The sequence below is a fragment of the Nitrospira japonica genome, from assembly GCF_900169565.1.
Lineage (GTDB): Bacteria > Nitrospirota > Nitrospiria > Nitrospirales > Nitrospiraceae > Nitrospira_C > Nitrospira_C japonica_A.
In genome coordinates, this window is sequence record NZ_LT828648.1 from 3,773,738 (window position 1) to 3,889,080 (window position 115,343).

The 115,343-nt window shown below is 59.0% G+C and carries 81 protein-coding genes and 1 pseudogene (2 of these 82 running past the window's edge); 7 read left to right on the forward strand and 75 right to left on the reverse strand.

The features are described 5' to 3' along the window. The 9 genes from NSJP_RS17825 to NSJP_RS17865 all read right to left on the reverse strand — a co-directional run. Positions 1 to 5,602, reverse strand: partial view of a non-ribosomal peptide synthetase gene (locus NSJP_RS17825; RefSeq protein ID WP_080888221.1) — the 5' portion only. The gene continues 2,312 nt to the left of window position 1, outside the view; only the first 5,602 of its 7,914 coding nucleotides appear in the window; the start codon lies at positions 5,600 to 5,602; the stop codon falls past the left edge of the window. Between the two features lie 11 nt (positions 5,603 to 5,613). Beyond that, on the reverse strand, positions 5,614 to 6,603 hold the full coding sequence (locus NSJP_RS17830) for a TauD/TfdA family dioxygenase (RefSeq protein WP_080888656.1): 990 nt from the start codon (positions 6,601 to 6,603) through the stop codon (positions 5,614 to 5,616). A gap of 78 nt (positions 6,604 to 6,681) precedes the next feature. Continuing rightward, on the reverse strand, positions 6,682 to 7,446 hold the full coding sequence (locus NSJP_RS17835) for a thioesterase II family protein (protein ID WP_080888222.1): 765 nt from the start codon (positions 7,444 to 7,446) through the stop codon (positions 6,682 to 6,684). After that, positions 7,440 to 7,682 (reverse strand): MbtH family protein, encoded by a 243-nt coding sequence (locus NSJP_RS17840; protein ID WP_080888223.1) that lies wholly within the window; start codon positions 7,680 to 7,682, stop codon positions 7,440 to 7,442. The genes NSJP_RS17835 and NSJP_RS17840 overlap by 7 nt, the downstream gene beginning before the upstream one ends. A gap of 13 nt (positions 7,683 to 7,695) precedes the next feature. Next, complete coding sequence (locus NSJP_RS17845) at positions 7,696 to 10,119, reverse strand: penicillin acylase family protein (RefSeq protein ID WP_080888224.1); 2,424 nt, start codon at positions 10,117 to 10,119, stop codon at positions 7,696 to 7,698. Next, positions 10,116 to 11,501 (reverse strand): aspartate aminotransferase family protein, encoded by a 1,386-nt coding sequence (locus NSJP_RS17850; RefSeq protein ID WP_407938661.1) that lies wholly within the window; start codon positions 11,499 to 11,501, stop codon positions 10,116 to 10,118. Before NSJP_RS17850 ends, NSJP_RS17845 begins: the two co-directional genes overlap by 4 nt. A 74-nt stretch (positions 11,502 to 11,575) precedes the next feature. Continuing rightward, a complete protein-coding gene (locus NSJP_RS17855) occupies positions 11,576 to 13,273 on the reverse strand; it encodes a cyclic peptide export ABC transporter (RefSeq protein WP_080888226.1) in 1,698 nt (565 codons plus the stop codon). A gap of 13 nt (positions 13,274 to 13,286) precedes the next feature. Further along, positions 13,287 to 17,885 carry a type I polyketide synthase gene (locus NSJP_RS17860; protein WP_080888227.1) on the reverse strand — a complete coding sequence of 1,533 codons (4,599 nt, stop codon included), beginning with the start codon at positions 17,883 to 17,885 and terminating at the stop codon, positions 13,287 to 13,289. Next, positions 17,875 to 23,241 carry a non-ribosomal peptide synthetase gene (locus tag NSJP_RS17865; protein WP_197685445.1) on the reverse strand — a complete coding sequence of 1,789 codons (5,367 nt, stop codon included), beginning with the start codon at positions 23,239 to 23,241 and terminating at the stop codon, positions 17,875 to 17,877. The genes NSJP_RS17860 and NSJP_RS17865 overlap by 11 nt, the downstream gene beginning before the upstream one ends. Positions 23,242 to 23,886: 645 nt before the next feature. Here NSJP_RS17865 and NSJP_RS17870 point away from each other — a divergent pair. Then, complete coding sequence (locus NSJP_RS17870) at positions 23,887 to 24,537, forward strand: DUF4136 domain-containing protein (protein WP_080888229.1); 651 nt, start codon at positions 23,887 to 23,889, stop codon at positions 24,535 to 24,537. A gap of 49 nt (positions 24,538 to 24,586) precedes the next feature. Here the strand turns inward: NSJP_RS17870 and NSJP_RS17875 are convergent, their stop codons facing one another. The 26 genes from NSJP_RS17875 to NSJP_RS18000 form a co-directional block, all read right to left on the reverse strand. Beyond that, positions 24,587 to 24,802 carry a hypothetical protein gene (locus tag NSJP_RS17875; protein ID WP_080888230.1) on the reverse strand — a complete coding sequence of 72 codons (216 nt, stop codon included), beginning with the start codon at positions 24,800 to 24,802 and terminating at the stop codon, positions 24,587 to 24,589. Positions 24,803 to 24,836: 34 nt separating this feature from the next. After that, positions 24,837 to 25,976, reverse strand: a complete 1,140-nt coding sequence (locus NSJP_RS17880; protein ID WP_080888231.1) for a PepSY-associated TM helix domain-containing protein — start codon at positions 25,974 to 25,976, stop codon at positions 24,837 to 24,839. 15 nt (positions 25,977 to 25,991) lie between these two features. Next, entirely contained in the window at positions 25,992 to 28,484 is a 2,493-nt protein-coding gene (locus tag NSJP_RS17885) for a TonB-dependent siderophore receptor (RefSeq protein WP_080888232.1), read from the reverse strand. A 197-nt stretch (positions 28,485 to 28,681) separates the two neighbouring features. Then, positions 28,682 to 29,680 carry a FecR family protein gene (locus NSJP_RS17890; protein WP_080888233.1) on the reverse strand — a complete coding sequence of 333 codons (999 nt, stop codon included), beginning with the start codon at positions 29,678 to 29,680 and terminating at the stop codon, positions 28,682 to 28,684. A gap of 36 nt (positions 29,681 to 29,716) precedes the next feature. Continuing rightward, a complete protein-coding gene (locus tag NSJP_RS17895; RefSeq protein ID WP_080888234.1) occupies positions 29,717 to 30,271 on the reverse strand; it encodes an RNA polymerase sigma factor in 555 nt (184 codons plus the stop codon). 205 nt (positions 30,272 to 30,476) lie between these two features. Continuing rightward, positions 30,477 to 32,909: a TonB-dependent siderophore receptor gene (locus tag NSJP_RS17900; protein ID WP_172834443.1), complete on the reverse strand. Its 2,433-nt coding sequence runs from the start codon at positions 32,907 to 32,909 to the stop codon at positions 30,477 to 30,479. A 305-nt stretch (positions 32,910 to 33,214) separates the two neighbouring features. Further along, positions 33,215 to 34,177 (reverse strand): FecR family protein, encoded by a 963-nt coding sequence (locus NSJP_RS17905; RefSeq protein WP_080888236.1) that lies wholly within the window; start codon positions 34,175 to 34,177, stop codon positions 33,215 to 33,217. Next, the gene (locus NSJP_RS17910; protein ID WP_172834444.1) at positions 34,167 to 34,673 is read right to left on the reverse strand and encodes an RNA polymerase sigma factor; all 507 of its coding nucleotides are present in this window, start codon (positions 34,671 to 34,673) and stop codon (positions 34,167 to 34,169) included. Before NSJP_RS17910 ends, NSJP_RS17905 begins: the two co-directional genes overlap by 11 nt. Before the next feature lie 209 nt (positions 34,674 to 34,882). Next, positions 34,883 to 37,396: a TonB-dependent siderophore receptor gene (locus tag NSJP_RS17915; RefSeq protein WP_080888238.1), complete on the reverse strand. Its 2,514-nt coding sequence runs from the start codon at positions 37,394 to 37,396 to the stop codon at positions 34,883 to 34,885. A 154-nt stretch (positions 37,397 to 37,550) separates the two neighbouring features. After that, positions 37,551 to 38,579, reverse strand: coding sequence for a FecR family protein (locus NSJP_RS17920; RefSeq protein WP_080888239.1), 1,029 nt, complete (start codon positions 38,577 to 38,579; stop codon positions 37,551 to 37,553). A gap of 117 nt (positions 38,580 to 38,696) precedes the next feature. Further along, entirely contained in the window at positions 38,697 to 39,206 is a 510-nt protein-coding gene (locus tag NSJP_RS17925; RefSeq protein WP_172834445.1) for an RNA polymerase sigma factor, read from the reverse strand. A 289-nt stretch (positions 39,207 to 39,495) separates the two neighbouring features. Continuing rightward, entirely contained in the window at positions 39,496 to 40,716 is a 1,221-nt protein-coding gene (locus NSJP_RS17930) for a PepSY-associated TM helix domain-containing protein (RefSeq protein WP_080888657.1), read from the reverse strand. A 144-nt stretch (positions 40,717 to 40,860) separates the two neighbouring features. Beyond that, entirely contained in the window at positions 40,861 to 43,455 is a 2,595-nt protein-coding gene (locus NSJP_RS17935) for a TonB-dependent receptor (protein ID WP_080888241.1), read from the reverse strand. 85 nt (positions 43,456 to 43,540) lie between these two features. Next, a complete protein-coding gene (locus NSJP_RS17940) occupies positions 43,541 to 44,521 on the reverse strand; it encodes a FecR family protein (RefSeq protein ID WP_080888242.1) in 981 nt (326 codons plus the stop codon). Between the two features lie 78 nt (positions 44,522 to 44,599). Continuing rightward, positions 44,600 to 45,118, reverse strand: coding sequence for an RNA polymerase sigma factor (locus tag NSJP_RS17945; RefSeq protein ID WP_172834446.1), 519 nt, complete (start codon positions 45,116 to 45,118; stop codon positions 44,600 to 44,602). Between the two features lie 419 nt (positions 45,119 to 45,537). After that, on the reverse strand, positions 45,538 to 48,162 hold the full coding sequence (locus tag NSJP_RS17950; protein ID WP_080888244.1) for a TonB-dependent receptor: 2,625 nt from the start codon (positions 48,160 to 48,162) through the stop codon (positions 45,538 to 45,540). A 170-nt stretch (positions 48,163 to 48,332) separates the two neighbouring features. Next, the gene (locus NSJP_RS17955; RefSeq protein ID WP_080888245.1) at positions 48,333 to 49,325 is read right to left on the reverse strand and encodes a FecR family protein; all 993 of its coding nucleotides are present in this window, start codon (positions 49,323 to 49,325) and stop codon (positions 48,333 to 48,335) included. After that, the gene (locus tag NSJP_RS17960) at positions 49,322 to 49,840 is read right to left on the reverse strand and encodes an RNA polymerase sigma factor (RefSeq protein WP_080888246.1); all 519 of its coding nucleotides are present in this window, start codon (positions 49,838 to 49,840) and stop codon (positions 49,322 to 49,324) included. The genes NSJP_RS17955 and NSJP_RS17960 overlap by 4 nt, the downstream gene beginning before the upstream one ends. 258 nt (positions 49,841 to 50,098) lie before the next feature. Further along, complete coding sequence (locus tag NSJP_RS17965) at positions 50,099 to 52,588, reverse strand: TonB-dependent receptor (protein WP_231989545.1); 2,490 nt, start codon at positions 52,586 to 52,588, stop codon at positions 50,099 to 50,101. 194 nt (positions 52,589 to 52,782) lie between these two features. Further along, entirely contained in the window at positions 52,783 to 53,754 is a 972-nt protein-coding gene (locus tag NSJP_RS17970; protein WP_080888248.1) for a FecR family protein, read from the reverse strand. Positions 53,755 to 53,852: 98 nt separating this feature from the next. Then, entirely contained in the window at positions 53,853 to 54,377 is a 525-nt protein-coding gene (locus NSJP_RS17975) for an RNA polymerase sigma factor (RefSeq protein WP_080888249.1), read from the reverse strand. A gap of 249 nt (positions 54,378 to 54,626) precedes the next feature. Then, a complete protein-coding gene (locus NSJP_RS17980) occupies positions 54,627 to 57,185 on the reverse strand; it encodes a TonB-dependent receptor (protein ID WP_080888250.1) in 2,559 nt (852 codons plus the stop codon). Between the two features lie 97 nt (positions 57,186 to 57,282). After that, a complete protein-coding gene (locus NSJP_RS17985) occupies positions 57,283 to 58,272 on the reverse strand; it encodes a FecR family protein (RefSeq protein ID WP_080888251.1) in 990 nt (329 codons plus the stop codon). 76 nt (positions 58,273 to 58,348) lie between these two features. Further along, positions 58,349 to 58,948 carry an RNA polymerase sigma factor gene (locus NSJP_RS17990; RefSeq protein WP_172834448.1) on the reverse strand — a complete coding sequence of 200 codons (600 nt, stop codon included), beginning with the start codon at positions 58,946 to 58,948 and terminating at the stop codon, positions 58,349 to 58,351. Between the two features lie 36 nt (positions 58,949 to 58,984). Beyond that, entirely contained in the window at positions 58,985 to 60,187 is a 1,203-nt protein-coding gene (locus NSJP_RS17995) for a PepSY-associated TM helix domain-containing protein (RefSeq protein WP_080888253.1), read from the reverse strand. A 193-nt stretch (positions 60,188 to 60,380) separates the two neighbouring features. Then, positions 60,381 to 62,948, reverse strand: a complete 2,568-nt coding sequence (locus NSJP_RS18000; RefSeq protein ID WP_172834449.1) for a TonB-dependent receptor — start codon at positions 62,946 to 62,948, stop codon at positions 60,381 to 60,383. 194 nt (positions 62,949 to 63,142) lie between these two features. On the opposite strand from NSJP_RS18000, the gene NSJP_RS18005 reads away from it, so the two are divergent. Further along, positions 63,143 to 64,222, forward strand: coding sequence for a M48 family metalloprotease (locus NSJP_RS18005; protein WP_080888255.1), 1,080 nt, complete (start codon positions 63,143 to 63,145; stop codon positions 64,220 to 64,222). A gap of 28 nt (positions 64,223 to 64,250) precedes the next feature. Continuing rightward, a complete protein-coding gene (locus NSJP_RS18010; protein ID WP_172834450.1) occupies positions 64,251 to 65,288 on the forward strand; it encodes a M48 family metalloprotease in 1,038 nt (345 codons plus the stop codon). 66 nt (positions 65,289 to 65,354) lie between these two features. Here NSJP_RS18010 and NSJP_RS18015 read toward each other — a convergent pair whose 3' ends face one another. The 9 genes from NSJP_RS18015 to NSJP_RS18055 form a co-directional block, all read right to left on the reverse strand. Next, positions 65,355 to 66,407 (reverse strand): FecR family protein, encoded by a 1,053-nt coding sequence (locus tag NSJP_RS18015; RefSeq protein ID WP_080888257.1) that lies wholly within the window; start codon positions 66,405 to 66,407, stop codon positions 65,355 to 65,357. Beyond that, entirely contained in the window at positions 66,404 to 66,952 is a 549-nt protein-coding gene (locus NSJP_RS18020) for an RNA polymerase sigma factor (RefSeq protein ID WP_172834451.1), read from the reverse strand. Before NSJP_RS18020 ends, NSJP_RS18015 begins: the two co-directional genes overlap by 4 nt. Positions 66,953 to 67,022: 70 nt before the next feature. After that, the gene (locus NSJP_RS18025; protein WP_080888259.1) at positions 67,023 to 69,527 is read right to left on the reverse strand and encodes a TonB-dependent siderophore receptor; all 2,505 of its coding nucleotides are present in this window, start codon (positions 69,525 to 69,527) and stop codon (positions 67,023 to 67,025) included. Positions 69,528 to 69,637: 110 nt separating this feature from the next. Continuing rightward, positions 69,638 to 70,627 (reverse strand): FecR family protein, encoded by a 990-nt coding sequence (locus tag NSJP_RS18030; RefSeq protein WP_172834452.1) that lies wholly within the window; start codon positions 70,625 to 70,627, stop codon positions 69,638 to 69,640. Positions 70,628 to 70,729: 102 nt separating this feature from the next. Further along, entirely contained in the window at positions 70,730 to 71,215 is a 486-nt protein-coding gene (locus NSJP_RS18035; RefSeq protein ID WP_080888261.1) for an RNA polymerase sigma factor, read from the reverse strand. Between the two features lie 140 nt (positions 71,216 to 71,355). Further along, positions 71,356 to 73,959 carry a TonB-dependent siderophore receptor gene (locus NSJP_RS18040; RefSeq protein ID WP_080888262.1) on the reverse strand — a complete coding sequence of 868 codons (2,604 nt, stop codon included), beginning with the start codon at positions 73,957 to 73,959 and terminating at the stop codon, positions 71,356 to 71,358. A 120-nt stretch (positions 73,960 to 74,079) separates the two neighbouring features. Continuing rightward, positions 74,080 to 75,060, reverse strand: a complete 981-nt coding sequence (locus NSJP_RS18045; RefSeq protein ID WP_080888263.1) for a FecR family protein — start codon at positions 75,058 to 75,060, stop codon at positions 74,080 to 74,082. Between the two features lie 94 nt (positions 75,061 to 75,154). Further along, a complete protein-coding gene (locus NSJP_RS18050) occupies positions 75,155 to 75,670 on the reverse strand; it encodes a sigma-70 family RNA polymerase sigma factor (protein ID WP_080888264.1) in 516 nt (171 codons plus the stop codon). A 605-nt stretch (positions 75,671 to 76,275) separates the two neighbouring features. Beyond that, the gene (locus NSJP_RS18055) at positions 76,276 to 76,812 is read right to left on the reverse strand and encodes a helix-turn-helix domain-containing protein (RefSeq protein WP_080888265.1); all 537 of its coding nucleotides are present in this window, start codon (positions 76,810 to 76,812) and stop codon (positions 76,276 to 76,278) included. Positions 76,813 to 77,274: 462 nt separating this feature from the next. Here NSJP_RS18055 and NSJP_RS18060 point away from each other — a divergent pair, with 462 nt between their 5' ends. Next, a complete protein-coding gene (locus NSJP_RS18060; protein WP_155970443.1) occupies positions 77,275 to 77,739 on the forward strand; it encodes a Fur family transcriptional regulator in 465 nt (154 codons plus the stop codon). A 97-nt stretch (positions 77,740 to 77,836) separates the two neighbouring features. Here NSJP_RS18060 and NSJP_RS18065 read toward each other — a convergent pair whose 3' ends face one another. The 5 genes from NSJP_RS18065 to NSJP_RS18085 form a co-directional block, all read right to left on the reverse strand. Continuing rightward, positions 77,837 to 80,395, reverse strand: coding sequence for a TonB-dependent siderophore receptor (locus NSJP_RS18065; RefSeq protein WP_080888266.1), 2,559 nt, complete (start codon positions 80,393 to 80,395; stop codon positions 77,837 to 77,839). Positions 80,396 to 80,529: 134 nt separating this feature from the next. Then, positions 80,530 to 81,528 carry a FecR family protein gene (locus NSJP_RS18070; RefSeq protein ID WP_080888267.1) on the reverse strand — a complete coding sequence of 333 codons (999 nt, stop codon included), beginning with the start codon at positions 81,526 to 81,528 and terminating at the stop codon, positions 80,530 to 80,532. Between the two features lie 88 nt (positions 81,529 to 81,616). Beyond that, positions 81,617 to 82,135: an RNA polymerase sigma factor gene (locus NSJP_RS18075; protein ID WP_172834453.1), complete on the reverse strand. Its 519-nt coding sequence runs from the start codon at positions 82,133 to 82,135 to the stop codon at positions 81,617 to 81,619. Positions 82,136 to 82,354: 219 nt separating this feature from the next. Then, positions 82,355 to 82,678 (reverse strand): DUF3325 domain-containing protein, encoded by a 324-nt coding sequence (locus tag NSJP_RS20225; protein WP_080888269.1) that lies wholly within the window; start codon positions 82,676 to 82,678, stop codon positions 82,355 to 82,357. Next, positions 82,675 to 84,216, reverse strand: coding sequence for a PepSY-associated TM helix domain-containing protein (locus tag NSJP_RS18085; RefSeq protein WP_080888270.1), 1,542 nt, complete (start codon positions 84,214 to 84,216; stop codon positions 82,675 to 82,677). The genes NSJP_RS20225 and NSJP_RS18085 overlap by 4 nt, the downstream gene beginning before the upstream one ends. A 20-nt stretch (positions 84,217 to 84,236) precedes the next feature. Between NSJP_RS18085 and NSJP_RS19405 the strand changes: the two genes are divergently transcribed. Beyond that, positions 84,237 to 84,383 (forward strand): hypothetical protein, encoded by a 147-nt coding sequence (locus tag NSJP_RS19405; RefSeq protein WP_155970446.1) that lies wholly within the window; start codon positions 84,237 to 84,239, stop codon positions 84,381 to 84,383. A gap of 1,422 nt (positions 84,384 to 85,805) precedes the next feature. On the opposite strand, the gene NSJP_RS18095 is transcribed toward NSJP_RS19405, so the two are convergent. The 23 genes from NSJP_RS18095 to lepA form a co-directional block, all read right to left on the reverse strand. Further along, the gene (locus tag NSJP_RS18095; RefSeq protein WP_172834455.1) at positions 85,806 to 86,321 is read right to left on the reverse strand and encodes a redoxin domain-containing protein; all 516 of its coding nucleotides are present in this window, start codon (positions 86,319 to 86,321) and stop codon (positions 85,806 to 85,808) included. A 282-nt stretch (positions 86,322 to 86,603) separates the two neighbouring features. After that, positions 86,604 to 88,397: a sirohydrochlorin chelatase gene (locus NSJP_RS18100; protein ID WP_080888272.1), complete on the reverse strand. Its 1,794-nt coding sequence runs from the start codon at positions 88,395 to 88,397 to the stop codon at positions 86,604 to 86,606. Between the two features lie 122 nt (positions 88,398 to 88,519). Next, the gene (locus NSJP_RS18105; RefSeq protein WP_080888273.1) at positions 88,520 to 89,272 is read right to left on the reverse strand and encodes a ZIP family metal transporter; all 753 of its coding nucleotides are present in this window, start codon (positions 89,270 to 89,272) and stop codon (positions 88,520 to 88,522) included. 475 nt (positions 89,273 to 89,747) lie between these two features. Next, on the reverse strand, positions 89,748 to 90,194 hold the full coding sequence (locus NSJP_RS18110) for a hypothetical protein (RefSeq protein ID WP_080888274.1): 447 nt from the start codon (positions 90,192 to 90,194) through the stop codon (positions 89,748 to 89,750). An 80-nt stretch (positions 90,195 to 90,274) separates the two neighbouring features. After that, a complete protein-coding gene (locus NSJP_RS19410; RefSeq protein WP_155970449.1) occupies positions 90,275 to 91,222 on the reverse strand; it encodes an energy transducer TonB in 948 nt (315 codons plus the stop codon). Positions 91,223 to 91,768: 546 nt separating this feature from the next. Continuing rightward, positions 91,769 to 92,734, reverse strand: coding sequence for an energy transducer TonB (locus NSJP_RS18120; protein ID WP_080888276.1), 966 nt, complete (start codon positions 92,732 to 92,734; stop codon positions 91,769 to 91,771). A 273-nt stretch (positions 92,735 to 93,007) separates the two neighbouring features. Beyond that, positions 93,008 to 94,249 (reverse strand): AmmeMemoRadiSam system protein B, encoded by a 1,242-nt coding sequence (gene amrB / locus NSJP_RS18125; protein WP_155970452.1) that lies wholly within the window; start codon positions 94,247 to 94,249, stop codon positions 93,008 to 93,010. Positions 94,250 to 94,298: 49 nt separating this feature from the next. After that, positions 94,299 to 95,051: a hypothetical protein gene (locus tag NSJP_RS18130; RefSeq protein WP_080888278.1), complete on the reverse strand. Its 753-nt coding sequence runs from the start codon at positions 95,049 to 95,051 to the stop codon at positions 94,299 to 94,301. 16 nt (positions 95,052 to 95,067) lie between these two features. After that, positions 95,068 to 95,913: a hypothetical protein gene (locus NSJP_RS18135; protein ID WP_080888279.1), complete on the reverse strand. Its 846-nt coding sequence runs from the start codon at positions 95,911 to 95,913 to the stop codon at positions 95,068 to 95,070. Between the two features lie 24 nt (positions 95,914 to 95,937). Further along, complete coding sequence (locus NSJP_RS18140) at positions 95,938 to 96,588, reverse strand: hypothetical protein (RefSeq protein ID WP_080888280.1); 651 nt, start codon at positions 96,586 to 96,588, stop codon at positions 95,938 to 95,940. Beyond that, entirely contained in the window at positions 96,585 to 97,874 is a 1,290-nt protein-coding gene (locus NSJP_RS18145) for a DUF6754 domain-containing protein (RefSeq protein WP_197685446.1), read from the reverse strand. Before NSJP_RS18145 ends, NSJP_RS18140 begins: the two co-directional genes overlap by 4 nt. Before the next feature lie 110 nt (positions 97,875 to 97,984). After that, entirely contained in the window at positions 97,985 to 99,112 is a 1,128-nt protein-coding gene (locus tag NSJP_RS18150) for a hypothetical protein (RefSeq protein ID WP_080888281.1), read from the reverse strand. Positions 99,113 to 99,180: 68 nt separating this feature from the next. Continuing rightward, entirely contained in the window at positions 99,181 to 101,025 is a 1,845-nt protein-coding gene (locus NSJP_RS18155) for a glutamate mutase L (RefSeq protein WP_080888282.1), read from the reverse strand. After that, complete coding sequence (locus NSJP_RS18160) at positions 101,022 to 101,393, reverse strand: hypothetical protein (protein ID WP_080888283.1); 372 nt, start codon at positions 101,391 to 101,393, stop codon at positions 101,022 to 101,024. The genes NSJP_RS18155 and NSJP_RS18160 overlap by 4 nt, the downstream gene beginning before the upstream one ends. A gap of 169 nt (positions 101,394 to 101,562) precedes the next feature. Beyond that, complete coding sequence (gene plsY, locus NSJP_RS18165; RefSeq protein WP_080888284.1) at positions 101,563 to 102,174, reverse strand: glycerol-3-phosphate 1-O-acyltransferase PlsY; 612 nt, start codon at positions 102,172 to 102,174, stop codon at positions 101,563 to 101,565. Between the two features lie 43 nt (positions 102,175 to 102,217). Next, positions 102,218 to 102,814 (reverse strand): CDP-diacylglycerol--glycerol-3-phosphate 3-phosphatidyltransferase, encoded by a 597-nt coding sequence (gene pgsA / locus NSJP_RS18170; RefSeq protein ID WP_080888285.1) that lies wholly within the window; start codon positions 102,812 to 102,814, stop codon positions 102,218 to 102,220. 141 nt (positions 102,815 to 102,955) lie between these two features. Then, positions 102,956 to 103,984, reverse strand: coding sequence for a KpsF/GutQ family sugar-phosphate isomerase (locus tag NSJP_RS18175; RefSeq protein WP_080888286.1), 1,029 nt, complete (start codon positions 103,982 to 103,984; stop codon positions 102,956 to 102,958). Next, a complete protein-coding gene (gene kdsA, locus NSJP_RS18180; RefSeq protein WP_080888287.1) occupies positions 103,957 to 104,784 on the reverse strand; it encodes a 3-deoxy-8-phosphooctulonate synthase in 828 nt (275 codons plus the stop codon). Before kdsA ends, NSJP_RS18175 begins: the two co-directional genes overlap by 28 nt. A 1-nt stretch (position 104,785) precedes the next feature. Beyond that, positions 104,786 to 106,387, reverse strand: coding sequence for a CTP synthase (locus NSJP_RS18185; protein ID WP_080888661.1), 1,602 nt, complete (start codon positions 106,385 to 106,387; stop codon positions 104,786 to 104,788). Positions 106,388 to 106,427: 40 nt separating this feature from the next. Beyond that, a complete protein-coding gene (gene kdsB / locus NSJP_RS18190; protein WP_231989430.1) occupies positions 106,428 to 107,219 on the reverse strand; it encodes a 3-deoxy-manno-octulosonate cytidylyltransferase in 792 nt (263 codons plus the stop codon). Positions 107,220 to 107,224: 5 nt separating this feature from the next. Further along, positions 107,225 to 108,262: a D-glycero-beta-D-manno-heptose-7-phosphate kinase gene (rfaE1, locus tag NSJP_RS18195; RefSeq protein ID WP_080888663.1), complete on the reverse strand. Its 1,038-nt coding sequence runs from the start codon at positions 108,260 to 108,262 to the stop codon at positions 107,225 to 107,227. Beyond that, the gene (lepB, locus tag NSJP_RS18200; protein WP_407938662.1) at positions 108,259 to 108,930 is read right to left on the reverse strand and encodes a signal peptidase I; all 672 of its coding nucleotides are present in this window, start codon (positions 108,928 to 108,930) and stop codon (positions 108,259 to 108,261) included. The genes rfaE1 and lepB overlap by 4 nt, the downstream gene beginning before the upstream one ends. A gap of 101 nt (positions 108,931 to 109,031) precedes the next feature. Further along, entirely contained in the window at positions 109,032 to 110,843 is a 1,812-nt protein-coding gene (gene lepA, locus NSJP_RS18205; protein WP_080888664.1) for a translation elongation factor 4, read from the reverse strand. A 151-nt stretch (positions 110,844 to 110,994) separates the two neighbouring features. Here lepA and bioA point away from each other — a divergent pair, with 151 nt between their 5' ends. Together bioA and NSJP_RS18215 are read left to right on the forward strand one after the other, a co-directional pair. After that, positions 110,995 to 112,374 (forward strand): adenosylmethionine--8-amino-7-oxononanoate transaminase, encoded by a 1,380-nt coding sequence (bioA, locus tag NSJP_RS18210; protein ID WP_080888289.1) that lies wholly within the window; start codon positions 110,995 to 110,997, stop codon positions 112,372 to 112,374. Positions 112,375 to 112,533: 159 nt separating this feature from the next. Then, positions 112,534 to 113,754 (forward strand): hypothetical protein, encoded by a 1,221-nt coding sequence (locus NSJP_RS18215; RefSeq protein WP_080888290.1) that lies wholly within the window; start codon positions 112,534 to 112,536, stop codon positions 113,752 to 113,754. A gap of 37 nt (positions 113,755 to 113,791) precedes the next feature. Here the strand turns inward: NSJP_RS18215 and NSJP_RS18220 are convergent, their stop codons facing one another. From NSJP_RS18220 to carB, 3 genes and pseudogenes are all read right to left on the reverse strand, one after another. Continuing rightward, positions 113,792 to 114,622 (reverse strand): SAM hydrolase/SAM-dependent halogenase family protein, encoded by an 831-nt coding sequence (locus tag NSJP_RS18220; RefSeq protein ID WP_231989431.1) that lies wholly within the window; start codon positions 114,620 to 114,622, stop codon positions 113,792 to 113,794. 115 nt (positions 114,623 to 114,737) lie between these two features. Beyond that, positions 114,738 to 115,214: a transcription elongation factor GreA gene (gene greA, locus NSJP_RS18225; protein ID WP_080888291.1), complete on the reverse strand. Its 477-nt coding sequence runs from the start codon at positions 115,212 to 115,214 to the stop codon at positions 114,738 to 114,740. 2 nt (positions 115,215 to 115,216) lie between these two features. Next, a pseudogene (carB, locus tag NSJP_RS18230) lies at positions 115,217 to 115,343 on the reverse strand (carbamoyl-phosphate synthase large subunit) (it continues 3,103 nt past the right edge of the window).

Here is a 115,343-nt window from a genome sequence, read left to right on the forward strand (position 1 = left end):
CCGTCACGTCGATCGCCGCTTCCGTCGGCCCATATAAGTTGTGCAGGGCCACCCCCGGCAGCTTCGCCCAACACTGCCGCTGCACCGCGCCCGCCAGCGCTTCGCCGCTGCAGATCACCCGCCGCAACGTCCCGGCGCAAGCCTCCACCCCCGGCGTCTCCAAAAACGCCTGCAGCATCGGCGGCACGAAGTGCAGCGTCGTCACGCGGTCGCGCACGATCCGCTCCACCAACCGCAGCCCGTCCTTGTGCTCCTCCGGCTGCGCCAGCACCAACTCCGCGCCCGTCAGTAACGGCCAGAAGAACTCCCACACCGACACGTCGAAGCCGATCGGCGTTTTCTGCAGCACCCGGTCCGCCGGCGTCAGGCCGAAATACTCCTGCATCCATTGCAGCCGGTTGAGCAGCCCGCCATGGGTATTGCCCGCCCCTTTGGGCCGACCGGTCGAGCCGGACGTATAGATCGTATAGGCCAGGTGCTCGAGCCGCACCGCCGTCGGCAGCGGCGCACGCGCCGCCGAGGCCGCCGGCTCCGTCGTGGGCAGGTCCAGACAGCGGCCCGCAAACGGCGGCAGGTGCCCCCGCAGCGTCGGCTGCGTCAGCAGCACGCCCGGCGCCGCATCCCCCAGCATGTAGGCGATCCGCTCGGCCGGATAACTCGGGTCGATCGGCACGTAGGCGCCCCCGGCCTGCAGGATCCCCAACAGGCCCACCACCAATTCCAGCGAGCGCTCCGCGCAGATGCCCACCAACACGTCCGGGCCCACCCCGTGCCGCTGCAATTCAACCGCCAGCGCCGCGCTCCGGCGCCACAGCGCCCCATAGCTCAGCGTCTGCTCCTCGCATCGCACCGCCACCGCCGCCGGCGTCCGCTGCACCTGCCCGTAGATCAGCGCCGGCACCGGCGCCGCCGTCCCATACGCCCGCGCCGTCGCGTTCCACTCACGCACCACCTGCTGCCGCTCCTCCGGCCCCACCACCTCGATCCCCGCCAGCCGGCCCTGCGGCTGTGCCATCAGCTCGTCCAACACCACGTCCAGGTGTTCCGCCAGCCGCTTCACGCGATCAGGAGAGAACCGCTTGTGCTGATAGGACAACAGAAAGCAGAGCGATTCGCCCGGTACGACGTTGACGGTCAACGGATAGTTGGTCTGTCCCTCCAGATACACGTCGTGGGCGGTCAGGCCCGCGCCGCCGTCGTCCAGAGTCCGGTCCGTCGGATGATTGTCGAACACCAGCAGACTGTCGAACAGCTGACGCCCGCGCGGCAGCTGACTCCAGGTCTGGATCTGCGCGAGCGACGTATGTTCGTATTGGCGGAGTTCGGCGTTCTGCTGCAGCAATCCCCGCAGCCAGGTGTTCAGAACGGCGTCCGATGATACGGTGACCCGAAGCGGCAGCGTATTGATGAACAGCCCGAGCATCGTCTCGATACCCGGAACGTCCGCCGAACGTCCCGACACCGTCGTGCCGAACACGACGTCCTCCTCGCCGCTGTATCGGCTCAGCAGCAACGCCCAGGCGCCCTGTATCACGGTATTGACGGTGACGCGCGCCTTGGAGGCCGCGGCCTGAAGAGCGGCGGTCCTGGCGGCCGAGATCGTCAACCGATGCGTGCCGTAGCCGGTGGGCGGCTGCGCGCCGTCTGAATCCCGGTCCGCCGGAAGCGGCGTGGGCGACGTGATGTCCGCCAATGTCTTGCGCCAGTACTGCTCGGCCGCGGTGTGGTCCTGGGAAAGAATCCACCCGACGTAATCCCGATAGGACTGCGCGTGCGGTTCATCCGGCGTGGGGCCGCCTTTCAGCGAGGCATAACAGGCGAACAGATCGCCCAGAATGATGGGGAGGCACCAGCCGTCGAGCACGATGTGATGATGCGTCCAAATCAGATAGCGGGCATCGTCGGTGACGCGAATCAAAGCCAGCCGCATCAGCGGAGGCCGCGTGAGATCGAAATCGGTCAGCCGATCCGTCCGGAGAAACTCGTTGAGGCGCTCACGCTGTTGCGGCTCGGACGCTCCCCGCCAATCCAGCTCGACGAAGGGCGGCGTCTCGCCGGGTAGCACGACTTGCATGGGCGCGTTCAGCTCTTGCCACATGAACGCGGAGCGGAGCGGCGTCGAACGTGCGATGACCATCCGCCAGGCTTCGAGGAAGGCGTTCTGATCCAGGCTGCCCCGGAGCAGGCAGCTCAATTGTTCGATATAGACGCCCGATTGCGGTTCATAGAGGCTGTGGAACAGCAACCCCTGCTGCAGCGGCGTCAGCGGGTACGCATCCTCGACCTTGGGGTACGAGCGCCGGACCGCGTCGAGCACCGCCGGATCGATCTGCCATGAAGGGGTACCCGCGCGCGGCGTCGAATCGCCCGGCTGTAACTCTCCGCCGGCGGCTCCGGCCAGTTCGGCGATCGTCTGATGCTGAAAGAGATGCCGGGGTGTCAGCGGAAATCCTTGCGTCTTCGCCCGCGAGATGACTTGCAAACTGAGAATCGAATCCCCGCCCAACTCGAAGAAATTGTCGTGAACGCCGATCCGGTCCAATCCCAACACCTCGGCCCAGACCGCTGCCAATTGTGCTTCCGTGGAGGTTCGAGGGGCGGTCCATCCCTTTGCGGCCGCGTGATCGGGCCGCGGCAGGGCCTGCCGGTCGATCTTCCCGTTGGCGCCCCGCGGAAGCATTGCGAGCTTCATGATCACGGAAGGCACCATCGGTTCCGGCAGTTGCTCACGCAGCAACGTGATCAACCCGTCGGCATCGCACGCCGCGCCGTCTCGAGACGCCACATACGCGACCAATCGTTTCTGCCCCGGATGATCCTGCCGGACGACGGCCGCAGCCTCCCGGACCTCCGGATGGGCCTGCAGGCGCGATTCGATCTCGCCCAACTCGATGCGTACGCCTCGGATTTTGACTTGGTGATCACGGCGCCCGAGAAATTCCATCGTGCCATCCGGACGACAACGCACGCGGTCACCGGTCCGATACAGGCGGCTCCCCGGCTCACTGGAAAAAGGATCGGGCACGAACGAGCCGGCCGTCTTGGCCGGATCGTGGAGATAGCCCCGGCCGACCCCGATTCCGGCGACGCACAGTTCTCCCGAGGCCCCGATCGGAACCGGCTCCAACCATTCATCGACCACGTACAGGCGGACATTGGCGATGGGCTTGCCGATCGGCGCATGGGCGCGGTCTTCACCCGGCGGCACCAAGATCGTGGCCATCGCGACGTCGTCGGCGCATTCCGCCGGTCCGTAGGCGTTGACCAACGGCACGTGCGGGTACCGCTCGAACCACCGGCTGATCAGGGCGGGCGGCAGCGCTTCGCCGGTCGGCAGCAGCCATCGCAATCGGGCCAACGTCGGCGCCGACGCGCCTGCCGCGGCGGCGCTGTCGAGCATGCCTTGCAGCAGCGCCGGCACCGTCTCCAGCACCGTCACGCCCTGTGCGCCGGCATGGCGGAGGAGCTGTTCCGGATCGCGCGCCACGTCGTCGGGCACGATGAGCACGCGGGCGCCGCACAGCAGAGCGGCCGTGAGTTGCCAGACCGAAATATCGAATCCCTGCGACGCGGTTTGCGCAACGACGTCGGCCGGACCCAGCCGGAGCATGGACATCTTGCTGCGCAGATGATTGATCAAGCCGCGCTCCGTCACCATTGCGCCCTTCGGAACGCCGGTCGATCCGCTCGTATAGATCACATAGGCGAGCGTCCCCGACGGCGCCGCGGGTCGAGCGCCGGCCGGAGCCGGCTTCTCCTTCGAACAGGCCTCGGCCGTCATTACCGCGGGACGAACGGCAGCCGGCAGATGGACCATCGCGTCCTGCGCCTTGGAGGCCCAGGCTTCCGTCGTCAGCACCACCGAAGCCCGGCTCGACTCCAGCACGGCCGTCCACCGTGACGGCGGATGCCCGGGATCGAGCGGCAAATAGACGGCGCCGCACTTCCATAAACCGACCATCATGGCCACGTAATCCGTACCCCGCTCGCCGAGCACCGCGACGACCGTCTCGCAGCCGACCCCCATAGTCGAAAGCCCGCGGGCAATCCGGCCGGCTCGGTCGTTCAAGGCTTGGTACGTGAGAGTCTGGGTTCCGCAAGAGACGGCCACGTCCTCCGGCGATCGCCCCGCCTGCGCTTCAAAAAGATCGGCCACCCGGCCTTCGTCGGCTCCCGGGATCGCCGTGTCGTTCCAGTCGATGAGCATGCGCCGGCGCTCCGATTCCGTGAGCATCGGGAGCTCACTGAGACGAGCCTGCGGATCATCGGCGATACCTTCCAGCAGCCGCCGCAGATGGATCGCCATCCGGGCCACGGTCTCCTCATCGAACAGATCCTGGTTGTATTCGAACGCGGCATCCAGTCCGGTATCGTCTTCCGTCACGTCGAGCGAGAGATCGAATTTGGCGCCCCCCGCGTCCAATTCCATCGCGCTGACTTCCAGCGAAGGAATCGACAGCGTCTGGGCCAGCGAGGTCTGCAGCGCGAACATCACCTGGAACAGCGGCGTGTGGCTGAGCGAGCGGACCGGCTGCAGCGCGTCCACCAGTTGTTCGAACGGCAAGTCTTGATGCGCCTGCGCCCCCAAGACCGTCTCCTGCACGCGCGCCAGCAGATCGGCGAAAGACGGATTGCCCGAGAGATCGGCCCGGAGGACGAGCGTATTGGCAAAGAAGCCGATCAACGATTCCGTCTCGCGCTTCGGCCGGTTGGCGACCGGCGTGCCGACGCAGAAATCGTCGAGGCCGCTGTACCGCATCAGAAACACCTCGAATGCCGCGGCCAGCGTCATGAACAGCGTCGCGCCCTGCCGGCGGCTCACTGCGTGGAGGCGTTCGGTCAGCGCGCGGGGTATCGAAAAGGGAAACCGCGCGCCCCGGTCGGTCTGCACGGCCGGGCGAGGCCGGTCCGTCGGCAGATCGAGCACCGGCAGCTTCCCCTTCAACTGCTCTTTCCAATAGGCCAGCCGCTCGTCGAGCACCGCCCCTTGCAGCCACCCTCGCTGCCAGACCGCATAGTCGGCGTATTGAATCGGCAACTGCGGAAGCGGAGACGGTCGGCCCGCGTCGAACGCTTCGTAGAGGGTCGCGAATTCCCGCGCGAGGATCTGGGACGACCACCCGTCGCACACGATATGGTGGAGCGTCATGACCAACACGTGATCTTGCGGCTCCAGCTTGAGCAACCGCACCCGCATCAGCGGGCCGGTACGCAGATCAAACGGACGCTGCGCCTCCGCCCGCGCCGCCGAGGCAACCGCCGTCTCCCGGCCGGCCGGCGAACCCATGCTGAAATCCACCACCGGCATGCTCGCCGGACGATCTTCGGCGATGACCTGAACCAGTCCCCCCTCCGCCTCATCGAACGTCGTGCGGAGGACTTCATGGCGCCGGATGATTTCGTTGAGGCTCTCCGCCACCGCCTCGCGGTTGAGCGGCCCACGCAGGCGTACCGCCAGCGCCGTATTGTAGGAAGCGCCGTCCGGTTCCAACTGCGAAAGGAACCACAGCCGCTGTTGCGCGAAACTGGCGGGAAAGACGTCCGCGTTCGATGGAGCCGAGGCCGGCGACGCCGCGCCGGTGATGAGTATGTCGGATTTCACCTGTCCACCTGTTAGTGCTTGCTCGATTCAGCCATGGCCACGAGGATCTTGCGCGGGCCTTTGAACGGCGTGCGCCCATGCGCCGCCAGCATGTTGTCCAACATCAGCACGTCGCCCCGTTGCCACGGAAATTGGACGGCGTGACACCGGTAGACGTCCCTGATTTCATCCAGCACCGCCGTGTCGATCGGCGTGCCATCCCCGTAACAGGCCTGCCGCGGAAGATCGGCTTCGCTGACGACGGAGAGCAACGCCTCGCGTACCGCCGATTCCAGGTTGGACACGTGAAACAGATGCGCCTGGTTGAACCAGACCGTCTCACCGGTGCGCGGGTGCACGGCGACGGCCTGGCAGACCTGGCGCGTGCGCAGTTCCCCGTCCGGCTTCCACTCATAGGCAATCTCAGCCGCGCGGCAGAACCGCTCGACGACGCCGCGGTCCATGGTGTTGAAGACCTTGGTCCAGGGCACGTCCAGTCCGTTGCCGTAGTTGCGGACGTACATCACGCCCTTTTCGACGAACCGGTCCCTGATCCGGGCCGGAATGTGCCGATACATCTCGCGGCTGTCCGCGATCGGCGTGTAACCGCCCTCCGGAGACGCCTGCGCGCAGTAAAACCAGATCTTCATCGGCCATTCGGTGGTATAGGCCTGCTCGTTGTGCAGCGGGATGTGCTGGTGCGGAGGATATTCCGTCGACGTGTAGATCTGATTGTGGACTTGCGACCGCGGCGTCGACCCGAATTCGTACGACGCGAGGTCCGGGGAAATCCGCTTGACCATGGCCTCGAAATCCGCCGCCGAATCGACGGGAAATCCTCGAAACAGGATGCCGCCGACAGTGGAGAGATGGGCCCCGATTACACGGTCGATGTCATCCTGATAGCCGGCCAGCGGCAACCGTTCGGTCGGCGTCACCACGACCGGAAGCGGAGTGTCGGCATCCAGCCGTCCTACCGCGCAGGCTCGCAATCCCGTGGCCGCACCGGACGCGTCGTCCATCGTCACCGGACCCGCGTCGTTATGATTCACGTGCATAGGACACCTCCGTCTCTCGCCGGTTCATGTGTGGCAGGACCGTCATCGCGCCGTCCCCCGGCATCGCGACACCAAAGAGGACAGGGCTTCCAGCATCGGCTCCTGCGCGGTCCGAAGAAAAAAGTGATCGCCTTGGAACAGCCACAGCTGGAATCGCTCACGCGAGTGCCGCTTCCAGCCTTCCAGTTTGGCGCCGCTCACGTGGCCGTCGGCCATCCCGCCGAACGCCGTGATCGGGCAACCCAGCGGCGGCTCGTCGCGGTGCAGGTAGCGGTCGCGGAGCGAAAAGTCCGCGCGCAGCGTGGGTAGGACCAACTGCATCAGTTCCGGATGATGGAGCACTTCCGGCGGCGTGCCGTTGAACTGCTTCAACCGGTCGACGAACTCGGATTCGGACAGCTCGCTCAGACGATCCGAATCCGGATGGTGCGGCGCGGGGCAGCCGGACACGAACAAGTGAACGGGCTCGAGGCCCCTGGCGCGCCGGAGTTCGCGCGCCAACTCGAAACACACCAATGCGCCGATGCTGTGGCCGAAAAACGCGAACGGTCGATCGAGGTACGGCTCAAGCGCGTCACTCAATCGCGGCACGAGTTCGCGCAGGTCGGCGACCGGCGGCTCCGTGATTCGGGATTCCCGACCCGGGAGCTGTACGGCGCAGATCTCGACGTCGGACGGCAGCCCGTCCGGCCAGCTTCGGAATGCCGACGCCCCGGCCCCCGCGTACGGGAAGCAGATCAGACGCATCCCGTCGGGCGACGGCCGATGAGTCACGACCCAGGGCGACGGCCGCGCCGCGGTCAGCATGACGTCGCCGTCTTCTCGGACTTGGCCTGCTGGTCCATCCATTGCCGCAGGCTCAGCGGCCGCATGTCGGTCCATACCTCCGTGATATACGCCAGGCATTCAGCCTTCAGGCCCGTCTTGCCGGCGTCTTTCCAACCCAGCGGATTGTCCCGATAGGCGGGCCAGATCGAATACTGTTCCTCATGGTTCACCACGACTTTGTATACGGTCGTGTCTTCCCGTTCCTCGTTCTGCATGGCGCCTCCTTGGTTAGTATGGTTGACGATCGAGGACGGCCTGTCCGGACATGGCGGCCGTCGTATGGGAAACCGGGATCAGTGTCATGGTATGGACCGCCGGTCCCGCCAACAACGGAAGCGGCAGCCCGTCGCGCCAGTAGGGATGTTGGTCCCGGTAATGCGGTGAAAGCGGATGTCCCGACTGGCCGCCCGGCATGTGCAGAATCCCCGCGTCCGAATGTCCCGGTGAGACGACGAGACGCTGGCTGGCCGCAAGCCCGGCGTTCATGACCCTGACACATTGGCCGCAGCCCGGCGACGGTCCCTCAGGCATATTGAGCACGGGTCCCAACCCGGGCAGCGCGTCCGCGAGGGGATGCGTGATGCGCACCCGGTTCACCTGCCCCCAGGTCAACTCACTCAAGGCTACGGAGGGAAATTCGGCTTCCAGTTCGCGCGAACTCTCTTCCAGGACGTGCACGAGAAACTCCGTCCAGCCGGGAAAATGTTCGGGGTCGGGATTGAGTTCCGGGGGCTGCGCCGTCAACAGACTGCGCAGCGGCGTGTCGAGATCGCCGCTCAGCACGAACCGTGGCTCGCGCTCGAGACAGGACGACAGGTACGGAGTGAACACGGCACGGGTCAGCACGTCGCGAAACCGCACGACTAGTCCGAACCCGAGACTGTCGGCCTCTGCCTTGCCGTTCCAGGCGTCCAGGACTTCCCGCGCCTGAGCCAGCAGCGGATTGGCCGCCACGATCGAATCGGTCAACAGGCCGCGCGCGGTCTTCCGGTAGAACTCGTAGAATTGGCTTGTCGAATCCAGTTGCAGCTCCAGAAGGTCCCGCTCCCGGATTCCCGTCATGGCTTCGAGCCGCTGGGAGATGCGGAACGCGCGGTAGCCATTGGCGAAGGAATGGCCGATCACATAGGGATAGTCCCGACCCAGCATGCGATGGTTCGCGCTGACGACGAAGCCGGACGGAGGATCCGTCATCCGGGGCACCGCCTCCGGTGTGACATACCCGGTCCAGCCTGCCCGTCCGTCGGCCCAGGAGACGCTGGACGATCCGTCGAATCCGCGCCGCACGGGAATCTTGCCCGTGTAGGTCCAGGCGATGTGCCCCTCGCGATCGGCAAGCAGGACGTTATTCGCCGGACCGCCGGAATGGGTCATCACCGCGATCGCTTCGTCGACCGATCGCACGCGATCCATCTCGATCTGTCCGAGGTCCACGGCCTGCGGATCGAGCGCCGTCCAGCGGACGGCGACCGGCCTGCCGAGCAGCGGCTGCTCCGATAGGGGTCCCCAGATCGTATCCGCAAACTCGACGGCCACGTCCTCACCGCCCTTGACCTTGATCACCTCGCGCCGGATTTCGAACGACCGCCATCCCTCGGGAGTCCTGTACAGACTCGGATCGCCGGGATGCACCTCCACCGGAACCAGATCGAGAAAATCCCCTTCCACGTTCGTGACGCCCCAGGCCACGGCGCCGTTGGTCCCCGCGACGACGACCGGAATGCCGGGCACGGCCACGCCTGCAAGTTCGACCGATCCGTACCGCAACTGCGCGCGGTGCCAGATGTTCGGCACGGTGACGTCCAAATGCATGTCGTTCGCCAGCAATGCTCGCCCGTCCGCCGTCTTCATTCCATGAACCACCCAGCCGTTCGAGCCCAGTCCGATGCGGCTTTGCCGCACGAGCGCCGCCTTGGACAGGGAGGACGGATCGACCGGACGCCGCAGGGCGGCGAGCGATTGCACCGGAATCGCCGGAGCGAGATCCCGCAGGTCCGCTTTCCCGAGCAGGGCCTCCGTGTAAGGATCGGTCTCCGGCACCAGAAATGCCACGACGTCCGGCGGAAGCGCCTGCGTCATCACGGTTTTGGCGCGCTCTTCGTCGTCGGTCCCGTTCAACATCTGAAACACCCCCAACACGACCAGCACGCTGTCCTCGACTTCCCATCGATCCGGTCCGTAGCCGAGCAGCAGAAATTCGAACGGCGCCGTCCGCATCTCCGCCAGATAGGCGTTGACGCCGTCCGCATAGGCGTCGAGGACCGTCCGCTGTTCGCGCGGCAACCGGGCGGCGATGGCCTTCGCCGCGCGACCGAAGCCCAAGCGGCGCTGCCGGACGTCGGTCTCCCGAACCGAGTCGCCCAGCACCTCGGCCAGCCGTCCCGCCCCGCTGCGCCGGAGCGCATCCATTTGAAAAAGACGGTCGCGCGCGTGGACATAGCCCAGGGCACGGACGGCGTCTTCCCGCGAATCCGCAGTGATCGTCGGAATTCCGTAGGCGTCGGACGCCACGACGACCGGATCATGCAAGCCCGCCAACGGCGCGCGCCCGTCCAGCGGCGGCAACGACGCCCGCACGGCGAGCGCGGCGACGACGAGACCCGCCGCCGGTACGAGCGCTGCCACGAGCATGAGCCATCCCAACCGTTTCATGTCCTCGCATCGCGCTCCGCCGCGACGACCGCTTCGCCGAAGATCGACGCGATGAGATCGATCTCCTCTTCCGTCACGACGAGGGGCGAGAGAAAACGGACCACGCAGCCGTTGCGCCCGCCCAGTTCGAGGATCAGTCCCCGGCGGAGCGCTTCCGTCTGAATCTTGCGGGCCATCTCCGGCGCAGCCGGGTAGGTCCCCCGCGCGTCCGGACGCGCATCCGTGTCGACGACCTCCACTCCGATCATCAGACCGCGTCCGCGGACGTCGCCGAGACTGCGGGACGAGGCTTGGAGCGCGCGCAGATGCGTGAGCAGCCGCTCCCCCATGATCTGCGCGTGCTGGTCGAGACGATGGGTCCGTACGAACTCGATGGTTGCGGCCCCGGCGGCCATGGCCATCTGGTTGCCTCGAAACGTGCCGGCGTGCGCCCCCGGCTGCCAGAGATCCAGCTCGGGCCGGTACACGACGACGCTCAGGGGAAGCCCGCCGCCGATGGCCTTGGACATCACCAGGACGTCGGGAGTGATGCCGGCCCGTTCGAATGCCAGCAGCGTTCCGGTGCGGCCCAGTCCCGTCTGGATCTCGTCGACGATCAACGGAATCTTGCGCTCTCTCGTGATTCTCCGGATGTCCTGCAGCCACGCGTCGGGACAGGGAATCACGCCGCCTTCTCCCTGGACCACTTCCAGGATCATCGCGGCGGGCGACACGACGCCGCTGTTGGGATCGTCCAGGAGGCGTTCGATATAGGTGCTCGACAGGCGATGTCCGCTTTCCCCGCCGGTGCCGAACGGGCAGCGATACTCATAGGGGTATGGAAGGAATTGCACGTCGGGCATGAGCCCGCTGACGGCGCTCTTCGGCCCGAGATGGCCGGTCAACGCCAGTCCGCCGTGCGTCATGCCGTGGTAGGCGCCTTGAAACGACAGGATCGTCCGCCGGCCCGTCACCGTCTTGACGAGTTTGATTGCCGCCTCCACCGCGTCGGCTCCGGACGGGCCGCAGAACTGGATACGGGCGTCCTCCGCGAAGGTCTTGGGCAGAGCGGCGAACAGCGAATCCACGAATTGGTCCTTCACCGGCGTGGTCAAGTCGAGCGTCTGGAACGGGACACCGTCCTCCAGGAACCGTTGGATGGCCTCCAGCACGACGGGATGGTTGTGCCCCAGCGCCAGCGCGCCGGCACAGGCGAGACAATCGATATAGGTCCGGCCGTCGGTGTCTTCGACGTAAATTCCCTTGGCCTTGCGCAGCGCCAGCGGCAAACGCCGGGGATAGCTCCTGGCGTTCGATTCGCGCTCCGTCTGCCGCTCGAGGTAGGGATTCACCCGCTGTTCCGCGGGCGGAGCCTTCCGGCTCGTCGAAAACGTGTGTCGCATGTCATCCACGTGAACGGTCATGACTGGCTCCTTCCGCAATGAGACCGGCTGCCGCGGATCCGTCCGCAGCGTCGCTATTCCCCGCCGGCCGAGAGTTGTGTGTCGTAACGCAACGCCCCCATTCCGTCGGACACGTCGGCGAGCTTGCCGAGGTCCATCCGCAGACAGCGATCCGCCACGGCGAAATACTGGTCGTCGTGCGTGATCACCAGCGCCGTCTTGCCGCGCGCCCGCAGGTCGGGCAGCAGCTCCTCATAAAACACGCGCCGGAACACCGGATCCTGATCGGCGGCCCACTCGTCGAACACGTAGAACGGCCGGTCCTCCAGGTACGCGGTCAACAAGGCCAGCCGCTTGCGCTGCCCCTGCGACAACGACTGCGTCGAAAAGATGCCGTCCGTGATCCGAACCTTGTCCTGCAATTGCAGGCGGGTCAGATAGTCCCTGGCCCGGCCATCCAGGCCGGTCCGCTCCAGGCCCAACAGGGACTCGAAGAGATGGAAGTCGGAAAAGACGGCGGCAAAGAGCTGGCGATAGGCATCCCGATTCATCTCGCCGACCGGCACACCATCCACACGGATCTGTCCGGACTCCGGCGCATAGAGGCCCAGCAACAGTAACGCGAGTGTCGTCTTGCCGCTGCCGTTGCCGCCGACCAGGAACACCAGCTCACCGGGTTTGAAACTCAGATCGATCGGGCCGAGTTGAAAATCTCCGTCCTCCTGCTCCCGGTAATAGCGGTGCGTGACACCGGCCAATTCCAGCCGGTTCCATCCGGCAGGAACGCTCCGGACCATGTCCTTGCCGGCTGCACGGTCGCCGGACGGCGCAGCCTCGGCCTCGGTCGCGGCGGAGGTCAGGGACAAGCCCAGCGCTTCGACTTTCTCCAGCGCCACGTCCGCCCGTCCCACGCTGGGAAGCGTTTCCACGATCTGCGAGAACGGACCCATCATGTACAGGAGGACCAAGGCGGACCCGGCGACGGCCGACGGCTCGAGCTCGAACCATTCGGGCAACAGGAACAACGCCAGACCGATCACCGCGTAGAAAAGGAACAATCCCCAGTTCGAGGCCACGGCATACACCGCCATGCCGTTCACGAAATCCCGTTTGTAGTCCGCCACCGTCGGCCGAAGCGCGTCGTGCAGGAATGCTCCGCGGCGATCCCGATGAAGTTTCAGTTCTTTGATTCCCTCCAACAGCGACTGGAAATGGCGGAACAATGTGTCATTGGTCTCACGGGCCTGCTTGAAGGACTGGAGCGCGCGCCGCTCCTGAACCTGAAACGACAAGGCGCCGAACGCCATGCACCCGACGACCACGGCCAGCACCGGCCACGAGAGCCACCCCAGATAGAGCAGGCACCCGACGACCGTCGCGGCGTTGACGCAGATCAGCGGGATCTGCACGTACGCCTGCGCGATGACGTCGGTATCGTCGTTGAGAGCCGCCAGCAGCCGGTGCCTCCCCAATTCTTGTAAACGACGGAGCGGAGCCTGGAGAATCTGCTCGCACAAGTGCACGCGGAGTTGCGCGATGATGTCCTGCCCCAGTCTGGTCAGCAGGATTTCCGAGACCGCTTTGGTCACGACCGCCAGGATGATGCCCGCGAGAAATGCGACGCCGAGCAGACTCGTGCGCGGACCTGGTCCCAGCGCCGAGTTGATCACCGCGATGAGGCCGGCGCTCGCCAAACCGCTGATCAACCCTGCGGCCATCGAGAAAGCGACCAGCCGCCATGAATTTCGTAGAAGAAAGCGGATCAGGCTCATCGCGATCTATTCCTCACGTCTTGCCGTTCCTGCCGCCCGCGCCCTGGCTCGCCGCAAGCTTGGCCCTTCTGGGCAGCGCCACAATGTCGGGGGCGGGCCGGGCCCCGTCGGCCTTGCTTCCACGAATTTCCGCCGCGAGCCCCGCCACCGTCGGAGCCTCGAAAAACTTCCGCAGCGCGACTTCGACGCCGAAGACCTCCTGGACGCGGTTCAGAATTTGGAGCGCCGCCAGCGATTCGCCGCCGAGGGCGAAGAAGTCTTGCCGGAGTTCCACCTGCTCGATGCCGAAGATCTGCTTCCAGATGAACGCCACCTGCTCTTCGATCGTGGCGCCCGGCACCGGCGCGGTATGACCCGTCCCCGGCCTCGCCGGCTCACAGGTTCCGCCGAAGGCGGCATGACCAGTCGCGTGCGCAAGCGCCGTTCGCGCGCTGTACGCGATCACCGAGGAAAGATCGCGTACCGACACCATGACCTGGGGCGTGAACCGATTCTCGAGAATCCGGGCGAACACCTCCAGGCCTTCCGCAGCCGTCATGCCGTCGAATTCCGATCCGTCGATCTGCATCGCGTTCAAACGCGCCTCGGCCTTCGCCGCCATTCCGACTTGATTCCATCGATCGAAATTCACGCTGATTGCGCGCAGGCCGCGTCGAGACATCGCGTGGGCGAGCGCATCCAGCGCGGCGTTGGCGCCGCAATAGCCGGCTTGGCCGACGCCGCCGGTCAATGCGTTCAACGACGAGCAGAAGACCAGAAAATCGAGCGGGACATCGCGCAGGATCTCGTCCAGCACCAGCGCGCCGGCGACTTTCGGCGCGAATTCATCCCATGAGGCTTCGACGGTCTTAAGATCGAGAAGACCGCCGCCGGCGATGCCCGCCGCATGCACCACGCCATGGATGGCGCCGAACCGCTCACGCGTCGTCGCCGCGACCGTGCGCATCTGCCCGGCATCCGCCACGTCCGCGTTGAGGACGAGAATCTCGGCGCCGGCCGCCCGGAGCGCATCGACCGACCGTTGCTGTTCTTCGGAGGGCTTCGACCGGCCCACCAGGACCAGGCGGGCCCGAACCGTTTGAAACAGATAGTCCGCAAGAGCGAGTCCGACGCCGCCGAGGCCTCCCGTGATGAGATACACACCGTGCATCCGCAAGCAGGCTGGCTTGTCCGACCGATCGATCCGGACCGACTCATGGGCCGGCACCCAGCGATATGACCCGCGATAAGCGACCACGGGGTCGTCGGATTGCGTCTCGGCAAGGAGTCCGTCGATCAGCCGGTCGTCCAGCAACGGCGATCCCGTCCGGTCTTCGAGATCGATCGTCCGATAGGCGAGGTTGGCATATTCCTGAGGCGCCACCCGGCAAACTCCCAGCAGCGGCGCGAGCGCGGGCCGCAACTCTTCGTCACCCGTCACGTCCTGCAGGCCGGTCGTGAGCACCAGAATCCGCGTCGATTCGGCTGACGTTCGGCTTCCCAGCGCCTGCGTCAAAAAGACGAGGCTATGGAATCCACGATCTTGCGCGAGGCGAAACCGGTCAACGGTCAGATCGACGCCGGGCGTTCGGACGTTCCAGCAGTGCGCCACCCGTCGCGGCACTCGTTGAGCGTGCCGGAGAGCATCGACCAGCGATTGATAATCGTCACGCACACCGGGACGGATTCGATAACCATGCTGCCCGTCTCGTTCGAAGCGGTCGCCCGCCGACACGCGGATGACGGAACTCCCCGCCCCTTCCAAATGGCGGACGATGGCGGCACCCGCGCCATGATCATCGAGAAACACCAACCATGGAGCCGGTTCCGGTTGTGCCGGTCGACGGCATAGGCCCGCCCGTTTCCAAGATGGCCGATACAGCCAGTCGGCGCTGTCGGACTTCTTCGCCGAGATGTCTCCGAAGGAATCGGCTTCGCTGCGCGCTGCCGGTTCCACCCAAAAGCGCCGCCGCTCGAACGGATACGTCGGCAACGGCACGCGGCCTGCCCGTTCCCCCCGCAATCCGCTCCACTCGATCGGCACACCCGCTCCCCACAGCCGGCCGACGGCATCAAGAAATTCGGTCGCCTCCTGAACCGCCGCAGCGGCCCGACGCCGGCGCGACAACGACGCGAACACCGTCGACGTTTCGCCCTCGATCTGCCGTTGTGCGAGTGTGCAGAGCGTCTGACCCGGCCCCACTTCGAGCAGGACTCGTTCAGGCGCGCGGCGTATCGTGCGAATGCCGTCCGCAAAGCGGACGCCTTGCCTCAAGTGGTCGGTCCAATATCGGGGATCCGTCGCCTGCTCGGTGGAAATCCACTCTCCGGTCACGTTGGAGACCCATGGAATCGTCGGCGGGCGCCTGGCGGTGTCGCCGACGCGCGTCCGAAAGGATTCCAGGATGGGATCCATCATCCTGGAATGGAACGCATGAGATGTTCGGAGCCGCACCGTCTGAATGCCTCGGCCGGCGAGGACTGTTTCCGCCCGATCGATCGACTCGATCGGTCCGGACCACACGCATTGATTCGGTGCATTGACGGCCGCAAGATCGACATCGTGCTCACGGAGCCACGGAGCCGCTTCGGCTTCGGGCATCGAGACCGCCAGCATGGCGCCGGCCGGCAGAGCCTGCATGAGCCGGCCTCGCAGAGCGACCAATGAGAGGGCGTCCTCCAGCGAGAAGACCCCGGACAAACAGGCGGCGACGTACTCCCCGATGCTGTGGCCGATCATGCCCTGCGGCTGCACACCCAGGCTCATCCAGAGCCGGGCGAGCGCATACTCCAGGGCGAAGAGAGCCGGCTGCGTGACGGCCGTTCGGTCGAGCCGTTCGGGATCCGCCGTGCTTTCTTCGAACAACCATGGCCTGATGTCTCCTCCGACGTGCGGCACGAGAAGCTCCGCGCACCGATCGATCTGCTCCCGAAAAACCGGCTGGCACCGATAGAGGCCGACACCCATCGTGGGGTATTGGGATCCCTGGCCCGAGAACAGAAACACCACCGGCCGCGCCCCGTCCGCCGCCGTGCTCGTTCTCGTCTCGTCGGGACGGCCGAGTGCGGCGACGGCCTCGTCGACTGTGTCCGCCGCAATCCATCGGCGATGGGCAAACGCGCGCCTACCCTCTTGCAACGTATACGAGACGTCGGCCGGATGGATGCTCCGGTCTTCGCCGAGACGGGCTGCCAGCTTGCGGCATGCGTCGCTCAACGCCGATGCCGATCTGGCGGAGAGTACGAAAAGATGCGGGCCGGACTCGGCCGGCCTGGAATCGGACAGGGGCGCTTCCTCCAGGACGACGTGCGCGTTGGTTCCACCGAGGCCGAATGAACTGACGCCGGCCCTGCGGGGCGTCCCATTGCGCGCCCAATCCGCCAACTTCTCGTTGACGTAAAACGGGGTCTCGGCAAAGGCGATTTCGGGATTCGGCCGGCTGAAATGCAAACTGGGAGGAATCTGCCGATGCGATAGCGCGAGCACCGCCTTGATCAAGCCCGCGATCCCGGCAGCCGCGTCCAGATGTCCGATGTTGGTCTTGACGGAGCCCAGCGCGCAGAAGCCCCGCCGGTCCGTGCCGGCACGAAAGGCTTGGGTCAGGGCGGCGACTTCGATCGGGTCGCCCATCGGCGTGGCGGTGCCGTGGGCCTCGACATACGTGATCGAGTCCGGTTCCACTCCGGCGGCGGCCTGAGCCGCTTGAATGACCTTGGCCTGTCCTTCGATGCGAGGCGCGGTATAGCCGACCTTCTGCGCCCCGTCGTTGTTTACGGCGGATCCTTTGATCACGGCCAGAACATGGTCGCCGGCGGCTTGCGCGTCCTCCAACCTCTTCAGCAGGACGAGGCCGACGCCGCTGCCGCCGACCGTGCCCCGCGCATCCGCGTCGAACGTCCGGCAATGCCCGTCCGGCGAGGCGATGCCGCCCTTCTGATAGAGGTATCCGACTTTCTGAGGCACGTTGATCGAAATCCCGCCCGCCAGAGCCATCTCGCATTCCCCCGCGAGCAGGCCCTGGCAGGCCAGATGCACGGCGACGAGGGAAGTGGAACAGGCCGTCTGAACTGCGACGCTGGGGCCTTCCAGGTTTAGCTTGTAGGACACGCGCGTCGGCAGCGAATCTTTCTCCACGCCGAGCACCGCAGCCATGTCGGCGGCCGACTGGAGCGTGAGGCCGTGAGGAAAGAGGTTGAAGAGATAGCCGCTGGAACTCGAGCCGGCATAGCAGCCAATGGCACCCTGAAACCGTTGCGGGTCGTAGCCGGCATGTTCGAACGTTTCCCAGGCGCATTCCAAAAACAGGCGCTGCTGGGGATCCATGAGTTCGGCCTCCCGCGGCGTCACGCTGAAGAACGCCGCGTCGAACAGATCGATGCCCTCCAGGACGCCCCGCCGCTTGACGTAGGTTCGGTCTCGCTGCAATCGGGCGGGCACGCCGGAGGCCGTCAGGTCCTCTTCGCTGAGCGTGGCAATGGACTCGACGCCGTCTCGCAGATTGCGCCAAAACGCGTCGCAATCGCCGGCGCCGGGGAAGCGTCCGGCTATTCCGATGACCGCGATGTCTAATCCCTCGCGCTCCCGATCGTGGTCGTGCCGTTGCACCGGATCCCGCTCCTTGTCAGATGCCATCTTTGGCGCCTTGCCGCTGTTCCCGCTGCCGGCGAAGCCGGCGCACGCCGGCCGTGCGCCGCTCTTTCGCGCGATGCGCCAGATCCGCGTTCTCCTCCGCGCCTCCGCGATCCGTGCCGTCCCCGCTTCCCTCGAGATACGCGGCCAGCGACTGCACGGTCGGATACCGGAAGAGATCGAGCATCGCGAGCGGACGACGACTCAACGAACGAAGGCTGGTGAGGATCTTGGCCAGCAGGAGAGAATGACCGCCAAGATCGAAGAAGTTATCCTGCCGACCGACGGCCGCCACGCCCAGCGCGTCCTTCCAGATTTCCGCGATTGCCTGTTCGGTTTCTGTCTCGGGCGGCGACGATGCGGCTGGGGTCTCCGGCGAGCGTTGGACCAGCGCGCGCAAGGCCTCGCGATCGACCTTGCCCCGTTCGGTCAACGGAAACGCATCCAGGAATACCCAGACCGCCGGCACCATATATTCCGGAAGACGTTCCGCGAGAAAGGAACGGAGCTGCTGCATGGAGAGAGACGAGCCCTCCCGAAGCACGGCATACCCGACAAGCCGAACCGGTGCGGAGATTTCCCCCGCCCGATCGGCCGATTCGAGATACACACGCACGTCTTTGACGTCGGCATGTTCTCGGGACCAGAACTCGATTTCGGCCGGCTCGACCCGGAAGCCCCTGATCTTGATCTGATCGTCACCGCGTCCCAGAAAATCCAGGTTGCCGTCCGGACGCCTCCGGACCCGGTCGCCGGTGCGGTACAGCCGCGCCCCCGGCTGGTCGCTGAAGCCGTGAGGAACAAACCGATCGGCAGTCAGCCCCGGTTGACCGTGGTAGCCTCGGGCCAGTCCAACCCCGCCAATGCACAGTTCACCGGCGATGCCGGCCGGAACCGGCTGGAGAGACGAATCGAGGACATACAACTGCACATTCGAGATGGGGCGCCCGATCGGCACCGCAGCCAGGGACATCCAGCTGCGATCCTCACCCGGGACGAAATAACTCGCGGTGACCGTCGCTTCGGTCGGACCGTACGAATTGCACCAGGCAATCCGATCGCCGACGAGCCGCTGCCACCGGGCCAGGTTGTCCGGCAACGCCTTTTCGCTTCCGACGACGACCAATCTGACGGACGGCGGGAGCGTCGTTCCATTCTGCTCCATCACCTCGGTCCAGTCGGCCCAGTACGGGGTCGGCAGGTTGAGCAGCGTCAGTCCGTGATCCAGGATGAAGCGATGGAGATCGGCAAATGCGGTCACCGGCTCATTCGGCCGCAATACGACGGTGGCACCGGCAGCCCAGCTGGGAAAACACTCTTCCGCCGCGACGTCGAAGCTGACGGAGGCAAACTGAAGCACGCGGTCGCCCGGGCCCAATCCATAGTGACGCACCATCGCCGTGCTGTGGTTTACCAGGGACCGGTGCGAAATCGCGGTGCCTTTCGGCCTGCCTGTCGTGCCGGAGGTATAGAGCACATAGGCGAGATTGTCGGGCCCCACGGACACGGGGGCGGCGAGCGACGGAGCAGCGGCGACGCTCTGCCATTCTTCATCCAACGCCAAAACGGGAACGCCGCAATCGGAAACGGCGGGGCGGCTGCGGCCCTGGATCAGGAGCAGCTCCGCTCCGCTGTCCCGAATCATGAAGGCCAACCGGTCTCCGGGATAGGCTGGATCCATCGGCACATATGCGGCCCCTGCCTTGAGCACGCCGAGCAGTCCCACCACCATTTCAAGCGAGCGCTCCACGCACAAAGCGACTCTGGTCTCCGTCGTCAGGCCCCGCGACCTCAAATAGGCGGCAAGCCGGTTCGAGCGGGCATCCACGTCCGCATAGCCGTACGCGCGGCCCTCTGCGACCAGCGCGACGGCGTCGGGTCTCATACGCGCTTGTTCTTCGAACAGGTGGTGGAGACAGTGCGAGCTTGGATAGTCCGCGGCAGTTCGATTGCAATCCACGAGCACCGCAGCACGCTCGTCCCCGGACAACATCGCGAGTTCGCTGAGACGGGCCTGAGGACGCCGAACGATTTGCCGGAGCAGCTCGTCAAAGTGAGTGGCCATGCGGGCCATCGTGTCGCCGGCGAACAGGTCCGTGCTGTATTCAAGGACCGCGCTTACGCTCCCATCCGGCTGCGCCGTCAACTCTAACGCCAGGTCGAAGGCCGACGTGCCGGTACTCGTCGCCATTCGCCGGACGTCACAGCCGCTCAACCGGCAGAGGTCCGGCGGATTGTCCTCGAGGACCATCATCACCTGATAGATCGGCGTATGGCTGAGGGATCGCGGTATCTGGAGGGTCTCGACCAATCGCTCGAACGGAACGTCCTGATGTGCCTGCGCGCCAAGTACCGTCTTGCGCACCCGCTCGAGTAATTCGATGAACGGCGGATCACCGGACAGATCGGCGCGCACCGCAACCGTATTCACGAAGCAGCCGATGAGATCTTCGCTGTCCAGTTTGCCGCGGTTGGCCACCGGCGTTCCGACACAGAAATCGGTCTGGCCGCTGTATCGGCTCAACAGCACGTCGAATGCCGCGAGCAAGGTCATGAACGACGAGCACCGCCGCGTCCTGCTGAGCGCGTCGATCCGCGTGCCGATCTCCCGATCGATCGTCCATGCGTGCCGGGCGCCGCTTTGCCCCTGAACCGCCGGCCGCGGAAAATCGAACGGCAGTGTCAACGTGTGCGGCGCTCCCTCCAGCTGACGGCGCCAATAGTGCTCCTGCTTCTTCCATTCTTCTCCGTCCGCTTGCTCCCGCTGCCGCAGCACCGTGTCCACGTACTGCACCGGCAGCGCGGGGAGCGGCGACGGAAGTCCTGCGAGAAACGCCTCGTACAGGCGCGAGAGTTCGCGGCTGAGCACGCGCATGGACCAGCCGTCGGCCGCGATGTGATGGACGGTCAACAACAGGACATGCTCGGACTCGCCGAGTCGTAGAAGCCTGGTCCGCAGAACCGGTCCCCGGCTCAAATCGAACAGGCGACGCGCCTCGTCGGTCATCGCGCGCCTGAGCCGTTCTTCCCTATCGGCGCCCGCGAACGCGGAGAGATCGTCGATCGAAAGGACGCCGTCGACTGGAGGGACGATGCGTTGCCCTGGCCGTCCGCCGTCCAATACGAACAGGGACCGGAGTATGTCGTGGCGCCGGATGATTTCCGCGTGGGCGCGTTCGAGCGCCGGGACATCGAGCGGTCCGGCGATGTGGAGCGCCACGGGAATGTTGTTGAATGGGCTGTCCGGAGACAGTTGATCCAGAAACCAGAACCGGTCCTGCGAATAGGACAACGGCATCACGTCCATGCGGCGTTCCCGAGCCGCCCCCGACGGCTGTTTGATCGCCGGAAGCTCGGCCAGGCGGCGCGACTCCACCAGTGCGGCGAGTCCGGCCACGGTAGGAGTATCGAACAGCGACTCCAACGACACGTCCACATCGTAGATCTTCCGTAGGCGGACCAACACCTGCGTGCCGCGCAACGAGTCTCCGCCCAGCGCGAAGAAGTCGTCGTCCGGTCCGACGGATGCACGGCCGAGCACCTGCGCCCAGACCCCGGCGATCGCCCTTTCGACGGAATCAGCGGGACCCCAGGCGTGGGCTTCTACGGCTGGTGCTCCACCGGTTTGCAAGACCGCGCGGATCGTGTCCAACCCATCCGTCAAGAATTTCTCCCGGCACAGACGTCGCTGCACTTTTCCGCTGGACGTCTTGGGAAGCGTGCCCTGCTTGATCAATACGACCGCATGAACCTGGATCTCGTGGTGCTCGGCGACGGCCTGGCGGATGTCGGCGATGAGGGCTTCGACGTCCAGGCCGGCTCGTCCAGCCAGTTCCTGCACGACGACCAACTGCTCGTCACTCTCAACCTCGACTGAAAACGCCGCGCTGCCGCCGGCCCGCAGGGCAGGATGCACGCCTTGAACCGTCGCTTCGATATCGTGGGGATAGTGGTTGCGCCCGCGGATAATGATCAGGTCTTTCAACCGGCCGACGACGAATAGTTCGCCGTCTTTCGTCACCCCGAGATCGCCGGTTCGAAGAAACGGGCCTTCGCCGCTTTCCGCGATGACGGCCTCGAAGGTCTGGGCTGTTGCATCCCGCCTGTTCCAGTAGCCTCGCGCCACGCTCGGCCCCTTGACCCACACCTCTCCCACCGCCCCGTCCGGACGGACAGTACGGCTATCCGGATCGACGATGCGGATCTGTTGATCCAGTCCCGATATGCCGCACCCAACCAGACGCTGAGCGTCGCGCTCGTCCGCGGAGTCCACCAGGCGGGCCTGCGCGAGAGCCGCCTTTTCCACGTTTCGCAGCATCGGAGCACGGCCGTGCACTCCTCCCGACACGAACAGGGTGGCCTCGGCCAATCCGTAGCAGGGATAAAAGGCCTCCCGCCTGAATCCGCACGGCCCGAAAGTCTCCGTGAAACGATCCAGCGTTCCGGGATGAATCGGCTCCGCCCCGTTGAACGCCACCGACCAGGAACTGAGGTCCAGCGAGGCTCGCTCCTCTTCATTCACGTGGCGCACGCAGAGGTCGTAGGCGAAATTCGGCGCGCCGCTCGTCGTGGCCCGATACCGGGAAATGGCCGACAGCCAGCGAAACGGCCGCTGCATGAAATGCGCGGGAGACATCAGGACGCAGGGCCGCCCCAAATACAACGGCTGCAGCACGTTTCCGATCAATCCCATGTCGTGATACAGCGGCAGCCATCCCAGCACGGTCGTCTGTGCCGTATGGCCGAAGGCCTGCCGGATCATGTGCTGGTTGTGCAAAAGATTGTCGTGCCCGACCATCACGCCCTTCGGCGAACCCGTCGATCCGGAGGTGTATTGGAGGAAGGCAAGCGTCTCACCCGTTACGGTTGGACGCCGCCATTGATCTTCGATGGCAGCCGGCACCGCATCGGTCTCCAGCCATCGGAGACGCGACAGGCCGGCAAGCGTCTCGGGTTCTTGGTCCGCAAACCGTTCGATGTTCGCGCGAATTTTCCCGGTCGTGAGGGCGAAGATGGCTCCGGAATCGGCGAGCACGGCCTGCAGGCGTCCCATGGTTCGCTTCCGCAGAGGCGGATAGGCCGGCACCGCCACCACCTGGGCATACAGGCAACCGATGAATGCGGCGATGTAGTCAAGGCCGGGAGGGAACAGCAGGATGGCCCGTTCATCCCGCGCGCCGAACGACTGCAGCCAGGCGGCGATCGCGCGAGCACGGCGATCGAGTTCCCCGTACGTCAGTTCACACGCTTCAGTCTCCCCGTCGAGGAGAAACGTGTACGCGGATTGCGCGGGGGACTCGCCTGCTCTTCGGCGGGCGAGATCGACCAGAGTCTTGTCTCCGTGCTGACCTACCCCCACCTGACTCCCTCCGAACGGTAGACACACCCCGAGCATAAAATGACGGAATCCGTCATCACCGAACCGGCAAGAAATCTGCGCGGATTTTTCTCAGTTCACTCTTCCATCCGCCTCGATCGCTCTGCCCGTCACCAGCCGTGCGGGCGGAACCGAAGCCGATGAGTCGCGGAAGCTCTGTCTCTCGGATCGAACCGGATCCGTCGGAACCTTGTGGGTGCCTGCGCACCGCCTCATTCATTTCTTGCGTCGCAACTTGTCGTAGGCGGTTCGGTCAGATGGTGGACAATGCATCCTTCCATTGCCGCCTTTCTCATTGACGGAATACGACCCGGCTCCCTCACATGTGCGGAGTTTTTTTGTCGTGGCCGGAACGAGGCCGTTCTAGCACCAAGCATGCCGACGCCAAGGGTTTTCCCCACATGGATCTACCGTTAGGTAGAAAGACCCAATCCTGAGATAGAGCCGAATGAGGCGGGACCATTCATTTTGAGAAAATGCAAATCGTCAAAAACGGCCGACGGGACAAATCCCCTCGTACGCGGATATGATGGAGAAGAGACATTTTCCGTAAACCAGTTCGGAATCCACTGTGACTCACGCCACGCGTCAAGCATTCCATTTGTCGATTCACGATCGGAGGGCGACATGAAAGATGTGCTCCGTGTGTCCCTGCTCCTGTGCGGTCTGCTGCTGACCGCCGGGTGCGCGCAAACTGTGGTCGTCGATGCATCCGGAACGACGAAGTCTGGAGCCGTTCCTCCACATGTCACGTACGTGGTGCTTCCCACGGCCGAAGTGGAGAAAGATCAGGCCTTCCCCGCGTACGCAGCGTTGGTGGCCGGCAAGATGGATGACCTGGGATACAAGAAAACGAGCGAGAAGACCGCCCAACTCGGCGTGTTCCTCGCGTACGCGACCCATGAAGGCGCTTCCGCCGCTCCCGCCAAGTCCGGTAATGCCGGCGCAAACATGGGCGGGATGGGTCCGGGAAGCCCGGGAGGCAGCGGCTATGGGATGTCGAGCGGGCCATCTCAGGATACGTCCGGGCAGCGCACGTACACCAATCAATTGGTCGTCGTCGTCGTGGATCTCCAAAAATCCAGCAACACCGGACCCGTCGTCGAACTGTGGCGCGGCGAAACCACGAATACCAGCCGTTCGAAAAACTTTGAGCAAGTGGCTCCGCTGATGGTGGATGCCGCTTTTCAGCATTTCGGCGAAAGCACTCCCAGCGCGGTGCGGCACCAATTCACCCTGGAGGACGGCAAGAAACCGCAGGAGATGAAGAACAAGTAAGTGGCTCCCGCCCCTTGGAGAAGCCGGCGGCGACGCATGACCGCCCGCGCTACAGGATATCGGAAGAATCGGCGATCGAGGAGGCGCGTGCCTCGGATCGGCCGACGCACCACAGCACCACGGCGATCGGAGTGCCGAGCGTGATCCACGACACGACGTCCCAGATTCCGTCGCCGAGAAGCGCGGCGATCAATCCGACTCCGGTGAGCCACGCGAGACTCACCGGCATCGCCCAGATTTGACGGGTTGCGCGCGGACGACTCATGGCTCTACCTTCAGCAGGACATTCATTCCGGGGCTTAGACTCGAACCGCATTCTGTGAGGGGTCGACGACGATCATATCCTCCACCCTCTGCTGCCGCTTTCTCCACCACAGGTACAGCCCGCTCCAAAGGACGACGATGGTGATCGCATCCAACAGCGCCCAGAGGATCTTGAGCGGCATGCCCCCATAGTCTCCGAAATGCAGCGGCTGGCTGACCAACAGCAGAGTCAGATACCAGGGAAGGTCCCGCCGGTCGCTGACCTGGCCCGTTTCCGCATCGACCAACAGAGGCGCGAGCAGACGGGCCGTGAGCGGCGTGTCCCCCCGCATGAACACCATATAATGGTGAGAGCCGGCGAAGGGAGTTCCGGGAAAGGCAATGAATCGGATCAGCATGTCAGGCACCGCCCCTTCTGCAGCCCGGACGGCGTCGTCTACCGGACTGATACGGGCCGGCGGGTTCTTGCCTTTCCATGGCGCGATCATCTCGGAGATCTCCGTCATCTGCCAATAGCCCAACAGAGGACGGTCCAGCGTATTCACCACCCCCGTGATCCCCACGACCAGCGCCCACAGCACCGTCACGATCCCGAGCAAATTGTGCAGATCCAGCCAGCGCAGCCGGGGGCCGCGAGCGCCTCGCACCAGTCCAAAGGGCAACTTGCGCATGAAGGGGCCGTACACCACCACGCCTGAAACGACGGACGCGACGAAGAGCAACCCCATCACACCGAGAAACAGCGTTCCCGGCAATCCGGCCAACATATCGACGTGCAATCGAAAGAGGACATTGACGATCCCCTCATTCTGCGGCACCGCGTGAAGGAACTCGCCCGTTCTGGAGTCATACGTGAAGGTGGCGCTATTTTCCTGCGCCGCGGGCGTGTCGCCCATCGTCACGAACCAGGCGGGACCGTCGTCGTCGCGGATGAGAAACTTGACGTGGTCTTGCGGCCGCCTGGCCCGCGCATCCTGAATCAGTGCATCCAGAATGACAGGCTCGGCCCTCACGGCATGCTCGGGCGGTTCGACGGCTTCGCCCAGCCAGAGACGCAGTTCGTCGCTGAACACCAGCGGCAAACCGGTCAGGCAGAGAAGGAGCAGAAACACGGTGCAGACCAGGCTGGTCCACTTGTGAATCCAGTACCAGCGCCTGAACGAGTCGATGGTCATATCAACAAGCCAGCCTCAATAGAATTCCAACTTGATCGATCCGAGAAAGGTCAGGGGCGCACCGGGGAACCCGGCCATCGCGCGGCTCTGGCCGCCGCTGTAGAAATAATCCTGATTGAGCAAGTTCTGCGCGTTCAGCTGTGCGATCAGGTTGGTATGCGGGAAGATCTCCGGCTTGCGATAGTACAGCGCCGCGTCGGTCCGCACATACCCCGGAAGCTCGAACGTATTCGCCAAGTCCCCCGCCCGCTCGCCCGCGGCGAAAATGCCAGCGCCGACGCCGAAACCTTTCAACGGAGCGACCTGGAAGTCGTACGTGGTCCAGAAACTCCCCGTGTTCCGCGCCACCAATGGCAAGCGATTGCCGACGATCGCCCTGGTGTCTTCCGTAACCCGCGCGTCGGTATAAGCGTACGTCGCAATGACCTTCCATCCTTCCGCCAACTGCGCGGTCAGATCGAACTCGACACCCTGGCTCCGTTGAGCCCCCGTCTGAATGAAAAAGAGCGGGTTGACGGGGTCGGGCGCAAGAACGTTGGTTTTGTCGATTCGATAGACGGCCAGAGTGGACGTCAGACGTCCGGGGACGATGACACTCTTGACTCCGGCTTCGTACTGCGTGCCTCTCGTCGGATCGAATTGATTGCTGGCGGCGGTGAACGGGCCGAAGTTCGGCTGAAACGAACGCGTGAAGTTCGCATAGACCGAAAACGATTCCCACGGCTGATAGGTCATGCCGACGCGCGGGCTGAAGGCATAGTTCTCGGCCTTGGTGTCCACGCCGTTGACTCCGCTGTGTTGGTAGAAGTAATCGCCGCGCGCACCCACCAATACATGGAAATTGTACGGCAGGGAGATCTGATCCTGGACGTAGCCGCCCAGGGCATTCGCGAAGCTGTTGCTGAACGGGATTCTCTGCAAATTCGGCTCGGGGGTTTGATTGTAGACGGGATTGAAGATACTAACCGTGTCGAACGGCACGGCGGCTTGATTGTAGGACGCGTATTGCCGGCCGAGTTCGGCGCCGGTCAGGATTTCATGCTTGATCGAACCGGTCGACAGCTTGCCGATGACATCGTTGCGCCAGTAGTAGCTGGAGATGGGAGCCAACTGATTGAAGAAAAACCGGGCCAGCGACTGGTTCCCCAATACCGCCAGGGGAACGGTGCGAGCCGCCGTGGCGGTGGACATATCGGCCCTGAATCGGCTTTCGATGCGCCAGGCGTCGTTGAACTGGTGCAGGACTGAGAGAGCGGCGCGCCCTTCTTCGAACGCCATGGTATCGAACGGTTCGCCATAAAAGCGGGTATCCGGCACCGGCGCGACGCCGGTGCCGATCGCCGGGAGTCCGGAATCCGGAGTCCGGCGATCCCGGATGTACTCGCCTTCCACGCTGATCGTCGTATGATTGCTCGCCTTCCACGTAAAGACCGGGGCGACGAAGTAACGAAAGCCGTGCACGTAGTCCCGGAAACTCTCCGAGTTCTCGTAGGCACCGTTGACCCGGAACAGTAATTTTTTACCTTCGTCGAGCGGCCCCGTGACGTCGATCATGGTGCGGTAATAGTTATAGCTTCCGACGATCTGATCGATGGAAGCGTACCGGTCCGCCTGCGGCTGTTTCGTCAGAATATTGACGATACCGCCCGGTTCGCTTCTGCCGTAGAGGACCGAAGCGGGCCCTTTCAGAACTTCGATCCGCTGCATGTTGGCCACGTCCCGATATGTCAGCGCCTGATTCTGATCGTCGTTCCGGAGATAGTTCTTGAAGTACCCGCAGGGGAATCCCCGGCAATAGGCCACATCGGCCGCAATCCCCGACTGGCCGGCATCGCCGAGCGCGACGCCGCTGACGTTGCGCAGCGCCTGTTCGACACGAACCGCCCGCTGGTCTTGAATGACGTTTTGCGTCACGACCGCGATGGACTGGGGGACCTGAATGATCGGAGTATCGGTGCGCGTGGCCGTGTTGGCGTCCTCCGCCACATAGTTGGCCGTATCGTCGCGTGTCCGGACATCCTTCACCACGACTTCCGGCACTCTGACCGGCTTGGGAGCAGCCGCGCCGTCGCCGGACACGGATGACGCGCCGTCGGCCATCACGACCGCCCCGGCCGCTCCGGCCGCGGCCAACGGCACGACCACCGGAAGAGACGAGGTTTGCTCCAGCGTGAACGTCGTGGCGTCGATGAACCGGTAGGTCACGCCCGTTCCCTCGAGAAGGCGGTCGAGCGCGGCCTCAGGGGTAAACGTTCCCTGCACACCGTGGCTCGGCACATCCTGTCGAATGCCGTCCCCATACAGGACTTGGTACCGCGTCGTCGCGGCAAAAGCCGCGATTGCGGCGCCCAGAGGTTGTGCTTCGATATTGAACGCACGGGCGGTCGGTGCGGGAGGTTGACCCATCTCATGAGACTGCGCGTAAACAGGCATGGGGCCGAGCCCCGTCGCGACAGGGGCCGACAGGCTGCACAATACGAAGAGGGCACGGAAAACGAGACGCCGCATAGTGACTCCTTACGCAGTATCGGTACGAATCGGCTTCATAGCGATACAACGGACGGCGCGTTCGAACCCGCATCCGGCATGACAACTTTTTTTTCGCGTGTGCGCGGCGCCTCGAGACGAGAGGACTGCCGCACCGGGCAGGAATTTACCAAGCCGTGCCCCATGGGAGCCTGAACCCCTTCCAGGAGAACAACGGCTTAGTAGAGGACAAGAATGTTGAGAGGAAGTGACAGGGAGCGGACATGGAATGTCCGCTCGACAGCGCGGACTACGGCGTCTGGATCGTGGATATCGAACACCCCGTTCACCGGGAGTTGTCTGAGCCTCGGGCCCGCCACAAAAACCCGTCTGTCCCACTGCTGGTTCAGTTCATCGATGACTTCTGCCAGCGGTCTTTTGTTGAAGACCATTTGCCCTCGCTGCCAGGCAAGGCTCGTCACCGGGTCGCTCCGCCGCAGCGATCCCATCCCGTCCGACCCGGAATAGCTGACGGCCTCGTTGTGCGAAACCTCGACCGATGAGTCGGCGACGGTTCCCCCGCCGGAGCGAGGAGACGGTGAAACACGGACGACCCCTTCGACGACGGTGACGGTGGCCGTCGATTCACGAAGCCTGACGTTGAATTCGGTTCCCACCGCTCTCGTCGTTCCGAGGCCGGCATGTACCTCGAACGGCCGCTTCGAATCCTTGGCCACGACAAAGAATGCTTCACCCGCTTCCAATTCCATTCCGCGGTGCTGTCCGGTAAATGCCACGCGTACGGTCGTATTGGAATTGAGCAGAACGGACGAACCGTCCTCCAGCTGAAATCGTCGATGCTCGCCTTTAGCCGTCTTGAGGACATCGGGAGACAATGGAGTTGACGCGGGCCTGAAAAAGACCAGGAACAGGAGCGCCATGCAGGCGGCCACGGCAGGCACCCACCACCTGGCCCAGACCCTTGATCGGGAAGGCGTTTTGAAGAGCTGCTCATCCCAGGCTTCCAACGCCAGACGACGAAGCTTCCCCACGAACATTTCCGCTTCCGAATAGGCGTTGCGATGCGAGTCGCTCAAGGCAAGCCACGCGGCGAACCCGGCACGGTCCGCATCGGTGGCTTCCTCGGATTGCAGACGGACCAGCCAGGCGACAGCCTGATCCTGGAGATGGCGTTGGGGAAGCTGTGGGTCGATCATGTCAAATACGGCGCCGTCCATCCCTATCCTTACACAACGATTGTCCCGAGGAAAGCCTCACCCATGGCTTGCGTCGCCCCGTCCCTCGACATACCCGCGACAATGAATGATCGCCTTGCTCATGTGCTTCTCGACCGCACTGATTGAAATACCAAGACGATCGGCAATTTGCCCGTAGGACAATTCCTGCGACATGCGTAAGAGAAATACCATTCGGCATTTCTCGGGCAACGCGGCGATGGCCTGTTTGAACAGCCTATCCTCCTGCTTCGCCGCGATCGCCGCGTCCGGAGCCGGTGCCGTTGAGGCGACCACGAGGTCGTCGATGCTCCCGGCATCGAGTTTCTCCCGCATGCGCTCATGTCTTGCATGGTCCGTGGCCAAGTTTGCTGCGACTCTGAAGACCAGCGCGCGCGGATTCGTGTGTCGGGGTTGCTCGCCTCTCATCGCCAAGCGAATGTACGTATCCTGCACGATGTCCGCCGCAGCTTCAGGGCATCCCACTCGGCGGGTAAGAAACGACTTCAGCTCTTTCACGCAGGCGTGAAACGCGTTGAACAGTTGCGATTCGCCGAACGGCTGCGGACTGGATTCGGAGTTGGGTTCAGTCATGGCCTTGATCGACGTACAGGATCAACGAAGCCTGACTCTAGACTGAACAAAAGTAAGAGGGAATGTTCGTAGGCCGGAAAATCACGTGGCGGATGATGAAATCGCCGGACTGATCAATGCGGCAGGAAAGGGTGCAAACGCTCCACAAGTCCGGCTACTTACGAGGAATAGCCGGCACTCCACCGGCTTCCGGGCCTCGGCAACTCTAGAATTTTATCCCCACCGTGGCCAACACGGTAAAGGGCTCGCCGAACAGAAATTGCGGAGTTCCGTTGTACGACGTCGCCACGTACCGCTGGTTAAGCAGGTTTCGCATGTTCACCGCCACGTCGACCCCCTTGGCTCCCAGCCAATTTCCATGCTCGAGTGCCCGGTTGTAATACACCGCCCCGTCCGCTCTGATATAGCCCGGCATGACCGGCTGATCGACGAAGATCGATCCGTTTCGATCCGAATACGCGAAGAGTCCGCCGCCAACGCCGAATCCCCGCAGCATCCCCTCCTGAAAATGGTATGTCGACCAGATGGTGAACTTGTTATAAGGCACGTTCGCCAGACGCTTATTGAGCAACTGGGGATCATTGTCTTTCGTCACTTCGGCGTCCGTATAGGCATAGCTGGCGATCACATTCCATCCGGGCGTCACCCGGGCGGTGACGTCCAACTCGACGCCTTGACTCCGCTGCTCGCCCGTTGCGACCTGAAACAAAAAGTTCGACGGATCGGTCGTGAGCACGTTCTGGCGAGTGAGATGAAACCACGCGAGAGTGGCGGATACCCGGTTTTCGAGCGCGAAGATCTTGGCCCCCACTTCATATTGGGTGGATCGCTCCGGGTTGAACAACTGGCCGCTCGCATTGAACGAGCCCGGCGAGCTCGGCTGAAACCCCCTGGTCCAAGAGGTATAGAGCGAGACCGGCTCGATCGGTTGATAGACCAGGCCCAACCGGGGACTGACAGCCGTGGTGTCCGACGAATCGCTCGTCGCAGCGGTCTGATTCATCTGATGGACATAGTCGAATCTCAGGCCGGCGACGGCTTTTAGGTTGTGCAGGATGGCGATCTGATCCTGCATGTAGAACCCGGCGGTCCTATTGGTCGCCAGAAAGTTGTTCGGCGGGTCGGTAAACGGCAACGGCGGAATGGAATAGTCCGGCGCATAGAGGTCGAGCGGCGGTGCGGCGCCGACTTGATACATGAACTGATCGGTTTTCTCTTGGCGCAACTCGAAACCGGTCAAGAGCGTGTGATCCATCTCCAGAAACCGCAGATGACCGATGAGATTCGTGATCATCGAATCGGCATGCCGCCGGTTGATGGCCGGCTGCAACACTTGCAATCTTTGGAGTGTCCGCTGATCGGGATCCAATGTATCCGGGAACGCGTAGAGGCTGTTCTTGTCATCCGTCACGATCGAATGCCGATAGGCATTGCGAATGGACCAGGCATCATTGAATTGATGGCTGATATCGTAGCCGACCCGATAAGAGGTGCGGTTGAGATTGCTGAAATTCCCGAGCGTCACGGATCGGTTGCGGGGCAGCGGGCCGTTGATGTTCGGGAGATACGTCCCCTCCGCCGGAAGACCGTAGGGATCGTTGCTCCATCTGCGCAGATAATCGAAATCAACCGTCAACGCCGTCCGGGCGCCCATGAGCCAGGTCACGCTGGGAGCCACCGCCACGAGATCGCGATTGGCAAAGTCGATGAAGCTATTGGCCTTCTGGCCGGCGACGTTCAACCGATAGAGCAGAGTCTTGCTGGCATTGAGCGGACCCGTGGCGTCAATTTCAGACCGATAGAAGTTGAAGTTGCCGAGCGTCACGTTGGCCGAATATGCGGCTTCGGACAGCGCCTTGTTGGTTACCACGTTGATGATACCGCCCGGGTCGCCCTGCCCGTAGAGCACTGCCGCCGGCCCTTTCAATACTTCGATCCGCCTGATGTTGTACGTGTCGGAGGCGATAAACTGCGCGAACGGATCCAGCAACCCGTTGCGAAAGTAGCTCCGCTCGGTGGCCACGAACCCGCGAATGAGGAGATTGTCGTACAGCGAGAGCGCGGCGTCGGTGGCGTTGATGCCTGACACGTTCTCCAGCGTGTTTTGCAGCCGGAACGTGCGTTGCTCCTCGATCACCTTTCTGGTGATGACCTGCACGGACTGTGGGACGTCGCGAATCGGCGTGTCGGTCCTCATCGCCGTGCCGTCCTCCTGCGCGACGTACGACTTCGTATCGTTGTCCCGCTCCCGCACGTCCTTGACGAAAATCTCCGGTACCTTCACGGGCTTTTGACCGGCCGCGATGCTCGACGTTCCTTCTTCGGCTGAGGCCGCAACGACAGCGCCGGCGGCAGCCCCGGCTGCGGCGCCCGCAACCACCGGGGCGACAAGAGAGGACGTCGCCCGCTCCAAGGTGACCGTATCGTCGCTGGACGACCGATAGGTCAATCCGGTCCCGCTCAGCATCCCATCCAGCGCCTCCCGCGCCGAGTGCCGCCCGCTGACTCCCGGAGACACCACCCCGCGCGTGATGTCCGCTCCATAGCCCACCTGCCAGTTGGTGACCTTGATGAACTCGTCGATGGCCGACGACAGCGGCTGCGACGGGATGTCAAACGTATACATCGGCTCAGACATGGCAACCTGCGCCTCTTCGGCATGGGCAATTGCCCCCACAGACACACATGGCGACACACCGAGTTCCACCATTACGCACAACCATCCTAGTCCTCTCATCCAAGCTCGGACGGTTCTCTTCTCCGACGTCATGCAATGCTCCTCGTGTAAGACCGCGTCCCGCCCTTGTCGGCCGGTTCATATGTCATGACGAACGGAGCCGTCGAAAGTCTTAACCGTAGACGAACACGACAGCCGGAATGAGAGGACGAAGCGCGCCGAGCCGAATGTGCGGGAATGAACCAGGGGGGAATGATCGAACCGCGCTAATGGAGAATGATCACGTAACTGGAGATGTTAACGACCCTCGCATGCGTGGCATCGGCAAGGGAGGCCACGACGGCGGCGGGATTGTCGAGTCGGTAATTACCGCTGACGCGGATCGCGTTCAACCTCGGATCGGTGACGAGAATGACGCCCGAATGGTGCCGATCGAGTTCGGCGAGCACGTCCCCGAGCGGCTGATCATGAAATCGGATGCGACCCTCAACCCAGGCGAATGCGTCGCCAGGATCCACACGACGCACCGGCTCCATTCCACGAGACGTGACGCGCACGAGATCCCCTGCGTGAAGATGGATTTCCTCCTGCCCCTCCCCGGAGCGGCGGACAGCCACTTCGCCATGGTGGACGGTCACGATGGAGGCGTCGGACTCGCGCCGCATGGAGAACCCCGTCCCGACGACTCGCGCAACGGCCTCCCCGCCGGCCAACTCAAACGTCCGCCGCGGGTCTTTACTGACGTCGACATACGTTTCCCCTTTCAGCAATTCGACTCTGCGGGCCTCCGGCGTGAACTGAAGCGCGACCGCGGATCCGCTGTTCAGAACCGCCGTCGATCCATCCGAGAACGACAGCCGCTCGCGCTCCCCGACGCCGGTGCGGTGGTCGGACTGCCAGGCCACGCGAATGGCGGTCAGGTTCATCAATCCCACGGCCAGCAGCGCGCAGGCTGCGATCGCCGCATATCGCTTCCATGGCCGAGTTTTTCGCTGCTCGATGACCTCGCAGGCCGCCTGTCCATGGCGGGCCACGGACGCGGTAAATTCCGGAGACTCCCACATGGCGACGACGGCACGGTAAGCCCCGGCATGACTGGGATCGGCCGCCCGCCAGGCGTCGAAGGCGCGGCGGTCGGATTCACCGACGCCCGCCTCCTTCAGGCGCAGGAACCAATCCAAGGCCTGTTCCATCGGCCGGCTGAGCGCCGGGGTTCGATCAGAGCGCATCCTTCTCCACCATAGCGGCCAAACAGTGCGCCACCGCGAAGCGAATATCGTTGTAGACCGTGCTTTCGGACACCCCGAGTTGCGCGGCGATCTCGGGATATCCCAATCCCTGGATCTTGTTCAGGAGCAGCATCCTCCGCGCGCGAACCGGCAACGTCGACAATGCCGCGTCGAACAAGGCCAACCGCTGCCCGTCCATCGTCTGCGTTTCCGGAGACGGCTGCGCCGAGGGCACGGCCGTCAGCGTATCCGCTTCGGCGGCGTCGTTCATGAAGCCCCGACGGAGCCGCTCGCGCCGGATGTAGTCGATCGCCAGATTGCGGGCGGTTTGATACAGAAAGTTCTGAAGATTGAGAATCGGACGCGCGTCTAACGCCTGGGAGACCCTCAGGTAGGCTTCATGCGCGAGGTCCTCGGCCGTGTGGCGGCACCCCACCATGCGTGCGATCGTCGACACGAGGGTGTGGCGGTGCGTCACGAACAATTGTTCGAGCATGGATGTCCGGCTATTCTCGTTCATAGAAGAAGACGAATGAGCCCCTGCCGAGTCTTAATCACGCCGGGAAACTGGCACTATGGGGTACCCGTCACCAGGAGGCCATGTTCAGCCGCCGGAAGACTCAAATAGTTTCCGAGGCCGTGCTGCCAAGGGCTGGTCTGAACGAGGAAAAGAGAGAGTGGCGCTGCCGCAGTCCGTCCGGGTCTTCACCATTTATACGCCACGGTGCCGACGACCGTCCGGAGTTCGTTGTACGTACACGTTTGCCCTTCGTTGAAGCAGGCGAAGGTGTGCCGGTTAAAGATGTTGGTGACGTTCAGGGCGAACCGCCACTGTTTCCAGAGATAGTCGACGACGGCGTCTCCGAGCACGTAGCTCGGCACCTTGATGGTGTTGGCTCTATCCGCGTAAGTGTGGCCCGTATAGCGGGCTCCGCCACCAAATCCGAACCCTTTCAGCAGACCTTCCGGAAACGTATATTTCACCCACATCGATCCGAATTGCGGGGGCGTCTGGATGAACATTTTCCCCTGTTCCACCGGATCCGTCGTTTCCAGGATTTTCGTATCCAGGAACGTATACGCGGCGATGATGTCCAGACCGGAATCGAGGCTGGCGCTCCCTTCGAACTCGACACCCCGGGACCTGGCTTTGCCCCGCTGGACCGGCAAGAAGGTTCCGGGATCGGTCTGGACGTAGTTCTCCCTGGTCAGATCGAAGACGGCCGCCGTCACGAACGCCCTCGTACGGGGAATCTGATACTTGATGCCGGCCTCGTATTGCATCCCGGTTTCCGGCTTGAATTGCTGCCCGCCCGGATTGACTCCGATCGAGGGCAGGAAAAACGTCGAGTAACTGATATACGGCGCGAGACCCGTTTGAAAGAGGTAGGTCAAGGCCGCGCGGCCGGTGAGTTTTTTATCGGTTTGACTCTGGTTCGTATTGGCGAGCAGATCCGCTGTTTCATTCTTGGCCCAGTCGTGGCGGATGCCACCCGTCAGGAGCCACTGGTCGTATTTCACCTGGTCCTGCACGTACACGCCGGTTTGATACTGCGTAAACTCCTGGTTGCTGTTGAAATACGGAATGACCCCCGGCGTGCCGTAATCATATCGGTTAAACACGTCGACGGAAGACGCCTCGGCAAACTGCCGTTGTAACGCAAATGTCGTACGCCAAAAATCGACACCACCCAGGACGGAGTGGTGTAGGGATCCCGTGGAAAACTTACCGTGCAACTGGTTGTCCATCGCCAGGCCGCCCAATCTTCCGACGTCGCTCCATTCGTCGCGGAGACCGGTCCGCTGGTCCGGCTCCAGGGCAAAGATATAGGTTGTCGCCTGATTGACATTGTTCTGGTTGTAGCGGACTTTCTGAAGAAAATTCCAATTGCCGGCAAATTCATGACGAAACTCGTAGCCGACGTGATATTCGGAGCGGTTATAGTGGTCGGTGCTGGGCTGGCCGCCGAACCGGTGCGGCGTCACGACGCCGTTCGGATTGGGAAGCAACGTCCCCGACGAAGGCAACCACTGCAGCGCGTTGACGTTGTCCTTCTGATACGTGGCCAGAAACGTCAGGCTGCTTCTGGAGGACATGCGCCAGGTCAGCGCCGGTGCGACAAAGATGCGATCGTACGGCACATGATCGATTTGGGTGCCGCTCTCACGGAAGAGGCCGGTCAGGCGAAAGGACAACGTGTCGCTCTCGGTGATTTTCCCGCCGAAGTCGAACCGGCCTTCATAGCGGTTGAAATTGCCCACGACCATCTGGACGTCGCGCACGGGGTCCAGCGTCGGCCGCTTCGTGATGAAGTTGAGCAGCCCGCCCGGACTCCCTTGCCCGTACAGAAACGACGCGGGACCTCGCAGCACGTCCACCTGTTCCGCGCCGTACGGCTCCAGATTGTAGGTCGTACCGAACGAGGGGTTGCGAAGCTGCAAGCCGTCCTTGAACAGTCCGTCGGTTGAACTCTCGAAACCACGCAGCCGGAGCCAGGTGAGACGAGGTTCGAACCCGGACGGCTCGCCTTGCACGCCCGCGGTATATCGTAGCGCTTCGGCCATCGTATTGACCTCCTGCGATTGCATCCGTCCGCGGGTGATGACCGAGACGGACTGGGGCGTTTCGAGCAGCGGGATATCGCTTTTCGTCGCGCTATTCGTCTCCTCGGCCACGTAGGACATGCCGGGGTCGCGCATCCGCACGTCCTTCACCACGACTTCTTGCACCTTCAGCGGCTTGGTGTCGGCGCGCCCGGACCCTTCCGGCGGTCCCGATGCGCCCTGAGGTTGCACCTCCGGCGCCGCGATAATGGGCGGAGGAACGACGGCCCCTTCCTCCTGCACCAGCGTGACCGTGCGCGGCTGGGTAACGCGAAAACTCAGTCCCGTGCCGGAGAGCAGTTCTTTCAACGCTTTCTCCGGCTCCAGCGATCCCGTCACACCTTGGCTCCTGACGTTGTCGGCCATGTCCGCGCTGTAGAACACCTGCCAGCTGCTTTGCTCGGCGAACGCCGTGAGCGCGCCGGTAAGCTGTTGCGGTGGAATGTCGAACCGTACCGAGTCCCCTTTCGCGACGCGAATCAATCCGGGTAGCGCGGTTTCTTCGTTCGAGAGGCCATGTCCGTTCGCTCGGACAGGCCAGGCCGTCATCATCAGGAAAAACGGAATCCCCAAGCCGACGATCAGTCGAAACCCCACGTTGCCGATTCTCTTCACATATCCTCCGTGCCATGCTTCACCAGTGGAAGGACCCACGAGCCTCGAGGCGGCTTCGGAAGTTCACTTGTTGACGTGGGCACGGGTAATAGACGATGAACCACGAGAAAACCGGACGGGAATTTTTAGGAGAAAGTCAAAACGAGGTGAGGCTTCAGCGGAGAAATACGTATCGGTTGGTCATATGAACGGTCGTCACCGGCAATGTCCGTTCAATTGCGGCCACTGCGGAATCCAGCCGATCGAGATCGAAGACGCCGCTGACGCGGTGATTGGAAAGGCTTGGGCTCAACAACATGATATGGCCGGGTCGGTACCGGTTGATCTCGTCCACGACGGTCGCCAGGGGAGTGCCCTCGAAAATTAATTTGTTCCGTTGCCAGGCTGTGGCCAGGTGCGTATCGACCCGTTGAACCGGGCCGACTCCTAGCGCCGGGCCGAACTGCAAACGCTGGCCAGCCTCGAGGCGGACCGGTTCGTCCCCGCCCGACCGTCCTGGTAAGGCACGAATTTCCACGATGCCTTCGATAACCGTGACGACCGTCGTATCCGGCATTTTGCGGACCATGAATTCCGTACCGACCGCGCGCACGTTGCCGTCATCCGTCGTCACAACGAAGGGGCGTGAGATATCCTTCGCAACCTGGAAATCCGCCTCCCCTTCCAACACATCCACTCTCCGCGTGGAATCGGTAAACCGAATGGCGACCGCCGCTTGCGTATTGAGTTGGAGAAGGCTGCCGTCGGCCAGCCTGGCTGTTTCCTGATCACCGGTCCCCGTCCGGTAATCCGCAGAAAAGCGCGCGAAGAACCCGGACTGCAGCACGACGGTGATGGCGATCGCCGACAGCGTGGCCGCGATGGCGCACCACGCGACCCGGGGTCGCGCAGTCGCACGTCGCCCTCTTCCGGCACTTGCCACAGTCGACGAGGCCGGTGCGGACTTCGTCGAAAGAAACTCGGCCGATGGCTCGGCGACATGGGAACGCAGGCCTTCCAAGCCGATCCACAGACGTTCCACCTTTAGAAAAGCCTCTTCATGGTCCGGGCTAAGACGTCGCCACGCATTGACCGCGTCATGATCGGCTTCCGTAGCATCGCCGGACGTCAGCCTGACGATCCAGGTCACGGCTTCAGTTTCCAGACGCTCCTGTTCATCGCCCGTTGGATCAGGTCCGGACATAGACCACCACCATCCATGGATACGCCAGTTCAAGTACGACACTTCAGCCCTTCCGATCAAGAGGCGCCTTCTACAAGACGTTTCATCGGCGAATAACCAGATCGCTCGAGCGCGGCATCAGCGGGAGGCCTCCTTCATCCGTCGCCGGCAATGGTTCAATGCCCGCGCGATGTTCTTTTCCACGGTGCTGAGACTGATGTCGAGACGGCCCGCAATGGCTCGATGAGGCAGCCCTTCGAATCGATTGAGTGAGAAAATACGCCGGCAGAGTGGCGAGAGTTCCTCCAAGGCCGCCAACGCGGTCGCCAATTCCTCCTTGGCCAGTAACGCCGCTTCGGGGGTGGAAGCGCCATCGGGATGATCCAGCACGCCTTCCTCCCGATCCTCCATCGACGAGCGCCGCCGCGCGCGTGCGCGCAGATGATCGGTCGCCAGATTGGCGGCGATCCGAAACACGTAGGTGCGAAAGTTTTCGATGGCCTGGAGATCAGGCAGCTGGGCCAGCCGTAGAAAGGTTTCCTGCGTCAGATCCGCCGCCGTCGCCTCACACGACACGCGACTTGCCAGAAAGCGCTGCACGTCCGGGGCGTGATCGCTGAACAGATGGGCAAGATCGTGGCCGCTCATGGCAATATCCTCGGGAAAGGATCCCGGCGCGCATATACGCTCCGGTCCCCTCAAAACCGTCATCGGCAGACCAGGTCCTAGGCTGCGAGGCCGTCACGAGTCGGGTCACGCGGAGGTGGATCCGTAATGTAGGAATACCAAGCATTGAGGTACCCCACTGATCAGACGTTTCAGAAAGACAAAACCGCACTGACCGCAGAAAAAAACAGCGGCCGAATCGAACAATCCAAATAATCGGAATTAGAGAGCGTTTGGACGCTGGCTTGCGGAAGGACCTCCGGTCGTCCGTCTAATGAGACGCCAGGGAATTGCGCGAAGAATTGTTCGGCGCGGTCGTCAAGGCGCTCAGGGTGCCGCGCCGCTTCAACCAAATCACGATTCCTGTGACCGAAAGCCCAGCGACGGCCAGCCCCATGAGTGAAATGAAGATGCGACCGGGTACGCCGGCGATACGGCCGCTGTGGAGCGGGAACTGGAGTTGGAGAAACATGTCGCCTGCAGTTCCAGTTCCGGGAATCAACTCACCGAGGTAGGCGCCGTCCGTCCCGTCGATATAGATCCTCCGCACGCCGAACCCTCCGGACCCGTGATCGTTGCCGGGTTGGAAAAATCTCACCTGGTAGATGCCGTACCGGGCGTTGTAAGAGATGCTCCCCACCGGCTCGGTCCAGCCCTTGAGCCGAGCCTCTTCCTGACCTCTGGCGATCGCGGCGGCGTAGTCGAGCGTCGGCTCCAGGGGATTGTTCAAGGGCCGTTGCACCCGCACATCGAACGGGCTCGGAGTCACGGTCGTCATCGTCGACACGACCGGGCGGACGATCTCCCGGTTCAGATTCAAGTACACCGCGCTCATCGCCAGGACTAACAACATGCCCCAGGTCCACAAGCCACCGGCCCGATGCAGGTCGAAATTCAGTTGATAGCGGCTGCCCAGGCGAATCGCGAAGGATTTTCGCCATCGTTGCCGGTCGGGAAAGGAAATGGCCAGGGCGACACAGCAGTCGAACAGCCAGATCAGCGCAACCCCGCCCATAAACCAGTGGCCCCAACGGTTCTGACCGGCGAAATTGGGGATGTGCAAGGTATAGTGGAGGCGATAGAGAAACGCCATGAGATGTTCCCGGTCCACGGCCACCGCACCCCACTCGCGACGGCCTAGCTCCCTCCCCGTTCCCGGATCGAGAAAGACCTGGTTATAGTCCAAGCGATAGAGTTTCCCCGTCTGGTGATCCACACGCGGCTGCACGCCGAACAGCAGCGACCGGCCCGGCTCGGTTTGCAAAGGCACGTTGCTGACACGCACGCGAGGATCGGCGGTTTCAATGCGGGCCGCCAACTCGAGGTAGGGAATCGCCGGGCCGGTCGTGTCCGCATCGAACAGATGGGTGTTGAGCCATTCATCGATTTCATGGTCCCAGGAAATGACCGTGCCCGTCAGCCCGGACATGAACAGGAACAGGGCAGTCAGCAACCCGGCCCACCGATGGATCACGACACCCAAGATACGCATGTGGATCACGTATTTGAACCCGACGCCCATAGACTCCCCGGCATCACCACAGGACGCCCTCATAGAGTATGACGTTTTTGCCGGCGAATACCCCCTTCGCATCCCTGCGTGGTATTTGAGCCCGGGTGACGTAATGTTGTCAGATTAGAAATCGAACGTGGCCGAGAGCAGAAAGGTTCGAGGATCTCTCACAAAGATCTGGCCGGCAAAAAAACTCCCGTACCATGCGTTGTTATTGAGCACATTCTCAAGAAATGCGCGAATTGTGATCGGCTTGCCGATTAGCCCTTTGAACCAGTACCGAGCTCCAAGGTCCCATTGAGTCCATTCAGGGACCTGCTGGGTATTAGCGAGATTTACATATTGGGAGGATCCGTGTGCCACACGGGTGGTCAAAGTGAGCGCCTTGTGAAAGGGCATGTCCCATTCGCCATAAGCGGTCAATTGAAAGGGAGTAACCGCGGCTTTGTTGCCCTGATTGACGCCGCCTTGCGTCTTGGTCAATTCGGCGTCGATATAGGTCGTGCCACCAACGACGCGGAGCCCCTCCATCACCTCACCGAAAACCATGAACTCCACACCACGATTACGCTGTTCACCATCGACGCCAAAGACGTTCGTGGTGGGATTGACGAACGCATTCGGCTGGGTAATTTGAAAGACGGCCAAAGTAGTGGCAATACGACCGAAGTCCACCTTGGCGCCGATTTCGTACCCTTTGGACACAAACGGAGCGAAAACTTCACCGGCATTGGTCGCAGTCGCCGGAGCCGTAGGGCCTTGCTGAAGTCCCTCAATATAGTTTCCATAGAGCGAGACATGCTGCCATGGCTTCACAACCAGCCCGACCATCGGCGTGGGCGCGCTTTCATCATACTCGCTGGCCACGGCCCCCGTCGCCTGATTGAAGTTGGTAGTCTTGATCTGTTGAAAGCGCACTCCGCCGGTTAGTTGCACGCGCTCATCGAGGATCGAGAGGGTATCACCGAGCATGGCGCTATAGAGATCATTTTCACTAAGTTTTTGCATGCTGCCGTAACTCGGCGGTAACGACGCTGGTGGTCCTGGAACTAAGACGGGATTGTAGATATTTGAAGCAGGAAGAGTAAAAGACGGTTGACGATTTTGATTGTCTCGTGAGAACAGGGTATAGGCCGCGACAGCCTGGTGATGAATAGGTCCGGTGTCGAAGGTTCCGCGTAGTCCGGCGTTGAACGTTATGATCTGGTTTTCAATCGCCGTAGCAAAAGGAGTATTCGTCGCGGCCAATGTGCCAAAGGAATCGGAAATCTGGCGATTGGAGATAATACTTTGTCGGCGATCATTTGTGATGCCAAAGTCGGCAAAGGCGGTGAGGTACTTGGTCACATCAACCTCGCCACGCAGAGTGCCGTACAGCGCACGAGAGTGACTGAGTTCCCATGGCTGGTTGGCATTGGTGCGGGTATTGGGCGGCTCCGGCAGTGCCGTCAGTCCGGGAGCCACCAAGAACTGCCGTCGGGCACCATCTATCTCCTGCTCCTGATAACCGAAATCCGCCGACAGACGGACGATGTCGCCTCGGTAATCCAAGCCCATAGTTGCCAATGCCGATTGCCGCGAGGAGTGGTCGATAGGCAGATCCCCATTCCGGTACACTCCATTGATGCGAACGCCAAACTCCTTATGCTTACCAAAGCGTCGGCCAATATCTCCATGCACACCAAATTGGGTATCGGACATATACTGCGCCGTGAGCTGGGTTAGCGCTTCCTCGCCGGCGCGTTTGGCTACCAGGTTCACCATGCCTCCGATGCTTCCAAATGGTGCGGCCCCATTGAGCACGGCGTTGGGTCCTCTGAGGACCTCGACCCGCTCGATAGACTCCGTCATCATAGTCCCATTGAAAGTCGGGGCGATCGCCAGGCCATTGAACAATGTATCGTTGTCGCCCTGCCGGAATCCACGAATCGCGAAATTTGTAAACCCCGTCGCGGACGGCTGGCCAAGTTGTACGGAAGGATCGTTTTTGAGGACGTCCGCAAGAAACCGCGCCTGCTGGTCCTGAATGATCTTCGAGGTGTAGTTCATCTGGGTGAACGGCGTATCCATGATGTCCTTGTTACCAAGGATGCCCACTCGGCCGCCGCGAGCGACATCGCCGCCTGCATATTCGGGCGGCAGATTGTCCAGTTCCTGCGTCACTCGCTGCCTGACGTCCTTCACCAGAATCTCCGGAACTTTGATCGGTTTCTGTGCGGTTTGAGTCGCTTCCTCTGATCCATCAACGGCGGCCACGGCGCCGGCGGTTGCGGCAGCGCCAGCCGCGACCACCGCTGGCGCGACATCGGAAGAAGAACCTGGCACCAGTGTGACGGCATTCACATCCGTCACGCGATACGTCAGGCCGGTTCCTGCAAGCAACCGGCTCAGTGCGTCCAACGCTTCATGAGATCCGATGACACCCGGAGAAACTTTCCCGGCGGCAAGGTCGGTGGGCACGCTGACCTGCCACCCTGTCGCATCGGCAAAGGCATTGACGGCGTTGCCCAGCGGTTGTGACGGAATGTTGAAGTCCACGACGGAGGGCATCTGAGCGGTGAAGGTTCCTCCTTGTGCATGGGCCGATTCGCTCCATGCCACGAAGGACGTCAGTGCGATGACAAAGAAGACGAGTGCGTGTTGGTTCCCGCGATCCCTAGACCCATCGAACGCCCGCATGTCATCGTGTGTTCTGTCCCTCCGGTAGGTATCCTCCATCCACCCCTCCCTTGTTTGTCCTACGCAAGCGTAGACGCAAGAGAAAACAATTTCCCTCAGCCCACGTCAGGGAAAAGTGAGGAGACTAATACAGAACGATGAATCGGTCCGTGACGGCGACCGAACGGAGGGGGAAGGTCTTTGTCAGAAGTGCGAGGATCTTTGATGGTTCTTCGAGATTATAGGTTCCGGTGACCTGCGTGGATGCCAGGTCTCGATTCCACAACAGAATCATGCCCGGATGGTAACGACGCACGTCGTTGATGACTTGCTCAAGCGGCGCGCCGTTGACCACGAGCCGGCCTCGTCGCCAAGCAGCAACCGTGTACAAGTCGACCGGTCGCGGGTCGCCCAGCCGGCCGGTCTGCATTTCGACCTGAAAGCCGGCCGACAATCGCTTCGTCTGCTCGTCCGTCCGTCGATTCGCCACTTCCACGGTTCCCTCGACGACCGTGACGCGATCGCTCATGCTGCCGGCTCGAACGATGAATTCCGTTCCGACGGCCCGCGTGGTCGTGTCTGTGCTTTCAACCAAAAATGGTCGGTCAGGATCGGATTGCACCTTGAACGATGCCTCCCCTTTCAGCAACCGAATCCGCCGCCCCTGCTCGTCGAATGCCATGGCGATCGCCGTATCCGTATTAAGCATGACCATGGAGTGATCGGGCAATTCAATCATTCGTCGCTCACCGACCACGGTGGAAAAGTCCGCCTGCCATTTCGTGATAAGATCGAACTCGAACGCGGCCATCCACATCAGGATGGCGCAAGCAGCTACGGCTGATCCGTACCCAAACCATCGCGAGATGGCAGGCCGCGGCCTCGCCGTACTCGGCACCTCCGTTCGTGCCGCTTCGATAGCCGCGCCATGCAACTCGGGGTCGTCCCAGACTTCGGATACGTTCTTGTACATTTTGGCGTGGATGGGGCTTTGCGCATGCCAAGCATCGAAGGCCTGACGCTCCTCTGGAGACAGGTGCTGGTTCCGCAAACGGATGACCCAGGCGATGGCTTCGGCGCGAAGTCCACCCTCTCCTGACGACGATGATTGGTTCGTGGTTGGCATGCTTCTATCCCGGCAATGACGCCGCAGGAGCGAAGAGGCCTGTAGTATAGCTTGTGACGGATTCACAGGCCAATCTCCTCAGTCGGACGAGTCCTGCGTCTCAACGCTGCGACAGAATTGATCAAGGGCGCGCATCAATAATTTTTCCACGGCGCTTTCCGATATACCCATTCGACGGGCAATTTCCCTATAGGTGTACCCGTACACGCGATAGAGCAGAAAGGCTTCTCTGGTTCGCGGAGGTAGAACTTCAGTCGACTGAAGAAAGCGATGAAATCTCTGCTTGGCCTGGAGTTGACGTTCCTGTGATGGGACGGGCGATGCGACGTTCAGCGTCGCCTCCGCATCGCCGCTATCATGCAGCCGGTTCTTTTCCCTTCTTGCATGATCGATGGCGAGATTAGTGGCGATACGATGCAGCAATGCACGCGGCTGTTCGACCACTTGTCTATCGGCCAGCCCCAGAAGTCGTAAATAGGTCTCCTGGACGAGATCCGCCGCCGTTTCCCTCGACTGGACCATCGTCAAGAGCCGTCGCGTGAGCTCGTCACGGTACTGATGGAACAGGTGTTCTATTTGCGCGTAAGACAGCGTCATGGCCTGCCCGATCCCTGCCTTAATTACACCGCATGGCGGGAACGCTAACATAACGCGCGGGGAAGCGGGAATGTTTAGTTTCCGGAAAATGAGAAGGAATCGGTCCATGCGGGAGACGGAGAATCGCGAATATCTCTTGGGTAGCAGGTCCGTTTGCAGCTGGAAGAAGTACTGAAGTTGTTATTCCCACGAAGGCAGGCTCCAGGCAAGGCCTGCTACTCAGCAGTGGGGCCTGATCGATGGACGGCTGCCCGCTTTTGCCAGCATGACAACGGAATGAGCGCTCGCTCCGTTTGATTCCGCTAATCTAGTCTCTCACCATGGGGGCTGATGCAAGCAATCCAGCCCGATTCCTGTCCCGTTATCCGTAATGGGAGAGGCGCTGATCGGAAGCGTGCAGGTCCCCGAGGCGCCGGGCCTCAAAAATCGAACGTGGCTGAGAGCAGGAAAGTGCGGGGATCTCTCACAAAAATACTGTTCCCTGAGGAACTTCCGTACCATGCGTTAGTATTAAGTGCATTGTCTAGATTAGCGCGGACGGTGATCGGTTTGCCGTTAGAACGTTCGAAGCGATAGCGTGCCCCAATATCCAATTGAGTCCATTCCCTTATCTGTTGGGTGTTAGCAATATTAATGTATTGCGATGAGGCATGCGTTACGCGGCTCGTAAGCGTGAGGGCCTTCATGAAGGGCAAATCCCATTCGCCATAAAGTGTGAACTGAAATGGGAAGATCGGTGCCTTATTTCCTTCATTGACTCCACCTGCTGTCTTGGTCAACTCGGCGTCGATATAGCTCGTGCCGCCAAGAAGGCGTAACCCCTCCATCACTTCTCCGAAGGCTGTGAATTCTATTCCCCGGTTGCGTTGCTCTCCATCCACACCAAACACATTCGTCGCAGGATTGATGAAACCGCTTGGCTGGGTAATTTGAAAGGCTGCCAACGTTGTGACAATACGACCGAAATCAACTTTAGTGCCCACTTCATACCCCTTTGAGACAAACGGAGCAAAGACTTCACCAAAATTTGCAGCGTTCGCAGGAGCTGTGGGGCCTTGTTGCAGTCCCTCGACATAGTTTCCATAAACTGAGACATTCTTCCACGGTTTAACTACCAGCCCCACCATAGGAGTTGCAGCGGACTTGTCATAATCGCTTGTTACGGCACCAGTCGTAGCGTCAAAATTAGTTGACTTGATTTGTTGAAATCTGACACCGGCAGTCAATTCCACGCGTTTATCAAGAATTGAAAGGGTATCCCCAAGCACGGCTCCGGAGAGCTGAGTTTCTGAAAAGGGCTTGGCATCGCTTAGAGTTGGCATGTTAGATGCGGGTGGCTCCGGCGCGAATACTGGATTGTAGATATTTGAAGCAGGGACCCCGGAACGCAAGTTCGTGAGACGAAATTCTGATGAGTATAGAGTGTAGGCTGCAACTGTTTGATGATGGACAGGACCAGTATGGAAAGAACCGCGCAGCCCGGCGTCGAAGGTCAAGATCTGAGTTTTCGAAACCAATTGTCGAACCGTGTTGCCAGAAGCCGAAAGTGTGCCTGCCGAACTGTCAATTTCTCGATTGGTAAATATACTCTCACGCTGCGTCCAATTTGTGCCAAACCCAGCAAGCGCTGTGAGGTATTTATTGACATCGATCTCGCCGCGGAGAGTGCCATACAGAACACGCGTGTCATTGAATTCCCAAGGTTGGTTTGCATTGATATGGAGGTCAGGGGGCTCGGGCAAAGCCGTTACCCCAGCACCCACACCAAATTGTCGTCTAGCCCCCCTTGCTTCCTGCTGCTGATATCCGAAGTCGGCCGAGAGTCGAATGAAGTCGCCGCGATAATCAAGGCCCGCCGTTACCAACGCTGACTCAAGAGACGAATGGTTAACTGGCAAATCACCATTGCGATAGACGCCATTAATACGAACACCAAACTGATTGTCCTTACCGAATCGGCGGCTGATATCCGCATGTCCGCCGAACTGGGTATCGGAGATGTATTGAGCGGTCAGCTGAGTTAGCGCTTCCTCTCCGGCCCGCTTTGGTACGACATTGATCATTCCTCCCGTGGTGTTCCCGGGAGCGGCCCCATTGAGTAGGGCGCTGGGACCCCTCAAGACTTCAAATCGCTCTGCGCCTTCTGTCATCATTGTGCTATCGGCTGTGGGAGCGATTCCCATGAAGCCATTGAAGAATGTGCTATCGGCACCAACGGGAAACCCACGGATTGAGAAGTTCGTAAATCCCGTCGAAGCCGGTTGAACAATTTGTACGGATGGATCGTTTCTTAGCACATCGGTCAGAAAGCGCACTTGCTGATCCTGCACAAGCTTTGACGTATAATTCATCTGCGTGAACGGTGTATCCATGATGTCCTTGTTACCAAGGATGCCCACTCGGCCGCCGCGAGCGACGTCTCCGCCAGCATACTCCGGCGGAAGATTGTCCAGTTCCTGCGTCTCGCGCTTCTTCACATCTTTCACCAGAATCTCCGGAACTTTGACCGGCTTCCCTCCCGCAGCACCCTCCGAAGATGCGCCACCGGAATCGGCGGCTGCCGCTGCGGCCGCAGCCCCCGCGCCCACTCCTACGGCGGCCCCTGCGGCGATCGCGCCGGGCACGAGGTCGGCCGAGTCGCTTTTCTGAATTGTCACCGTCCGTTCGCCGGTGACACGATATTCCATTCCTGTTCCTAACAACAGCTGGCGCAAGGCATCCTGCCAGGTGAATGGGCCCGCAACACCTTGGGTGTGCAGGCCCGTCATCCGGTCTGCATCGTAAAATACTTGCACGCCGCTGCGGTCAGCAAACGTCAGCAACGCACTATTCAGTTCCTGAGCAGGAATATTGAATTCGACCGTCCCTTGCGCCGCTTGATTCGCCTGCGCCAGGAGGACGGCCGGTGACTGTACGACCGGCTCAGCTGCGTGAGAGATCTCCCCGTCAACGGATAGCAGTCTCAAAGCACCGACGAACGCCATCACGCCAGGCCTCAGCCATGCCCAATGACGACGCCGAACGTGACCTACCCATCGATCCATATGAGGCACTCCTTGGCTTTTTCGAGCGGTATGAAGAACACCCGGAATTCGCCCGTCATTGGAGAAGACGAACCACTCCAAAAAGTCGGTAACCGGCCGTACGCCTACCACCGTGATAGGAAGCCATAGACAAGAAGATGGCGGCCGATGACTGGGTGAGGGAAAGGTGGCTAGTAGAGGAACGTGAGAAGAGGAGATAGGGAGGTTGTGGTCGCGCCCAATTCGGATGTGATCAGAGAGAGGGAATCGTCGATCTTATCGATCATGACCACACCGCTGACGCGCCTGCCCGCCAGTTCCTTGTTCAAGACGACGATGCGGCCGCGCCGGTAGCGATTGATCTCGGCAATGACCTCGTCCAGTGGCATGCGATCGAACATCAAGCGGCCCCGCTGCCATGACGTGGCCTGGTCGATATTGGCGTCGGCCACCGCTCCCAACCCGGAGACGGAATCGTACCGAACCCGGTGTCCTGCATCGACCACGACTGGCATAAATGCCGATTCCCGCTGCAAGGACACGGCCACTCGATGCTCGATAACCGTCACCTCTTCAGTGCGGCCTGTCCGGCGAACCAGAAACTGTGTCCCCATCGCGCGAGCCCTGCTGGAGCCCGCCGACACGACAAACGGACGCGTCTCGGCACCTTGCATGGGAGCCGCGACGAAGAGCGCTTCCCCGTTCAGGAGTTCGACCCGCCGTTCATGATCGTCAAAATGCAGGGCAATGGCGCTGCCTGTGTTCAATGTGACCCGCGAGTTGTCCGGCAAGGCCACCTCACGCCGCTCTCCGGCAACCGTCCGATAATCGGCCGTCATCAAGACACGGACCTCTTCGAATAGGAAGATCGAGGCGAGCGCCAGGCCCGCGCAGCAAGCCGCGATCGGCAGCCACCGCGACCGGTTGACTGACGCCAGAGACGGCGCCGCTTTCGCCGAGATTCCAGATTCGTGAGACATCTGTCCGACCTGTGCGACATGACGCCACATTCCCTCGGCGTGATCGAACGCAGCCTCATGAACCGGACTCTGCGCCTTCCATCGACGGCAGGCCGCGCGCTCCGCCTCGGTCACCGACTCAGCGCCGAGACGAACGACCCATTGGGCGGCTTCTGCGAAAATCTCTTGATGTCTCAAGTCAGATGACATGGTCGTAGCGGTCATGTTTCGCCATGCTCCCGGCTGTGACAATGCGTCATGACTTCGAGCAGGGCCTTCGACAGATGCTTCTGGACGGAGCTTTCCGAAATTCCCAGACGGCTCGCCACCTGAGTGTACGTCAACCCGTCCACCCGATTCAGCATGAAGATGTGTTGCGTGCGCTCCGGCAGGTTCCCGAGCACGGCCTGGAGCCGCACCCACTCCTGATGCGCCGACAAGGCCACGTCCGCTGGCGCCCGCTCTTCGGGAATATCCAGCAATTGCTCGTGAGCGGTTGGAAACGTCTGTTGCCGTTCCGCTTTGCGAAAATGATCGATGACCAGGTTGTGCGCCGAGCGGTAGAGATATGAGCGGACGTTGCCGATGACCTTGGACGCAGGAAGTTCCGCCAGGCGCAGAAAAATGTCCTGCGTGAAGTCCGCCGCCATGTGCGGGCAGCGGAGCTTTCTGGTCAGCCAGGCCTGGAGCTCCGGCCTGTGGGCAAGAAACAACGACCCGAGGTCTTTTTCAGTCGACACGTAGACTCCTTCGATTCAGGGCGAATGATTCGGCGCAGCGAGCCTGGCCTCGTCACGTCCTGAAGGAACGGTAGTCTACTAGAATGCGAGCCCAACGGGCATGTTTACTTTCCGGAATCGTCGAATAATCCGTTCATCATTAGAAATCGAACGTGGCCGAGAGGTCGAACGTTCGCGGCTCCCTTGGAATGATCTGACCGGCCTGTGGACTGCCGTGCCGCGCAATGTCATGGAGGGATCGAAGTGGAAATGGTTCTCTCAAAAATCGATAGTGGCTGACAACCAGAACACACGGGGATCGCTCACCGTAAGCTGACCGAAGGAATTGGCATCCCAATAGCCGCTATCCAGTACATTGGTCACATTGGCCCTAATAGTCACAGGTTTGCCGTTCGGCTGTAAGAACATATAGCGCGCGCCCAGATCCAAGCGTGCCCAACCTGGAACTTCCTGTGTGTTCGCCTGATCGAGGAACATGGAAGTATTGTGGGTGCCTCGCGCAAACAGGGTGAATCCAGAAAGAAAGGGGGTATCCCATTCCCCGCCCAGCACGAATCGCCACCTAGGAACAGCAATGCCGCGGTGCCCATCGTTTAAACCGTCTTCGGTCTTCGTAAGTTCGGAATCAATAAACGCTGCACCTCCCAGTAGCCGTACGCCTTCTGTCAATTCACCGAAGATATTAAAGTCCATGCCGCGGTGACGTTGTTCGCCGTTAATCCCAAACACATTCGTCGTGGGGTTGACGAATCCAGACGGCTGGGCAATCTGGTAGAAGGCCAAGCTTGTCCCAAGATGCCCGAAATCCACCTTGCCGCCGAATTCATATTGCGTGGTGACGAAGGGTGCGAATATTTCTCCGGCATTGGCTGAGGTCAGTGGAGCGACAGGTCCCTGCTGAAGCCCCTGAATATAGTTGGCGTAAAGAGAGACACGCTGCCATGGCTTGACAACCAGTCCTACCATCGGAGTGACGGCGCTTTCATAGTAGGTGCTCCGAATCGATCCGGTGTTCGCCGTAAATCTGGTATTGTCGATCGTCTGCAATCGTCCCGCGACGGTCAATTGTAGTCGTTCGTCGAACATGGACAGCGTGTCGGCCAGCGTCGTTCCTGTCAGAGTCATGTCCTGTATCTTATGGAGGGCTGGATCGACAGAGGTATCCGGTGCTGGTCCAAATGTCGGGTTGTAGATATTGGATTGGGGAACGTCCGTAAATGGCCCCGATCCTTCCTTTCGAAATCTGTTGAAATATGTATAGGCAAGTGTCGCCTGGTGTCGCACAGGACCAGTCACAAACCGTCCTTGCAAGCCTCCTTCGACCGTCCAGGCGGCCATTGTTTCAGCGATCAACTGCGTGCTGGTCGGTTCCAGATCACCGGCCGCATCGGTGATGTTGCGATTGGTCAAGACATAGCGAGAATTGCGATAGCTACCGCCCACCGCAGCAAATACGGTCAACTGATCTAATATGTCGTATTCGCCTCGCAAGTCGCCGTAATACACCTGAGGTTTGTTGAAGTCGTGCGGACCATCGTAGTTTCCTCGATTGTTGGGCACCTTCGGTACTTGTACTCCGGAAGAAACAGTCGTGAAGTCACGGATGGCTTGCATGTTTTGATATTGATAGCCCAGATCCGCGACGACGCGAAATCTCTTGACCTGATAATCAAGTGCCAGTGTACCCAGGGCAGACTCTCGTGACTGATAGTCTATCGGGGTGTCGCCGCTCCTGTATACGCCGTTGAACCGGACACCGAATTGCTTCTCTGATCCAAAGCGTCGGGAGATGTCAGCATGCCCCCCGAATTGTGTGGAGGAAATATAAGAGCCGGTAAACTGAGTCAGCGGGTCGGCGCCGGCACGCTTCGGAACCAGATTGATGGTGCCGCCGATGCTGCCCTGTTGAGCGATGCCGTTCAATAGGGCGCTGGGTCCTTTGAGCACTTCCACCCGTTCGAGAGACTCAGCCATCATCGAGTTAAAAAATGTTGGAGCCACACCGACCATGCCATTGAAATAGATATCCGCATTGCTGACGTTAAAACCCCGAATGCTGAAATCGTCCGCACCTGTCGATGTGGATGCACTCGCGCGCGCTGTCGGATCGTTATTGAGGACATCGGCCATGTACCGAATCTGTTGGTTCTGAATGACTTTGGAACTGTAATTCGTCTGATTGAACGGCGAGTCCATGATGTCCCGGTTGCCGAGCACTCCAAGTCTCCCGCCCGTCGCAACATCACCTCCTGCGTACTCTGGCAGCAATTCCTCCCGGTGCGGACGCTCCTTGACATCCTTCACGACGACTTCCGGAACTTTGACCGGCTTCTGAACGGTTTGGGTGTACCCCTCCGATCCGTTAGCTGCAGCCATGGCGCCGGTGGCCGCGCCTGCCGCTCCTGCAGCCACTACGGCAGGCACGACGCCGGATGAGGTCTCGCGCTCGATGGTGGCCGTTTGAGGTCCGATCAACCGATAGGTCAATCCGGTGCCTGCCAACATTGCTTTGAGGCCATCCTCAGGCACAAATGTTCCTTGCACGCCAGGAGATGTCCTCCCTTCCGACACGTCCGCCGGGCTGCTGACTTCCCAGCCGGTCTGTCCAGCGAAGGCATGCAAGGCTGATGAAACCGGTTGCTGCGGAATGTTGAAGTCGATCTTTCGATCATCGGATGCGCTCTCGGACCGGCCGTCCGCAGCCGCGCTGTGGCTCGCCACACATGTGACGGTGAAGAGAGCCAGCACCAATCGTACGAGCATCGCTCGCCAACGCCATGCCATGAGGCTGACGTTGGATCCGACTCTTGTCCCGCCAGCAACTCCACCTAAGTCCCGCATGTCCGACGCCTCCTTGGTACGACTGTGACCGACTGATAGGAGTAGACGAAGTCATGCCCTGCCTCCGTAAAGACGCGGGGAAATATTTTTTGACGAGAGGATTAGTATAGGACGGTCACACGACCGGCCACGGTGATCGTTCGAAAGGACAGGGTCTTGGACAGCGTTCCAAGGAGTTTGGACGGATCATTCAAGTTGTAGGTGCCTGTGATCCGCATGTTTTCAATGTCGCGGTTCCAGACCATCACGGTCCCGGAGTGATAGCGACGGACCTCGTCGAGGACATCGCCTAATCGCGCGGACGTTACCACCAGTCGACCGTGTAACCATGCAGTGGCGATGGCCAGATCGACATCGTACGGTTCGCCGCCGGTTCCTCGATCCACGCGGGCCTCACGACCCGCTTCCAGTGGAATCACCGGCCACGAGGCCGTTGGATTCGACACAGCCACCTTTCCTTCGGAAACCGTCACCAATGCGCCGCGCGACAATTGCCGAACGATAAATTCTGTTCCCACCGCCCGCGTGTGGATGCCCTGATGCTCGACCACAAACGGCCGAGAGGGATCGGGGGTGACCTTGAAAGACGCCTCCCCCCTGAGCAGATGGATTTTTCGCGCAGCCGGATCGTACTGCACTGCAATGGCGGTACTGGTGTTCAAGGTCATGACGGACTGATCAGGCAGTCGCACAGTGGTCTGCTCGCCGACGCCGGTGTAGTAGTCAGCCTGAGCCCGTGTCACCAGATCCCACTGGAGAATGACAAGAATGAGGATGACAACCGATGCCGCGATCGCGGCTAACGGTCGCCATTGCGCTGTAGCCGTCTTGCGGCTGCCATCGAATGTTGCGGTTCGCGAGGCCGCGACGCTCAGTCCTGGGTTGTCCCACATGGCGGAGACGCGCTCATACACCTCCCTGTGTGCTGGATGCGCGTCACACCAACGCTCGAACGCCTCCAGGTCTTGAGCGGTGGCTGAGCTCATTCGAAGACGAGAGAACCAGGCAATCGCCTCATCGGCGATCCGATCTTGATTCTGGTCTGATGGCAGCGGAGTAGATGGCTGATCCATATGTGGCTTTACTCGACCGCCGTGAATGGCCTCGGATACAGGCGTGGTAACAGTACTATAAGCTGTAGACGAAGAAGCGCGCTACTTCCGTAGCGGCATCAGGAATTATTTTGCGATTGGAGAGCGGCCCAACAGTCCTTGAGCGCCCGATTCATCCGCTTATCGACCGTGCTCTCCGACACACCCTGAATGGCGGCGATTTCGTGGTAGGCATAACCGTGAAAACGATGGAGCAGGAAGGTCTCGCGCACCGAGGCGGGCAACGCATCGATCGCTGCCTGCACGCGTTCGAGTTGCTGCTTTCCCCATAACTCCCGCTCTGGAGTCGGGGCCTGGGAGGCAACCTGCTCGGCGGCTTCCAGGGGAACGGATTCGCTGATATGCCGGCTTTCGACCTTTTGTTTTCTCAAATGGTCAATTGCCAGGTTGGACGCGGTTCGGAACAGCAAGGCCCGAGGGTTGGATACGGTTTGCGTTTCCGACATTCCCATCAGCCGCACGAAGGTTTCCTGTATGAGATCGGCGGCCAATTCCTTCGAGCGGACCAGCCGCATCAACCGGCGGCTCAACGCCTCGCGCTGACTGGCAAAGAGCTGCTCGAGTTGGAGGTAAGTCAGACTCATCGGAGCCGGAGGATACCAGAAAGTCCATTCAGCGGGAATGTTTACTTTCCGGAAATCGAAAAACGTTCGAACTACGAGTGGAGAAGCTGCCAGATGAACTAGCGCGGGGGTTCGTGACAGACCAATATCAGTTCAAAAATCAAACGTGGCCGAGAGGTAAAAGGTACGAGGGTCTCTGACAATGAAATGGCCAGCATAGGACTGCGGTGCACGCAATGTTGAGGAGGGATCGAAGTGGACACGTTTCGCTCAAAAGTCGATAGTGGCTGATAACCAAAAAACGCGAGGATCGCTTAAGGTAAGCTGACCGAAAGCATTGGCATCCCAATACCCACTATCCAGCACGTTCGTCACATTGGCTCTGATCGTAACAGGTTTGCCGTTGGGTTGTAAGAACATGTAGCGTGCGCCAAGATCCAGTCGCGCCCAACTCGGAACTTCTTGGGTATTCGCCGCATTCAGAAACATGGAGCTATTGCGAGTACCTCGAGCGAACAGAGTGAACCCTTGAAGAAATGGCGTATCCCATTCACCGCCAAGTACTAAGCGCGACCGGGGAACTCCTATTCCTGTGTGACCGTCGTTGATACCGCCCTGCGTCTTGGTCAGTTCGGCATCGATAAAGGCCGCGCCACCCAATAACCTGACCCCCTCTATCACTTCGCCGAAGACATTGAAATCGATACCGCGATTTCGTTGCTCACCATCCACGCCAAAGATGTTGGTGGTTGGATTGACGAATCCTGTTGGCTGGGCGATCTGATAGAACGCCAGGGTCGTGCCGAAACGGCCAAAATCAACCTTGGCTCCGACCTCATATTGTTTGGCCACAAAAGGCGCAAAGACTTCTCCGGCATTGGCTGCAGTCACCGGAGCCGTAGGACCTTGCTGTAAGCCTTCGATGTAGTTGGCATAGAACGCTACCTGCTGCCAGGGTTTCACAACCAAGCCGACCATAGGTGTCGCTTTATCTTCGTTATAATTGGTGGTCATGACACCTGTTGTGAAGTTGAATTGCTTTATGTCAATCGTCTGAAACCGTCCACCTACCGTCAATTGCACCCGTTCGTCGAGAATTGAGAGCGTGTCGGCCAGGGTAGCGCCAGAAAGTACTGACTCTTGCAACGGCTTCCCACTACCGGGATCTGGCTGCAACGACAAATCCGGCGCCGGTCCAAATGTCGGGGTATAGATGTTCGACGCGGGTCGCGGAATTGGCACAGTGGCTCGTTGCCAGTCTCTGCGGAGCGTGGTATAGGCCAACACCGTCTGGTGCTGAACCGGCCCCGTGGCAAAACGACCTTGCAGCCCGGTTTCTACTGTCCAAGCAGTGGTCTTGTCGGCACTCATGGTGGCAAAGTTATTGGCTGACAGATCACCTTGCGAATTGACGATCGTCCGATTAACCAGGCTGTAGCGAGTGCTCCGATAGCTGCCACCTGTGGAAACAAATGCCGACAAATTATCGGTCAGGTCATATTCGCCCCGAAGTGTGCCGTAGTAGACGGTGGGCTTGCTGAAATCATAGGGGCCGTCATAGTTGCCACGATTGTTGGGTGGCGTGGGCACCTGCACTCCCGCGACGACGGTTGTGAAATCGCGCATGCCCTGTATGTTCTGATATTGATAACCGAGGTCCGCCGCCAGCCTGAATTTCCTGCCCCGATAGTCCATCCCAAGCGAAGCCAGCGCAGATTCCCTCGATTGATAATCAATGGCCGTGTCGCCATTTCGATAGACGCCGTTCAACCGAATACCAAACTGCTTCTCCGAGCCATAGCGCCTGGAGATGTCGGCATGCCCTCCAAATTGTGTGCTTGAGATATACGAACCGGTGAATTGGGTCAGCGGATCCTGGCCGGCACGTTTCGGCACCAGGTTGATCATACCCCCGATACTGCCTCCAGGAGCAACACCTGCGAGCAGAGCCGACGGACCTTTCAGTACTTCGACGCGTTCGAGTGATTCAGTCATCATGGAGTTGAAGAACGTAGGGGCAACGCCGTAAAGACCGTTGAAGAGAATATCTTGGTTAGACACACTGAATCCGCGAATGCTGAAGTCATCCGCGCCGGTCGATTGGGATGCACTCGCCCGCGCTGTCGGATCGTTATTGAGGACATCGGCCATATAACGAATCTGCTGATTCTCGATGACCTTCGAGGTGTAATTAGTCTGATTGAACGGCGTGTCCATGATTTCACGATTGCCGAGCACTCCGAGCCTCCCACCAGTCGCGACATCACCTCCCGGATACTCTGGCAGCAATTCCTCCCGGTGTGGCCGCTCCTTCACATCCTTCACGACGACTTCCGGTACCTTGACCGGCTTCTGAGCGGTTACAACCGCTTCCTCCGATCCATCAGCCGCAATCATGGCACCGGCGACCGCACCAGCCGCGCCTACAGCCACCACGGCAGGCACCACGCCGGATGATGTTTGGCGCTCAATAGTCGCCATCTTCGAGCCGTCCATCCGGTAGGTCAGCCCGGTTCCAGACAAGAGATTCTTCAATCCCTGTTCAGGGGTATAGTTGCCGACAACGCCTGGAGACTCGGCTCCGGTAGTCAATTCGCTCGAAGCACTGACCTGCCATCCACTGGTTACGGCAAAGGCATTCAGTGCGGTTCCCAACGGTTGAGCGGGAATGTGAAAATCCATCCTTGCTATTGTCTCTGAACTCTCCGCGTTATCTTGAGCCAAACCCGTTCCAAGTCCGCACACACCACCGATCATGCACAAGACAATTACGCTGAGCCCGATCAGATGCAGCTTCAGTCCTATCGTTTCGTTTCGTTCGCGCTTCATCCGCTACCTCCCTGCTCTGTCTCTGTGTCAGTAGACGGAACACGGCGCACGTTTTCGCACCTGGCTCGCGAGGCGGTGAAAGACTGTGGCGGAATGATCAGAAGAGAAGCACGAGGCGATCGGCCAAACTGACCGTCCGAAGTGGAAAGGTCTTCGTGAGGTGATACAGAACCTTGGAAGGATCGTCCAATTTGTAGGTGCCCGTCACATGGCGCTGACCGATTTGCTGATTCCAGAGCACGATTGTCCCCGGATGATACCGTCTGATCTCTTCAAGTACCTGAGCCAGGGGAACGTCATCGACGATCAAGAGGCCCTGCAGCCATGCCGAGGCCATAGAGGCGTCCACCGGCCTGGCCTGCCCCAATCGCCCGCTTTCGCTTTCGATCATGCTTCCCGCGGATACTCGCTCTTTCGTCCCTTCGCGACTGCGCGAAGCGACATCTACGACGCCCTCAATGACGGTTACACGATCGCCATGGTCCTGTTGTCGAATGACAAATTCAGTCCCGACGGCGCGCGTAGTCGTCTCCCCGCCCTCGACGACGAACGGACGATTCGGATCATGTTGCACTTTGAAAAACGCCTCGCCTTTGAGTAGTCGAACTTTACGAACCGTCCCGTCGAACGCCGTCGCAATGGCAGACTGCGTGTTGAGTGTCACGAGCGATTGGTCCGGCAGGCGAACGGTGCGCCGCTCGCCGACAGACGTCTGATGATCCGCTTGAAGCCGCGTCAGCACCTCGAAGTAGACCGCACCCAACAGCAGCGCCGACAGGCACGCCGCAACCGTCAGTGCCGGTTTCCATCGTGATCGGACGGCCAGAGATTCCCGGTCGTGGACACTATCTGCTCGAGCGACAAGCCGCGCCGCTCGATCCAGTCCCGGGTCATGCCACACTTCGGCGATGCTCTGGAAGGCGCGGGCATGAGCAGGACTTTGAGATTGCCACCGTTCGAATGCCAGACGGTCCTCAATCGTGGCCTCCCGATCGCTCAGGCGCGCCAACCATCCGACGGCTTCTTGCCGAAGCCGTTGAGCCTCCGGAGGGGACGGGCGATCGTTCTGATTGTCTGGAGACGGCATGAGGTCCCTCTGTCGTATCAGAGGTCTGAGCAGGGAGGGCCAGTATATAGTGTGACGAGGAATCACGCCAAGATTCTCACTCGTCTTCGTCGAGCGACTCAATGGACGCACAGGTGTGCTCGATGGCGCGGCGGATGTGCTTGTCCACCCCGCTCACCGAAATCCCCATCTTGGTCGCAATTTCACGGTACGAATACTCATATACGCGATACAGCAGGAACGCCTCCCTGGTACGGGGAGGAAGCGTGTCGACGACTTGGATAAACCGTTCCAGCCGCTCCTTTCCGATCAGTTCCCGCTCCTGTGAGGGGATCGGACAGGGACGTTCCAGAGCCGCCTCCAACGGTTCGGTGGCCACAATGCCACTCTTACTGGCGCGCAAATGATCGATGGCCAGGTTGGTGGCGATTCGATGAAGGAGCGCCCGTGGATGATCGACCGTGGTGGTATTCGCCAAGCGAACGAGTTTCAAATAGGTTTCCTGAATCAGGTCCGCCGCAGTGTCGCGCGAATGGACCATGGCTGTCAGCCGCCTGGTCAATTCCTCGCGATACTGATGGAACAAACTCTCAATTTGCGCGTATGACAGCATCTTCCATCCAGCCGATCCCTCCTTGAAGCGGAGGAGATCGTGGCAGAAGGTAGCACGGGGTGGTTCGATAGGAGAATGTTTCATTTCCGGAAAATCAGCCATTGTCCGCTATCTTGGCCTCTACATGGCCGCCCGACGAAATGCCGCGCTCACCGCCGACAGCCTGCCGCGCCGCTTCATCCAGATCACGACACCCGTGACCGAAAGGCCGGCGACGACGAGACCCATGATTGAAATGAAGATACGACCGGGAATGCCGGCAATCCGGCCACTGTGGAGCGGGAATTGAATTTGGAGAAACAGATCCCCGGCAGTCCCACTACCTGGAATTAGTTCGCCTAAGTAGGCGCCGTCTAAGCCGTCGAAGTAGAGCCTCCGTACCCCAAATCCTCCGGATCCATGGTCGTTGCCGGGTTGGAAAAATCTCACCTGGTAGATACCATACCTGGCATTGTAGCTTGCCGCTCCAACAGGCTCCTGCCAGCGCTTTCGTTGCGCTTCCTCTTGCGCATTCGCAATTGCCGCCGCATAGTCGATCCTCGGCTCGATCGGCTGATTGAGCGGACGTTGTGTCCGGACATCAAATGGGTTGGGGGTCACCGTAGCCACCGCCGCCACAGCGGGCCGCACGATCTCTCGGTTGAGATTGAGATAGACTGCGCTCACGGCAAGGACGAGCAGCACACCCCAGGTCCACAAGCCGCCCGCCCGATGAAGGTCGAAATTTAATTGATAGCGGCTACCGTGACGGATCCAAAACGAGCGTCGCCAGCGGAACCGATCGGGAAAGGAAATAGCAAGGGCGACAAAGCAATCGAGCAGCCAGATGATCGCGATGCCTCCCATGAACCATTGTCCCCAGCGGTTCTGCCCGGCGAAATTCGGGATGTGCAGCGTATAGTGCAGCCGATACAGGAACGCCATGAGATGTTCACGGTCCACGGCGACCGCTCCCCATTCACGCCGACCGAGTTCCTTCCCCGTGACCGGGTCGAGAAAGACTTGGTTGTATCCCGCTTTGTAGAGCTTCCCCGTTTGCGGATCCACACGAGGCTGGACACCGAACAACAACGAGCGGCCTGGTTCTGTTTGCAGAGGCACCTGACTGACTCGCACGCGGGGATCAGCCGCCTCAATGCGAGCCGCCAACTCCAAATAGGGAATCGAGGGTCCGATGTTGGAGACATCGAACAGATGGTCGTTCAACCATTCGTCGATCTCATGATCCCAAGAAATGACGGCGCCGGTCAGGCCGGAGACGAATAAGAACAGAGCGGTGAAGAGACCCGCCCAGCGGTGGATGGTGACACCAATCGCGCGCATGTCTTTCCGAGCGGGACGTGGACCGAACTTGCTCTCTTATGTAAAGACGGTCGAGGAGAAGTATTACCCCACCTGTCAGGGAATGGCAGACATACGAATTTAAATATGTTCAAATAATTAACTATTTACAGGCGCAATCTTATTCAAATACTTTAATAAAAGAATGTGGCAGTGCGAGCAGGAATATGCCCTTTCAAAAATCAAACGTAGCCGACAAGTAGAAGGTCCGTGGATCTCTCACGAAAATCTGTCCGGCCTGGGGGCTGCCGTTCCATGCTTTATTGTCGAGCACGTTCTCGAGAAACGCCCGCATGGTGATCGGCTTGCCGCCTGAGCGTTCGAATCGGTAGCGGGCGCCGAGATCCCACTGGGTCCACCCGGGGACTTCTTGAGTGTTCTCAAAATTGACGTACTGAGAGGATGCGTGCGTGACACGGCTGGTCATGGTCAGCGCCTTTAAGAACGGCAGGTCCCATTCGCCATAGAACGTCAATTGGAACGGAGCGACGGTGGCCTTATTGCCCTGGTTGATTCCGCTCTCCGTCTTGGTCAATTCGGCATCAATGTAGCTCGTCCCACCGAGGAGGCGGAGCCCGTCCATGACCTCGCCAAAGACGCTGAACTCCACGCCACGATTGCGTTGCTGACCGTCGACGCTGAAGACGTTCGTCGCGGGATTGATAAACGCGCTCGGCTGTGTGATTTGAAAGGCCGCCAAGGTCGTGATGATGCGGCCGAAATCCGCTTTGACGCCGGCTTCGTACCCATTGGATTTGAAGGGAGCGAAGACTTCGCCGGCGTTGGCCGAACCCACCGGGGCCGTGGGGCCCTGCTGCAAACCTTCGATGTAATTGCCGTACAGCGAAACGTGTTGCCACGGCTTGATCACGAGACCGAGCATCGGCGTCGGCGCACTCTTGTCGTATTGGTCAGTGACGGCCCCCGTGGCCTGATTGAAGTTGGTCACCTTGATCTGTTGGAAGCGGACGCCGCCGGTCAACTGGACGCGCTCATCGAGAATCGAGAGCGTATCGCCGAACATCCCGCTGGAGAGATCCGTTTCATTGATTTTCGTCGTGGTCCCATAGCTCGGCAGTAATGACGACGGCGGTCCCGGCACCAAGACGGGATTGTAGATGTTCGACGCCGGCATCGCCGCGGTGGCAAACGGCGACCGTTGCGTTTCTCCCGAGTATTGGGTGAAGGAGAGGACGGCCCGATGGTGGACGGGGCCGGTATCGAACACGCTGCGCAGCCCGGCGTTGAGGGTCACGACTCGATTGTCGAATGCAAACAAGAAATTGTTGCCCGCGGACAACGTCCCCTGGGAATCGACGAGCTGGCGATTCAAGAGGATGCTCTGCCGCCGATCGTTGGTCATGCCGAAATCGGCGAAGGCCGTGATCTGCTTCGTGACATCGACCTCGCCTCGCAGAGTGCCGTAGAGCGCCCGCGTGTCGTTCAACTCCCAGGGTTGGTTGGCATTGGTACGGGTACTGGGCGGCTCCGGAATGGCCGTCAGATCGGATGCCACATTGAATTGCCGCCTGGCGCCTTGCATGTCCTGTTGCTGATAGCCGAAATCCGCGGAGACCCGGAAGATATCCCCGCGATAATCGAGACCGACCGTGGCTAAAGCCGATTCGCGGGAGGAATGGTCGATCGGCAGATCGCCCGTCCGATAGACACCGTTGATCCGAATGCCGAACTCCTTGTGTTTGCCGAATCGCCTGCTGATATCCGCATGCCCGCCGAATTGTGTATCGGAAATATATTGGGCGGTCAGCTGAGTGAGCGCCTCGTCACCGGCGCGCTTCGGCACCAGGTTCACCATGCCGCCGATACTCCCGCCCGGCGCAGCACCGTTGAGCAGAGCGTTTGGTCCCCTCAGGACTTCGACCCGCTCGATGGATTCCGTCATCATCGTGCCGTTGATGGTGGGCGCGATCGCCAATCCGTTGAACAGCATGTCGCCCTGGTTGAGTTGAAACCCTCGGATCGAGAACGTCAGAAATCCCGTCGAGGTCTGCTGGGCCAGTTGGACGGATGGGTCGTTTCGGAGCACGTCTCCAAGATACCGCGCCTGCTGGTCCTGGATGATTTTCGACGTATAGTTCATCTGCGTGAACGGCGTGTCCATGATGTCGCGGTTGCCGAGCACGCCCACCCGGCCTCCGCGCGCAAGATCCCCGCCGGCGTATTCGGGCGGGAGTTCACCCAAGTCTGCCGCCCCGCGTTGCCTCACGTCTTTGACGGTGATCTCCGGTACCTTAACGGGCTTGGCCTCCGTCACGGCGTCCGACGGCGTGCCGCCGGAGTCGGCGGCTGCCGCTGCGGCCGCAGCCCCCATCCCTGCAGCGCCGGCCACCGCCAGAGGCGCAACGGGAACCGCCGACGAATTACGTTCTACAATCACGGTGTCGGGGCCGGTGAATCGATGCGTCAGGCCGCTCCCGCCCAAAAGACGCTCCAACCCCTGCTCGCTGGTGAATCGCCCCGTCAATTCGGTAGAGGTGAGTCCGGCCGCCAGATCGTCGTTGAAGCTCATCTGAAGTCCGGCCGTCCAGGCAAAGCTCTTCAACGCCAGGTTGAGTGGTTGCGCGGGGATGTCGAATGAATGTTCGGTGTGCCTGGCATCCGACACCGCACTCTCTTGCCCTTGGCCGTAGGCATGATTCGTCCAGAAGAAGCCGGAGATCACGACCAGCGCGCAACACAATGTGTGACTGCCATATCGCTTCTGACTTGGTTGGAGCCCCATATCCATCCTCCTGAGCAGGCCGTCATGCAGCCCTCACTCTGTTAGGACGGCTCGCACAAGAGTCTTGTCCCCCCCTCTCGAAAAAAATGGCACGGTCCGAACGGACTGATCCTCAGATCTTGCAGGGCTTCCGGGAGCTTGATTCCCGCGGCACAGTGATTTAGAACTGTGAGGCATCCTCCCCCGCCACGATCATGATGCTGCTGCCGTTGCTGCCTCTTTTCATGCTCTTGTCCTGTGCGCCGGGACCGCCCAATGCGCCGTCCAAGGAGTCTCTGCAAATCGAAGCCTCGTTGCGCTCCAGACAACACGCGTTGGTGAACGAACAGGTCCATCGACTCGCATTGATCAGCCTGGCGATCCAGGATCCGATCAGGGTGCCTCGTTACGTGCCCGTCTCCTTGGTGATCAGCAACGAGATCAATGCCTACTGCGACGGCGAGCAGATCGGCGTCCTCCAAGGCATGATGCGGTTTCTCGCGGACGATAACGAACTGGCCGCAGTGATCGGACATGAACTCGGCCACTGTACCAGAAGCCACGTAGACAGGCGCCGGGCACGTGAAGCAGAACGCTTTTCTTCCGTGTCACCCCTCTGGGGGACCAAACAGTTTGATCGGGAAGAGGAACGGGAGGCGGACTTGGACGCGCTGCTGTTTCTTTACTACGCCGGGTTCGACATCCAAGCAGCGGTCACCATGTGGGAACGCAAAGCCGCGGCGCTGCCATATACGAATCAGAAGAGCTACTTCTCCACCCATCCCGGTTCATTGGAACGCATCGCGCAGACCGAGAAGACGGTGGAGACGTTGAAAGCCGGTATCGATCCACTGACGAACCGGCCGTTGCATCGAGCCCCCGACCCTTCAGTCTCGCTGCCGGCATGGTTCGACAGAACGCTGGTCTTCAGCCGCTCGAAACTCCTCCGGTGGATTGCGGAAGGTCAGGAGCCGTTTCTGGCTGCTCAACGGGCGGCCATGGACCGGGAGCGGGCTCGACTCAACAGCGCTGAGAAACTAGCCGATCCATTCGCGTCCGCGACCATCGCGTCCGAGGCCAAGGAGGCCCTGAAGGCCGTTCAAGACCGGCTTGCCGACCGCGAACGGCTAATGGAACGGGCCTCGATGAATGCGATCCGTCGTAACATCCTTCGTCTGACCGCTGAACAGATCCCGCACGATCCAAACGGCCGGCTGATTGCCCTGCTCGACGAGATGCTGGCCACGATGGAAACGGTGAGCGGCGATGCCGTACCTTCGACCTTCCGTCCCTGAACCTCGTAGAATCCTTCCGAGCCGGACGGTGCGTCGTCCGGGCCTCATCACGATCGGATTGGTCCTGCTGTGTGCCGGCCTCCTGTCGGGGGGATGCGTCACGGAACTCACGCCGGAAGAACGCCAGGCCCGAGAAGAACTGCTCGAGAAGTTGCGGCCCTGGCGGCAGGAGCAACGAAACCGGCTGAACTTCCTGAGTTTGTCGTTACAAGACGGTCCGGGCAGGCCGGCGATCCTGCCGGTGATTCTGTACGCGGGACAGAGCGGCGACCGCATCGACGCCGGCTGCACCGGAGACGTCATCGCTCTCTTCGAAGGCCTGGTGCGCTTCCTGTCACAGGACGACGAACTCGCGTTCGTGATTGCCCATGAAATGGCCCATTGCCTCCACGGCCGAGGCTCATGGGTCCGCAGCGGCGTGCGGCAGTCATACTCAAGCTACTCCCTCTCGGAAGAGACGCAAGCCGATGCGCATGCCTTGACCTACATGTATCAGGCCGGATTTGACGTGGACATTGGCGTCGAGACGCTGGTCCGCCTCACCACCGAGGTGCCGAAGAGTCTGACCGGTTCGTATTTCAGCTTGCACCCTCATGTACTGGAACGGATCGCCCGCGCCAAGGTGCATGCGGCGGCGCTGCACGGCGGCCTGCATCCGCTCACGAACCAGCCGCTACCGCCACCGGTGCAAAAGGTGACGTTTGCGATGACGTCATGGGTGGATTTGAATCGTGTGACGAAAGAGTCTCGCTGGGTCCAGCGGTTCGACGATGAGATGCGGGCGTTTGTCGGAGTTCGGCTGAACGAAGTCCAGGCATCCAAACTCCACCTACGGTTCGTCGAAGAACAAGGAGACCGCTCCGCCGCCGAACGGGCGAGAAAGGAATCCGACGCTCTGGTGAACAAGCTCCGGCACGAGATCGAAGACAAGCAGATCGAGGTGCTGTCCCAGACTTCCCTCCCCTTTCATCGGACGATCCTGCAAGTGACCCGTGAAGGTATTCAGGGAGATCCGAATGCGCGGCTCGCCCAACTCCTGGATCACAAGTATCTGCCTTCACATTAAGCGCGGCGAGAAGGAACAGGTTTCCTGTTCCTTCCAGCGCATTCGTTCGTGGGGCGCAATTGTGCTTCAGCGCAGGATGATCAGACGATCGGAGAAGCGGGTCATTTTCATTTGAAGAGACTCGGCAAGCGTGGCGAAGACGTGGGCGGGATCGGAGACCTTGTAGATGCCCGTGACCGGCACGCGGCCGGCGTCCGACGAAAGCAGCAGCACGTAGCCGGGATAATACCGTCGCACCTCATCAAGGACGTCGGACAGCTGCGACCGCACGAACACCAAGCGGCCCTGCACCCAGGCGGTGGCGACATCAAGGTCTACGGCTTCAACAGCACCGACTCCCCCGGCGTTCGTCGAGACTTGTTGTCCTCGTTCCACCCACACCGGAGCAGACGAGGCACCACCCTTCGAAACTTCGACGATTCCTTTGGTGACGGTCACGACCGCATCACTTCCACGCGACCGGACGACGAACGCTGTCCCGACCGCGCGCGTCATCGACGAACCGCTCTTCACGATGAACGGCCGGTCCGGATCCGATCGGACCGTGAACAGCACCTCGCCCTTGAGCAACCGCACCACCCTGGTCGCCCCGGTAAAGTCCAACGCGATCGCGCTGTCGCTGTTCAGGAACGCGGTCGAGTGGTCCGGCAATTCAACGGATCGCTGTTCCGCCACCACCGTCGAAACATCGGCTTGCCAGCGAAGCCACAGATCGCTGAACAAGACCGCATATCCGCAGATGAGTACCAACGCCGCGGCGGTGGCCCACTGCCACGACCATGGCCACGCCGACTCGCGAGCCGAATCAGGAATCGATCGACAAGCGTCGGCCGCGGCGGTCTCCAACTCGATTTCGTTCCACAGCGAGGTGACCTCGCGAAACGCTCGAGCGTGGGCGTCGCTTTGGCTCCGCCAATGTTCGAAGGCTTCCCGTTCCGTGGTCGACACCTTCGGTGCCCCCAACCGCACGAACCACTCCGTGGCCTCGCGCGTCAGCACGTGCTCCGCAGTAGACTTCGTGGTCGAGAAAGCCCGTGGTTCTCGGTTCGGCATGGGGGAGCCCACTATACCCTTTCCTTGTATGACGGACCAGCGGTCCCAGCTGTCCCCCACCGTCATGGCTGCTCCTTCAACGCCGCCAACAGCGCTTGCTGACAGTGCGCCAGAGCGCGATTGATCTCTTTCGCGACGATCCGTTCCGAAACACCGAGGCGGTGGGCGATTTCATCGTATGAATGGCCCTGGACCCTCCGCAGCATGAATATCGTCCGGCAGCGGGGCGAGAGTTGCTCCAGCGCGCTTTGCAGCAGGGTCATCCGTTGCTTGTCGAATATCGCCTGCTCGCAGGAGGGCGTGGCGCTTGGAACGTGTTCCGCTTCTTCGAGCGGTTCCTGAAAGGGCCGCCGCACCTGATTTCTTCTCAATTCGTCGATCGCCAGGTTGGAGGCAATGCGGAACAGAAAGGCACGGGGATTATCGGGCTGAGTCGATGCCGGCAGCTGAGCGACCCGCAGAAACGTCTCCTGCAGGAGATCGGCGGCCGCTTCGGGACATCCCAGCCGCCGTTGCAGGAATCGCTGCAGTTCTTGCGCATACTGCTGGAACGCCATGCCGAGCGGAGAGGTCGGCATGGGGGTGAGGCACCACAGGTCCTGGTCGCTCATGGCGGCAGGGTAGCATGGCATCACATTCGACAGGAATGTCTACTTTCCGGAAAATCGAGCGAGCGTGGAGTCAGAACTTGATTCCCACTGTGGCCAGAACCGTTCGCGGCTCACCATAGAACAATCGCGTGGTGGAATTGAAGCCTGATTCGATGTACGCCTGATCAAAGAGGTTTCGAAAGTTTACCGCAACATTCACCTGTTTGGCTCGAAGCCAGTTACCCGTTTCCATATTATGATTGTAGTAGAGCGCGGCATCCACCCGAACATAGCCCGGCACGGTGAGTTGCGGCCCGAAGATCGACGCATTGCGGTTGGAATAACCGAATACGCCGCCACCGACACCAAATCCTTGCAGGATACCTTCCTGGAAATGGTAGGTCGACCAAAGAGTCCCCTTGTTGTACGGCACAAATCCCAGTCGCCTGTTTACCAAAGCCGGATCGTTATCCTGCGTGACCTCGGCATCGGTATAGGCGTAGCTTGCAATGACGTTCCAGCCGCTGGTCAGACTGGCCGTCACGTCCAACTCGACCCCCTGACTCCGTTGTTGACCGGTTTGAACCTGCACGCCCGGAGTGACTGGATCCGGCGTCAATAGATTCTCTCTCGTCAAGTGAAACCAGGCCAATGTGGTGGAAATACGATTGTCGAGGAAAAAGGTCTTGATACCGACTTCATACTGCGTCGATCGTTCCGGTTCAAAAAGTTGGCCGTTCGGGTTAAACGTGTCCGGTGTATTCGGCAGAAATCCCCGCGTCCACGACGTGTAAAGCGACACCGGTTCGATCGGCTGGTAGACCAATCCCAATCGTGGGCTGACGGCCGTATCATCAGAGGTTTGATCGGGCCCACTGAACTGCTGGCTGAAATTGGCGCTTTGATGCACGTAATCAAACCGGACACCGCCGAGAAATTTCAAATTGGGCAACAACGCAATCATGTCCTGAAGGTACATCCCGGCCATTTTGGAATCCGATTTTTGAAAGAATGAGGATGTCACACTTCCTAAACCCTGAGAATAGTCAGGCGCATATAGATCCAGATTCGGAGCCGTTGCGGATACGCCCTGCGTCGGATCGGTCTTGTCCTGTCGCAGTTCGAACCCGACGAGCAGGTTGTGATCCATCCGCAACAATTTGAAATGGCCCGTCAGGTTCGTAAACATATTTTGAAAGTGCCGGTGCCATACCGATCCACTCGAGCCGCCTTCGAGGCCCGCGCGTGTCAGGGTACGCTGATCGGGTAGCAGACTGGTGGCAAACGCCGTTACCAATTGGTCTTCTTGAAATACCGTGTATCGATACGCGTTACGAATCGCCCAGTCGCTATTGAATTGGTGAGTCAAGTCATACCCGACTCTGGTTTGCCAGCGTTCATACCGCTCAAACGGGCCTAAGGTGGTATTTCGATTGCGGGGGAGCGGACCATTGATATTGGGCAAAACCGTGCCGAGCGCCGGCAGGCCGCCGTAGTCGGGATTGTTCCGCTTGATGTAGTCGGCTTCGAACGTCACGGCCGTGCGCGCTCCAATCAGCCAAGTGATGGCGGGTGAGACGGCGATCAGGTCGCGCTTTACGTAATCGACGAAACTTTCGGCCTTTTGACCGGCAAAGTTGATCCGATATAGCAGAGTCTTACTGGCGTTGAGCGGCCCTGTCGCGTCGAGTTCCGTGCGATAAAAGTTGTAGCTGCCGACCATGAAATTCGCAGAGTAATACGGATCGGGCAGCGGCTTCTTGGTGACTAGATTGACGATACCGCCTGGATCTCCCATGCCGTAGAGGACAGCCGCCGGTCCTTTGAGGACTTCCAAGCGCTGAATGTTGTAGTTGTCTGTCGCATTGTTGATATTGCTGGGATCGATGAGCCCGTTGCGATAGACGTTGTTGACCTGAAATCCTCGGATGAGAAAGGAGTCGTTCAGTCCCTGCGTGTTTCGATTCGTCACGACACCGGCCAGATTCTCCAGCGAATTGGCCAGTCGAAACGTGCGTTGCTCCTCCATCACCTTCCTGGTAATCACCTGAATGGATTGCGGCACGTCGCGGATCGGCGTATCGGTTCGCATGGCAGTACCGTCTTCCTGCGCCACATACGACTTCACGTCATTGTCCCGCTCGCGGACTTCCTTCACCAAAATCTCCGGGACTTTGACGGGCTTCGAACTGGCCGTGCCGCTCACTGCCCCCTCATCATCGGCCGCGGCCACTGCGACTCCGGCTCCCACTGCGGCAGTGCCGGCCGCCGGCGCAAGCATGGATGAGTCGGCTCGATCGAGCGTCACAGTATTTACATCGGTAAATCGATAGGTTAGACCACTGTCTTTCAATAACATTTTTAGGGCTTCTTCGGGTTCGTGACGACCGCTGACCCCGGCCGTATTAAGCCCCTTCGTCAACTCCCCGCTATACAGCACCTGAAGATTCGTCGCCGCGGCAAATTCGGCCAGCGCACCGGCCAGCGGTTTCGCGGCGATGTCGAAATCGACCGGTTGGGCATAGGCTGTCCGGAGATCCCAAGTCGTGGTGATGAGAAATAGAATGACCGCAACGGTACACAGCAACTTCTTCATGCATCCCTCGTACGTGATTACGTCTCTGCCGGTAAGACGCACGAGGCGCGCACCACCCCAAGTCGATTCAGGAAAAAGTGTAAGACGACGAGAATGAAGGAGAGAGATTGCTAGTAGAGCAACACGAGGTAGCCCGCGACGGTAACCGATTTGACGTGAAACGTCGTCTCCAAGGCATGGACGACTGCGGCAGGGTCGCCGGTCTTGAAGACACCGCTGATGAGGTGCTGGCGGAGGTCGGAGTTGAGCACGATGATCTTGCCCTTCCAGTATCGATCGACTTCTTCGACCACCTCGCCCAACGGCTTCAAATCGAACACGAGTTGCCCCCGGCGCCAGCCGGTGGCTTGGACCATATCGGCCTGAGATACAGCTCCGATTCCTCCACTTGTGCTGTAACGGACCTGCTCTCCCACCGTCACGACCGATGAGGCAACTCCACGATCAGCGCCGGCAAGGCTATTCGGCTGGGAGACTTCGACCGTCCCTTCCATCACGGTGACCGTCACGCCCTGATCCTGCCGGCGGACGTTGAATTCGGTTCCGACCGCCCGCGTGATGCCGCTGACGGATTCGACCTCGAATGGACGGGTCCGATCGTGAGCGACCATGAACGACGCCTCGCCCTTTTTTAGATGGATATAGCGCCGCTGACCGGTCAATCGGACCGAGATCGCCGTATTGGTATTCAAGTGAACAATCGATCCGTCTTCCAGGGTCACGCTGGTGCGCTCACCCCTGGCGGTCGTGATCGCGCCTGGATCCCAGGCATCCTGATAGCCGGCAAACCAGAGGCCGGCAAGAATCATTAATAGAATCGAGGCGGCCATGGCGGCTCGCCTCCATCCCGTCCCCGTCGGCCTCGGTACAATCGCGTCGACCGGCTCGATTCCTTGACGCACGTCCTCCCATACGAGACGGCTCGGCTCGTCCAAGTCACCCCAGAGTAGATCGATCTTGTCGAACGCGGCACGGTGTCTGGGGCTTTGCCGCTTCCAGGCCTCACAGGCTCGCCGTTCCTCCTCGGTGACGTCATCCGCTTGCAGGCGTACCCGCCAGTGAATGGCCTCATCCGACAATGTGCGGTCGTCTGGCGTCACGTCATCCCCGCGTCGAAGAATACGCCTACTTCCTATGACTATCGAATCGAGTGTTACCACAGTCCGTCCCGTCCCATCCACAACAGGTCCATCATAGGGGGGTTACCTCCCCGCCCGATCCATATAGTCACGGCAATGAGCCAACGCCTTACTCATGTGTTTCTCGACGGCGCTCTTCGAGATGCTGAGCCGCCCTGCAATCTCGCCATAGGAGAGATGCTCCGACTTGTGAAGCAGAAACACTATCCGGCATTTGGCCGGCAGAGTGGCCACGGCTTCTCGCAGCAGGCGGCATTGCTGCCTCGCCTCCAACGCGGTCTCTTGCGACGGGGCATGGCTCGCGATCTCGCCGGTCTCGACGTCGCCGAGCTCATATGCCGAGCGCACCTGCTGCCGGCGCATGGCGTCGGTCGCGAGATTGGAGGCGATGCGGAACAGATAGGCCCTGGGATTATCCGGCTGAGTTGACGACGGCAGCTGAGCGACCCGGAGAAACGTCTCTTGCATGAGATCGGCGGCGGTGTCGGGACACCCGAGCCGGCGATGCAGGAACCGTTGAAGTTCCTGCGCATACTGCTGAAATGCCATCCCTAGCGGGGAAGTCCTAACGGGGTCCAGGCACCACAGATCCTGGTCGTTCATGGCGGCAGGCTAACATGGCATCACGCCAGACAGGAATGTCTACTTTCCGGAAAATCGAAGAGCACTGATTAGGGGCCATCCAACGTTCAGAATTTAACCCCGACCGTGGCGAGGACCGTTCGAGACTCCCCATAGAACAATTGTGTGGTCGAATTGAAGGCCGATTCGATGTAACCTTGGTTGAACAGATTCCGGAAATTCAACGCCACGTTGACCTGTTTGGCGCGCAGCCAGTTTTCGGGGTTCAAGGCGTGGTTATAGTAGAGAGCTCCATCGACTCGGACATAGCCGGGGATATTCAGTTCTGGACCAAAGATTGACGCATTGCGATTCGTATAGCCGAAGACTCCGCCACCTACACCAAAGCCTTCTAAGGGGCCCTCCTGAAAAAAATAGGTAGACCAGAGAGTTGCCTTGTTGTACGGCACCATTCCAAGGCGTTGGTTTACTAAGGCGGGGTTGTTATCCTGCGTGACCTCCGCATCGGTATAGGCATAGGTCGCAATGACATTCCACCCACTGGTCAGACTGGCTGTGACATCTAACTCAATACCTTGGCTTCGCTGCTCTCCCGTCTGCACTTGGAATCCCACTCCACCGAGCGTCGGATCGGGAGTAAGCAAATTGCTTCTGGTCAAGTGGTACCAGGCCAGTGTCGCGGACACTCGATTATCAAGGAACGTGCTCTTGACTCCAATCTCATACTGGGTCGAACGCTCCGGCTTGAACAATTGGCCATTAGGATTAAAGGAGCTGGGTGGATTCGGAAGAAACCCTCTGGTCCAAGAGGTATACAACGAAAGGGGTTCAATCGGCTGATACACCAGACCCAGCCGGGGGCTTACGCCAGTGTCATCGGAGGTTTGATCAGGACCGCTAAAATTTTGGCTGAAATTGGCACTCTGATGCACATAGTCAAAACGGACACCGGCCAACAATTTCAGAGTCGGCAGCAGCGCGATCAAGTCTTGCAGATACATACCGGCCATTTTCGTGTCCGATTTTTGAAAGAACTCGCTGTTGGCTGCGCCTAGCCCTTGAGAATAATCGGGAGCAAAGATGTCCAGATTGGTGGCGTCTTTCCCCACGGTCTGCAAAGGTTCTTGCTTGTCTTGCCGCAGTTCGAAACCGGTGAGAAGGCGATGGTCCATACCAAAGACTTGGAAATGGCCCAGGACATTCGTAAACATGTTGTTAAAATGCTGATGCCACATAGACCCTGCCGAGCCCTGTTCGAGACCAAAGCGCGTCAGTGTCCTCTGGTCGGGCAGCAGTTCAAGAGGTATCACGGTGACAAGTTGATTGGCTTCGAACACCGTGAAGCGATAGGCATTGCGGATCGACCAGTTATTGTTGAACTGGTGCGTCACATCGTAGCCGACCCGATAGGATGTTCGCTCCTGTTTTTCAAAGGATCCCAGCGACGTGTTCCGGTTGCGCGGGATTTCACCGTTGATATTCGGAAGTACCGTTCCAATGGACGGCACTCCTATATAAGCTGGAACCCATCGCTTGAGGTAGTCAGCTTCGACGGTGAGCGCGGTCCTGGAGCCCATCAGCCAGGTGACGGCTGGGGAAATAGCGACCATATCCCGTTTGACATAATCGACGAAGCTCCCGGCATCTTGTCCGGCAAAATTGATCCGGTATAGGACTGTCTTGCTGGCATTGAGCGGACCGGTTGCATCAAGCTCCGTCCGGTAAAAATTGAAATTGCCCAGCGTCACATTTGCGGAATAATATGGATCGGCCAACGGCTTCTTAGTGACCATGTTGATGATTCCACCAGGATCGCCCACGCCGTATAGCACCGATGCGGGCCCCTTCAATACTTCCAGCCGCTGAATATTGTAGCTATCCATCCCGTTCAAGATATTGCTCGGATCAATGAGGCCGTTCCGATACACACTCTGGTTCACCTCAAACCCACGGATGAGAAACGAATCATTGAGACCTTGGGAAGGCCTGTTCGTAATCACCCCGGATACGTTCTTCAACGCCTCATCCAACCGAAACGCCCGCTGTTCTTCAATGACTTTGCGCGTGATGACCTGAATCGATTGCGGCACGTCACGAATCGGCGTGTCTGTTCTCGTGGCCGTGCTCGCATCTTCCGCCACATACGATTTCATGTCATTGTCCCGCTCCCGCACATCCTTCACAAGAATCTCCGGAACCTTGACCGGCTTCTGAGTGGTTTGTGTCGCTTCCCCTGGTCCATCGGCGACCACGGCTGCTCCAGCCGCACCCCCTGCCGCGCCGACTCCCACGGCCACTGGCGCGACAGGCGTCGCGGAGGAGGCTCGCTCTACCATCACGGTGCCGGGGCCGGTAAATCGGTACGTCAGTCCGGTCCCCTCGAGCATCCGCTGCAATCCGTCACCGGGCGTGTAGGTGCCCTGGAGCGGCCGCGAGGTCAGGCCTGCCGCCAACTGGGCATCGAGCGTGATCTGAAGCCCTGATTGCAGCCCGAACGTCGTCACCGCGTCTTCCAAGGGTTGCGCCGGAATGTCGAACGAGCGTGGCACGTCGGCTTGAGCGACGAGCACGCTCCGGCCCGTTCCCTGAGCCATCGCGCTCGTTGCTATCGTTCCCGAAGCGGCCAGACTCAGCACTGCTCCCCAGAATACAACGAACCCTCCTGTCATGTGTGCGGCCCGCAGCCCGTTCACTCTGATCGACATCTTCATGGACGCTCCTTGGTTGAATGCGGCGCAGGCCGTGCCGGCCACGTCGCTCTCAACTCAAGGGACGAATAAGCGCAGGACTTTTTCAGAGTGGGGCTGAGCAGAGAGACGGCTGTTCGAAATTTACAACGAAGACACGATGACGAGATACGGTGTCAACTGACGCACAACCGCCTGATGCGGTTGTACCGCCGCCCGCAACGCCTCGAGGGGCTGAGTGAGATCGTACACGCCACTGACCAGACGGCTCTTCAACTGGGAATCGGTCACGACGATCACGCCACGATGATAACGTTCGAGTTCGGCGATGACCTCACCGATCGGTCGACTTTTCACGATCAGCCGACCCTGCCGCCAGGCTGCGACTTGTGAAGGTTGCCCATGTCCTTGTGCCGTAACACCCATAGCCCGTTCAACCCGAACCCAATCTCCGGCCTCCAACCGCTGCTCGAGAGGGGGGTCGTCACCTGTGCGATCGACGAGCACGCTTCCGCGCTCGACCGCGACTGACGCCGTTTGGGAACCGAGATGGACGTCGAAGGCAGTGCCGAGGACGGTCGTCGTCCATTCCTCTGCTTTGACCTGAAATGGCCGCGATGGATCGGGATGGACGTCGAAGAATGCCTCGCCTGCGAGCAGGTCCACCCGTCGGACGCCGGTCTCGTCGTTCACACGGATGGCACTGCCCGCGCTCAAATGGACGGTGCTCCCGTCGCGGAGCGTGACCTGGACCGTTTCGCCAATCCATGTCCAGTGATCGGCTTCCCAATAGATCCTAATCGAGGGAAAAATGAGAACGAGACACGCGGCCAGTCCAACCATTGCCACGGCCGGTTTCCAATATCGAGTCCACCGGCCGGGACGTCTGACGGCGGGCCTGGATCGAACGGCCGGAGAGGCCTTGGGCCTCCAGAGATCCGCGTGAACCGGCGGCGTCTCTCCAATGAGGCCCCACAGGCGCTGGGCATCGTCCCACGCTTGCCCGTTTTCATCGCTGGTCGTCAGCCACGCGTCGAACTGCTCGTGAAGCACAGGATCGTGCGGGCGATCGTGAAGCAACAGGAGCCACTCCAGCGCCTGCCGTGATGCTTGCTCTTCTGTCATGTCAGTGAGAATGACTTACCACCTTTTGCTATCGTACCCGCCCGGCATCATGGATTGTCCATATATTAATCGACGAATAGGCCACGCCATTTCTTCAATTCTTCAGATGTGAACTCCTCAGCTTCGCCTGGCAATGGATCAGCGCCTTATGGATCAATCCGTGCACCAAGGCAGGAGATACTCTCAGCCGCCGGCCGATCTCTTCCAATGTCAGCCCGCCGAAACGATGCATTTCAAGCGCCTGACGAGAGCGCTCCGGGAGTTCGGTCAGGGCTTCCATGACCAGTGCCAACTCCTGGCGATGACTGACCTCCTCTTCCGGCGTCGCCCGGGATTCAGCAATAGCAGGCGGTTCCTCCACAAGATCAACGTGCCGCCGTTCGAGCGCGACGCGGCGCGACCAGTCTACTGCCAGATTTCGGACGATGCGGAACAGGTATCCAACGGGAGTGGCGATCTCGGAACGATCCCAAGGCCGGTCGAATCGCAAATAAGCTTCCTGCACGACGTCTTCGGCCATTGCGCGGCAACCCAGAATCCCGGCCGCATAGTTGATCAGTTCGCCTCGATGCGTCAGATAGAGTTCAAGCTTCTGCTGTTCGTCGTTCATGAAGCCGCTCACGTGATCGCTAGTCCGTCCTGAGACCTCACGACTGAGGCCGCTCAGTCCCATTGCGGGACAGTATTGGCGAGGATCGACGAGAGTCTATCGGGGCCTCTCACGGGAAGCCATGTTCAGATTCCGGATCTTCGACGGCAAATACGCCCCGTGGATGCAGATCGGTCAGTCCTGACCACCTGCGGCGAAAAGCCTATTTAGGAATAGACGAACGGGTGGGAAGAATCTTCAGCCGGAGAGATGATTGAGCGTGCCTCCTCATCTAAAAATCAACCCTGTAGAGAGGCAGAATCTTCGCGGCCCTCTTGGAATGATCTGACAGGTCAATGCCGGGTCGATACAGCTGGTCTCGCCGGAGAGGCGGAGACCTTCCATCACTTCGCCGAGGACGGCAAACTCCAAATCGCAATTACGCTGTTCATCATCAGCCCAGAAAGACATTCGTCACCGGATAATTCCAGATCGAGAGAAGGCGAGCTACTCATGGCCTGACCGGACCATTAGACAGGACAGGAATATTTCCGACACGTCAAACGTCTGAATTCCAGACAAGCCCGCCGTTCGGAATTCATCTGCAATCCGGATCCCTTCATCGGTTACTTATCATCCAACTGAGCCAGCTGTTGCTTTCGAAATGCAGTCGGCGAACATCCAACGGCTCGCTTAAAGAAATGGCTGAAGGCGAAGGGATCGCTGAACCCAAGCGCCTCAGCGATACGCGTCACCCGAGTCTCCTCACCCGTCAGCATTCGCTTTGCCTTTAGAAGACGGAGCCCTTTCACATAATGGGAGAAACAGGTGCCCATTTGAAGTTGAAAAACTTCTGAACTGTATTTCTCCGAATATCCAAGAAAACTTGCAAGCCCCTTTAAGGTGAGCCCTCTCTCAAGATTCACCCTGACAAAAGCTTCAATACGGGTCGCAAGGGAGGTTTCCACCTGAGGCGAATAGCTCACCGATGGTAAAGCCTCAATAACCCCTTGCCGCCTCCCGCACTCACTAGAACGACGCCGTTGAGTCCGTCGTTCGACCTGGCCCTCCCACCATTGAGACTTGGAATAATCTGATGGCATCGGGTGGGATTGTCCCTCTTCGAAATGGGAGATCCTCACGTATATCGCCTTGCTCTGCATGTTGAGACCCCTTAATAAAAACGCCCACTATCGAATCGACGTGGGCGCTGGGAATCGAATTCCTCGGGCCTCTGTGAATGTGGTAGTCGAATATTGATTTCGCTTCTCAATATCATGCCAAGGCTTACTCTGTCAACCTGTCTACCGGCCGCGACCCTGGGAAACGACGAGCGGCTGACGGCAACAATGCTCGCCCGCATGAGTTCTCCTCCCCACAGGCACAGACCACAATGCGAGGCCACTGACCACTTGGAATGATTCTGGATTCGCGATTGGTAAGAGTCTTGGCGGTGATCGTTTGCGAGCTTGGCCCACGGCGTTAGATCCTACTATCACGATGGTCGATAGGGCCACTTGCCTCTACCGCTTACAGAAGTGTGGTTTCGCTGATCTTATTCGTCTTAGCCTATAGGTAGTTACACTCGATCATCTTATCTCTGAATATCTAACCGAAAGCTGAAGATGGATATCTATATCCCCGATCAGGAGAAGATCACCATGAGGACGATGAATGTGGCGAAGATGTCGCCAAACCGGAGTCGCTTGAAACACAGCAAGAAACGGGACATCATCCTGGCCGCATTTGCCACACAGAATCATGTTACGGCCCAGAAACTACACAATTCATTGGCCGAGGAGGGCCACCGAATTTCTCTGGGGACTATTTACCGGACGATGCGGCTGTTCTGTAAGATGGGGCTCGCTCAGGCAAGACATTGCGAAGCGAAAACGCAGTACGGTCATACGGCGGCGAAAGGCCGTCATGACCATCTGGTCTGCACGGCCTGTGGCAACATCGCGGAGTTCGAAAATCAGGAGATCGAACGTTTACGAAAGGAGATTGCAGCGGAAAATGGGTTCACCTTATCCGTTCATAAGCTGGAACTCTATGGGCTCTGCTCCCTCTGCGGTCACTCAGACAACTGAGACCCCCCCGATCAACTTCAATAGCCTTCAGTTCCGATCCTGGGAGCGACCGGAGACCTCGTCGCTCCCAGAGAACCCTGACCGGAACTCTTTACGATCAGTTGAACTCCAGCTTGATCGATCCCAGAACGGTCAGCGGAGCACCTGTATAGATAATTTCTCGGAAGTTTTGAGCTCCGATGAAATATCGTTGATCCAACAGATTCGTAAAGTTAATGGCAGCCAGCAAATTGGTTCTATTAAATACCTCCGGCTTACGATAGTACAGGGCTGCGTCCATGCGTACGAACCCAGGCAACTGGAACTGCTGCTGACAATCCGTTGGATTCTGACATTGGAGAAGTCCGTTTCGCTGTCCTTGCGCGTACATGCCAATACCCGCCCCGAACCCTTTGATCACTCCTTCTTGGAAGAAATAGGTGGTCCAAAGGCTGCCCTGATTCAGTGGCACGTTCGGCAGTCTGCTGCCAGTTTGAAAAAAGTTGTCCTGAGTGACTCGTGCGTCGATATACGCATAGTTTGCAATGATTTCCCAGCCTGGCATGATTCGGCCGGCGATATCGAACTCGACACCCTTGCTCCGCTGCTCTCCCGTCGCGATCGAGAACCCAGAGCCCGGACCTTGACTGACATCAGGCGTGAGGACGTTGGTTTTGGTAATATCGAATATCGCCACCGTGGATCGTAATCTACCCTCGAATGCTTGGAGCTTGACGCCTCCCTCATACTGCGTGCCTCGCTCCGGTTTGAACAACTGTCCGTCAACGCCACGAGCGATGGTCGACTGCGGGAGGAACGACCGGGTGTAGTTGGCAAATAGCGCAACAGCCTTGATGGGCTGGTAGGTCAAACCAACCGATGGACTGAAGGCATTGTCCGACTGCTTATCCGTTCCGCCGTCTGGGCTGAATACGCTTGGCCGATTGATTTGCTTTTGCTCGAAAATATCGAATCGTCCACCTGCGTGCAGGTGCAGGTTCTCAAGTATATCGATCTGATCACCGGCATAAATACCCATGATGTTGTTGGTCGTGGACGTGTCGGACTGCAGATCCAGCGGATTCGAAAAAAACGAATAGAGGGGGTTATAAATGTTGATGGTGTTCAGCGGCGCGGCACCAGCAGTATCGGAATACTGTTGCTGACTTGCATTCTCTCTCCCCAGCTCCACACCCATCATGAGTTTGTGTTTCACGGAACCGGTCATCACATTTCCGTGCAACTCGTTCTGCCAATAATAGCTCTGAACCAACGTCGGAATCTGAAACTGCGCCAACTGTAAGATCCCGCTCGCATCGTCCATGAACCATGACTCAAGACTGTTGTATTTCTCAGACGACACAGCGGCACGAAATGCACTTCGAACCTTCCACTGATCGCTGAGCTGATGGAACATGATAATCGTTGCTTTTCCCTGATTGATGTACCCCTGTTTAGTAGGATCTCCGAGGAATCGGCTGACGGGAATGTTGGCCGGTCCGTCGCCTACTGCCACGAGTCCGCGGTCGATCGGTGACTTGTCATACAAGTATTCGCCCTCGAACCGGAACGTGGTTCGCGAACCGAGCTCCCATCCGAAGGTCGGCGTGAGAAAGAGCCGTTCGGTTTTGACGCCCTGACGATAGCTCTCGGCGTTTTCATAGACGCCGTTGAATCGATAGGTCAACGTCTTGTTGTCGTTCAAAGGACCGCCGATGTCGATGTTCGGACGGTATAGATTGTAACTCCCGACAATCATCTCTCCGGAGTAATAGTTGTTTCGGAGTGGATTTTTCGTGGTCTGGTTGATGATACCACCTGGGTCCGCGCGACCGAACAAGTAGGAGGGCGGCCCCTTGACCACCTCGATGGTTTCAATATTGGCGACATCACGAGCCGCACGTGCGGCAAACGTGCTGTCTTCCCTAAAACCGTTCTTAAACACGTTGGCGTCGCTTCTGAAGCCACGGATCATGAAGTCGCCGGCCCGACCGCCTTGCGTGCTAGGCATCGACGTTCCGCTGACGTTGCGAAGCGCATCGCTCATGCGGATTAATTTCTGATCATCCATGACCTGCCTTGTTACCGTTTCTACTGACCGAGGCAGATCCTGAACGGGAACGGGAAGGCGGGTCGCCGTAGTGACTTCGTCCGTCGTGTACGCTTCACTCCGTTCCTTCACGTCTTTCACTATGACTTCCGGTACCTTCACCGGCTTGGACGCAGATTGATCGGAAACGTCAGGCTGCGGTTCTGTCTGGAGGGGCTGTGCAGGCTGTTCCTGACTCTCCAACGGCACTACCTCAGGTGTGGCCTGGACCAGAGTAATGGTGGCAGAGTTGGTATACTTATACGTCACGCCTGTGCCGACGAGAAGTTCCCGCAATGCCGCATCCGGCATATACGTTCCGCTTACCCCGGCAGACGTCGCCCCTTGAGCCAATTGCGACGGATAACTCACTTGGACCCCGGAAGTCTCGGCAAAGGTGTTCAATGCCGAGGGCAATGGCTGCGGAGGAATGTTGAACGAGACGGGCCCCTCATGCCTGGAGACAGATGAGCCCGCCTGCGCCAGTTGAGGCCAGATCCCCATGACCAGGATGAAGACCAGAAAGGACCGAGCGAATCCCCAGCTCTGCCCTCCTTTCCCTGCGACGCTGATAGATTGATCCCTCATATTCCTTACCTCTCCTCAGAAGAAAAGTGCGTATTGTGTGGATAAAATGCTAAGACAAAGTGACCGATCGCCCCCATATGACGGAATACAAAGGGGCTCCCTCACGTCTTCTGAATGTTTTATTTGGGGAATGGTCAAAAAAGAGCGATGACTCGACTACCGAGACGGGCCATGCGTATCGGAAGGGTCTGGGCTAGGGTCGTGAGAATGCCGTCCAGATCGTTCAGGGTATAGCTTCCACTTACCCTTATATCTCCAATAGTTGGACTCCAGATGAGGATTACGCCTGGGTGGTATCGACGTATCTCATCGATAACATCCGAGAGCTTGGCGTTTTCAAATACCAGGCGCCCCCGCAACCATGCCATTTCGGTTGATAAGTCGACCTCACGGACAGTCCCAACAGCGTGCGTGTCGGCGATAGCTTGTCGACCTGCAGTTAGTTGAATCGGTTCCCACCCACCGGCAGCTGGAGCCAATTCGACCGTCCCCTCCACGACCGTGACACGGATATCGCCGAGCTTTCTACGAACCAAAAACTTCGTTCCTACTGCACGGGACAGTATCTGCTGTCCTTCGACCATAAACGGGCGTTCCCGATCCGGCTCCACCTCAAAATACGCTTCCCCATCGAGCAGGCGGACTGTTCGGCTTGTCCCGTCAAAGTTAACCGCAATGGCACTCCTCGTGTTCAAGGTTGCCAGGGAATGATCGGGCAGTTGGATCTCCAGCTGCTCCCCCGTGGAAGTTCGATGATCAGCCGACAGTCTGACGACAATATCCAATTGATAGACTACAACCATCAGAACGGCACAGGTTGCTGCCACCATCCACCATTGCCAGATAGGTCTACCTTTTGCTGGTGTTCGAGGCTGCAAAACCGACGAGACGGAGGTCATACCGGCGGCAGAAGCTGCGGCAAGCTTTAATGCTTCATCATCCCAAAGTCGGCAAGCTTCTTCGAAGGCCAGTGCATGAGCATCGCTCTGCCGCCGCCAAGACTCAAAAGCTCGGCGATCTTCTTCAGATAGGGAGCCAGACCGCAGCCGAACAAACCAGGCTGTAGCCTGCTCATCAATGGTCGTGTCGCCGCCCAAAGGATCTATGTCGGAATCGGAATCCGATAGTGCCATACCTGCAGCGTCACGTTGTAGACAGACCGGGGACCTCAACAACCGTCCGAGTATATCTTCAGACGGATACCTGTGTCAGTCCCTCATGTCAGTCAGCATCATTTTGCCGCAGGAATGTTCGACAATGGAGGAGCGCCCGCATGATCAGCTTTTCCACCGCGCTTTCTGAGACGCCGAGATGAGAGGCAATGTCTCGGTATGGACGCTCATGAACGCGGTGAAGGAGAAAGGCCTCCCGGGAGCGGTGAGGAAGAGAATCGATCGCCCGAGAAAATACTCGAAGTCGTTGTTTGTCATACATAGCCCGCTCCGCTGACGGCGCGCTAGACGGCACATCGGCCGCATGATCCAACGTTTCGCCATGCTGCCGCTCTGACTTTCCCTTTCGGAGATAGTCGATGGCAAGATTCGTCGCGGTTCGAAAGAGCAACGCCCGCGGATATGTAACGGATGTCGTCTGCCCCAGGTTGACCAATCGCAAATACGTCTCCTGGGCCAAATCCGCCGCGGTCTGTTCGCACCGCACCATCCGACACAGGCGTCTGGTCAATTCGAACCGGTGTTCGTGGAACAAACGTTCAATCTCGTTACAGGTCAGGTTTATCATTTCAACCCCACGTCGCAGCATAAAAAACCCACGTGCATCCGCTGATGCCGTGGGCTCTGTCCCGAAAGACTTTGGCCTCGTTTCGGCTAGTTATGATATTGAGAACCGCTATCAGAAATCAATATAGCAAAGTCATTAGGCCCTGTCTAGCCCCTCACCCCTATCACAATCCAACTTTACGAAAATGTAAAAGAGGACGCCGCCAGATACGCCGGCGGCTCAATTTGCAGCATCGATTACTGCAAGAATCAGAAATAGTCCACCCAGTAGCGCCGCCGCTTGCGGTCTGAATGGCTGCAAGAAAATAAGTATGAGCCCCATCACACCGATGGTACCTATCCACTCAACCGGACCAAGCGACCAACCATTCTGACCCACTGCGCAAACAAAAGCCCCCGTCACGGCTAACCAACCCAGAACTCTTAAGGACCACCCGGTGGTATTCGCAGGTAACGCCCTAAAAAGTTGCCGATAGTGCTTGGGTTTGGCAAGGCACAGCGCCAGCATCCCGTTGTAGCATAGGGCAATCTCCATGACCCTCATCCGTGCCCCGCTTCTGTCATCGGAGTGGATATCGCCTGCGGTAGTGACCTAGACGCTTTTACGGTACGCCAAGCGATCCCAAACAACAGCGTACCAGTGATGAAACAGACAAGATCCACGCTGGCTAACCGCCAATTCCCGGCTGGCAAGGTGACGAATATATGACTGCTTGTAGTCATCAGATTCAGCAGCGGCAGAAGGACAAAGAGCAGGGCCGCAACGGTCAACTGTTCCTTCCAAGCCCGCAAACTGTCTCGTCTCAACAACCCATGCACACCACAGAGGATCCACAAGAGGAAGAACGTGCGCATTTCCCAAGTCGCTCGCTCCGGCAAATCCCAAGGCCACAATCTGTTACCCCAAAAGAATCCAGCGATAGCCACGGGCAACCCCGCGATTACGGCAACATTGAGGATTTCGACGATTCGATGGGTTTTATGATTTTCAGCATGCTGCTCCTTCCGCTTGATAAGCCACAAGAGTAAACCCGTGGCTATTGTAGCGCTTCCGGTTAACCCCATAAGAAAATAGAGCCATCGAATCGTGAGATGGTCAAACCACAGGTAGTGAAGCCCGATGAGAACCGAATAGGTCAGGAAGGCCGGTTTCCCCCCTTTCCATACTTTGAGAACTTCGCCGGTTGTTCCGTCAAATGTCACGCGATCGGAGATCAAGGCCAGGCGATCGTCTGCACGGCGCATCACATCTACCAGGGCGTGAACGTCTCCCGGATGTTTCACCTGGACCCATTCAGTCGTACCTCCATTCCAATGGGTTCTTGCTTGCCGTTCGAGTGCGGCGAGTGAGTTCAACGGAGCCGGCACGTCCGCACGCTGGCGATCGAGACGTTCCTCGACCTCTACCAACATTTCCTCAAATGCACCGCCATACAATGCGTCTACACCGCCAGGCACGTAGATCATCCAAAAGATAACGAGTCCCGTGAATGTAATTACGAAGTGGAATGGGAGCAACAGGACGCCTGTGGCATTGTGCGCATCAAGCCATGACCGATGATACGAGGCTTCGGGCCGAAAGGTAAAAAAATCCTTGAAGATTCGGCGATGAATCACGATGCCGGCAATGAGGGTAACCAACATCACCAGGGCAGCGGCGCCCACGATCCACGTCCCCAGTCGTTCCAGATGTAGCTGATAGTGGAATCGATAGAAAAAGTCGCCGCCCCGCGTATCACGGACAGTCAAGATCTCGCCGGTTCCCGGATCGAGCTTCCGCTGCCCTTGATCCTTCTCTCCCGGATTCTGCCAGGAGATCGTCACTTCGGGCGTTCTGAAATGCGGCAGTTCAATCCACCATTCCTCCGCCCGCGGAGCAAGGCGGGCAAGCTGATCACCAGCGGCCTGTAGATTAACCGGCGAGGGCCTTACTCCATGCAATTCCGGCTGCATCCAGTAGGTAATTTCTTTGTCGAAAACGGTAAGCGTCCCAGTCAAGAAGATGGCGAACAAGAGCCAGCCGAACACGAGCCCCGCCCACGTGTGCAGCCAATCCATTGATTGCGTGAAACTGTCTTTCATGGAATTGACGCTCTGTATCTATGAAGGAAGACGGACGAGACTATCTGCTCATGGCCATGACCAGCGGGAAAGCGATCAAACCACTTACTCCTGCGGACAATAAGAGTCCCAGCCAGGCACGCATCGGCGTAGCCGCCGCAAAAGCCCAAATGATCGCTCCGACATAGAAAAGAAACGACATCATAGCCGCCGAGAGTACGGCCTCCGTTCTTGACAGAGGCAGTAGCACCGTTACACATATGGTGACAGCATACGTCATGGCATAGCCGCCAACCGAAGCGGCAACCACGCGCGAAGCTACATCGTGCCATGAGATTTTCTTCAAGCTGTTTCGACCACCCACTTGCGCCTTTCTCGGATTATGGGTTGAAGGCTCAAGGTACGTGAGCGACTCACCGGGATGAAGGAGTAGTGGAACCGGTAGACCGCGGTGTCTCATCTTCGACATAGCGGTATCCCTTTGACTGCATACATCCGCTTAGATTGATACTCCCTGCCATCGTGTCTTTCTGGTGCTCCGTCCCTGCCAACACTTCCGCCTTACAGACTTCCCAATCCCGCTGAGCTTGAACCTCATCCTTGGTCGGATGGGCCCATCGACCTTCCGCACACGACACCAACAGCAATGAGACAGGCACCAGAATGCGCATCAGATTAGGCATATCACCTCAAGAATCACCGGTGTTTCCCTGTTTATACAAATCACAGTTTCACCCGAGGTAAACCCGACGCACTCTACTATATTCATGCCGGTAAGGAAACGACACAGAATCAAGGTTCGTAGGTGGAGAAAGCCAACGACGTGTGGAGGGAATCAATCAGCAGGTACAGGCTTGTCGCCATTCGCGAACTCTCCGCCTGTCATAGTGAAGCTCTCAATCCTATTCTCTCCTCTGGATCTCCGGTCTATAGGCGGATCCTGCGAGTCAAGAAAGAGAACCGAGTCTTCACTATGGCGAACTCGCGGATACAACCGATCCGTTCCTCTTGCCACCGACAACCGTCCACATGGACAGAACGGCGACGGCGCCGACGATAATTCCCAGCGCCACGGCAAGACTGATGAGCACAGGGAAGTTATCATTTTGGCACATCGAGTCTCTCCTCACTCTTCACTCCATCGATCAGAGGGTTGAAGATGACGCAACTGAAATGGCGGAAGGTTTTGACGCCCGACCCTCATCAACCATCAGCGCACTTTGCGTAATCGCATAGCGACACGTGGCACATGCCCAGAACGCTCCGGTCTGGAAAAGACAGTGACGTCGACAGCGGGGACAGTGACGAATTTTCATAGGTCGCTTCCTCCCTAGTGGCACATGTGCGCACTTGATGATCCTTTGTGCGCAGGCATTGAGCCAACTGACGATTGTTTGAGTATTGAGGCCAGACGTCCGATAGAGTCAGCGAATACTTGGAATTCATCCTTGTCAAAATGCATCGTGATAGACCCATAGGTGACGTGAAGCTTACCGCAACCACAGACCGCTAGTTTTGACTGCCTGTTTCCGTGCATGTTTATTCTCCTTAGTTCTTCTCGTTTGATGTATAGCCACGCGCCGTCGTTACATATTCTTTTGCTATCGAGACTACACGGAAAGGAATTCCCTACGAGAATCCGCCTGTGAAGCCCAAGCCTCCCCTGCCTTTCCGACAGAGAGCCGATTCAGCACGATGAGATTCCGGATAGCCTGCAGATCACCGGGAGAAAAATCATGGCGCCAGCGCAATCGCACAATTCCGTCTTCATCCACGAGGAATGTCGCGCATCGAGAGGCCGCTGAACTTGCGGTCACACCAAACATCCGATGGAGTCGACGGCGCGGATCGGCGAGCACGGTCGCCCGATGCCGTTTTTCTCGCTCGTGCCATACCTGATAGTGAAGACAGGCGTCGGACCCCACAATCAATAAATCGACGTCGATTCGTCGGAATCGATCGGCCTGTTCATCCAGCGTCTCTGCCGCGGCAATGATTCCCTGGTCGGGCAGGAAGCATATTACGACCACACGGCCAACGAACTGCCTCCCGGATAAATACGTCAGTTGGCCGCCAATCAAGGCCGGCGCACGAAAATCCAACATGTTTGTCGCATTGAGCCTCATCAACATTCTCCTTTTGGGCAATTCACTTGAGTGTCCCTCTTCTCATCGCGCGCCTCTCCACGGAGGGCAGCCACTGAATATCCCGTCGACTCCAACCACAGTTCACACATCTCCATCCAGTCATTCGATAAAAATCCAATATTTGCTCGAGTACGACCAGGCCTCCGCACTTTCCACAGTGTGCTATCATCCTTTCTCCTCCCCATCCATGATTGCACCGGTGGGTGGAACGGCGGAGGAGGATTAGTCCCGCCATTCCACCCGACGGGTGGTGCCCCGCATCTACCTGACCGCCTCGTGTTTGACACTTAGCAGCGGAGATGCCAGGGCAGCAGCAGTTTTCTCAACTTCCTCTTCGAGCCAGCGACTGAGCAGTGGATGTGCCAGCCCCCTATCGTTGAGAGCGTAGTCCAAACCAGTCAGCAGCTTCTTATAAGGACCTGCGCCATAAAGACGATTTGCGATTACCAGCACACGGCTGTGCTTGGATTCTTCCTGGATAATATTCCTGATCTCGCCTACTGCTTTCTCGCGCAACTCAGGCCAATCCTCCTGCACCGTCGCCGCTCGAATTGATTTCAATTTGCTGCAATGAGACTCTTTCTTGAGACGCTCGATGTTTGCCTCCATCGCCTGCAACCATCGGATATTGCCGGTATCAGTTTTTTCTCCGTGGGCAAGGAGTACAACCGTCTCGCTCGAAGGATCTTCACTGACTTCCAGCACGCGTTCATGCAGGATGTCTGCAACGCGTGCCGACTCTTCATAGCCTCCAAATCCTGCAAACAGCACGGCGCTGCGCACCTGGGTTGTGGCCACGTGGTTCGCCATATGACTCGGGATGGTATCCGTCAGTCCCAGGATGTAGTCAGTGCTTTCCTTCATATGATGAGAAAGTGCGTACAGGCGCACAAAGACAATTCGCCTGATTCCCCGTTCTTCCAGGCGCGTCACCGCCCCTTGGATCACCCTTGGATCCGCCATTCCAAATGCCATTTCGAGATCGTAACGGGCGCGCAATGGTTCAACGAGCCGTTCGACGGCATCATTCCAGGGCTGCGTCGCGCCATGCGGCATGATGACGATGCCAATTTCATTTGGTAAGGCGGCGGTGTATTGATTGGCGATCCTTTTGAGCCAAAGCACGATATTGGGATGTGGCATGAGCTCTTCGCCGCCATAGACGACATCCAGCCCTTTGAATCTTTGACCAATCCAGTTGGTAAGCGTCATGCTGTAATCAAACTTTGGGCCGAGTGTCGCAGGGATGACCACCGTGCTTCCTTTGTGTGCCGCAGCCTGCATAATTAGTTCATCAGCCGTGCGGTTTCTCGCGTCAGATTCTGGCGCATCCCTATCGTAGTAGATTACGGCCGTCGCTTCTTTGAATGATTTTCTTTCAGAGATATAGGAGACGAGCTTTTCTAAGTCTCGCTTCATAATGCGTTCAGATGCCCCATCGACTGCACCAACACCTACGATGAACAGTCTTTCTTCCTCTGAGTCCTTACTGATCTTTTCCACACGATCCAGTACGATCTGTTTAATGAGATAGCTGTCGGCCATCGGTGCAGCCCAGCGAATGGTTCCCGGCACTTCATATGCCGACATGCCGACAATGACCTTCTGCAATACGGGATCCGCTTCAGAAACGAACAGGGGAATGCCGACTACTTGAGTCACGCCTGCCTCCTTGAGTTCCCGCAACGCCTTGATCAGGTAGGCCGAGTACTCGCTCCCAATTCCGTTATAGTCACGCCCCACCAGTGCCAATACCGCGGGTGGGTATACTTTTCTAAACTCTGTAAAAGCTGCCTGAGTTTCCTGATTCCCTAGGAAACCTCGATCAGCCGATACCATGAGGAACCCCGTCCGATCACTCCCTGCAAATGCAAAAGCACCGTCCAACAGCAGCACGAAAACACAGACAACAATGCGCAACACCGGAAACAGCTGGCTGATAGCGCGTGACACGCGCTGTGCGCACAGGAGCCTCTTCTTCCCTGCTTCAGCCAAGACATGCGGGATAGAACGGACTGCGATGTCCCATGACTGTAGGTGTTTTGAAGCTGGCATTTGTCCCAATCTCGCCCTTGTTAGTATTGAGATGCATTCTCAATATCATTTACAACGACTGCTGTCAACTCTTTTTTGGGAGGGATTCCTATTCATCTTGATTTGGGTAGATTCAGCGCCGATCAGGAACGGATGCCACTCACCAGTGTGAGCAACATAGAGGTCACAAACATGAGGCTGATCCCAAGAAGGATGCCTACGGATGTCTGAAGCCGACGAGTAGCAGTATAGGAAATCGCTGTCAGCGAGAGAATCACATACAACAAGGACCCGGCCGCCAGCGTGTAAAACAATATGGACAAATAGGAGGAGACCCCCTGCCCGCTTAACAACGTCCCCAAACACGTCGGTGCCCCGGCCAGCAACCCAAGAAGAAAGATGTCTTTTCCGTTAAGAGGGGTCTTTCCTGCAGCACCGACAATGCCAAATCCTTCCGTACCGTTGTGCAAAGCAAAGCCGGCTACTAGCAGCATACTTAATGTCCATTGTCCGCTGGCATAACTGGCTCCTATTGCCAATCCCTCACCCAGATTGTGAAAGCCCATCCCCAATGCGATCATGTATGGAAGGGAAAGAACTCTGCTTGCCTGATTGCTACCGAATATTTGACTCGACTCAAGCCAGACTAACCCGACAAGGCTCACACCTAAGCCACCTAGAAACACGGCCCATGACATGATATCTCGCGCCCCGGTAAGCTCGACAGACTCATGCATCAGGTCAAAAAACAAATACAGCAGAACTCCGGTGGCTACGCCGATCAGCCCCGCCTCCCAAGCACGAGGCAATACCCGTCCCAGCACCAACGCCGCAACAATGCCGAGATAGATGGGAATGAGTCCGGCAACCGCACCTAAAGAAATCAATTCAAGCATATGGGACTCATAGCAGAAAGTGTTGTCAGATGGAAAGGGCTAGATTCTCACAAACAAGTCGCCTTGAGTTCTCTGGCAAGGCTGTCTACTGGGGCGTGCAGATCGACTCTCACATCCGAGGGAACTGTTCCGCCAATGGCAGAAGAGTGAATATGGACGACGCGGCCACTCCTCGCACTTGCGATGGCCAGACTGCGTCCTTCCCAACAAGCGAGCGGTCAATCGACCACAGTGCCACCGGATATCCTCATATCCTCGGCGGCAACATTCGTTTTCGCTCATGGCGCCACATGATTCTTGCGCATTGCTTCCGGCAGCAAGACACCTAGCGCTCAAACGGAACGCCGATCCGAGACAGCTGATGTCCGGATGCACGACTACAGTCAACTTCCCTTCTCATGCGCTCCCAATATATGGAAAGGCTGCACGATGGTCGAGTTGACACGCCTGGAGTCTCTATAAGCAGTAGCGCAGGTTACTTGAACGTAAGCTTCTTGAGTTCTGCAGCGGGAAGCTCGACCTCGCCGAAATCAGATTGCCCTTTAAAGCTCCCGGCAATGGCAAGAATGAAATCACCAGTTTTTCCATCGGCCAAGGTAATAGTGACATGGGGGGGAGTACCGTTCCCTGACGGCTTCAGATCGATGTGCTTAATATTGTCGAATTTGATCTTGACAGTCGCCGTTCCACGCTTGACCGGTACTTCCCGCATTTCATGCGGGACAAAAGCGGTTTCACTGATTTTCTCTTCGTAATAGAAAATAACGTTTTTGACGTCCGTATCCACACCCTTTGTGTCAGTCGCGACGGCGTGAAACACTTTATCGGACTTAGTCTGCGCTATAGCAGGTCCGCCAACCATAACCCCACATAACACTCCTGAGAGCACCGTAGCAGCGCAGATGATCGTCGAGCGATTCATGTCTCGTCTCCTTTGTGGTTCACAATATGGCGCAATCTTGTTCGCCGCAATGCGCAGCGACCCCCCAGGAAAGCCTCATTCTATCCGTCCAATCGATAACTGATGGGAACGAGAATCGTCACCTGAGGCTTTCCCAAGGGATGTTTGAGCGCCAGGGGTGATGCTTGTCTCATGACCGAAAGCGCTTCTTGGTCGAGTATGGGCCGACCTGAACTTTCTGCAATGCGAAGCCCAACGACTGTTCCATCCTCACGAATCACCGCGGCAATAACGACCTTTCCTTCCCAATGATTCGACCGAGCCAGGGCCGGATATCGCTTCAGTTCTTGAATGCGCTTCCACAAGGTGTCGCGCAGCCAGCCATAATCTGCTTGGGTTTGCTTATATTGCACAACACGATGTTGCACAGCCCTCTGCTCCACTGCAGGCGCATCAGACTGTACAGGGGCTTCACGCTGCACCACAGATGGCTGCTGCGCTACGGATACTTGTTCCATGACCGGCGCGGTCTCCGCGACCGGCGCATTCGTTTCAACAACCGCTGAAACTGTGGGAGTTGCGGTCTGCGTCACAGCAGCCGGACTCTCTACACTTTGAACCGCAGTATGGTGGACCGTGGTCTCAACCGGGGTAGCAGTGGTCTGTTCCACCGGAGTGGCGACATCTTGAACAGTCTGTTGCACCGTCTCCACATTTTGAACCTGCTGAGTTTGCGTCTCAACTTGAGGGCGCTGATCTACGGTTCTTTGCACCTGTGGCGTTGTGCGAGGCTGCACGGGTGTGGGTGTCGGCTTAGGAGTCGGCGTAGGAGTTGGCGGCGTAACAGGGGTAGGTTCCACCTGAGGTGGTGCCTCCACCATCGCGACCTCCCACGTAAAGGGCGTAGGTCGATTGGGTTTCTCGATTTCTGCGAGCAATATGAGGGCGAACCAGATGCTCAGCACATGAAAAATGAGAGAAACTGACCAACTATGCGCGTGGTGCGCCTCTCCAGTACGCGTTAACTTGCCGAATTCAATAGTCGTCATAATCAGAAAATCCGATCTTCAGGGGTAGCTAATGTGCCATGATCGCAGCAGACAATCAACCCTCCCGGTGAGTCTAACGGGATGCGCATACAACTCGTCAGTATACGCACATACTAAATTTGGTGCATTAGAGGATCTCTGAAACTCAACGTGGCACCACATTATCAAGAACTAAGCAGGTAATTGCTACTAGCTACAGGAGGGGCGCGATCCAGGTGAGCTCAGCCGAGTAGCCCAAGAAGAAGGAAACCTGCCTTCGAGGCATGTCGTAAAAATAACCCACCGCTCGCTGTGACCAATAATTCGTTCGTGTCCTAAGTTTGCGATGGCAGCCGCTTCCAGCCTGTAATCGCAATGGTGTTTAGGACCTCTCTTAGAGATGACGAATCAACCTAACAAAACCCCACCTAGCCAGTGTGGCTATCTTGAAAAATGGTGTGTTCGATAATGTACGCGTATAGCACGCCTTCCTACCACAAGGGCATCACACTCGTTCGTAGTCCTTCAGGTTGGGCCTGCATTGGCATGGCCACCGTTCCGTCGCAATTATTCCAACTGATAGTTGATCGGTACCAGCATGACCACAGACCGCCCATCAAGTCCGTGGGCAAGCTGCAAAGGGGACGTGGCCTGAAGCGCCTCTAATGCCGCAAAATCTAAGACTGGATAGCCTGAACTCTGCTGGATCTCTGCATTCGTGATTCGCCCATCGGGCTCGACACTGACCTGAATCACCACCCGCCCCTGCCAATGATTTGCCTTCGCTGGCGACGGATACGTTTTTACGTCTTCGAGTCTGGTGCGTAGCGTATTCATCAGCCATCCGTAATCAGGCCGAATCGATCGATTCACCAAGTTTTTCACTATAGCGGAAGGACGATGCAACACGGCGGCCTGCACCGGCTCAGCTTGCACCTGAACCGTACTTGACTCGCTTTCGCTTATCATATCTGGAGGCGGTGCTGAGGATTCACTGGTGCTTGCAGCTGCCATGGATTTTGCCACATCGTCATTTCGTTGCGAATGCGGCTCAAACTTGGCCCTAGCCTCGACAGCGCGCCCCAAGGACAAGTCCGCCTGAGAGTCCTGCTCCTCGTATTGCGGGACCACGGACTCCAGGGAGGACATCACTTGCTGTTGTACGGCTCCTTCAGCATAAATTTCGTGCGAGGGCGGCGTCTCCTGCGGTTTGGAACCGTCAGCGATCGTCGCTTGTGGTGAAGGAGCCGCCATGATGGAGACATCCCAGTGAAATGGTGCCTGCTGAGGAGCGGGCCGACTAAAGGTGATCTGAAGATTGAACAGAATGGCAGCGATCAAAACCACGCCATGGAAGGCACCGGAAATACTCCATCCAATTTTCGCAGTCCGCCCCACACGGGAGCGGGGCGTCTCCCGCACTCGAAAGCCTGGCACCGGGGCCAAGACGAGCGGCGACTTGGACAACAGGGGGGAATGAACCTCATCGAACTGTTGGGAGCTGGGAAAGCCCTGGCGAAGGAAGCGTGTCATTTTATGCCCACTCCTCGCGACAGCATGGCTGGCCGCAAATCGGTGAATCGTTCGCACTTTGCTTACTGACGGTACTCGAGATGAAAAAGCCCAACGCCACCCCCACCGGTGACCTTGGGCTCTGCACTCAGAGTGCGCTGGCCTCTGCTACGACCACTAGCCGCCACGTGGCTTATACTGCGATGAATTTGATAATTAGTATCAGTACACGATTCAGCAAGGCCCCGTCAAGTCGTGGTCGGCAGACGTAGAAATGGAGGCCCTGGGGAGCTGCTAGAAGAAGCTCATACTAGCGAAGGTCGCGGTCGAATTGTATTGGTCGGTAATACCCCGATCGTACCTAAGCACCTGCCCCTGCTCCGCTTGGATCAGTCGAAGGAGCGTATAGATGGGAGAGAACCCGGAAATACGACGTCGGTCATTCTCTTTCTGGATGTAACCGGCAAACTCATCCGGCTTCATTTCTTCCACAAACTTGAGCATCTCGAGGTCGGACTGCATGCATCGATGAAAAGAAAAATCGGTTGGTGGCGCGCTATCCCCGTACCGCATGCCAAGATGCGCCAACTCTCCTGCCGCAATGAGACTGTATGTTTTTCCTGATGCCGCAAGTATGTCGCGCAACGAGCTAATGAATCGTTCCACCCTATCTCGCACTGAGGCATCGCGCAGGCTGTCCGCCGAAAATGACGATAAGATCGGCACGATCGTGGCCCCCATCCCTCCAGTGACAGCGTATTGGAGAAACGGCAGCTGATATTCAATCGCATGCTCGGTTTGGTGAGCGATCTCCTCCTGGAAGTATTCCGGCGCACGCGACCTGAGCAGATCGACGATCTGGCGATCCGCCGAAACGATACCAAGAGGAGTCTCAAAATCTTTGTCGGTGACTGCAAAAAGGCTCTCCAAGCCCGCATGAGCCGTTCCAACAATCACATACACACTCGGCTGCTGGGCTTCCTGCAGTTCCTTATAGGCCCACGCATAGATCGGCCCCGCCTGTTTCAATTCGTAGGTCGGAGCCACCAACCCGCGAATCGGCTTTCCTGAGTTCGCAGATGGCTTGAAGTCAGGTCCTTCTTTGGAAGTGAAAAACCCATCGATTTGTTTCTGCAATTTTTCGCCATCGGCTTCATAGCTTCTTCCTGCAAACTGAGCGCGGCGCATTGGAGCCTGTCGATACGACTCGTGAGCTTGCTGCTTGGCCTGCTCAGTGCGTCCGCCTTCGAGAAACAGCTTCGCATCCAGATCCGCAACCAACTGGTCTACTTTAGCCGGCAGAAGGAACTCGCCGAAGCGCTTCAAGTACAGCCCACCAATCTCCTGGAGGGAATGGTCACCGTCAAAATGCTGGACAATGAAGAAATAGTTCAATGGAAGAACCAGCTTCTCCTTGCTCAACCCGCTTGGATCCCAGAGCACGACAAATTGATCGTCGCCCTCTTTAATCGGAGAGAACTGGAGGTTCCGAAGCACCGGGTACTGCGCGGGATCTTTGGACGTGCCGGGCATCATGACAGGGTTGATTGTAATGGAGAGGCGGAAGAAGCTGCAACCGCGAACGTCATCGGTCCGAAACCGGCGGCTCACCCTCTTGCCGACGTGCAAGCAAGATCAGAGCGGCAATGGTTAGGATCGTCAGCCAGAGAGTGGGACGGCCATAGGACGCGTCTGAGAACTCGATCATGTCCGTGAGGCGCCCAATCAACAGAGACATGCGGGCCATGACCGTATAGCCGAACGCCGCGCCGAATGCGATCATCAGAAAGAAGACGCCGGTTCGGGCCACCACCTTCCCGGCCCCCTGATGTTCGATCGAGAAGAAGAAGTAAAAGAGCACGGAACTCACACCTATGAGAATGATGATGGCATTGAGGTTACTCGCGGGATTAAGCAGACTCATCGAGAACGTGATGCCATCTTGGCCGACCAATGAGAGCAACGGACGTACGGTATCCTCGATCTGTTTGAGAATGAACGAGGAAATCGTGCGTGGAATTGCGAGGCCGGATCCGACTCCGACGATAAACGCAAACGCATAGCGGGACATCCACGCTGCGCGGGGAACATATCGAGTCAGCATCAGCAATCCAATGGCTACCGGGATCAACAGTGAGAACTCGCCCTGTTCGAATATGGGCTTGACGATGAGATGTAAAATCACGGAATCGAACGTCTTCACAATCGAATACCCGACCGACACGCCGACGTACAGATGTTCGGCGAGCTTGAACAGAGGATTGTCTTTGTAAAGGAACGAGAAGATGAACAGGGTTAGACCCGTCGCCACCCATGCCCCGAAAATTTCGCTATCCATTGGGTCTTCCGACTCCTTATGACAATCCTGGGCTCTGGAGTCCGCCCTGTCTTCTGAGCGTGAAATAGAACAGATTGCAGATTACTACCAGCACAATGATCGCCATATGGGTTGCGGATTGGGCATCCATTCCGGCCACTGCTCGCCCCTTCTGACCGATCAGGCTTTCGTATTCTGCCGCGCCTCGCAACCCTCCGATCAATCCGTTGATCTGGCCACTTCTGAGCAAGGGATACAAACCAGGCGCCATAACTCCCGTGCAGCCCCCGCCCAGTTCGAACTTATACTTGTCCTTACCGAAGACGTACCACGCTTCAACGCCCGGTACCCCTGCTCCAAGACTGATGGCATACGTGACGTCCTTTAAGCTATGCACCCCATCCAACACCGGCAGACCCTTTGTAGCGCGCCCCCCATAGTCGCTCGGAAAAGCAGTGTAGAGGTCCTGCCCCATATTGATGATAACGGCCGATCCGCCTGGACTCCATCCGAGAAACACGTAGTCTTTTCCGTTCTCTTTCCCCGCCTCCTGCGCGACCTGGCTGACAAGTTGCTCCGCCATCCCGGTGCCGCTCACCCACAAAGTCATGGCCACCACGCGAAGGTCCTTCCGAAAAGCGTGACGGAGAAGAGCGATGGCTTGGGGGTGCAATTCGGGCTTTGACGCCGGATCGAAATCGATCGAAAGCAGAAATACCGATCTCGGAGGCAATGACTCCATGTGGTCATAGACGCCCCGCACTTCGGGTGAAATCTTGATGGGCAGGCCGACGGGATACAATAGCGGCAACAGTGTGCAGAGGCCGATCAGGAGAAAGATGATCCGCCGGTCGATCTTCAGCATCCGCTCGGAGAAGCTCATCTCAGGCTTTTCCCGTCATCATTTTCACTCTTTTCCTCCGCCCAGGTACGACCGTTCCACCCCGAAGATAATCTTGAAGGACAAGGCTACGGCTCCGAGGCTGACACCGATCAGGATGGCCCGTCGAACGGAGGCATTCAGCACGTTCAAAATCCACTGCGAAACGTCTCCGCTGATCGGAAGTATGTACTCACCCAGCGGCACACGCCCCATCATGACAATCACCGCTGCGACCAGCAGCACCGCTGCCTCACGGCTGCGCGCCCTGAACGACCGGTACGCAGCTGACGCGATAAAAAAGGCGAGAATCGCGAACATCGTGCCTTGCAATGGGACCATCATGAAGGAATACACCCATCCAAACGCGGTCATTGAGCCATCGACGCTCTCTTTTCCGTTGGCCAGCAACCCCGCGGCGATCGTCCCGACAATGCCCGCATACAAAACCAGACTGTATCCCCAACCGGACTCCTTCCTGCGGATCTTGACGGCATGCTGCTGAAACAGGCTGGAGATCCCGAGTATGAGCGCAAATCCTCCGATAATCTGAAGCCACTTGGTGACCGACGTCAGCATGTACTCAGATTGCGGATGCGGGATGTAGTACTGCGCCGCAAATACCAATCCGGCAATCATGGTGATCAATAACGGCACCTGGCGTCGCATGAAGATCATTTGAGATCCCTGAGGAGGTCGAGGATCAGACGGGGCCAGTGAGCGCCTGTCGCGACCCCGATGGTCGCCACAACGGTTCCTATGGCGATGGCGGACAGAATCACCGCTTTCCCAATGTCCTGCCCTCGTAACGTGCCGATCTGGATCGGCTCTTTCGAGAGATAGGCGCTCGCGGCATACAGCTCCTCGCCGATCAGCGTGTAATCGCACGTGGTCACGAAGAAAGGCAATTGATGATCCGAATCGGTTCCGGCGATCTGAATTGCCCCCGTGCTCGCACCGGTCTCCGTAAGCAGGAGTGATTCCGCAAAAAATGACCCCATGAAGAAATTTGCGGCCGGCTTCTTACGCAGCATGATTCCATCAACTGCCGCGGTATAGCTGAATTGGTCAGACGTAATGAAAAAGTTGGAGTCGTCCTTGAACAGGTCCGGCTTTCCAGCTTCCAAATACGCTTGCTTGGTAATTTCTTGGCAGACCGCCATGGTGATGGGATCTCTATGCGGGACCATCAATTCCGTCTCATAAGCGGCGGTCTTCTTGGCGACGCGGCCGAGAATCACGGCCGCGGCAATTGTGGAAGGATCGCTCATGTCATGGGCACCGGTCAGATAGAGAATAGGCTTCCCCAATTCAGTCGACCGTCCGATTGCTTCGTCCACGGCGTCGAGACCGGCAATCCGGCGAAGAAAGATGTCTTTTCGCTTCGCATGGCGGATGGTATAAAAAACGAGCACGCCAAATCCCAACGCGACAAGCAAATTATTCGTCTGATTCCAATTGAACCAATCGGGGTGTGGGCTCGCCTGCAGGATCGTTCCTACTCCACGTTGATCGCCGCGAACCAGGGCCACCGTCACGGCATAGACATGCCCGTCCTTGAGTTCGATCTCCTTGCCGCTCTTGATTATAAATTGATGCCACGAAGGCTCCGCGCTCCTGGTCCACCAGGGAGCCTTCGCATCGCGGACAAAATGGCTGTTAGCGGGAAACTCAGCAACGACCTTCAGCGTTGAAGGGTCGGAACTCCCTCCGTCACCGGCAAGCACCTGATAGCGGCTCTCGGGACCATCCGATGATCCGGGAGCCCACAGGACGGTCAGGTTCTGGCCTGCATCGTTGGGCGTGTCAAAAACACGCAGATCGGCGGGAGCCGACAGGGTAGCTTGGGCCAAGGAGTGGGATGATGTTCCAAACACAGAGACGAGAATCGAGACACCACTGACAATGAGGACGTTCAAGAAGACCGCTGGTCTCACCCATTCAGCCATCGCCCGACAAAACATGTTCCTCCTCAGGCGCAGTAGCGGTGGGAAACACGCCAGATCATGCGTTTCATCGCCCGTGACTGGCGTGAGCGGGACGAGAAGCGGGCTGGAAACTGTTCTCAGGATTTTCACGCCCCCTCAATCACTTCAATGTTTGAGCGGGGAACCACCGCTCGCGTTCCATCGGAAAACTTGACCTCGAGCACCCGGACTTCGCTCTCCGTCGGAATCTTCCGCAAATCATGCGGCAACGCCGACACCTCGCTGATCCGACCGAAGAACGGGTCACGGATGATGCGAACCGAATCGCCCAACCGAACGCCTTCCCGCTGGTGGCCACGACCGGCAGCCGTCACAGCAGGCCCTCTGTACGGCACGACGATTTCCGGTCTGATGACGCCGGCTCGAATCTGTGTCGCTCCCGAAATCGCCGCTCGCTGTCCCACGTGAGCGGACAGGAGGTTGAAGGTTTTTGCGGCCATGGGAATGGCGCCGAATCCTTCGGTCAGGATCAAGGTGAACCCGACTTGCTCCGTACCTGTGATCGCGACACCGAGGTCGTAGCCGAGGAGTTCACGCAAGTCCTTATCATGAATGCCGCCGACTACCAAGCCGGCCACGCCGATTTCCTTCGCCTTGGCCATCGTGCCGGAGGAAAGAAAAGACCCGCCGACGACGATCTTCCCCTTCACGGCAGCAGTCAGGTGCGCCGGGAGCAGCGGCTCGTCCGGCGATCCGACCGCCACAATAATTTCGCCCCACGTCTCACCGCCGATCCCGAAGATGCCTTGCACCAGCGCGCAATCGGCTTCGACCACGACGCCCTGATGAGGAATGACTTCCGCGATGGCGCCATCCACATACGCAAGCAGATCCAGGATACGCGGGGGCTCGCGCAGGAGCACTTGCCCCGTGATACTGGACACGGATTCGATGGTTCCCGCCACGGGCGACCGGATCTCCGTCTTGAACCACTTGATGAGCGGTTTGTTCTCTGCCAGGATTTCGTCCTTTTGAACGGCTTCCCCTTCCCGTTTGACCAAATACTCTTTGATTTCACCCGGAGCCACGCTGAGTTGATTCGCGAGATTGACCGGATACACTTTCCCCGGCAGCTGAGCGCGGGCTACGGCCTGATCGCATCGGACATTGCCGCCGGCATGAACCAAGACCTCACCGGCCAAAGGCAACAGTCGACGGCGACGAATGACCGTGCGGTCGGTAACGGTAAGGCCTGGTGTATAGCTATGCGCCATGAGAGGGAATTGTAAGTTACGATTTCCCGGACAACAAAAAACTCAACATTCCTGCCTCGACATTATTCCTAACTCGCCGCCGGGTATAGCCCGACCGCATCGAACCATTTCTTGAGTGAGGCGATCCGTGCCCCCTGCTCTTCGGCGAGTTGCAGAGGGCGGCCACGGCCGTCCAACAACAGCCCGACGACACCGCCTTGCACCTTCCGTGTGAGGGTCACCCCAATTCCTGCACCCGCATTCACGTGCTTGGCCGGCTCGACGGTGATCGTCGCCGATTTGCCTGGTTCCAACGGGTAGAGCGTCAGATCGCCGAATCTCAGACGATCTCTGACGGTCTTGCCGTCCGGAAATACAATCTCATAGCTGGCGCTAACCTCGCCGTCCTTTCCCTGTCCGATCGGCGCGATACACGTTCCCAGATAGATCATGCAGTCACGGACGAATACATCCGTCGCCGCTTTCTCGTTGATCGTCGAAAGCACACCCAAGTGAGGCATCATGAATATGCTGTCCACGGATAGAGCGGTAACGCCGAGGGGTTCGTAGGCATCCACCATCATCAACATCGATTGGATGCGACGAGGGGCATGGGACAAGATGCCGCCACTGCCGACGATCAGATCAAGCTGCAGCATGTCGATCAGGGTTTTCCCGGAGGCCTGCTGTTCGAACATATCGGAGATCATCCGTTCCTGCTGCACGCCTTTCAGACCGCTCGCCAGAGACTTGTGATGGATCAGCGCCAACCTGAGCGCCTCCCGCGCAATCGCCTGTTCGATCTGCAACTCATCGAGCGTCTGCGGGATGGTCGTCGGCCGGATCATCTTGTTCTTGATGCGGTTGCGGATGGTCTGCTCGTCGATCGTGAAGGGAACCCAGCGCATGATATTAGGCAGGCCAGCCTCAGCCAATACGTTCGAGATGCTATACGACATTCCAAGATTTGCACTGACAGTTCGATTGAATACTCCCTTGAATATCGAGAACACGTCCGTCGTGGCGCCCCCGATGTCCACGCCGATGAGATTGAGCCCTTCCCGTTTCGCAATTGTCTCCATGATGACGCCGACCGCCGCGGGTGTCGGCATGATCGGAGCGCCCGTCATCTCCATGAGCTTCCTGTACCCCGGTGCCTGCTGCATGACGTGCTCCAAGAACAAGTCATGAATCTTGTCGCGCGCCGGCGCGAGATTTTCTTTTTCCAAGACCGGCCTGATGTTGTCCGTGATTTCCAACGCGGCCTTCTCTCCCAAGATACGTTGTACCTGGGGGCGAGCATCCTTGTTTCCCGCAAAAATCAAGGGCAGTTTGTAGGTCGCGCCGAATCGAGGACGCGGTTCGGCGGCGGACACATATTCGGCCATCTCGACGACATGAGTGACGGCGCCGCCGTCCGTTCCTCCGGACATCAGGATCATGTCCGGCCTCATGGATCGGATCCGCTCGATTTTTTCGTGCGGCAGACGCCCGTCGTTGGAGGCCAGGACATCGATGACGATCGCGCCGGCGCCGAGCGCGGCCCGTTGCGCGCTTTCCCCAGTCATGCTCTGTACGACTCCCGTGACCATCATCTGCAAGCCGCCGCCGGCGCTGCTGGTGGAAATGTAGATGTCGACGCCTGTCATGGGATCGCCTTGGCCGGCGCGATTGGGTGTCACGATCTTTTCACCGTCGAGAATCTTTCGTCCGGACAGTTCTTCGATCTCGGCGATTGCGTTCAGGACTCCTCGCGTAACGTCCTCAAACGGCGCTTCGACGGTCGTCGGCGCTTCGCCGCGATACGTCTGCCGATATTCTTCGCCCACCTTTTCGATGAGAATGGCCTTGGTCGTCGTGCTCCCGCAGTCGGTCGCGACGATCACGTTCAGCGGATGGTCGAATTGGACTGGACTCGAGGGAGAAGACGTCATTGAGCCGGCACCCTCTTGGCAGCGGATTTCGCGTCAATGAGGGTGATGAGGCGAGAGAGCGAGTCGCGGCGCTCGAGCAACCGCGCTATCTGTTCGACTTCCTTGGGGTCAAAGGCACATTCGACGATCGGCGTGAGAAAGTGAAGCGCTTGGCTGCCCAGAAAATTCATCGGCCCCATGGATTCCAGGAAAACCGTGGTGGGGGCCGCCATGCCGCGTCGCACAACCGCGTCGGCCATGCGCTCCATCAATTGGAGGTCGTCGAGGGAGAGGAGTGGCTCCTCCGGCTGCACCGCAAACGCATGCTGCAGTCCCGTGCGCAATTCCCGAAGTCTCTTGGCGAGATGTTCCTTGGATAAGGAGCGCATAACCGCAGGGTAAACCAGGCTAAAATCGAAGTTGCCTGCATTATATTGGCGAGAGAAATGGGAGTCAATTCACACGGCAATGCTGAGACGTTTCTCCCCGTTCTGTTTAGGCATTGCGTGCTGCGCGGCGGAATTATTGATACGACTGGCCTCGCCGAGAGTTGCTAAATTAGGCAAGCGCTTTCTTTTCCCCGATCTTACTTTCCGTTCCCTTCCACAGCCGCATGATATTGTCTTTGTGCCTGATCCAGATCAGAACGCTGACGATAATGGCAAAGATAAGGAATTCCTGCCGCTGCTCATTGACGATTGCCACGACCGGAAATACCCCGAACGCGGCCAGCGCGCCTCCGGACGAGTACCGCCAAATCGCCACCGCCCCCAGCCAGATGAGAAGCAGGAGCAACCCCATCGAGGGTGACAGGCCCAATACAGATCCCAACGCCGTCGCCACCCCCTTGCCGCCCCTAAAATTGAGAAAGGGGGAGATCATGTGGCCGATGATCGGAGACAGGGCCACGAGCATGATGTAGGACTCCACGGTCAGCCACTGCATCGCCCCCCATCCCATCACCCACCCTTTTCCCAAGTCGCCCAGGAGCGTGAGGATGCCGGCCTTCGCGCCGGAGACGCGCAGGACATTGGTGAACCCCACGTTCTTGCTTCCCACCGTGCGGGGATCCGGCAATGAAAGGGCCTGGGACACCACCACCCCAAAAGGGATGGCCCCCAACACATAACCGAACGCTGCCATCAGCGCACAGAGGAGTTCTTCTGCCATGAGTCGGGGATGATGAAGGAGGTGCGCATGAATCGAACTACCGCTAAAGCCCTTTGGCGACGATTTGCTTCCAAAAACTCAGGACATACTGTCCGCCTGACACATAGCCCAACACCAGCGAAAGATACAGCGTGACGATCCCGGCCAGATGGAGATTGCCCCATTCTGAAACCTCGGTACCCTCTAAAATCAGCATTGTGATCGCCACGACCTGAAGAGCCATCTTGTATTTTCCGGTGGTCTCCGCACTGATGATCATCCCTTCGCCTGCCGCGATGGCGCGAATGCCCGTCACGGCCACTTCTCGGGCGATGACCAAAATGGCCACGAGTGCGCTGACGCGGTCCACGTTGACGAGCAGGATCAGTGCGGACAGCACGAGCAATTTGTCGGCAATGGGATCCAGCAATTTCCCCAGCCTGGTGATCTGTCCGGTCCTGCGCGCCACATAGCCGTCCAGCAAGTCAGTCATCGCAGCCACGACAAAGATCACCGCTGCGCTGAGAGACCGGTCCTCAGTCGGTGTGATGAACAGGATGACGAAGACGGGAATCAACAGGATACGGAACAATGTGATGACATTCGGCAGGTTGAGGGACTCCTGTCCGACAGATCTCCACATTTCCAGAACACGATTCATCGTTCGGTATTCCGTGAAAACGGCTTTCCTATTGAAACCTGTTGAACCCTGCGGCCGCGCGACCGCAACTGACCGCTTCGACTTCTGACGGTATGCCGGCACGGACGATGCCGGCACACTCATCAAGCCCGCTGGAACCGGTTATACAATGCCGTTCTTCAGCAAATCATGCAAATGAATCACGCCGACGATCTTCCGGGGCCCCTCGGTCACGATCAGGGTCGTGATCGAATGTCGCTCCATGATTTCCACCGCTTTGGCGGCCAGATCGTCCGGCCTAATCGATTTAGGATTCCGGGAAGCCAGTTCACCCGCCGTGGCCTTTAAAAAGTCTCCCCCTCGCTGAATGAATCTCCGCAAGTCACCGTCCGTAATGACGCCGCTGAGCGCACCGGTGCGATCGACCACGGTGGTCATCCCGAGCTTCTTGGCCGTCATTTCCAGCATGGCCGTCGTGCCGGTGACCGATTCCTCCACCGTGGGCACGTCGGAGCCCGCATGCATGAGATCCTTGACGCGAACGAGCAAGCGGCGGCCGAGCGCGCCGCCCGGATGAAACTGCGCATAATCTTCTTCCTTGAATCCTCTCTTTTGCAGCAGGGCGAGAGCCAGGGCATCACCCAGCGCCAGCGTGGCCGTCGTACTGGCGGTCGGCGCAAGCCCCAGCGGACAGGCTTCTTCGGATACAGAAACGTCTAACACCACATCGCTGTGCTTGGCCAACGTCGAGTCAGGACGTCCCGTCATGGCCACGACGGGAATACCCATACGCTCCAGATACGGCAGCAATTGGATGAGTTCCTGGGCTTCTCCGCTGTTCGAGATGGCCACAACCACATCCTGCCTGCCGACCATACCGAGATCGCCGTGAAGGCCTTCCGCCGGATGGACAAAGAAGGCGGGAGTACCGGTGCTGGCCATGGTCGCGGCGATTTTCTGGCCTACAAGCCCCGACTTTCCCATGCCGGACACGACGACCTTCCCTTTGCAGCCATACAACAAGTCGACGGCCTGTACGAATCGATCATCCAGACGATCGATCAACGCTTGAACCGCACGTGCTTCGATCCCGAGCACCCGCTTGCCTTCGAGCAAACTTCCGCCTGTTCCCTTGGCGGACACGCCCGGCCTGGAAGGACGGCTTACTTTGCTGGATTTGCTGCGTCGCATATCCGCATCACGCGCTCGAGGAGCGCTTTCAGTTGATGGAGCGGGACCATATTCGGCCCATCGGACAGGGCATGATCAGGATCCGGGTGCACTTCCATGAAGAACCCGTCCACGCCGGCGCCCGCGGCGGCGCAGGCCAGTGGTTCCACGAATTCCCGCTGACCGCTGGATTTGGTTCCTCCTCCACCCGGAAGCTGCACGCTGTGCGTGGCATCGAAGACAACCGGGTAGCCGAAGCTGCGCAGAATGGGAAAGGACCGCATGTCGACGACCAGATTATTGTACCCGAACGATGAACCCCGCTCCGTAAGCACAATTCTGGCATTGCCGCACTCTTCCAGCTTCTTCACCGCGTTACCCATTTCCGGAGGAGACAGGAACTGCCCTTTTTTGACGTTGACCACCTTTCCGGTTTTGGCGGCAGCGATGAGCAGATCTGTTTGCCGGCAGAGAAACGCCGGAATCTGGAGTACGTCGACGACGGTACCCGCCTCTGTCGCATCGGATTCAGTATGGACGTCGGTCAAAACCGCGACCCCCACTTCCCGTTTGACCTTGGCGAGCACCTCGAGTCCCTTCTTGATCCCCGGCCCGCGAAACGAATGGATGGACGTTCGATTCGCTTTGTCGTAGGAGGATTTGAAGACATAGGGCATGCCGAGGGCTCGGGCAATTTCGGCGATGCGTCCGGCCGTGTCCAGCACCAACTGCTCGTTTTCGATGACGCAAGGCCCCGCGATCAGGAAGGGCGGCTGTCCCCGCCCGACTTTGAAGGCGCCGATGTCGACGACGTGAGCCATGTCAATGTCCGAGTTTGCCGCGCAAGGCGGCCCCGACGAACCCGCTGAACAAGGGATGAGGCCGGTGCGGACGCGAATTGTATTCCGGATGGAACTGCGTGGCGAGAAACCAGGGGTGATTCTTCAACTCGACGATCTCCACCAAACGTCCGTCCGGCGACAGTCCGCTCAAGACCAACCCCTTGGCCGTCAACTGCTCCCGATAGGCGTTGTTGAACTCGTATCGATGGCGATGACGCTCGGGCACCTCGCTGATCCCATACATCTTCTGCGCGAGCGTCCCTTCACCCAGCCTGCACAGGTACGCACCCAACCGCATCGTGCCTCCCTTTTCGCTGACCGACTGCTGATCCAGCATCAGATGGATCACCGGATGCGGCGAGCGCTCGTCGAATTCAGCACTGTTGGCACCGGCCAACCCGGCCACATGACGCGCGAACTCAATGGTGGCGCACTGCATGCCCAAACAAAGCCCCAGGAACGGAACCTGCCGTTCCCTCGCATAACGGATCGTGATGATCTTTCCTTCAATTCCACGCGAGCCGAATCCACCAGGAATGAGGATCCCGTCTGCTTCGCGCAAGATACGTTCCGTCCCTTGCCGCTCTACGTCCTCTGACTCGATCCAGTCGATGTTGACCTTGGTTTCGTGATCGATTCCTCCGTGCACCAGGGCTTCGGCCAGACTCTTATAGCATTCCTTCAGTCCGGCGTACTTCCCGACGAGCGCAATGGACACTTCATGCTTGGGATGCTTGATCTTTTGCACCATGGCATCCCATTCGCGAAGATTCGGCGGGCCCGTTTCCAGCTTGAGCTGCTTGACGATCAACTCGTCCAGTCCTTCCTTTCGGAAGACGATCGGCACTTCATAGATCGTCTCGACGTCCTTGGCCGTAATGACCGCATCTTTTTCGACGTTGCAGAACATCGCGATCTTGCCCTTCAGTTCGGGCGGCAGGTAGCGATCCGTCCGGCAGAGCAGGATGTTGGGCTGGATGCCGATTTCCCGCAGTTTGTTGACGGAATGTTGAGTCGGTTTCGTCTTGAGTTCTCCGGCGGCCCCGATGTACGGCACCAGCGTGAGATGTACGTACAGGACGTTCTCACGGCCGACGTCGTACGGCATCTGACGAATGGCCTCGAGAAACGGGAGGCTTTCGATGTCTCCGACCGTGCCGCCGATCTCGACGATCGTCACGTCCATACCCGTCGAAATGCGCATGATGCATTGCTTGATCTCGTCCGTGACGTGCGGCACGACTTGCACCGTCCCGCCAAGATAGTCGCCCCGTCGTTCCTTGGTGATGACGGAATTGTAGATGCGCCCGGTCGTATAGTTGTTCTCCTTGTTCAAGGTCAACGACGTGTACCGTTCGTAATGGCCGAGATCCAGATCGGTTTCGGCTCCGTCGTCGGTCACGAACACTTCGCCGTGCTGATACGGGTTCATCGTCCCCGGATCGACATTGATGTAGGGATCCAACTTCAAAAAGGTGATCTTGAGGCCGCGGCTTTCGAGCAGGTTGCCGATCGACGCCGAAGCCAATCCCTTCCCGAGGGAAGAGACCACACCGCCGGTGACGAAAATGAACTTGCTCATGGGCACCCCCGTTGGTCCGATCTTGATGCGCGCGACGCTCTCATCGAGCCGACACCGTCCCGCCAATCGGTGAATCTTGCTTCCGTGACTCGTGCCGCCGCAACTTGTCCGCCACCTCCGCGGCATCCTCCGGCGTATCGACCCGCAGCGAACGATGCGACGTGTCCCAGACGCGAATCCGCATCCCTTGTTGAAGCGCGCGAAGCTGTTCGAGCTTCTCGGCATCCTCGAGCTGACCCGTGGGCCACGAGGCAAATCTCAACAGCGCCTCGCGACGATAGATGTATAGACCAAGATGCAGGTAATGCAATCCGCCCACGACTTGTCCTCGAATGCCGTCGCGCACGAGCGGGATGGGAGCCCTGGAGAAATACAATGCATGGCCGTCCGAATCCGTCACCACCTTGACCGCCGCGGGATTGTCGAGCGCCTCGTCGGTGCCCATCGCGCGTTTCAAGGTACCCATCTCCGCATCGCAGCCGAGAAAGGAATCGATCAGATCTTTGAGAAGCGCCGGAGTCTCGGGAATCTCGTCTCCCTGCAGATTGAGAAAATACTCGCCGGATACCGTCCGCGCCACGGCGGCTACCCGGTCTGTACCGGTCCGATAATCGCCCGTAACCATGGCCACGCGGCCACCGAACCGCTCGACCGTTTCCCGGATCCGTTCATCATCCGTCGCAACAAGCACCTCCGTGACCGAGCGGCAAGAAGCCGCCTGCTCGTAGACATGCTGGATCAGCGGCTTTTGTCCCAACTTGACCAGCGGTTTCCCGGGAAACCGCGACGAGCCGTACCGTGCGGGGATGACGACCATGACTTGAGGCTTCATGCCGGTCATCCTTCCAATGCCTCAGTCAGTTGCTTTGCGGTGACCGTCGCCGTGCCGACCATGCCGACGACGACGCCGGCAGCCTGATTAGCCAACGATGCGGCTTCGCGCATGGACGCGCCGGTCGACAGGGCGAGGGCCATGGTGCCGACCACGGTATCGCCGGCTCCGGTGACGTCATAGACCTGGCGAGCGCGGGTTGGAATGTGCCATGACACGCCGTCGGCTTCGAACAGGCTCATACCTCGCTCGCCCCTCGTGACCAGAACCGACTGGCATCCGAGCCGCTGACGGATGATCGATCCGGCCTCCTGGATGACCTGATCATCGTCACCATGCAGGCCGGCGGCCTGCGTCGCTTCGAGATGGTTCGGCGTGATCACCGTGACACCTTTGTAATAGCTGAAGTGTTCCACCTTCGGATCCACGATAATGGGAACCTGTCTGAGAGCCGCGAGCCTGGTCAGTTCCGACATCAACGTGGCGGTGACGACACCTTTGCAATAATCGGACACCACGAGACACGACAGTTCGCGCAGACGGGATTCCACATACCGAAGAATGCGCTTCTGCAACACCGGTTTCAACTCGCCCCGCCGCTCCAAGTCATAACGAACGACCTGCTGATTGTGCGCGATGACACGGGATTTTCTGGTGGTCGGCCGATCGTGATCAATCACCACTCCGCCTCGGCCGGAACGCTTCGTACCTAATTCCTTCAGCAGCATCCGTCCGGTTTCATCCTGACCGATTGCACCGCACAGGTCGGCCTTGCCTCCGAGCGCCAGGATGTTGTTGAAGACGTTGGCGGCTCCGCCGAGCCTCATGGACTCGGATTCCACGTGCACCACCGGCACCGGCGCCTCCGGAGAAATTCGGCTGACTCGTCCCCAGATGTAATGATCGAGAATCAGATCGCCGATGACGAGGACAGATGCCTGAGGAAACCTCTGAATGTAACGGCGAAGGCCGCCGTTGGATATTCCTTCCACCCGTCCAGAAGCCTCGGATTTCGCCGTGGAGGATCGAGGAGACCTGCTCATTGGATAGCCTTGGCGAACCGCTCCCATCGAACCCATTCCGTCCACTGCCCGTGACCGCTCCATGACCAATAGATTCGGAATGCCTTGCCGCGGATCTTTTCTTCCCGCACGTAACCCCAAAACCGGCTATCCAGGCTTTGATCGCGATTGTCGCCCATGACGAAATACGACCCTTCGGGCACCGTCACCGGGCCGAAGTTGTCCCGCGGGTTGATCGTCCCGTCGATGATGCCGGGGTCGATGCGCTGTGTAAACGTCTTGTCGTCCAGCGGCACCCCGTTGACCAACACGACCTTGTTCTTCACCTGTATCTGATCGCCCGGAGTGCCGACGATCCGCTTGATGAAATCCTTCTCTTCGTCCTCGGGGAAGCGAAATACGACGATGTCGCCGCGCTGCGGCTTTCCGAATTCGACGATGGCATGGGACGCATAGCAGTTGACCGGCGGAAATCCCCATTGGAACTTGCACTGACTCGGCCATTGAATTCCGTAGGACAGCTTGCTGACGAGGATGTGATCGCCGATGAGGAGCGTGGGAATCATCGAGCCGGAGGGAATCTTGAACGCCTGCACGACGAACACCCGAATGGCAAACGCCAAGAGCATCGCCACAACGATTGCTTCGGCATACTCCCGGAAAACGGACTTTCTGGCGGGCTGCGCCATGGCGGCCGCCTCGGCAAGCGAGGTCGGACCGGGAACGTCCTGCGTCGTCTCACGCACGGGAGAGACGAGATCCTCAGGACCAGAGCTGTTCGGCTCCACGCTCATTCGTCACCGACCTTGAGAATCGCGAGAAAGGCCTCTTGCGGGACTTCGACGCTGCCGACCGCTTTCATCCGCTTCTTCCCTTCTTTCTGTTTCTCCAGAAGCTTTCGCTTTCGAGTGATGTCGCCACCGTAACACTTGGCCGTCACGTTCTTTTTCATGGCGCCGATCGTCTCGCGCGCGATGATCTTGTTTCCGATCGCGGCCTGAATAGCAATTTCGAACATTTGCCGCGGAATCAACTCCTTCATCTTTTCCGCCAACTGCCGCCCGCGAGGATAGGAGCGGTCCTGATGCGTGATGAAGGACAAGGCATCCACCGCTTCCCCGTTCAGAAGGATGTCCAGCTTCACCAGATCGGACTCCCGATATCCCAACAATTCGTAGTCGAGCGACGCGTAACCCTGCGTGCGAGACTTCAGCTTGTCGTAAAAATCGAGAATCACCTCGTTCAACGGTAACTCATAGCTGATCATCACCCTGGTGGGGTCCAGGAAATGGATGCTGCGCTGGATGCCTCGCCGCTCCTGGCACAATTGGAGAATGGCTCCCATGTAGCGCTCGGGCGTGATGACCGTGGCCAGGATGAACGGCTCCTCGAAGGACTGAATGCTGCTCGGCGGCGGGAGTTCGGCGGGATTGTCGACCTCCAGCACATCCCCTTTCGTGGTCGTCACGCGATACACCACGGTCGGAGCCGTCGTGATGAGCGTCAATCCGTACTCCCGCTCGAGTCGTTCCTGAATAATCTCCATGTGGAGCAATCCGAGGAAGCCGCACCGGAACCCGAAGCCCAACGCGAGGGAGGTCTCCGGTTCATACACAAACGAGGAGTCGTTCAGTCGGAGCTTCAGGAGTGCGTCCCGCAGATCTTCGTATTTCGAGGTGTCCGTCGAGTACAAGCCGCAAAACACCAGCGGCTTCACTTCTTTATAGCCGGGAAAGGGTTCGGACGTCGGTTGGATCGCGTCGGTGAGCGTGTCGCCGATCTTGACGTCGGCGACTTCCTTCATGTTGGCGGAAAGATAGCCGACTTCGCCGGTCAGCAACTCGCTCTTCTTGGTCCGCTTCGGTGTAAATTGGCCGACTTCCATGACCTCGAAAGTCCTGCCGTTCGACATGACCTTGATCTTCATGCCGGGCCGTACCGTCCCATCGACGATTCTCGTCAGGACGATCACGCCCTGATAATTGTCGAACCACGAGTCGAAGATCAACGCCTTGAGCGGAGCGGCGGGATTACCGGACGGAGGAGGAATCCGTTCGATGATCGCTTCCAAAACCTCCGGCACTCCACGGCCCTCCTTGGCGCTGATCGGCAACGCATCGCTCGACTCAAGCATCAACACCTCTGAGATGGAGTGCTTGGTATTCTCGACATCGGCGCTGGCCAAATCGATCTTGTTGATGACCGGAATGATGGTCAACTTATTGGCCATCGCCAGGTTGACGTTGGCGATCGTCTGGGCCTGAACTCCTTGGGTTGCATCGACGAGCAAGAGCGCTCCTTCGCAGGCGGCAAGGCTTCTGGAGACCTCATAGGTGAAATCGACATGCCCTGGCGTGTCGATCAGGTGCAGCGCGTAGGTCCGACCGTCCCTGGCGCGATACTTAATCGCCACGGCATGGGCCTTGATCGTAATACCCCGCTCGCGCTCAAGGTCCATGGCGTCCAGGATCTGGTCCTTGGCCTCCCGAGCGGTAACGGCGCCAGTGGCTTCTAAGAACCGGTCAGCGAGAGTCGATTTGCCGTGATCGATATGGGCGATAATTGAGAAATTGCGTATAAGGCTTTGCAAATCCAGGCTCATTCTGGGGAAAATCGGTTCATTATAGTAACTGACCCGAAGGTTGTCAAAGCGATCAGCCGCTCGTATAATTCGCGGCGCACGTCGATGAATCGCCGCATCCGGTGCGCGATTCTCCTCACCGATCGCCATCCGCCCATCACCACCACGCACCATGCAGAAACGCGTCACCACGACACAGTTGGGACAATGGGATCGAACCTACCTTTGGCACCCGTTTACTCAGATGCAGGAATGGGAAACGGAAGAACCGTTGATCATCGAGCGAGGCACAGGCGTCTATCTGATCGACAGGGCGGGGCGAAAATATCTCGACGGCACCTCCTCGATCTGGGTAAACCTGCACGGCCACCGGCATCGGATACTCGATCGAGCGCTTCGCGATCAACTGAACCGGATCGCGCATTCCACGCTGTTGGGTCTCTCGAACACCCCGGCCATCCTGCTTGCCCGCGAGTTGATCCGCCTGGCACCCAAAGGGCTCCGGCGCGTATTTTATTCCGATGACGGTTCGACTGCAGTGGAGGCGGCCCTCAAAATGGCCGTTCAATACTGGCAGCAGCATGATCCTGCGGCCGGCCCAAAACACCTCTTCTTACATCTCAAGCTTGCTTATCATGGAGACACGATCGGCGCCGTGAGCGTCGGTAACATCGAAGCATTCCATTCGCGGTTCAAACCATTGCTGTTCCCGACCCTCGAGGCCGATCCCCCGTACTGCTATCGTTGTCCGCTGAATCTTCGATTCCCTTCCTGCAAGATAGCCTGCCTGGATCCGATCGAGCAGATCATGAGAGCGCGGGGACATGAGTTGGCGGGGGTGATCATCGAACCGCTGGTACAAGCGGCTGCAGGAATGATTACGGCACCGCCCGGATACTTAAAACGCCTCCGTGAGCTCTGCACTCGATACAACATTCTCCTGATCGCCGACGAAGTCGCCACCGGATTCGGACGTACCGGAAAAATGTTCGCGTGCCATCATGAGGACGTCACGCCGGACCTCATGGCAATCAGTAAGGGCATCACAGGCGGCTATATGCCCCTGGCGGCGACCCTCGCGACGGAGAATATCTATGCAGCCTTTCGGGGAACATTCGAAGAACTGAAGACCTTCTTTCATGGCCACAGCTATACCGGCAATCAACTGGGCTGCGCGGTAGCACTCGCCAATCTGGCCGTCTTCCGAAAGGAACGAACGCTTGTCCGGTTGCGGCCCAAGATCGCCGTGATGACCCGTCTTCTCAATTCGATGACCTCACTGCGTCACGTCGGCGATATCCGCCAGCAGGGATTCATGGCCGGTATTGAACTCGTGAAGAACAAGCAGAGCAGAGAACCCTATCCGTTCGAGATGAGAATCGGCCATCGCGTCGCGCAGGAAGCCCGCGGACGAGGACTCCTGCTCCGTCCGCTTGGAAACGTGATGGTGCTCATGCCTCCATTGGCGACAACGGTTCCCGCGCTGACACGCATGGTCACGCTCCTGAGAGAGTCCATCCAACAGGTCACCGACAGCCGGTCAGGACAGTAGGCCGTCCCCACATCCCCCCGATTGCCTCCCGGTTATCGAAATGGACCCATTGAAAACGAGCTACGCCGCAGCGATAAACAAATTATAAATCAATATGTTAGGTGGTAAAATTTCGAGTGCTAGACTTCATATGTTCCGACGTCACGGAACATATGAATCATGCTCATTTTCCTTCAGATCATCCTGTTCAATATCATCCTGCTGACGGTTCCGGGCCACGCCAAAGCCGAACAACCGGACCAAATCTCTGAACGATGGGCTGCCTTGTTTTCCGGGCAGGAATCAAGCGATCGCGCCACCCATTCGGCCGCCTCCTTATCTCAGACAAACCTGACCCCCACCTTTTTTGCCATGCCCGTCGTCTCCACTCGTCTGCGGGACTTGTCCCCCGAAACCGATCAGCCACGAACGCGGGGGCTCCAAGCCGCCACGACCTGGTTGAAGGGGAAAATGACGACTGAAGCGGAACTCGCCAACAACCAGGGAGGTCCAGCCTGGCTGCAGGGAAGAATTCCCGGCAACACGTACGACCAGATGTCCGACAGGATGGTCAGAGTCGGTATGACCGGGACAGCCGGGATCATGCGATACGGTATGACCTACCGCTCGGCCGGCCAGGCCTTTCTCAATGGGCCGGATACGGCGATACGAGAGGTGTGGGGAGAATGGAAATATGGCGGGACAACGCTCCGCAGCACGTTCGGCCAGCAATGGAACAATGTCGCCGGAGATGCGGCTCGGAGCCGGCTCGAGCAGACCTATGGACGGGTCGGCGTCGGGTGGAGCAAGCCCGCCTGGCCATCGCTGACCCTAACCTATGCCAGGAATTCGCTCAGCAGCACGCTCAATCCGATCGGTATCGCGCCTCAACGAAACCATAATCATACCCTGGAAGCGGCCCTCGCCTACAACAGTGCCCGTTGGAACGCCACGCTCGCGTCGAGTTACATCATCGGCAGCGATCTCCTTCGCAACGGAGCCGAGAGCAACGTCAAGATGCAGCTCTTCGCCGCGTCCTTTCATCCGTTGAATACCTTGACGATCACTCCGACGCTCATCTATCGGGAGGAGCAACAGGAATGGTCCAGGGTGCGGACCGACTCCCCCTCCGCATCGCTGGCGCTGCAGTACAAGCAAAGCCAACGGCTCCTGATCACCGCCATGGGGAATTACGCCGGCATCCGCTCAAGCGACAGGCTCATTGATCTCGAAAACCTTGGCGGCAAGGGCGTACTGGCATGGGATCTTCAGCAGTCGGCACAGTGGATGACCCTGATCTCGCTGGAAGCGGGTTACACCCGTCAAACCAACCATGCGACACCGGCAGCCGACATGGAAGACATTTCCGGAGTCGTCAAGGTCGTGCTCGCCTCCCTCTGATCATCGCTCCCACCCCGTCTGATTCCAGCCTTCTCCCCTAAGTCAGACACACCGGTTCGCCATTCATGACTGACAAGCGAACGGAGGCGTTCGACTCGCTCAAAAAGATCTCGACATAGCCTCCGCTATTGATCAAGGCGTGCGGGCGATGCCTCTCCCCTTCGCGGTAGCTGCCAACCAATCCGTCGATGCGATGACCGGAAAATTGGATGACCGGGCGGGACCTTTTCGTCGCCTCCTGCCATTGCTTGACGTGATCGGCGGAAAGATTGGTGATCAGATTCCCGAAACGATCAATGTACGCGACTTCTCCGGTTAGTGCCGCCCGCCCTTCCCTTTGCTCCCATTGAGGCATCCGGACTTGAAGGTTCTCATACGATTGCAGCAGCGATCCGAATGAGGGCAGGGATTCCTTTTTCGTAAGCCAAGCCGCCGCGGGTGCGAATACATCCCGGCCGTCGAACGTCCTTCCCAAAGGTTCCAGGCGGTATCGCCTGTTCTCGATCTCCCGCACTTCGACGTTCTCTTCCTGACCAAGCGCGTGGGAAAGCAGGCCATTGTCGGGGGCAAGGAAGAAATACCGGGCGGTCTGGACGATCAGCGGACGTCGCTGACTCCCCACGCCCGGATCGACCACGGCCACATGGACCGTACCGGTCGGAAACGACCGACAGCATGACGCAAGGACATATGCGGCGTTCCCGACCGCATGCGGTGGAATTTCGTGAGTCAGATCGACAATGGTCGCCTGGGGATTGATCGAAAGAATGACGCCCTTCATGCTCGCCACAAACCAATCGGCGGTTCCGAAGTCCGTCAATAAGGTAATCAGACCCGCGGGGTGCGGCACCGAGGCAGGACCTTTCAAGTGATTCTACCGCCCATGGCGAATCCGTGGGCCAGAAGCTGAAACCCACTCCGATGGAACGACAACAGTGCGAGCGGAGCGCTGTCGCCCACCGTGCTCCGGAATCCGAAGCCGGCTAGAGTTCCTCGAAGCGAATTTCCACCACTTCGTATTCCACCATCTTGGCCGGAGTCGTGACCTCGACGAAATCGCCCACGCGTTTGCCGATCAATGCCCGTCCGACCGGCGACTGGATGGAAATTCTGTTGAACTTCATGTCGGCTTCGTCCTGTCCGACCAACGTATACTGTCGTTTCGACCGCGTCTCCTGCTCGATCACCGAGACGGTCGCACCGAAGACCACGGTATCGGACGTTCGGCCTGCAATCTCCACCACGCGCGCGTCGGCCAGCTTGGTCTCGATTTCGGCAATGCGAGACTCGATGAATCCCTGCCGTTCCTTTGCCGCATCGTACTCGGCATTTTCGCTCAAATCGCCATGGGACCTGGCTTCTGCGATGGCTTCAATGACCTGAGGACGCTCGACCTTGCGCAGACGGTCCAGCTCTGCTTTCAAGGCGTCGTAGCCTTTCTTGGTGATGGGCGAGGGCATGCCTATGCGTCTCCTCTCGAACCGCAATGATATTCTTGCAGCGTTTTGATGGCCAATTCCTTCTTGACGACGGCTTCGATACCCATAACCGCCGCACGAGCACCACGCATCGTCGTAAAATAGGCCAGG

What these genes read in the sequence shown, in the direction of transcription:
- NSJP_RS17830 (WP_080888656.1), bottom strand. Translation starts at nt 6,603, where the DNA reads ATGGACGACGCGTCCGGTGCGGCCACGGGATTGCGAGCCTGCGCGGTA.
- NSJP_RS17835 (WP_080888222.1), bottom strand. Translation starts at nt 7,446, where the DNA reads ATGCTGACCGCGGCGCGGCCGTCGCCCTGGGTCGTGACTCATCGGCCG.
- NSJP_RS17840 (WP_080888223.1), bottom strand. Translation starts at nt 7,682, where the DNA reads ATGCAGAACGAGGAACGGGAAGACACGACCGTATACAAAGTCGTGGTG.
- NSJP_RS17845 (WP_080888224.1), bottom strand. Translation starts at nt 10,119, where the DNA reads ATGAAACGGTTGGGATGGCTCATGCTCGTGGCAGCGCTCGTACCGGCG.
- NSJP_RS17850 (WP_407938661.1), bottom strand. Translation starts at nt 11,501, where the DNA reads ATGCGACACACGTTTTCGACGAGCCGGAAGGCTCCGCCCGCGGAACAG.
- NSJP_RS17855 (WP_080888226.1), bottom strand. Translation starts at nt 13,273, where the DNA reads ATGAGCCTGATCCGCTTTCTTCTACGAAATTCATGGCGGCTGGTCGCT.
- NSJP_RS17860 (WP_080888227.1), bottom strand. Translation starts at nt 17,885, where the DNA reads ATGGCATCTGACAAGGAGCGGGATCCGGTGCAACGGCACGACCACGAT.
- NSJP_RS17870 (WP_080888229.1), top strand. Translation starts at nt 23,887, where the DNA reads ATGAAAGATGTGCTCCGTGTGTCCCTGCTCCTGTGCGGTCTGCTGCTG.
- NSJP_RS17875 (WP_080888230.1), bottom strand. Translation starts at nt 24,802, where the DNA reads ATGAGTCGTCCGCGCGCAACCCGTCAAATCTGGGCGATGCCGGTGAGT.
- NSJP_RS17880 (WP_080888231.1), bottom strand. Translation starts at nt 25,976, where the DNA reads ATGACCATCGACTCGTTCAGGCGCTGGTACTGGATTCACAAGTGGACC.
- NSJP_RS17885 (WP_080888232.1), bottom strand. Translation starts at nt 28,484, where the DNA reads ATGCGGCGTCTCGTTTTCCGTGCCCTCTTCGTATTGTGCAGCCTGTCG.
- NSJP_RS17890 (WP_080888233.1), bottom strand. Translation starts at nt 29,680, where the DNA reads ATGGACGGCGCCGTATTTGACATGATCGACCCACAGCTTCCCCAACGC.
- NSJP_RS17895 (WP_080888234.1), bottom strand. Translation starts at nt 30,271, where the DNA reads ATGACTGAACCCAACTCCGAATCCAGTCCGCAGCCGTTCGGCGAATCG.
- NSJP_RS17900 (WP_172834443.1), bottom strand. Translation starts at nt 32,909, where the DNA reads ATGTCTGAGCCGATGTATACGTTTGACATCCCGTCGCAGCCGCTGTCG.
- NSJP_RS17905 (WP_080888236.1), bottom strand. Translation starts at nt 34,177, where the DNA reads ATGCGCTCTGATCGAACCCCGGCGCTCAGCCGGCCGATGGAACAGGCC.
- NSJP_RS17910 (WP_172834444.1), bottom strand. Translation starts at nt 34,673, where the DNA reads ATGCTCGAACAATTGTTCGTGACGCACCGCCACACCCTCGTGTCGACG.
- NSJP_RS17920 (WP_080888239.1), bottom strand. Translation starts at nt 38,579, where the DNA reads ATGTCCGGACCTGATCCAACGGGCGATGAACAGGAGCGTCTGGAAACT.
- NSJP_RS17925 (WP_172834445.1), bottom strand. Translation starts at nt 39,206, where the DNA reads ATGAGCGGCCACGATCTTGCCCATCTGTTCAGCGATCACGCCCCGGAC.
- NSJP_RS17930 (WP_080888657.1), bottom strand. Translation starts at nt 40,716, where the DNA reads ATGCGTATCTTGGGTGTCGTGATCCATCGGTGGGCCGGGTTGCTGACT.
- NSJP_RS17935 (WP_080888241.1), bottom strand. Translation starts at nt 43,455, where the DNA reads ATGGAGGATACCTACCGGAGGGACAGAACACACGATGACATGCGGGCG.
- NSJP_RS17940 (WP_080888242.1), bottom strand. Translation starts at nt 44,521, where the DNA reads ATGCCAACCACGAACCAATCATCGTCGTCAGGAGAGGGTGGACTTCGC.
- NSJP_RS17945 (WP_172834446.1), bottom strand. Translation starts at nt 45,118, where the DNA reads ATGACGCTGTCTTACGCGCAAATAGAACACCTGTTCCATCAGTACCGT.
- NSJP_RS17950 (WP_080888244.1), bottom strand. Translation starts at nt 48,162, where the DNA reads ATGGATCGATGGGTAGGTCACGTTCGGCGTCGTCATTGGGCATGGCTG.
- NSJP_RS17955 (WP_080888245.1), bottom strand. Translation starts at nt 49,325, where the DNA reads ATGACCGCTACGACCATGTCATCTGACTTGAGACATCAAGAGATTTTC.
- NSJP_RS17970 (WP_080888248.1), bottom strand. Translation starts at nt 53,754, where the DNA reads ATGGATCAGCCATCTACTCCGCTGCCATCAGACCAGAATCAAGATCGG.
- NSJP_RS17975 (WP_080888249.1), bottom strand. Translation starts at nt 54,377, where the DNA reads ATGAGTCTGACTTACCTCCAACTCGAGCAGCTCTTTGCCAGTCAGCGC.
- NSJP_RS17980 (WP_080888250.1), bottom strand. Translation starts at nt 57,185, where the DNA reads ATGAAGCGCGAACGAAACGAAACGATAGGACTGAAGCTGCATCTGATC.
- NSJP_RS17985 (WP_080888251.1), bottom strand. Translation starts at nt 58,272, where the DNA reads ATGCCGTCTCCAGACAATCAGAACGATCGCCCGTCCCCTCCGGAGGCT.
- NSJP_RS17990 (WP_172834448.1), bottom strand. Translation starts at nt 58,948, where the DNA reads ATGAAACATTCTCCTATCGAACCACCCCGTGCTACCTTCTGCCACGAT.
- NSJP_RS17995 (WP_080888253.1), bottom strand. Translation starts at nt 60,187, where the DNA reads ATGCGCGCGATTGGTGTCACCATCCACCGCTGGGCGGGTCTCTTCACC.
- NSJP_RS18000 (WP_172834449.1), bottom strand. Translation starts at nt 62,948, where the DNA reads ATGGGGCTCCAACCAAGTCAGAAGCGATATGGCAGTCACACATTGTGT.
- NSJP_RS18005 (WP_080888255.1), top strand. Translation starts at nt 63,143, where the DNA reads ATGATGCTGCTGCCGTTGCTGCCTCTTTTCATGCTCTTGTCCTGTGCG.
- NSJP_RS18015 (WP_080888257.1), bottom strand. Translation starts at nt 66,407, where the DNA reads ATGACGGTGGGGGACAGCTGGGACCGCTGGTCCGTCATACAAGGAAAG.
- NSJP_RS18020 (WP_172834451.1), bottom strand. Translation starts at nt 66,952, where the DNA reads ATGAGCGACCAGGACCTGTGGTGCCTCACCCCCATGCCGACCTCTCCG.
- NSJP_RS18025 (WP_080888259.1), bottom strand. Translation starts at nt 69,527, where the DNA reads ATGAAGAAGTTGCTGTGTACCGTTGCGGTCATTCTATTTCTCATCACC.
- NSJP_RS18035 (WP_080888261.1), bottom strand. Translation starts at nt 71,215, where the DNA reads ATGGCATTTCAGCAGTATGCGCAGGAACTTCAACGGTTCCTGCATCGC.
- NSJP_RS18040 (WP_080888262.1), bottom strand. Translation starts at nt 73,959, where the DNA reads ATGAAGATGTCGATCAGAGTGAACGGGCTGCGGGCCGCACACATGACA.
- NSJP_RS18045 (WP_080888263.1), bottom strand. Translation starts at nt 75,060, where the DNA reads ATGACAGAAGAGCAAGCATCACGGCAGGCGCTGGAGTGGCTCCTGTTG.
- NSJP_RS18050 (WP_080888264.1), bottom strand. Translation starts at nt 75,670, where the DNA reads ATGAACGACGAACAGCAGAAGCTTGAACTCTATCTGACGCATCGAGGC.
- NSJP_RS18055 (WP_080888265.1), bottom strand. Translation starts at nt 76,812, where the DNA reads ATGCAGAGCAAGGCGATATACGTGAGGATCTCCCATTTCGAAGAGGGA.
- NSJP_RS18060 (WP_155970443.1), top strand. Translation starts at nt 77,275, where the DNA reads ATGGATATCTATATCCCCGATCAGGAGAAGATCACCATGAGGACGATG.
- NSJP_RS18065 (WP_080888266.1), bottom strand. Translation starts at nt 80,395, where the DNA reads ATGAGGGATCAATCTATCAGCGTCGCAGGGAAAGGAGGGCAGAGCTGG.
- NSJP_RS18070 (WP_080888267.1), bottom strand. Translation starts at nt 81,528, where the DNA reads ATGGCACTATCGGATTCCGATTCCGACATAGATCCTTTGGGCGGCGAC.
- NSJP_RS18075 (WP_172834453.1), bottom strand. Translation starts at nt 82,135, where the DNA reads ATGATAAACCTGACCTGTAACGAGATTGAACGTTTGTTCCACGAACAC.
- NSJP_RS20225 (WP_080888269.1), bottom strand. Translation starts at nt 82,678, where the DNA reads ATGAGGGTCATGGAGATTGCCCTATGCTACAACGGGATGCTGGCGCTG.
- NSJP_RS18085 (WP_080888270.1), bottom strand. Translation starts at nt 84,216, where the DNA reads ATGAAAGACAGTTTCACGCAATCAATGGATTGGCTGCACACGTGGGCG.
- NSJP_RS19405 (WP_155970446.1), top strand. Translation starts at nt 84,237, where the DNA reads ATGAAGGAAGACGGACGAGACTATCTGCTCATGGCCATGACCAGCGGG.
- NSJP_RS18095 (WP_172834455.1), bottom strand. Translation starts at nt 86,321, where the DNA reads ATGAGGCTCAATGCGACAAACATGTTGGATTTTCGTGCGCCGGCCTTG.
- NSJP_RS18100 (WP_080888272.1), bottom strand. Translation starts at nt 88,397, where the DNA reads ATGCCAGCTTCAAAACACCTACAGTCATGGGACATCGCAGTCCGTTCT.
- NSJP_RS18105 (WP_080888273.1), bottom strand. Translation starts at nt 89,272, where the DNA reads ATGCTTGAATTGATTTCTTTAGGTGCGGTTGCCGGACTCATTCCCATC.
- NSJP_RS18110 (WP_080888274.1), bottom strand. Translation starts at nt 90,194, where the DNA reads ATGAATCGCTCGACGATCATCTGCGCTGCTACGGTGCTCTCAGGAGTG.
- NSJP_RS19410 (WP_155970449.1), bottom strand. Translation starts at nt 91,222, where the DNA reads ATGACGACTATTGAATTCGGCAAGTTAACGCGTACTGGAGAGGCGCAC.
- NSJP_RS18120 (WP_080888276.1), bottom strand. Translation starts at nt 92,734, where the DNA reads ATGACACGCTTCCTTCGCCAGGGCTTTCCCAGCTCCCAACAGTTCGAT.
- amrB (WP_155970452.1), bottom strand. Translation starts at nt 94,249, where the DNA reads ATGATGCCCGGCACGTCCAAAGATCCCGCGCAGTACCCGGTGCTTCGG.
- NSJP_RS18130 (WP_080888278.1), bottom strand. Translation starts at nt 95,051, where the DNA reads ATGGATAGCGAAATTTTCGGGGCATGGGTGGCGACGGGTCTAACCCTG.
- NSJP_RS18135 (WP_080888279.1), bottom strand. Translation starts at nt 95,913, where the DNA reads ATGAGCTTCTCCGAGCGGATGCTGAAGATCGACCGGCGGATCATCTTT.
- NSJP_RS18140 (WP_080888280.1), bottom strand. Translation starts at nt 96,588, where the DNA reads ATGATCTTCATGCGACGCCAGGTGCCGTTATTGATCACCATGATTGCC.
- NSJP_RS18145 (WP_197685446.1), bottom strand. Translation starts at nt 97,874, where the DNA reads ATGTTTTGTCGGGCGATGGCTGAATGGGTGAGACCAGCGGTCTTCTTG.
- NSJP_RS18150 (WP_080888281.1), bottom strand. Translation starts at nt 99,112, where the DNA reads ATGGCGCATAGCTATACACCAGGCCTTACCGTTACCGACCGCACGGTC.
- NSJP_RS18155 (WP_080888282.1), bottom strand. Translation starts at nt 101,025, where the DNA reads ATGACGTCTTCTCCCTCGAGTCCAGTCCAATTCGACCATCCGCTGAAC.
- NSJP_RS18160 (WP_080888283.1), bottom strand. Translation starts at nt 101,393, where the DNA reads ATGCGCTCCTTATCCAAGGAACATCTCGCCAAGAGACTTCGGGAATTG.
- plsY (WP_080888284.1), bottom strand. Translation starts at nt 102,174, where the DNA reads ATGGCAGAAGAACTCCTCTGTGCGCTGATGGCAGCGTTCGGTTATGTG.
- pgsA (WP_080888285.1), bottom strand. Translation starts at nt 102,814, where the DNA reads ATGAATCGTGTTCTGGAAATGTGGAGATCTGTCGGACAGGAGTCCCTC.
- NSJP_RS18175 (WP_080888286.1), bottom strand. Translation starts at nt 103,984, where the DNA reads ATGCGACGCAGCAAATCCAGCAAAGTAAGCCGTCCTTCCAGGCCGGGC.
- kdsA (WP_080888287.1), bottom strand. Translation starts at nt 104,784, where the DNA reads ATGGCTCACGTCGTCGACATCGGCGCCTTCAAAGTCGGGCGGGGACAG.
- NSJP_RS18185 (WP_080888661.1), bottom strand. Translation starts at nt 106,387, where the DNA reads ATGAGCAAGTTCATTTTCGTCACCGGCGGTGTGGTCTCTTCCCTCGGG.
- kdsB (WP_231989430.1), bottom strand. Translation starts at nt 107,219, where the DNA reads ATGAAGCCTCAAGTCATGGTCGTCATCCCCGCACGGTACGGCTCGTCG.
- rfaE1 (WP_080888663.1), bottom strand. Translation starts at nt 108,262, where the DNA reads ATGAGCAGGTCTCCTCGATCCTCCACGGCGAAATCCGAGGCTTCTGGA.
- lepB (WP_407938662.1), bottom strand. Translation starts at nt 108,930, where the DNA reads ATGGCGCAGCCCGCCAGAAAGTCCGTTTTCCGGGAGTATGCCGAAGCA.
- lepA (WP_080888664.1), bottom strand. Translation starts at nt 110,843, where the DNA reads ATGAGCCTGGATTTGCAAAGCCTTATACGCAATTTCTCAATTATCGCC.
- bioA (WP_080888289.1), top strand. Translation starts at nt 110,995, where the DNA reads ATGCAGAAACGCGTCACCACGACACAGTTGGGACAATGGGATCGAACC.
- NSJP_RS18215 (WP_080888290.1), top strand. Translation starts at nt 112,534, where the DNA reads ATGCTCATTTTCCTTCAGATCATCCTGTTCAATATCATCCTGCTGACG.
- greA (WP_080888291.1), bottom strand. Translation starts at nt 115,214, where the DNA reads ATGCCCTCGCCCATCACCAAGAAAGGCTACGACGCCTTGAAAGCAGAG.